Annotated in this window: 103 protein-coding genes, 1 other RNA gene and 1 pseudogene (1 of these 105 cut by a window edge); 44 read left to right on the plus strand and 61 right to left on the minus strand. The window is 42.0% G+C overall.

The window, feature by feature from the left end:
• The 10 genes from coaBC to ACNORC_RS08485 form a co-directional block, all read left to right on the plus strand.
• On the plus strand, positions 1-774 hold the 3' portion of the coding sequence (coaBC, locus tag ACNORC_RS08440) for a bifunctional phosphopantothenoylcysteine decarboxylase/phosphopantothenate--cysteine ligase CoaBC (RefSeq protein WP_418335186.1). 438 nt of this gene lie to the left of the window's left edge; 774 of the gene's 1,212 nt are visible here — the last part of the coding sequence; its start codon lies beyond the left edge, outside the window; its stop codon occupies positions 772-774.
• Positions 767-1,657 carry a type IX secretion system protein PorD gene (gene porD / locus ACNORC_RS08445; RefSeq protein ID WP_418335187.1) on the plus strand — a complete coding sequence of 297 codons (891 nt, stop codon included), beginning with the start codon at positions 767-769 and terminating at the stop codon, positions 1,655-1,657. Before coaBC ends, porD begins: the two co-directional genes overlap by 8 nt.
• Before the next feature lie 98 nt (positions 1,658-1,755).
• Positions 1,756-3,408, plus strand: a complete 1,653-nt coding sequence (gene recN, locus ACNORC_RS08450) for a DNA repair protein RecN (RefSeq protein WP_418335188.1) — start codon at positions 1,756-1,758, stop codon at positions 3,406-3,408.
• A gap of 46 nt (positions 3,409-3,454) precedes the next feature.
• Positions 3,455-4,279 carry an enoyl-ACP reductase FabI gene (locus tag ACNORC_RS08455; RefSeq protein WP_418335189.1) on the plus strand — a complete coding sequence of 275 codons (825 nt, stop codon included), beginning with the start codon at positions 3,455-3,457 and terminating at the stop codon, positions 4,277-4,279.
• A 99-nt stretch (positions 4,280-4,378) separates the two neighbouring features.
• Entirely contained in the window at positions 4,379-5,419 is a 1,041-nt protein-coding gene (locus tag ACNORC_RS08460) for a glycosyltransferase family 2 protein (protein WP_418335190.1), read from the plus strand.
• Complete coding sequence (locus ACNORC_RS08465; RefSeq protein WP_418335191.1) at positions 5,379-6,338, plus strand: CdaR family protein; 960 nt, start codon at positions 5,379-5,381, stop codon at positions 6,336-6,338. The genes ACNORC_RS08460 and ACNORC_RS08465 overlap by 41 nt, the downstream gene beginning before the upstream one ends.
• The gene (gene coaE, locus ACNORC_RS08470; protein WP_418335192.1) at positions 6,335-6,919 is read left to right on the plus strand and encodes a dephospho-CoA kinase; all 585 of its coding nucleotides are present in this window, start codon (positions 6,335-6,337) and stop codon (positions 6,917-6,919) included. The genes ACNORC_RS08465 and coaE overlap by 4 nt, the downstream gene beginning before the upstream one ends.
• A gap of 72 nt (positions 6,920-6,991) precedes the next feature.
• Positions 6,992-8,563 (plus strand): sensor histidine kinase, encoded by a 1,572-nt coding sequence (locus ACNORC_RS08475; RefSeq protein ID WP_418335193.1) that lies wholly within the window; start codon positions 6,992-6,994, stop codon positions 8,561-8,563.
• Positions 8,564-8,566: 3 nt separating this feature from the next.
• The gene (locus ACNORC_RS08480) at positions 8,567-9,289 is read left to right on the plus strand and encodes a response regulator transcription factor (protein WP_418335194.1); all 723 of its coding nucleotides are present in this window, start codon (positions 8,567-8,569) and stop codon (positions 9,287-9,289) included.
• A gap of 274 nt (positions 9,290-9,563) precedes the next feature.
• Entirely contained in the window at positions 9,564-14,822 is a 5,259-nt protein-coding gene (locus ACNORC_RS08485; protein ID WP_418335195.1) for an HYR domain-containing protein, read from the plus strand.
• Here the strand turns inward: ACNORC_RS08485 and miaA are convergent.
• The 7 genes from miaA to ACNORC_RS08520 all read right to left on the minus strand — a co-directional run bounded on the left by miaA (position 14,819) and on the right by ACNORC_RS08520 (position 21,819).
• Positions 14,819-15,730, minus strand: a complete 912-nt coding sequence (gene miaA / locus ACNORC_RS08490) for a tRNA (adenosine(37)-N6)-dimethylallyltransferase MiaA (RefSeq protein WP_418335196.1) — start codon at positions 15,728-15,730, stop codon at positions 14,819-14,821. The two genes, ACNORC_RS08485 and miaA, sit on opposite strands and share 4 nt — an antisense overlap.
• Entirely contained in the window at positions 15,720-16,547 is an 828-nt protein-coding gene (locus ACNORC_RS08495) for an ion transporter (protein WP_418335197.1), read from the minus strand. The genes miaA and ACNORC_RS08495 overlap by 11 nt, the downstream gene beginning before the upstream one ends.
• Before the next feature lie 65 nt (positions 16,548-16,612).
• Positions 16,613-17,986, minus strand: coding sequence for an exonuclease domain-containing protein (locus tag ACNORC_RS08500; protein ID WP_418335198.1), 1,374 nt, complete (start codon positions 17,984-17,986; stop codon positions 16,613-16,615).
• 19 nt (positions 17,987-18,005) lie between these two features.
• On the minus strand, positions 18,006-18,665 hold the full coding sequence (locus ACNORC_RS08505) for a YggS family pyridoxal phosphate-dependent enzyme (protein WP_418335199.1): 660 nt from the start codon (positions 18,663-18,665) through the stop codon (positions 18,006-18,008).
• A 21-nt stretch (positions 18,666-18,686) separates the two neighbouring features.
• Positions 18,687-19,922: a DUF1015 domain-containing protein gene (locus ACNORC_RS08510; RefSeq protein ID WP_418335200.1), complete on the minus strand. Its 1,236-nt coding sequence runs from the start codon at positions 19,920-19,922 to the stop codon at positions 18,687-18,689.
• Between the two features lie 36 nt (positions 19,923-19,958).
• Positions 19,959-20,849 (minus strand): 3-hydroxyacyl-CoA dehydrogenase family protein, encoded by an 891-nt coding sequence (locus ACNORC_RS08515; RefSeq protein ID WP_418335201.1) that lies wholly within the window; start codon positions 20,847-20,849, stop codon positions 19,959-19,961.
• Positions 20,850-20,856: 7 nt separating this feature from the next.
• Complete coding sequence (locus ACNORC_RS08520) at positions 20,857-21,819, minus strand: Gfo/Idh/MocA family protein (RefSeq protein WP_418335202.1); 963 nt, start codon at positions 21,817-21,819, stop codon at positions 20,857-20,859.
• A 136-nt stretch (positions 21,820-21,955) separates the two neighbouring features.
• Here ACNORC_RS08520 and ACNORC_RS08525 point away from each other — a divergent pair, with 136 nt between their 5' ends.
• Positions 21,956-22,600 carry a protein-L-isoaspartate(D-aspartate) O-methyltransferase gene (locus ACNORC_RS08525; RefSeq protein ID WP_418335203.1) on the plus strand — a complete coding sequence of 215 codons (645 nt, stop codon included), beginning with the start codon at positions 21,956-21,958 and terminating at the stop codon, positions 22,598-22,600.
• 9 nt (positions 22,601-22,609) lie between these two features.
• Here the strand turns inward: ACNORC_RS08525 and smpB are convergent, their stop codons facing one another.
• Entirely contained in the window at positions 22,610-23,065 is a 456-nt protein-coding gene (smpB, locus tag ACNORC_RS08530) for an SsrA-binding protein SmpB (RefSeq protein WP_418335204.1), read from the minus strand.
• A gap of 121 nt (positions 23,066-23,186) precedes the next feature.
• Between smpB and ACNORC_RS08535 the strand changes: the two genes are divergently transcribed.
• Complete coding sequence (locus tag ACNORC_RS08535; RefSeq protein ID WP_418335205.1) at positions 23,187-23,930, plus strand: DUF6503 family protein; 744 nt, start codon at positions 23,187-23,189, stop codon at positions 23,928-23,930.
• Here ACNORC_RS08535 and ACNORC_RS08540 read toward each other — a convergent pair.
• Positions 23,923-24,444 carry a SixA phosphatase family protein gene (locus ACNORC_RS08540; RefSeq protein WP_418335206.1) on the minus strand — a complete coding sequence of 174 codons (522 nt, stop codon included), beginning with the start codon at positions 24,442-24,444 and terminating at the stop codon, positions 23,923-23,925. The genes ACNORC_RS08535 and ACNORC_RS08540 overlap by 8 nt on opposite strands.
• A gap of 7 nt (positions 24,445-24,451) precedes the next feature.
• Positions 24,452-25,552, minus strand: a complete 1,101-nt coding sequence (locus tag ACNORC_RS08545; protein ID WP_418335207.1) for an esterase-like activity of phytase family protein — start codon at positions 25,550-25,552, stop codon at positions 24,452-24,454.
• A gap of 106 nt (positions 25,553-25,658) precedes the next feature.
• On the opposite strand from ACNORC_RS08545, the gene ACNORC_RS08550 reads away from it, so the two are divergent.
• Entirely contained in the window at positions 25,659-25,844 is a 186-nt protein-coding gene (locus ACNORC_RS08550; protein WP_418335208.1) for a CsbD family protein, read from the plus strand.
• A gap of 47 nt (positions 25,845-25,891) precedes the next feature.
• Here ACNORC_RS08550 and clpB read toward each other — a convergent pair whose 3' ends face one another.
• A complete protein-coding gene (clpB, locus tag ACNORC_RS08555; protein ID WP_418335209.1) occupies positions 25,892-28,495 on the minus strand; it encodes an ATP-dependent chaperone ClpB in 2,604 nt (867 codons plus the stop codon).
• A 221-nt stretch (positions 28,496-28,716) separates the two neighbouring features.
• Between clpB and ytxJ the strand changes: the two genes are divergently transcribed.
• Entirely contained in the window at positions 28,717-29,115 is a 399-nt protein-coding gene (gene ytxJ / locus ACNORC_RS08560; protein ID WP_418335210.1) for a bacillithiol system redox-active protein YtxJ, read from the plus strand.
• Between the two features lie 123 nt (positions 29,116-29,238).
• The gene (locus ACNORC_RS08565; protein WP_418335211.1) at positions 29,239-29,433 is read left to right on the plus strand and encodes a hypothetical protein; all 195 of its coding nucleotides are present in this window, start codon (positions 29,239-29,241) and stop codon (positions 29,431-29,433) included.
• Positions 29,434-29,500: 67 nt separating this feature from the next.
• Here ACNORC_RS08565 and fahA read toward each other — a convergent pair whose 3' ends face one another.
• On the minus strand, positions 29,501-30,790 hold the full coding sequence (fahA, locus tag ACNORC_RS08570) for a fumarylacetoacetase (protein WP_418335212.1): 1,290 nt from the start codon (positions 30,788-30,790) through the stop codon (positions 29,501-29,503).
• Between the two features lie 110 nt (positions 30,791-30,900).
• On the opposite strand from fahA, the gene glyA reads away from it, so the two are divergent.
• The gene (glyA, locus tag ACNORC_RS08575) at positions 30,901-32,175 is read left to right on the plus strand and encodes a serine hydroxymethyltransferase (protein ID WP_418335213.1); all 1,275 of its coding nucleotides are present in this window, start codon (positions 30,901-30,903) and stop codon (positions 32,173-32,175) included.
• A 64-nt stretch (positions 32,176-32,239) separates the two neighbouring features.
• On the opposite strand, the gene ACNORC_RS08580 is transcribed toward glyA, so the two are convergent.
• Genes ACNORC_RS08580 through ACNORC_RS08590 form a run of 3 tightly spaced genes read right to left on the minus strand, consistent with a single transcriptional unit; the run spans position 32,240 to position 35,243 of the window.
• Positions 32,240-33,778 carry a hypothetical protein gene (locus ACNORC_RS08580; protein WP_418335214.1) on the minus strand — a complete coding sequence of 513 codons (1,539 nt, stop codon included), beginning with the start codon at positions 33,776-33,778 and terminating at the stop codon, positions 32,240-32,242.
• Positions 33,775-34,179, minus strand: a complete 405-nt coding sequence (locus ACNORC_RS08585) for an acyl-CoA thioesterase (protein WP_418335215.1) — start codon at positions 34,177-34,179, stop codon at positions 33,775-33,777. Before ACNORC_RS08585 ends, ACNORC_RS08580 begins: the two co-directional genes overlap by 4 nt.
• Positions 34,179-35,243, minus strand: a complete 1,065-nt coding sequence (locus ACNORC_RS08590; protein ID WP_418335216.1) for a glutaminyl-peptide cyclotransferase — start codon at positions 35,241-35,243, stop codon at positions 34,179-34,181. Before ACNORC_RS08590 ends, ACNORC_RS08585 begins: the two co-directional genes overlap by 1 nt.
• Before the next feature lie 87 nt (positions 35,244-35,330).
• Here ACNORC_RS08590 and ffs point away from each other — a divergent pair.
• The 3 genes from ffs to fsa all read left to right on the plus strand — a co-directional run bounded on the left by ffs (position 35,331) and on the right by fsa (position 36,998).
• An RNA gene (gene ffs, locus ACNORC_RS08595) (signal recognition particle sRNA small type) lies at positions 35,331-35,429 on the plus strand.
• Positions 35,430-35,468: 39 nt separating this feature from the next.
• Positions 35,469-36,284, plus strand: coding sequence for an SDR family oxidoreductase (locus ACNORC_RS08600; RefSeq protein WP_418335217.1), 816 nt, complete (start codon positions 35,469-35,471; stop codon positions 36,282-36,284).
• A gap of 60 nt (positions 36,285-36,344) precedes the next feature.
• Positions 36,345-36,998, plus strand: coding sequence for a fructose-6-phosphate aldolase (fsa, locus tag ACNORC_RS08605; RefSeq protein WP_418335218.1), 654 nt, complete (start codon positions 36,345-36,347; stop codon positions 36,996-36,998).
• 54 nt (positions 36,999-37,052) lie between these two features.
• Here the strand turns inward: fsa and ACNORC_RS08610 are convergent, their stop codons facing one another.
• Positions 37,053-38,501, minus strand: coding sequence for a TlpA family protein disulfide reductase (locus ACNORC_RS08610; protein WP_418335219.1), 1,449 nt, complete (start codon positions 38,499-38,501; stop codon positions 37,053-37,055).
• Positions 38,502-38,655: 154 nt separating this feature from the next.
• Between ACNORC_RS08610 and ACNORC_RS08615 the strand changes: the two genes are divergently transcribed.
• Positions 38,656-40,284 carry an ABC-F family ATP-binding cassette domain-containing protein gene (locus ACNORC_RS08615; protein WP_418335220.1) on the plus strand — a complete coding sequence of 543 codons (1,629 nt, stop codon included), beginning with the start codon at positions 38,656-38,658 and terminating at the stop codon, positions 40,282-40,284.
• Positions 40,285-40,333: 49 nt separating this feature from the next.
• Here ACNORC_RS08615 and ACNORC_RS08620 read toward each other — a convergent pair whose 3' ends face one another.
• The 3 genes from ACNORC_RS08620 to ACNORC_RS08630 all read right to left on the minus strand — a co-directional run bounded on the left by ACNORC_RS08620 (position 40,334) and on the right by ACNORC_RS08630 (position 41,579).
• Complete coding sequence (locus ACNORC_RS08620; protein ID WP_418335221.1) at positions 40,334-40,573, minus strand: hypothetical protein; 240 nt, start codon at positions 40,571-40,573, stop codon at positions 40,334-40,336.
• Positions 40,545-40,778, minus strand: a complete 234-nt coding sequence (locus ACNORC_RS08625) for a putative signal transducing protein (RefSeq protein WP_418335222.1) — start codon at positions 40,776-40,778, stop codon at positions 40,545-40,547. The genes ACNORC_RS08620 and ACNORC_RS08625 overlap by 29 nt, the downstream gene beginning before the upstream one ends.
• Before the next feature lie 75 nt (positions 40,779-40,853).
• Positions 40,854-41,579, minus strand: coding sequence for a hypothetical protein (locus tag ACNORC_RS08630; RefSeq protein WP_418335223.1), 726 nt, complete (start codon positions 41,577-41,579; stop codon positions 40,854-40,856).
• Positions 41,580-41,771: 192 nt separating this feature from the next.
• On the opposite strand from ACNORC_RS08630, the gene ACNORC_RS08635 reads away from it, so the two are divergent.
• The gene (locus ACNORC_RS08635) at positions 41,772-42,359 is read left to right on the plus strand and encodes a DUF4136 domain-containing protein (RefSeq protein ID WP_418335224.1); all 588 of its coding nucleotides are present in this window, start codon (positions 41,772-41,774) and stop codon (positions 42,357-42,359) included.
• 74 nt (positions 42,360-42,433) lie between these two features.
• Here ACNORC_RS08635 and pheT read toward each other — a convergent pair whose 3' ends face one another.
• From pheT to ACNORC_RS08665, 6 genes are all read right to left on the minus strand, one after another.
• The gene (gene pheT / locus ACNORC_RS08640; RefSeq protein ID WP_418335225.1) at positions 42,434-44,860 is read right to left on the minus strand and encodes a phenylalanine--tRNA ligase subunit beta; all 2,427 of its coding nucleotides are present in this window, start codon (positions 44,858-44,860) and stop codon (positions 42,434-42,436) included.
• A gap of 132 nt (positions 44,861-44,992) precedes the next feature.
• Complete coding sequence (locus ACNORC_RS08645; RefSeq protein ID WP_418335226.1) at positions 44,993-45,910, minus strand: tetratricopeptide repeat protein; 918 nt, start codon at positions 45,908-45,910, stop codon at positions 44,993-44,995.
• Between the two features lie 184 nt (positions 45,911-46,094).
• Entirely contained in the window at positions 46,095-46,967 is an 873-nt protein-coding gene (locus ACNORC_RS08650; protein WP_418335227.1) for an arsenite methyltransferase, read from the minus strand.
• A 10-nt stretch (positions 46,968-46,977) separates the two neighbouring features.
• Positions 46,978-47,307, minus strand: a complete 330-nt coding sequence (locus tag ACNORC_RS08655; protein WP_418335228.1) for an ArsR/SmtB family transcription factor — start codon at positions 47,305-47,307, stop codon at positions 46,978-46,980.
• Between the two features lie 138 nt (positions 47,308-47,445).
• Entirely contained in the window at positions 47,446-47,889 is a 444-nt protein-coding gene (locus tag ACNORC_RS08660; RefSeq protein ID WP_418335229.1) for a hypothetical protein, read from the minus strand.
• 20 nt (positions 47,890-47,909) lie between these two features.
• Complete coding sequence (locus ACNORC_RS08665) at positions 47,910-48,341, minus strand: hypothetical protein (protein ID WP_418335230.1); 432 nt, start codon at positions 48,339-48,341, stop codon at positions 47,910-47,912.
• 225 nt (positions 48,342-48,566) lie between these two features.
• Between ACNORC_RS08665 and ACNORC_RS08670 the strand changes: the two genes are divergently transcribed.
• On the plus strand, positions 48,567-48,797 hold the full coding sequence (locus ACNORC_RS08670) for a hypothetical protein (RefSeq protein ID WP_418335231.1): 231 nt from the start codon (positions 48,567-48,569) through the stop codon (positions 48,795-48,797).
• Between the two features lie 69 nt (positions 48,798-48,866).
• Here the strand turns inward: ACNORC_RS08670 and ACNORC_RS08675 are convergent, their stop codons facing one another.
• The 8 genes from ACNORC_RS08675 to ACNORC_RS08710 form a co-directional block, all read right to left on the minus strand.
• Positions 48,867-50,240 carry an MBL fold metallo-hydrolase RNA specificity domain-containing protein gene (locus ACNORC_RS08675; RefSeq protein ID WP_418335232.1) on the minus strand — a complete coding sequence of 458 codons (1,374 nt, stop codon included), beginning with the start codon at positions 50,238-50,240 and terminating at the stop codon, positions 48,867-48,869.
• 4 nt (positions 50,241-50,244) lie between these two features.
• Complete coding sequence (locus ACNORC_RS08680; protein WP_418335233.1) at positions 50,245-51,090, minus strand: restriction endonuclease; 846 nt, start codon at positions 51,088-51,090, stop codon at positions 50,245-50,247.
• A gap of 10 nt (positions 51,091-51,100) precedes the next feature.
• Positions 51,101-51,940 (minus strand): universal stress protein, encoded by an 840-nt coding sequence (locus tag ACNORC_RS08685; RefSeq protein WP_418335234.1) that lies wholly within the window; start codon positions 51,938-51,940, stop codon positions 51,101-51,103.
• A 1-nt stretch (position 51,941) separates the two neighbouring features.
• Positions 51,942-52,787 (minus strand): universal stress protein, encoded by an 846-nt coding sequence (locus ACNORC_RS08690; protein WP_418335235.1) that lies wholly within the window; start codon positions 52,785-52,787, stop codon positions 51,942-51,944.
• Positions 52,788-52,805: 18 nt separating this feature from the next.
• The gene (locus ACNORC_RS08695) at positions 52,806-53,654 is read right to left on the minus strand and encodes a universal stress protein (RefSeq protein WP_418335236.1); all 849 of its coding nucleotides are present in this window, start codon (positions 53,652-53,654) and stop codon (positions 52,806-52,808) included.
• 112 nt (positions 53,655-53,766) lie between these two features.
• A complete protein-coding gene (locus tag ACNORC_RS08700; RefSeq protein ID WP_418335237.1) occupies positions 53,767-54,240 on the minus strand; it encodes an Hsp20/alpha crystallin family protein in 474 nt (157 codons plus the stop codon).
• Positions 54,241-54,395: 155 nt separating this feature from the next.
• Positions 54,396-54,542, minus strand: a complete 147-nt coding sequence (locus ACNORC_RS08705; RefSeq protein ID WP_418335238.1) for a hypothetical protein — start codon at positions 54,540-54,542, stop codon at positions 54,396-54,398.
• A gap of 336 nt (positions 54,543-54,878) precedes the next feature.
• Entirely contained in the window at positions 54,879-55,925 is a 1,047-nt protein-coding gene (locus tag ACNORC_RS08710; RefSeq protein ID WP_418335239.1) for a response regulator, read from the minus strand.
• Between the two features lie 303 nt (positions 55,926-56,228).
• Between ACNORC_RS08710 and ACNORC_RS08715 the strand changes: the two genes are divergently transcribed.
• Together ACNORC_RS08715 and azu are read left to right on the plus strand one after the other, a co-directional pair.
• On the plus strand, positions 56,229-56,495 hold the full coding sequence (locus ACNORC_RS08715; RefSeq protein ID WP_418335240.1) for a zinc ribbon domain-containing protein: 267 nt from the start codon (positions 56,229-56,231) through the stop codon (positions 56,493-56,495).
• Positions 56,496-56,634: 139 nt separating this feature from the next.
• Positions 56,635-57,192 carry an azurin gene (azu, locus tag ACNORC_RS08720; RefSeq protein ID WP_418335241.1) on the plus strand — a complete coding sequence of 186 codons (558 nt, stop codon included), beginning with the start codon at positions 56,635-56,637 and terminating at the stop codon, positions 57,190-57,192.
• A gap of 64 nt (positions 57,193-57,256) precedes the next feature.
• On the opposite strand, the gene ACNORC_RS08725 is transcribed toward azu, so the two are convergent.
• The 6 genes from ACNORC_RS08725 to ACNORC_RS08750 all read right to left on the minus strand — a co-directional run bounded on the left by ACNORC_RS08725 (position 57,257) and on the right by ACNORC_RS08750 (position 64,045).
• Positions 57,257-58,087 carry a universal stress protein gene (locus ACNORC_RS08725; RefSeq protein WP_418335242.1) on the minus strand — a complete coding sequence of 277 codons (831 nt, stop codon included), beginning with the start codon at positions 58,085-58,087 and terminating at the stop codon, positions 57,257-57,259.
• 82 nt (positions 58,088-58,169) lie between these two features.
• Positions 58,170-59,165, minus strand: a complete 996-nt coding sequence (locus ACNORC_RS08730; RefSeq protein ID WP_418335243.1) for an MlaD family protein — start codon at positions 59,163-59,165, stop codon at positions 58,170-58,172.
• 11 nt (positions 59,166-59,176) lie between these two features.
• Positions 59,177-59,953, minus strand: a complete 777-nt coding sequence (locus tag ACNORC_RS08735) for an ABC transporter ATP-binding protein (protein ID WP_418335244.1) — start codon at positions 59,951-59,953, stop codon at positions 59,177-59,179.
• Positions 59,954-60,733 carry an MlaE family ABC transporter permease gene (locus ACNORC_RS08740; protein ID WP_418335245.1) on the minus strand — a complete coding sequence of 260 codons (780 nt, stop codon included), beginning with the start codon at positions 60,731-60,733 and terminating at the stop codon, positions 59,954-59,956.
• 114 nt (positions 60,734-60,847) lie between these two features.
• Positions 60,848-61,291: a hypothetical protein gene (locus ACNORC_RS08745; protein ID WP_418335246.1), complete on the minus strand. Its 444-nt coding sequence runs from the start codon at positions 61,289-61,291 to the stop codon at positions 60,848-60,850.
• Positions 61,292-61,396: 105 nt separating this feature from the next.
• Positions 61,397-64,045, minus strand: a complete 2,649-nt coding sequence (locus ACNORC_RS08750; protein WP_418335247.1) for a cation-translocating P-type ATPase — start codon at positions 64,043-64,045, stop codon at positions 61,397-61,399.
• Positions 64,046-64,209: 164 nt separating this feature from the next.
• Here ACNORC_RS08750 and ACNORC_RS08755 point away from each other — a divergent pair, with 164 nt between their 5' ends.
• From ACNORC_RS08755 to ypfJ, 3 genes are all read left to right on the plus strand, one after another.
• A complete protein-coding gene (locus ACNORC_RS08755) occupies positions 64,210-65,145 on the plus strand; it encodes a 1-phosphofructokinase family hexose kinase (protein WP_418335248.1) in 936 nt (311 codons plus the stop codon).
• Between the two features lie 14 nt (positions 65,146-65,159).
• Positions 65,160-67,574: a glycoside hydrolase family 65 protein gene (locus ACNORC_RS08760; RefSeq protein WP_418335249.1), complete on the plus strand. Its 2,415-nt coding sequence runs from the start codon at positions 65,160-65,162 to the stop codon at positions 67,572-67,574.
• 91 nt (positions 67,575-67,665) lie between these two features.
• A complete protein-coding gene (ypfJ, locus tag ACNORC_RS08765) occupies positions 67,666-68,505 on the plus strand; it encodes a KPN_02809 family neutral zinc metallopeptidase (protein ID WP_418335250.1) in 840 nt (279 codons plus the stop codon).
• A 5-nt stretch (positions 68,506-68,510) separates the two neighbouring features.
• Here the strand turns inward: ypfJ and ppsA are convergent, their stop codons facing one another.
• Both ppsA and ACNORC_RS08775 read right to left on the minus strand, forming a co-directional pair.
• Positions 68,511-70,910 carry a phosphoenolpyruvate synthase gene (ppsA, locus tag ACNORC_RS08770; protein WP_418335251.1) on the minus strand — a complete coding sequence of 800 codons (2,400 nt, stop codon included), beginning with the start codon at positions 70,908-70,910 and terminating at the stop codon, positions 68,511-68,513.
• Between the two features lie 17 nt (positions 70,911-70,927).
• The gene (locus ACNORC_RS08775) at positions 70,928-71,314 is read right to left on the minus strand and encodes a hypothetical protein (RefSeq protein ID WP_418335252.1); all 387 of its coding nucleotides are present in this window, start codon (positions 71,312-71,314) and stop codon (positions 70,928-70,930) included.
• Between the two features lie 60 nt (positions 71,315-71,374).
• Between ACNORC_RS08775 and ACNORC_RS08780 the strand changes: the two genes are divergently transcribed.
• Genes ACNORC_RS08780 through ACNORC_RS08790 form a run of 3 tightly spaced genes read left to right on the plus strand, consistent with a single transcriptional unit; the run spans position 71,375 to position 74,441 of the window.
• Positions 71,375-72,511 carry an efflux RND transporter periplasmic adaptor subunit gene (locus tag ACNORC_RS08780; RefSeq protein ID WP_418335253.1) on the plus strand — a complete coding sequence of 379 codons (1,137 nt, stop codon included), beginning with the start codon at positions 71,375-71,377 and terminating at the stop codon, positions 72,509-72,511.
• The gene (locus ACNORC_RS08785) at positions 72,508-73,767 is read left to right on the plus strand and encodes an ABC transporter permease (RefSeq protein ID WP_418335254.1); all 1,260 of its coding nucleotides are present in this window, start codon (positions 72,508-72,510) and stop codon (positions 73,765-73,767) included. Before ACNORC_RS08780 ends, ACNORC_RS08785 begins: the two co-directional genes overlap by 4 nt.
• Positions 73,767-74,441: an ABC transporter ATP-binding protein gene (locus ACNORC_RS08790; protein ID WP_418335255.1), complete on the plus strand. Its 675-nt coding sequence runs from the start codon at positions 73,767-73,769 to the stop codon at positions 74,439-74,441. The genes ACNORC_RS08785 and ACNORC_RS08790 overlap by 1 nt, the downstream gene beginning before the upstream one ends.
• A gap of 11 nt (positions 74,442-74,452) precedes the next feature.
• Here the strand turns inward: ACNORC_RS08790 and ACNORC_RS08795 are convergent, their stop codons facing one another.
• The 10 genes from ACNORC_RS08795 to ACNORC_RS08840 all read right to left on the minus strand — a co-directional run bounded on the left by ACNORC_RS08795 (position 74,453) and on the right by ACNORC_RS08840 (position 86,680).
• Positions 74,453-75,154: a DUF6920 family protein gene (locus ACNORC_RS08795; protein ID WP_418335256.1), complete on the minus strand. Its 702-nt coding sequence runs from the start codon at positions 75,152-75,154 to the stop codon at positions 74,453-74,455.
• 10 nt (positions 75,155-75,164) lie between these two features.
• Entirely contained in the window at positions 75,165-75,479 is a 315-nt protein-coding gene (locus ACNORC_RS08800; RefSeq protein WP_418335257.1) for a hypothetical protein, read from the minus strand.
• A 2-nt stretch (positions 75,480-75,481) separates the two neighbouring features.
• A complete protein-coding gene (locus ACNORC_RS08805; protein ID WP_418335258.1) occupies positions 75,482-76,372 on the minus strand; it encodes a universal stress protein in 891 nt (296 codons plus the stop codon).
• 81 nt (positions 76,373-76,453) lie between these two features.
• On the minus strand, positions 76,454-77,026 hold the full coding sequence (locus ACNORC_RS08810) for a pseudouridine synthase (RefSeq protein WP_418335259.1): 573 nt from the start codon (positions 77,024-77,026) through the stop codon (positions 76,454-76,456).
• Positions 77,027-77,304: 278 nt separating this feature from the next.
• Complete coding sequence (locus tag ACNORC_RS08815) at positions 77,305-77,979, minus strand: LuxR C-terminal-related transcriptional regulator (protein ID WP_418335260.1); 675 nt, start codon at positions 77,977-77,979, stop codon at positions 77,305-77,307.
• Positions 77,980-78,122: 143 nt separating this feature from the next.
• Positions 78,123-80,099, minus strand: coding sequence for a serine hydrolase domain-containing protein (locus ACNORC_RS08820; RefSeq protein ID WP_418335261.1), 1,977 nt, complete (start codon positions 80,097-80,099; stop codon positions 78,123-78,125).
• A 94-nt stretch (positions 80,100-80,193) separates the two neighbouring features.
• Positions 80,194-80,874 carry a type 1 glutamine amidotransferase domain-containing protein gene (locus ACNORC_RS08825; RefSeq protein WP_418335262.1) on the minus strand — a complete coding sequence of 227 codons (681 nt, stop codon included), beginning with the start codon at positions 80,872-80,874 and terminating at the stop codon, positions 80,194-80,196.
• An 89-nt stretch (positions 80,875-80,963) separates the two neighbouring features.
• Positions 80,964-83,981 carry an SbcC/MukB-like Walker B domain-containing protein gene (locus ACNORC_RS08830; RefSeq protein ID WP_418335263.1) on the minus strand — a complete coding sequence of 1,006 codons (3,018 nt, stop codon included), beginning with the start codon at positions 83,979-83,981 and terminating at the stop codon, positions 80,964-80,966.
• A gap of 3 nt (positions 83,982-83,984) precedes the next feature.
• On the minus strand, positions 83,985-85,211 hold the full coding sequence (locus tag ACNORC_RS08835) for an exonuclease SbcCD subunit D C-terminal domain-containing protein (RefSeq protein WP_418335264.1): 1,227 nt from the start codon (positions 85,209-85,211) through the stop codon (positions 83,985-83,987).
• Between the two features lie 179 nt (positions 85,212-85,390).
• Positions 85,391-86,680 carry a carboxypeptidase-like regulatory domain-containing protein gene (locus tag ACNORC_RS08840; protein ID WP_418335265.1) on the minus strand — a complete coding sequence of 430 codons (1,290 nt, stop codon included), beginning with the start codon at positions 86,678-86,680 and terminating at the stop codon, positions 85,391-85,393.
• A 245-nt stretch (positions 86,681-86,925) separates the two neighbouring features.
• Here ACNORC_RS08840 and ACNORC_RS08845 point away from each other — a divergent pair, with 245 nt between their 5' ends.
• From ACNORC_RS08845 to ACNORC_RS08880, 8 genes are all read left to right on the plus strand, one after another.
• Entirely contained in the window at positions 86,926-90,060 is a 3,135-nt protein-coding gene (locus ACNORC_RS08845) for a ligand-binding sensor domain-containing protein (RefSeq protein WP_418335266.1), read from the plus strand.
• Positions 90,061-90,094: 34 nt separating this feature from the next.
• On the plus strand, positions 90,095-90,733 hold the full coding sequence (locus ACNORC_RS08850; RefSeq protein WP_418335267.1) for a response regulator: 639 nt from the start codon (positions 90,095-90,097) through the stop codon (positions 90,731-90,733).
• A gap of 182 nt (positions 90,734-90,915) precedes the next feature.
• Entirely contained in the window at positions 90,916-93,801 is a 2,886-nt protein-coding gene (locus tag ACNORC_RS08855; protein ID WP_418335268.1) for a T9SS type A sorting domain-containing protein, read from the plus strand.
• 525 nt (positions 93,802-94,326) lie between these two features.
• Entirely contained in the window at positions 94,327-97,767 is a 3,441-nt protein-coding gene (locus tag ACNORC_RS08860) for a chemotaxis protein CheB (RefSeq protein ID WP_418335269.1), read from the plus strand.
• Entirely contained in the window at positions 97,715-97,966 is a 252-nt protein-coding gene (locus ACNORC_RS08865; protein WP_418335389.1) for a sensor histidine kinase, read from the plus strand. Before ACNORC_RS08860 ends, ACNORC_RS08865 begins: the two co-directional genes overlap by 53 nt.
• Before the next feature lie 6 nt (positions 97,967-97,972).
• Positions 97,973-100,201, plus strand: a complete 2,229-nt coding sequence (locus ACNORC_RS08870) for an ATP-binding protein (RefSeq protein ID WP_418335270.1) — start codon at positions 97,973-97,975, stop codon at positions 100,199-100,201.
• Positions 100,194-100,775, plus strand: a complete 582-nt coding sequence (locus ACNORC_RS08875; protein ID WP_418335271.1) for a response regulator — start codon at positions 100,194-100,196, stop codon at positions 100,773-100,775. Before ACNORC_RS08870 ends, ACNORC_RS08875 begins: the two co-directional genes overlap by 8 nt.
• Positions 100,759-101,313: a biliverdin-producing heme oxygenase gene (locus ACNORC_RS08880; RefSeq protein ID WP_418335272.1), complete on the plus strand. Its 555-nt coding sequence runs from the start codon at positions 100,759-100,761 to the stop codon at positions 101,311-101,313. The genes ACNORC_RS08875 and ACNORC_RS08880 overlap by 17 nt, the downstream gene beginning before the upstream one ends.
• Before the next feature lie 3 nt (positions 101,314-101,316).
• On the opposite strand, the gene ACNORC_RS08885 is transcribed toward ACNORC_RS08880, so the two are convergent.
• The 4 genes from ACNORC_RS08885 to ACNORC_RS08900 all read right to left on the minus strand — a co-directional run bounded on the left by ACNORC_RS08885 (position 101,317) and on the right by ACNORC_RS08900 (position 104,237).
• Positions 101,317-101,946, minus strand: coding sequence for a class I SAM-dependent DNA methyltransferase (locus ACNORC_RS08885; RefSeq protein WP_418335273.1), 630 nt, complete (start codon positions 101,944-101,946; stop codon positions 101,317-101,319).
• A 6-nt stretch (positions 101,947-101,952) separates the two neighbouring features.
• The gene (locus ACNORC_RS08890; RefSeq protein WP_418335274.1) at positions 101,953-102,321 is read right to left on the minus strand and encodes a SpoIIAA family protein; all 369 of its coding nucleotides are present in this window, start codon (positions 102,319-102,321) and stop codon (positions 101,953-101,955) included.
• 129 nt (positions 102,322-102,450) lie between these two features.
• Positions 102,451-103,293, minus strand: coding sequence for an NAD(P)-dependent oxidoreductase (locus tag ACNORC_RS08895; protein ID WP_418335275.1), 843 nt, complete (start codon positions 103,291-103,293; stop codon positions 102,451-102,453).
• An 11-nt stretch (positions 103,294-103,304) separates the two neighbouring features.
• The gene (locus tag ACNORC_RS08900; protein ID WP_418335276.1) at positions 103,305-104,237 is read right to left on the minus strand and encodes an NAD-dependent epimerase/dehydratase family protein; all 933 of its coding nucleotides are present in this window, start codon (positions 104,235-104,237) and stop codon (positions 103,305-103,307) included.
• Between the two features lie 90 nt (positions 104,238-104,327).
• Here ACNORC_RS08900 and ACNORC_RS08905 point away from each other — a divergent pair, with 90 nt between their 5' ends.
• A complete protein-coding gene (locus ACNORC_RS08905) occupies positions 104,328-104,837 on the plus strand; it encodes a VOC family protein (protein WP_418335277.1) in 510 nt (169 codons plus the stop codon).
• A gap of 4 nt (positions 104,838-104,841) precedes the next feature.
• The gene (locus ACNORC_RS08910) at positions 104,842-105,177 is read left to right on the plus strand and encodes a DUF3140 domain-containing protein (RefSeq protein WP_418335278.1); all 336 of its coding nucleotides are present in this window, start codon (positions 104,842-104,844) and stop codon (positions 105,175-105,177) included.
• A 33-nt stretch (positions 105,178-105,210) separates the two neighbouring features.
• Here the strand turns inward: ACNORC_RS08910 and ACNORC_RS08915 are convergent, their stop codons facing one another.
• The 3 genes from ACNORC_RS08915 to ACNORC_RS08925 form a co-directional block, all read right to left on the minus strand.
• Complete coding sequence (locus tag ACNORC_RS08915; RefSeq protein WP_418335279.1) at positions 105,211-105,810, minus strand: hypothetical protein; 600 nt, start codon at positions 105,808-105,810, stop codon at positions 105,211-105,213.
• Between the two features lie 101 nt (positions 105,811-105,911).
• Positions 105,912-106,052 (minus strand): hypothetical protein, encoded by a 141-nt coding sequence (locus ACNORC_RS08920; protein ID WP_418335280.1) that lies wholly within the window; start codon positions 106,050-106,052, stop codon positions 105,912-105,914.
• A 91-nt stretch (positions 106,053-106,143) separates the two neighbouring features.
• A complete protein-coding gene (locus tag ACNORC_RS08925) occupies positions 106,144-107,112 on the minus strand; it encodes a DUF438 domain-containing protein (protein WP_418335281.1) in 969 nt (322 codons plus the stop codon).
• 219 nt (positions 107,113-107,331) lie between these two features.
• Between ACNORC_RS08925 and ACNORC_RS08930 the strand changes: the two genes are divergently transcribed.
• Positions 107,332-108,573, plus strand: a complete 1,242-nt coding sequence (locus tag ACNORC_RS08930) for a peptidase U32 family protein (protein ID WP_418335282.1) — start codon at positions 107,332-107,334, stop codon at positions 108,571-108,573.
• Complete coding sequence (locus tag ACNORC_RS08935) at positions 108,573-108,803, plus strand: ferredoxin (RefSeq protein WP_418335283.1); 231 nt, start codon at positions 108,573-108,575, stop codon at positions 108,801-108,803. Before ACNORC_RS08930 ends, ACNORC_RS08935 begins: the two co-directional genes overlap by 1 nt.
• A gap of 63 nt (positions 108,804-108,866) precedes the next feature.
• Here the strand turns inward: ACNORC_RS08935 and ACNORC_RS08940 are convergent, their stop codons facing one another.
• Complete coding sequence (locus ACNORC_RS08940; RefSeq protein WP_418335284.1) at positions 108,867-111,551, minus strand: phosphoenolpyruvate carboxylase; 2,685 nt, start codon at positions 111,549-111,551, stop codon at positions 108,867-108,869.
• A gap of 162 nt (positions 111,552-111,713) precedes the next feature.
• On the opposite strand from ACNORC_RS08940, the pseudogene ACNORC_RS08945 reads away from it, so the two are divergent.
• Positions 111,714-111,945, plus strand: a pseudogene (locus tag ACNORC_RS08945) (ferredoxin).
• 154 nt (positions 111,946-112,099) lie between these two features.
• Positions 112,100-113,641, plus strand: coding sequence for a SulP family inorganic anion transporter (locus tag ACNORC_RS08950; protein WP_418335285.1), 1,542 nt, complete (start codon positions 112,100-112,102; stop codon positions 113,639-113,641).
• A gap of 3 nt (positions 113,642-113,644) precedes the next feature.
• Here ACNORC_RS08950 and xseB read toward each other — a convergent pair whose 3' ends face one another.
• The gene (xseB, locus tag ACNORC_RS08955) at positions 113,645-113,857 is read right to left on the minus strand and encodes an exodeoxyribonuclease VII small subunit (protein WP_418335286.1); all 213 of its coding nucleotides are present in this window, start codon (positions 113,855-113,857) and stop codon (positions 113,645-113,647) included.
• Entirely contained in the window at positions 113,850-115,178 is a 1,329-nt protein-coding gene (gene xseA, locus ACNORC_RS08960) for an exodeoxyribonuclease VII large subunit (RefSeq protein WP_418335287.1), read from the minus strand. Before xseA ends, xseB begins: the two co-directional genes overlap by 8 nt.
• Positions 115,179-115,343 lie beyond the last annotated feature (165 nt).

Genomic DNA, 115,343 nt, shown 5'->3' on the forward strand with positions numbered 1-115,343 from the left:
TTCGGAAATATTCTTATTCCTGCAACTTCGGGAGAACTGGCAAGCGGGCTGGTTGGAGAAGGCCGTATGGCAGAACCGGAAGATATAGTTGAGTTTATTGAAGATCATATTTCTGAAAACCTTCCGCTAAGAGATAAAAAGATCCTGATAACTGCAGGGCCTACATACGAAGCTATCGATCCCGTGCGTTTTATTGGAAATCATTCCAGCGGAAAAATGGGCTTTGAACTTGCTGCTGCTGCACAGCGGTTAGGAGCAACAGTAACCTTGATCTCCGGTCCTACACACCTGGAAAACCCTTCTGCAGACATTGAGCTGATTCGGGTGCAAAGTGCGCAGGAGATGTTTGAAGCAGCTACAGGTAAGTTTGATGAGGTGGATGCTGCCATTGCGGCTGCAGCTGTTTCTGATTACCGACCTAAGAAAGTGGCCGATCAGAAGATCAAAAAGGAAACTGAAAACCTGCACATGGAGTTGGAAAAAACTCCTGATATTTTAGCTTCTTTAGGAAGTAAAAAACAAAACCAGGTACTCGTCGGCTTTGCGTTGGAAACCGAAAATGAAGAGCAAAATGCGTTGGGTAAGCTGGAAAAAAAGAACCTGGACTTTATTGTTCTGAATTCCCTGAATGATAAAGGCGCCGGATTTAAGACTGATACCAACAAAATCAGTATCTTGTTTGGCAACGGCCAAAAAGTGGATTTTGGACTGAAATCCAAAAAAGAGGTCGCTGAAGATATTTTGAAAGAACTAACTCTCTTGTTGAATGAATAGGCTTTTTTTTCTTGTTCTGTTTCTATCGCTGTCCTTTACCGGTTTTGGGCAGGAGCTCAATTGCCAGGTGGTGGTAAACGCTGAGCAGACCGGACGAGCAAATGTCACCGTCTTCAAGACCCTGGAGAATTCTCTATCAGAATTTATAAACCAAACTAAATGGACCAACCGGCAGTTTCAGCCTTATGAAAGGATCAACTGCAGCATGTTCATCAATATTACCGCTTACAATGCCGATTCCTTTACGGCGACCATTCAGGTGCAATCTTCCCGTCCCGTATATGGATCTACAATGGTTTCACCGGTTTTCAATTTCAAGGATCAGAATCTGAATTTTGAATATTCGGAATATGCTCCCTTCAGTTATAATCCTACGGAATTTAAGTCGAATTTGATCTCTGTTGTTAGTTTTTATGTTTACACCATACTTGGAATAGATGCAGATACTTTTGAAGAGCAGGGTGGGACAGCCTATTATGAAGAAGCCAATCAAATAGTGAGTACGGCTCAGCAAAGTGACCGGCTTGGCTGGAAACCTACAGATGGTAATGCATCAAGGTATAAATTGAATGCCGATCTTTTGTCAAATTCTTTTTCAGGATATCGAAAAGCCATGTATGATTATCACCGGAAAGGGCTTGATCTAATGCACCAGTCTCCGGCGGAGGGTAAAAAAGGGGTGGCCACAGCTATTCTTGATCTTAAGAGGATGAATGACAGGCGCCCAAATTCCCTGTTGCTGCGTACCTTTTTTGATGCCAAAGCAGACGAGGTCGCACAGGTATTCAGCGGTGGCCCTTCTGTACAGATAAAAGAAGTGGTGGAAGCCCTGAATAATCTGGCTCCTACTTTTTCTGAAAAATGGAGTAACATCCGTTATTAAACTGGTGCACGAAGTGGAGCTTCGTTCATGTTTTGTGAATATCTTGACTTTGAGGAGAAGCAAATTCTCCCTTATCTTTACTTAAATTTTCAACACCTTTGCTTACAACACTTTCTATAAAGAATTACGCCCTCATTGAAGACATTCAAATGAACCTGAAGGATGGTTTTACCATTATCACAGGGGAGACCGGGGCGGGTAAATCGATTATGCTGGGAGCACTTTCTCTCTTATTGGGAAAAAGGGCAGATTTTAGTGCTATTCGCGACGCCGATAAAAAATGTGTGATAGAAGGTACTTTTGACATCTCTAGTTATGGCTTGCAGGGTATTTTTGCTTCCGAAGATCTGGATTATGAGACCCACACCATCATAAGACGCGAGATATTACCTTCCGGAAAATCGCGGGCATTCGTCAATGACACCCCGGCCAATCTTTCTTCCCTTCAGGTTTTGGGAGAGCGCTTACTCGATATTCACAGTCAGCATGAGACGCTGAGCCTTGGGGATAACGAATACCAATTTCTCGTTATAGATTCCCTAGCCGGAAATTCCGAAAAATTGAAGACTTACAAGGAATCTCTGAAAGAGCTAAAAAGCCTTCAGAAGAAGCTTCACAACTTAAAAGAGGAGCAGGCCCAGGCTACGAAGGAATACGATTACAATTTGTTCCTTTTGACCGAATTGCAGCAGGCAAAGCTGGAACCGGGAATGCAGGAAGAGCTTGAGGAACGATATGAAGAGCTGAGCAATGTTGAACAGCTAACCGAACAATTGGGCGGGGCGATAAACCTTATTCAGCAGGAAGAGATAGGAGCAGCTGCTTCCCTTAAGGAGGCAAGGAATAACCTGCAGCGCATCGCAGGAATTTCTTCGAATTATCAGCAGCTATTTGAGCGCCTGCAAAGTGTGAATATTGAACTGGACGATATTGCTTCAGATCTGGAATCTTATCTCGATAAAGTAGAGGCTAATCCCGAAGAACTTGCTCAGGTCAATGATAAGCTGCAGGTGCTTTACAACCTTCAGAAGAAGCACATGGTTTCTACTGTCGAAGAACTGAAAAGTATTCAGGAGGATCTGGCTCAAAAAGTTTCAGTTTCAGAAAACGCTGAAGAAGAGATAGCAAAAGCTGAAAAAGAGATCACAGCTCAAAAGGAGGTGCTTCAAAAACAGGCTGCAGAGATACATTCTTCCCGAAACACGGTAATTCCGAAGTTTATTAAGGAAGTCGAAACAATTCTCGCAGATCTGGGAATGCCAAATGCCAGCCTAAAAATTGAACTCGAAAAACAAAAAGAGTTTTTCCCCAACGGGCAGGATAAACTTTCCTGGTTATTGAGTGCCAATAAAGGAGGTAGCTATAATGACATTAGAAAAGCAGCTTCGGGTGGGGAACTTTCCCGCATCATGCTGGCCGTGAAAAGTATCCTGGCTACCTATAGCAGTCTTCCGACTATTATTTTTGATGAGATCGACACCGGGGTTTCGGGAGATATCGCTCAAAAAATGGCAGTTATCCTTCAAAAAATGGGTAATTCCATGCAGGTCATAGCTATAACCCATCTTCCGCAGATAGCAGGGAAAGGTAGTTCGCATTTTAAGATCTATAAAGAAGATGCGGCTCATAGTACCATAACAAATATTAAAGAACTAAAAGAAGAGGAGCGGGTAGAGGAGCTGGCCATGATGCTTGGCGGTAAGAACATCAGTGATTCTGCAGTGGCACATGCAAAAGCGCTTCTAAATTAAAAGATGTTTAGTATATTTACCCGCTAACAGAAACCAAAAAAATAACATGTCTTATAATCTACTTAAAGGAAAAAAAGGGATCATCTTTGGAGCACTTGATGAGAACTCAATTGCCTGGAAAACTGCACTGCGGGTTCACGAAGAAGGCGGTCAATTTGTACTTACCAACGCGCCTATCGCTATGAGAATGGGGAATATTAAAGATCTTGCTGAAAAAACAGGATCTGAAATTATTCCTGCTGATGCTACAAGTGTTGATGATCTTGATAACCTGGTAGACAAAGCCATGGAAATATTAGGCGGGAAACTTGATTTCGTGCTGCATTCCATCGGAATGTCTGTGAATGTTAGAAAAGGCAATCACTATACTGAGATGAACTACGATTACACGACCAAAGGTTGGGATGTATCGGCGGTTTCTTTTCACAAGACCATGCAGAGCCTTTATAAGAAAGATGCAATGAATGAGTGGGGAAGTATTATGGCCCTATCTTACATTGCGGCTCAAAAAGTATTTCCGGATTATAACGACATGGCCGATAACAAGGCTTATCTGGAATCTATTGCCCGTAGCTTCGGGTATTTCTTCGGAAAAGAGAAAAAAGTGCGTGTAAATACCATTTCTCAATCCCCAACTCCTACCACAGCGGGGCAGGGTGTAAAAGGATTTGATGGTTTCATCGCTTATGCAGATGAAATGTCTCCACTTGGAAATGCTACAGGGATGGATTGCGCCAATTATATAATTACCCTTTTCTCAGATCTTACGAAAAGAGTAACTCTTCAAAATCTTTTTAACGATGGTGGTTTCTCCAATATGGGAGTAAGCCAGCAGGTTATGGAAGCCTTTGTAAAAGGAAAGGAAAATTAGGCTAGTTCAAACTTTTACAAAGAAGAGGCTGTAAAATTTAATTTTACGGCCTCTTTTAATTTTGGGCTTTGCCTCTAATTTCTTTAATACATTTGTGGAATGGAGATCAGCTATTCTTTTGTTATTCCCGTTTTTAACCGGCCCAATGAGATAAGGGAGCTGTTGGAAAGCATGAAGAAGCTGGATTTTGATGATGATTTTGAGATCGTCATTGTGGAAGACGGGAGCACTGAGACTGCGGAAGAAGTTTTAGCTGAATTTTCTGAAGACCTAAATATTTCTTATTTCCGGAAACCAAATTCCGGCCCCGGCGATTCCCGCAACTACGGAATGAGCAGAGCAAAAGGAGATTATTTTTTGATCCTGGATTCAGATGTTATTCTGCCTTCGCAATATATTAAGGAAGTAGATAAAGAACTTCAGCAGGAATTTATTCACTGTTTTGGAGGACCCGATGCGGCTCATCAGGAATTTTCCCCGATCCAGAAAGCTATTAATTATTCAATGACCTCCTTTTTGACCACAGGGGGAATACGTGGCGGCAAAAAGATGGTCGGTAAATTTCAGCCACGCAGCTTTAATATGGGACTTTCAAAAAAGGCATTTGAAGCTACCGGTGGATTTGGAAGGATACATCCCGGTGAAGATCCCGACCTATCTCTGAGGCTTGAAAAAAGTGGTTTTAGCACCCGGTTTTTCCGGAATGCCTTTGTGTATCATAAAAGGAGGATCAACTGGGAGAAATTTTACCAGCAGGTGTACAAATTTGGAATGGTGCGACCCATTCTCAATAAATGGCATCCGACTTCGGCGAAACCAACTTTTTGGTTTCCAAGTCTGTTCATGATTGGGTTTCTATTCAGTGTTATTTTAGTATTTACCGGATTTCCATATCTTCTGCTGGGGTATGTCATTTACTTTATTGTTCTTTTCTTTCATTCCCTGGCTCTTAATTCAAGTCTGACTATTGCGATGTATTCGGTTTGGGCTTCTTTGGTTCAATTTTCAGGCTACGGACTTGGTTTCTGCTTGTCAACCTACTATATTAGGATTCTGAATCAGGACCCGGAAATACGGTTTCCAAAGCTATTCTTCCACCATGCTCAAAAGGATAAAAACAGTTACCCGAACCAGGTTTAAACGAACCAACTTCAATTCCTTTTTTTTCTTTTTGTTCTTTGCCGTGGTGATCTGGATCTTCGTTCAGTTCTCAAAGCAGTATAATGAAGTGGTCGATATTCCGGTGCAGTATATTAATGTTCCGCCGAACAAATTGATCACAAAGAATAATCCGCAGACTGTCAAAATTCGAATGGAAGAGAACGGCTTCAAGGTAGCCTGGATGTCTCTTTTTCCACCCACTTTATATGTAGATGTCTCCAAGACCTCCGAAGAAGGAGGGAAGTTAATATATGTGTTTGATGAAAACCGGAATGAGATCCTGGGACAACTGAACATCGATTTTGAGAACAACCAGTTTGTAAAAGATGCCCTTACCATCAATTTTGAACAGAAGAAAGAAAAGAGGTTGCCGGTAGTTGCCAGAATAGAACCTGAATTTGCCGCCGGTTATGCAGGAGCTGGAGAACTGCAGGTACAACCGGATTCGATCACCATCAGTGGGCCGGATGTGGTATTGGACACCATTTCAAGTCTCTATACCAAACCGGTCAAGTTGAAAAAAATAAAAGATGATTTTTCCGGCTCGGTGGATATTGATACGAGTGGGTATAAAGATATCACGCTTTATACTCGCCAGGTGAACTATTCCATGGATGTTGAAAAATATACTGAGGGCAATGTGCTTGTTCCAATTGAGATCATCAATGTTCCGGAAGGGTTGGAAGTGGTGATCTTTCCGAAGGAAAGTCTTCTTTTCTACCAGGTAAGCCTGAAAGACTACAATAAAGTGACAGCTTCAGATTTTAGGGTAGTGGCAGATTTCCGAAAGACCCGTGAAGACCAGGACTTCATTATTCCGGAAGTGGTCAAAAAGCCTGAATTCACGAATAATCTTCGACTGAATGAGAAAAAGATCCAGTTCATAATCAAGAAATGAAAGTAGTTGGATTGACAGGCGGTATTGGGAGCGGCAAAACTACGGTAGCCAACATGTTCAGGGAACTGGGAATTCCTGTTTTCATTGCCGATGATGAGGCAAAGGCTCTTCTCAACTCTGATCCTGACATAAAGAAAGCCATAACGGGAATTTTCGGACGGGAAATTTATAACGAAGAAGGTCTTGATCGTAAGAAATTAGCCTCCCTGGTTTTCAATGACCGGGAAAAATTGGACAGGCTAAACGCTATTGTTCATCCTGCAGTAGCAAATTACTTTGATGGCTGGAAAAAAAAGCAAAAGTCTACTTATCTCATTTATGAGGCTGCTATACTTTTTGAAACCGGTGGTTATAAAAAATGCGACTTCACAGTTCTTGTAACTGCTCCACATGATATCAGGATCCAGCGCCTGCAGCAAAGGGATAATTCTACACTTGAGGAAATCGAAGCCCGAATGAACAATCAATGGAGTGATGAAAAAAAGGCAAATCTAGCCGATTTTCAGATCGAAAATATTGATATCTCAGCGACGCGGAAAAGGGTCCGCGAAATTCATGAAATAATCCTTAAAAGCGCGTAAAATCTAGGATTCTTATGTTAACTTTTGGTTAAAGGATTATAGCGCTAAATGTTAAAATCATATTTTTGAGATATGAACAAAAAGATATTTTTTCTTTTGGTGGTTCTTATGAGCCTCTCTTTAATAGGAATCATATTTGTTCAGGGATTTTGGATCAAAAATACGGTTGAAAGTAAAGAAGAACAGTTTTCTTTCGACGCAAAACAGATATTGCGAAGAGTAGCCAATGAAGTGGAAAATAATGAACTGGAGAACTACTATTTTGCCATGCAGGATTTGGTGGACAGTTTAGGGGTACAACCTGACAGTTCCATTATGAGTAAAATATTTCAGGTTCAGAGGGATGAATTTTCCAATGAGATCTATGTCTATTCACAGGGGATCATAGAAGAAGATTACAAGCTGTCAACAGCTTTTCTGGATGCCTCTATAGACACTATACATTTTAAAAAACTCATTAATTCAAAGGTATCTAAGCTGGTCAAAAATGATAGCCTGAACGAAAATTCGCTCTCCACACCGGGCAGGATAAACCGCATTTTTCGCATGAAGGATGTTGAAAAGGAATTCATCCGGTCGGCAGTAGGGGAGTATACAAGCAGGATGCCTATACATAAGAGAGTATCAAAAGAATACCTGGAGGATCTTATTCGAAGGGAGATCAAGAACAGAGGCTTGAATACCTCTTTTGAATACGGAATTTACGGTAACGGCCTGGCCACAAAGGTGCGGTCAGAAAATTTCAGGTTGAACGCCAAGACAACTTACAGGGTGCCCCTTTTTACCAATGGTAATGGCACTAATGATTATCAGTTATTTGTCAATTTTACTGAGAAAAAACAGGTGGTCCTTTCCTCGATCACATTGATGGCGGCTCTTTCAATAATTTTCACCCTGATTATCGTAATTGCCTACTCAAGTGCCCTATCTCAGTTGATTCGGCAACGACAGATATCAGAGATCAAAACTGATTTTATCAATAATATGACCCACGAATTCAAAACGCCCATTGCAACTATTAATCTTGCTCTGGACGCTATAAGAAATCCGAAGGTCATGAGTGATCCTGAGAAGGTGGCACATTACCACCGGATGATCAGGGATGAAAATAAACGAATGCATGCACAGGTAGAGAACGTGCTTAGAATCTCAAGGCTGGAGAAAAATGAGCTGGACCTCAAAAAGGAAAGGCTTGATCTGCACGAACTTATCGAAGAAGCAATCACACATGTTGAATTGATCGTGGAAGACAGGAACGGATATATAAAAACCCATTTTGGAGCACTTAAGTCCTCCATTCTGGCCAACCAGACCCACTTCACCAATGTGATCGTCAACGTGCTTGATAATGCGGTAAAATACTCACCGGGCGAACCAAAGATTGACATATATACCGAAAATGTCAGGAACTATATTGTTGCGAAAATAAGAGACCAGGGAAGCGGGATGAGCAGACCTGTTCAGAAAAAAGTATTTGAAAAATTCTACCGCGAACACACCGGTGATATCCATAACGTGAAAGGTCACGGTTTGGGGCTTGCCTATGTGAAGCGAATCCTTGACGATCACCACGGAACCATTACCGTGGAGAGCGAAAAAGGAAAAGGAAGTACATTTATAATTAAACTACCACTAATATCTTAATTTATGGAAACTGAAAATAAGAAAATTTTACTAGTTGAAGATGATCCCAACTTTGGAACAGTTTTAAAAGACTATCTGGCAATGAATGACTATGAGGTCACTCACGCCAAGAACGGAATGGAAGGATTTGAAAAATTCAAAAAAGATGATTTTGATCTTTGTATTCTGGATGTTATGATGCCCTATAAAGATGGCTTTACCTTAGCCAAAGAGATCAGGGAAAAGAATGAAGAAATTCCTATCATTTTCCTTACCGCCAAGGCGATGAAAGAAGATGTACTAAAAGGATATAAGGTCGGAGCAGATGATTACCTGAATAAACCTTTTGACAGCGAAGTATTGCTTATGAAGATCAAGGCGATCATGCAGCGTAAAGCGACTGACAGTGTTGCTGACAGTAAGCAATTCGAGTTCCAGATTGGAGATTTCCACCTGAATTCAAAGCTGCGTTTCCTTACGTTCAGGGACGAGGAGCCTACCAAACTATCTCCTAAAGAGAATGAATTGCTTCGCCTGCTGGCACTGCATGAAAATGACCTGATGCCAAGAGAGCTTGCGCTTACAAAGATCTGGAGGGATGATAACTACTTCACCTCCCGAAGTATGGATGTTTATATTGCTAAACTTAGAAAGTATCTTAAGAAAGACGAGAATGTCGAGATCCTGAATATTCACGGAGAAGGGTTCAGGCTCGTTATCAGAAATAAAGAAGAAGCCCAGGGCTAAGCCTATTTTCAGTTTCTAATGAGCTAAGGTATTATCACGGAAGGGATCATCCGTGATAATACCTTATATGGCTCTGTTAACAATTTCTTTTCCGGCTCTTCGTTTACAATACCTATATTTGCCTTGTAACCTACACTGAATGAGGAGACTCCGGGACATACCCTGTTTAAACATAAATGCCGTGACTTCGCGGCTTTTTTTTGATACCCGAACTTCTGTCAAGAAAATAGAATTCCTTCCTCGTCCTCTACTACTCCTGATTTTTCTATTAATTTTGAAAGGTCCGTTAGTTTTTGGACAGGAACCAATTTATACCCATAATCCGGGTGAATCTAAAAATCTTGATTATTTCACTATTACCTCTGCGGATGCTTTCAATCCTCAAGCAAAGATAAACCGTCTGGTAATTGCTGTAGATGTAGCTCCAAATGGTGAAGTATTTGTTCTCACTTTTGGAGACGGAATAAAAAAAGTTGGAGCTAATGGAGGATTAGTAAATTTTATACCTAATCAAAGTGACAGATTAAGTAATGCCTTAGATTTTGCCATTAATAGTGATGGTAAGTTTTTTGTTGCAACCAATGAAAGTAACCGAAGATTTATCCGCGTTTATTCTCCCACAGGAGCATACTTGTCAGGGGAAACTTTAGGCGATGGCACCTACGGAACAGGTCCTAATCAATTCAAAGGACCTTCAGGTTTGACTTTTGATAAGGACGATAACCTTTTTGTTGCCGATCAGTACCTGGGAGATGCAGATCCTCCCCGTCCCAGTGCAATAAAAATCTATAGAAAAGATGCTGCTGGTAGCTATAAGAATAACCTCATCCAAGAATTTGATAACGTACAGGGGACTATACTTAACTTTCCTTACAGAATAGCCGTTAACAGTCAGGGGCAGCTTTATATGTCCGAACTGGGCCAGACCGGCGATGCCAGTGTGAAGATTATTGAATTTGATGCCAATTTCAACCCTCTTAGCATGTCACCGGGTCCTTCTGCCCAATTGGGAGCTCCTGGGAGCATTGTGATCGATAAGTTTGACAATGTCTTTGTAGCAGATTTTGGTAACGAAATTGACCTGCCTCGAATTCTTAATGCTACCGAAGATCTCGATGAATTTTATGCAGTTTTTGAAATTATCATAAATGGAATAGATAACAATGTCTTTAAGATTAATGTTTACAATCCCGACAGTACTTTTAACTCAATAATCTCCTCTCAAATTGATTTTCCAATTGATCTGGCGATCTCTCCCTGTGGAACTCTATACGTAAATAATGCAATTTTTGATGGAAGGGTTAGGTCGATTTTTGGGTTTACTGTACCAGATTTTACTCTAGATTTTGATCTTGAAGCCTATGATAGATCAGCGGGATATGATACTGAAGATCCTGTTGTACTCAATTGTAGTAATGACCTTAATGTAGAATTGACTAACGGAAGGTTCACAGTGGATGACTACAGGAACCTCCAAAGTTTTTCAGATAATTGCGATGACGATCTGGAAATCATTCAATCTCCTCCGGCTGGTACATCAATATCACAAACCACTACTGTTTCAATAACAGCAAAAGATGATTCAGGAAATGAATCTGCGGCTTGTACATTCCAGTTGATCATAACCGAGGAGCAACAACCGCCCAGTTTTACCTGTAGTGCTCCGGGAGATCTGACTCTAAATATTGGAGCAGATTGTTCTGTCAATGCTTCAGATTATTCAGAATATATAACGAACCCGGAAAATTTTCAAAATGGAATCAGAATCGAGCAGGAGGAGAGTGTCTTAGGGAATATTATGACTGTCACTTTAACTGTTTTTGATGGGGAAGAGGAAGTCGACACCTGTACTTTTGAAGTTACCTTATTAGATGTTACTGCTCCTGAAATTACTTCTTGTGATGCTACATCCATTGAAATAGAATTAGCGGCAGGAGAGTCCTTTACTATTCAGGATTATTCTTCAAGAATTTCCGCTTCAGATTGTGATTCGAATTTCACAATAAACCAAAGTCCTGCTGAAGGTGCACAAATTACCGAAACCACAAGGGTTACTTTAACGGCAACAGACGGTTCAGGAAATGAATCAGCGGCTTGTTCCTTTCAAGTTATTATAACAGAAGAGCAACAGCCACCTAGCTTTACCTGTAATGCTCCGGTAGATCTGACTCTGAATATAGGAGCAGATTGTTCTGTCAATGCTTCAGATTATTCCGGATATATAACGAACCCGGAAAATTTTCAAAACGGAATCAGAATTGAGCAGGAGGAGAGTGTCTCAGGGAGTATTATGACTGTCACTTTAACTGTTTTTGATGGGGAAGAGGAAGTCGACACCTGTACTTTTGAAGTTACTTTATTGGATGTTACTGCTCCTGAAATTACTTCTTGTGATGCTACATCCATTGAAATAGAATTAGCGGCAGGAGAGTCCTTTACTATTCAGGATTATTCTTCAAGAATTTCCGCTTCAGATTGTGATTCGAATTTCACAATAAACCAAAGTCCTGCTGAAGGTGCACAAATTACCGAAACCACAAGGGTTACTTTAACGGCAACAGACGGTTCAGGAAATGAATCAGCGGCTTGTTCCTTTCAAGTTATTATAACAGAAGAGCAACAGCCACCTAGCTTTACCTGTAATGCTCCGGTAGATCTGACTCTGAATATAGGAGCAGATTGTTCTGTCAATGCTTCAGATTATTCCGGATATATAACGAACCCGGAAAATTTTCAAAACGGAATCAGAATTGAGCAGGAGGAGAGTGTCTCAGGGAGTATTATGACTGTCACTTTAACTGTTTTTGATGGGGAAGAGGAAGTCGACACCTGTACTTTTGAAGTTACTTTATTGGATGTTACTGCTCCTGAAATTACTTCTTGTGATACTACATCCATTGAAATAGAATTAGCGGCAGGAGAGTCCTTTACTATTCAGGATTATTCTTCAAGAATTTCCGCTTCAGATTGTGATTCGAATTTCACAATAAATCAAAGTCCTGCTGAAGGTGCACAAATTACCGAAACCACAACAGTTACTTTAACGGCAATAGACGGGTCAGGAAACGGGTCGAACGCCTGTTCTTTTGAGATTATCATTATTGAAGAGCAACAGGCTCTTCAAATTACCAACTGTCCTCCCTCCAGAACTGAATCCCTAGGCAACGATTGCAGTTTTATCCTTCCCGATTATACGAACGAAGCAGCTGCCAACGTAGAAGCCACTTTTTCACAAACTCCTGTTGCCGGAACGGTAATCACTGCTGCAACTGAAGTGATCATTAAAGCGGAGGCAAATGGTGAAACCAAAGAATGCTCCTTTGAAGTAAGCCTTCAGGATAATATAATACCCGAGATAAGCTGCCCTTCAGATAAAACAGTAAATTTTGATCCGGCTATTGGATTTACAGTTCTCGATTACAGGGGAGAGGCAATTGCCTCCGACAATTGTAGTTTTGAAATCGTTCAGGATCCACCTCCCGGAACGGTGCTGTTCCAAAGCAGATGGATCTTCCTTACGGCTATTGACGCTTCTGACAATCAAATCGTTTGTGAATTTGCACTTAATCTTACTGAAGGAGCAACACCCGAAATTAGCTGTAAAGATGTGACAATTGAACTTGATGCTACCGGTAAAGCTAATTTAGATGCATCTTCTATTTTTGATGGAGATTTTTATGATCCGTCTATTCGTTCTTTCAGCCTTGATAAAGGCAGTTTTGATTGTTCTGACATAGGTGTTGAAGTGCCCGTAGAGTTAACAGTTGAGTATATGAATGGCACTACTGCTCAGTGTACTTCTAAAGTAACTGTGGTGGATAATTCTGATCCTGTAGTGAATTGCGTTTCTACATTCACTCTTTATCTGAATGAAGAAGGCTACGGAATACTCTCACCTGGTATTCTCGATCGAAATTCAACAGATAATTGTGGTATTGCTGAAATGAAATTAAACAAGACCCGCTTTGATAATTCTGATGTTGGAGATCAGACAATTGTCCTCACCGTAACCGATACTTCCGGAAATACTGAGACTTGTGAAACCTTGCTTACGGTGGTTCCATACGGGGAAAGGACGGTCACCTGTGCAGAAGAAATCGACCTTCCCCTGGATGAAAATGGAGAAGCTACATTAAAACTAACTTACACCGGGAATGAGGAAAACATTGAAGTGGTGACCAGTAAAACCAATTTTACCTGTGACGATCTTGGCTCAGAAGTGGTAACTGCGACTTATATAGGGGAATATTCCGGAAGCTGTGAAATCCAAATAAATATCCTCGATAATCTGCCACCACAGATCGACTGTGTTTCAAGCTACACCCTGCGATTGAACGAGCAGGGAACGGGAACAATTTCTGAAGAGCTTCTCAATCTCAACTACAGTGATAACTGTGGAGTTTCAAGGGCAATTTTCAGTAAAACCAATTTTACCACTCAGGATATAGGTAACAATAATATCACTTTCACAGTAAATGACAGTTCCGGAAATGAAAGCAGCTGTACTATAAATGTTATGGTCATTCCATTTGATTATGCCGGACCCGATTTTGAGTGTAAGGACTCTTTTACCCTGGAATTGAATTCGAATGGGCAGGCTTTTCTCAGCTCATCAGATGTTTATACAGGAGAGGCCTTAGGAGTAGTTTTTGAGTTAAGCAAAAGTATGTTTACCTGCAGTGATATAGGTAGCGAAGAGATTGAAGTGAGTTATTCGGGATCAGCAACCGGAACCTGTACTCTCGAGGTCGTTGTGGAAGATAATTTGGCCCCTGCTATTAGCTGCGTGGCGACCCTGGAAGTTTATCTGGATCAAACCGGCAGCGCTACCATTTCTCCACAAGATATTGATTACGGCTCTACCGATAACTGCTCCATCACTTCCCGAACCTTATCCATAACTACCTTTAGTGAAGCTGATCTGGGTGAAAATACAGTCACACTTACGGTTATAGATGCCTCCGAAAATATTTCGACCTGTGAAGCGACGGTGATCGTTAAACCTCAGCAGGGACCTGCTCCGGTCGTGTGTGTAGAATCTGTAGTTCTGGAATTAAATTCCAATGGTAGAGTAACTCTGGACCCTCAGCAACTTTTCTCCGGTGGTCCCGCAGATCTGGAATATTCGGTGAACAGAACTCAGTTTACCTGCCTCGACCTGGGAGAGCAGAATGTTGTATTTACTTATTCTTCGGAAAGTGATTCCGGTTCCTGTGAAATTCCGTTATTGGTAATCGATCCAAATAACTATTGTGAAGAATTTATAGGTGGCAATGGTCCTTTTGTGATCCTTTATCCGAATCCCGGAAATGGTGAAGTGAGTATCAAGGTTTCGCCCGGTATTATTTTGAAAAGGGCAGAGGTGTTTGATGCCAAAGGCAGGTTCTTACTGGAAAAATCTTTTGAAGAGAATTCCGCAGAAGACCTATATTATCGCTTGAATTTGACCGCTTTCCAATCAGGGGTGTATACCCTCATGTTGTATTCCCAGGACAAGGAATATATAAGAAGAGCAATTATAAGAAATGATTAATCTATTGTTGCTTCTTTGATAAAGTTGATGATCTCTTCGGAAGGAGTATCGTAAGGGAACCAGTTGATCTCCTCATTCTTTTTAAACCAGGTAAACTGGCGTTTCGCAAAACGGCGGGTATTTTTCTTGATTTCTGAAACGGCAAAATTAAGAGACCATTCCCCATCCAGATATTTAAAAAGTTCCTTGTAACCAACGGTATTTAAAGCGTTCAGATCTTTTTTAGAATAAAGCCCTTTTACTTCTTCCAGCAAGCCTTCTTCCATCATTTGATCTACCCGACGGTTAATGCGGTTATAAACCAATTCCCTCTCTGCAGTAAGTCCAAGATAGAGGGTCTTAAAAGGCCTTTTTGGAGCTCTGTCTTTTCGGAAGCTTGAAAAGGTCTTTCCTGTTCCGATACAGATCTCCAGCGCCCGAATTACCCGGTGCGGATTCTGTAGATCCACTTCGGAATAATAGTCGGGATCAAGTTTTTTTAATTTTTCCTGAAGAGTGGCTATACCTTTTTGCTCCAGTTCGTTTTTAAGTTCGGTGCGTATGTTAGGGTCTACTTTCGGAAAGGAATCAAGACCTTTGGTTACAGCATCTACATACAATCCGCTTCCTCCCACCATAATGACCTCATTATGATTTTTAAAAAGCTCCTCCAGCTTCGCTAATGCTTCCCGTTCAAAGTCACCTATCGAATAATCATCTTTTACAGAACGGTGCTGAATGAAATGATGTGGAGCGGCAGCGAGTTCTTCAGCAGTCGGTGCTGCTGTCCCTATACTCATTTCCTTGAAGAATTGTCGGGAATCCGCTGAAATTACCTCGGTATCAAAATAATTTGCGAGTTCGATTCCCAATGAAGTTTTTCCAATAGCTGTGGGACCAACAACTACAATGAGAGATTTAGTATTCATTTAGAAGGTTTCCGCAGTTGTGGCAATACTCAGCCTTATCCAAATGCTGAGATTCGTTACAATGGGGACAAACTTGCGTATTGACATGTACTCGTCCCGTGGCCTTGGAAAATTCTGAGGTCACAATTCCGGTGGGTACTGCTATAATTCCATAACCGGTGATCATAATTACTGATGCAATGAACTGTCCCAGCGGCGTGACAGGATGTATATCTCCAAAGCCTACAGTAGTCAGGGTAACTATACACCAGTAGATTCCAGTGGGAATGCTTGTATAACCATTTTCGGGGCCTTCAATCAGATACATTACTGTTCCCATGATCACACAAAGAATGACCACAGCGTAAAGGAAGACTAGGATCTTCGCCCGGCTATTGCGTAAGGCCAGCAACAACCTGTTGGACTCCCCTATATATCTGGTGATCTTAAGGATTCTGAAGATCCTTAATAATCTCAGAGCCCTGACAGCAAATAAAAGGTTGTGTCCCCCTCCCAGAATAGCCAGGTAGGTAGGTAAAGTGGATAACAGGTCCACAATACCATAAAAGCTGAAGATATAGGTGGATGGCCTTTTAATCACTACTATTCGTAGAATATATTCTATTGTGAAAATAGCTGTGATAATCCATTCTGCTGTATAGAACTCAAAGTAGTATCTGTCGCTCATGCCCGGGATACTCTCGAGCATTACAAGAACAATACTCAGAATAATGACCAAAAGCAAGCCAATGTCAAAACTTTTTCCGGCAGGAGTATCCGCTTCATAAATGATCTCATGAAGTTTCTTTTTCCACTCTGAAGTATTCGATTGGGTCACAGATGATGAATTACAGTCTAAAAATAGGATTTTTAGAGAAACTACTGACAAAAGCAAGTTGTTTTCTATTGTACAGTATCCAGCTTGATGATCTTTACTCTATTGTTCTTCCGCAAATAGCTTTGAATAATGTGTTGGGCATCCCGATCGCTTTTCATTGGAGTGATAATAGACTTGATGATCTCCAGGTTGTTGAGCTGGTGATTGAGGTCAAAAAAACCGATCCCTTTGAACTCACCTTCTTCAACTAACAAGGCGCTTCTTTCGTGAATATCTCTTCCACGGTCTACAATGATCATGTTTTGATTTTCGTAACTGTATTTCTCCAGGATCTCATGAACCCGCTGATTGTAATCGATAGGAGATTCTTCTCCTATACAGGCGCCATTACATTCTTTGATGCTATAATTAAAACAACTGCCACTGCCGGTGTGAATTCCGGTAAGGCGCTGGCACAGGGAATATTCTTCTAGGAGGGAATTCATCATAGCCCTTGCCTGCTGCATGTTGGTAAAGGTGGTGACGTTCTTCTTTCTACCATCTGCCTTGCCAATCTTTAAATGGATATAACCGTCAGCATCTACAGATTTGTACAGGGCGTATGAAAAAATGGTTTTGGTAAGGGCTTTATTGTATTTAGGTTTATTACGCTTTATTTCCTCGTTTTCCTTGAGCAAGGCGTTCAATTCATTTCCGGTTGCCTCGTAGGTTACTGATGCTACTTCTTTTTGAATTTCAATTGATTTACGGTTCTCACTCGTAAAATGCTGATTGACCCTCTTCTTAATATTCCTGCTCTTACCTATATAGATTATCTCTCCTTCGGAGTCGTGAAGATAATACACGCCTGTAATGGAAGGCAGATCGTCCAGGATCTGGATCAATTTGGTATCCATTTGATTTTTTGGGGAATGTCTTACAGCTCCCTTGAGGATCTCCTTTTCAGAATCTTTCGCAAGCAACATCTTGAACAGCTTAACAGTCGCTTGTGCATCTCCACTGGCGCGGTGCCTGTCGCTTAACGGAATTCCCAGTGCTCTTACAAGTTTTCCGAGGCTATAGGATTTCTGCCCGGGAATTAACTTTTTGGAAAGCTCTACCGTACAAAGGCTTTGGCGTTCAAATTCAAAGCCCAGCCGCTTAAATTCTGTACGAAGTATTCGATAGTCAAATTTGGCGTTGTGGGCCACGAGGATAGTACCTTCGGTGATCTCAACGATTCTTTTTGCTACCTCGAAAAATTTAGGAGCGTTCCGAAGCATTTCGTTGTTGATCCCGGTGAGTCCCACTACGAAAGGCTGGATTGGAATTTCAGGATTTACGAGGCTAATAAACTGGTCTACTACTTTATGCCCGTCGAACTTATAGACAGCAATTTCTGTGATCCCTTCTTCATTATACTTCCCGCCGGTAGTTTCTATGTCTAAAATTGCGTACAAAAGTTCTTCTTCCTGCTATTTAATTATAATCTCTTTCTCCAAAAATAGCACTTCCTACGCGTACCATCGTACTGCCGCATTCAATTGCTATTTTATAATCTCCACTCATCCCCATTGAAAGGGTAGAGAAGGTTGGGTGCTCTTTTTTAAATTCGTCAAAAGTACGCTTTAAAAAGCTGAATTCACTCCTGATCTTTGCCTGATCTTCTGTTAAAGTTGCCATTCCCATTAATCCAATGATCTCAACATGAGACATTTCCCTGTAAGCATCAGATAAAAGGATATTTTTCGCTTCTTCAATATCTATTCCATATTTAGTGTCTTCTTCGGCTATCTTGATCTGCAGGAGGCACTGGATCTTTCGGTCATTCTTTTTAGCCTGTTTTTCGATCTCCTTTAGCAGTTTTAGACTATCCACCGCGTGAATGAGCGAAACGAAAGGGGCCATGTATTTTACTTTGTTCCGTTGGACATGACCTACCATGTGCCATTGAATATCCTTCGGAAGTTCTTCCCATTTCTCAGCCATTTCCTGGATCTTGTTTTCTCCAAAGAGGCGTTGTCCTGCTTCATAAGCTTCTAGAAGATCCTCTTTAGGTTTCGTCTTTGAAATGGCAACCAGGGAAACTTCTTCCGGAAGTTCGGCTTTCAGGGTCTTTATATTTTCAGCAATGCTCATTAAACTTCTTTTTCAGATAATTTAAAATTCATAGACCGTCAGGCCACTGCGTAATTTCGGCTCAATGCAGGTGCTCTTCGGGGGCATGGTTAGTCCCTGGTCTGCTATTTTCTTGATCTCATCTACTGTAAGGGGAAGCATTCCGAAGCCGACTGCGTAGAGACCTTCATCTACGGCTTTTTTTACTTCGAAGGACTCATTTCTACCGGGAAGGTACGAAATTCTTCTGTCATTTTTAAGGTCTTCTATTCCAAGAAGAGGCTTTAGTATCCTGATAAACAGGATGTAAGGGTCTAATTCACTTAAAGGTCCCGTAAATTCATAGTTCGTTTTCCGCAAGTAAAGAGAATAAAATTCTCCATCCAAATACATCGAAAAATGGTGTTTTTTGGAAGGTTTATAAAGCTCTGTTCCGCGGTTCTCAATTCTAAACCATTCGTCGAGCTGCATCAGGAATTCTTTTTTACTCAGGCCGTTCAGGTCTGTAATAAGTCGGTTGAATTCGTAGAGTTGCAGATTGCTCTCGGCGATCATGTAACTCAGAAAGTAATTATACGGCTCTTCTCCGGTATGGTTCGGATTCTTTTCCCGGGATTCCTTCGCTAACAGCCAGGAAGAGGCACTGCGATGGTGGCCGTCGGCAATATAAACTGCTTCCATTTTTTCAAATTCCGCCTTGATCTTAGAAGTACGTTCAGGGTCGTTCACCACCCACAGGTAATGAGTATCCCGGTTAAGTGAGGTAAACTCATATTCTGCTCTTTCTGCCATCACTTCGGAAGTGATCCTGTTGATCACTTCACTGTCCGGATAAGTAAGCAGCACGGGTTCGGTATTAAAGCCGACCGTCTTCAGGTAATCCTTAAAAAGTTGTTCCCGATGAGAAATAGTATCCTCGTGCTTTCTGATCACATCGTTTTCGTAATCATCTGCACAGGTGGCCGCGATAATTCCGCAGTAGGTCTGGTTGCGGGAGATGGTTTTATAGATGTAATAGGCCGGACTCTCATCCTGAATGAACACACCTTCCTCCTTAAATTCCAGGTAACGGTTCTTCACCAGTTGAAATCGCTCACTTCCCGTGATCTCCTTCTGAAATTTATAACCCGGATTAATGATATGAAGAAATGAAAACGGGTTGTGCTCCAACTGAAAGGTCACTTCTTCAACCGAATAGTCCTGGAATGGCCGTGTTGCGACCAGACCCACCTTATCCCGGGAAGGCCTTACCGCCTTAAAAGGAATTATTTTTGCCAAGTTTGTACAGTTAAATGTTTATCAGAAAAGCCCTTTTTAAGAGGCGAACTGGCCGGCAACTTTTTCAGCTTTTCTGCTTTCGGAATAGTCATAGAAACCTTCTCCCGATTTCACTCCCATTTTACCTGCCTGCACCATATTCACTAAAAGAGGGCAGGGGGCATATTTCGGATTTTTGAAGCCGTTGTACATTACTTCCAGAATAGAAAGGCAAACATCCAGTCCAATGAAATCTGCCAGTTGTAGAGGCCCCATTGGATGCGCCATTCCCAGTTTCATCACTGTATCGATCTCCTGCACGCCGGCCACGCCGTTGTAAAGAGTTTCAATAGATTCATTGATCATTGGCATGAGGATACGGTTTGCAACAAAGCCGGGATAGTCATTCACTTCCACAGGTTCCTTTTTCAGTTTCCTGGAAAGTTCCATGATGTTGCCGGTAACCTCGTCACTGGTATTATAACCGCGAATGATCTCTACCAGTTTCATAATAGGCACCGGATTCATAAAGTGCATCCCGATCACTCTTTCAGGATTGGAAACCACAGAGGCTATCTTGGTAATGGAAATAGAGGAGGTGTTGGAAGCCAAAATTGTTTCACCACTACAAAGTTCATCCAGCTGTTTGAAGATCGAAAGTTTCAGCTCTACATTTTCGGTAGCTGCCTCTACAACAAGATCAATATTTTTAACGCCTTCCGAAAGTTGGGTGAAGGTGTGGATATTGCCAAGGGTATTTTTTTTATCTTCTTCAGAGATCTTTTCTTTGGCGACCATGCGGTCAAGATTCCCGCAAATAGTATTCATCCCTCTTTCCAGGGACTTTTCAGAAATATCAATAAGATTTGTTTTGTATCCGAATTGGGCGAAAGTATGGGCAATTCCGTTTCCCATAGTTCCGGCTCCAATAACTGCAATATTTTTCATAAGGTTTTTAGTTAAAAGATTTTATAATCTGTTTGGCAACTTTTAATGCAAGGGTACCCTGTTCAAGACTTACAACAGGAGTAGTGTTGTTGTTTATGGCTTCAGCGAAAGAATTAAGTTCCTCTAAAATGGCATTTGAAGGACTCACATCAGGGTTGTCAAAATAGATCTGCTTCTTGATCCCTTCGGCATTCTGAAGGATCATATCGAAATCACCCGGTTCTTTAGGTGCATCCTTCATTTTCACCACCTCACATCTTTTCTCGAGAAAGTCCACAGAAATGTAGGCATCTCTTTGGAAGAAACGCGATTTTCTCATGTTCTTAAGGGAGATCCTGCTGGCAGTGAGATTGGCAACACAACCGTTCTCGAATTCGATACGGGCATTCGCAATATCGGGAGTATCACTGATCACCGATACTCCGCTCGCACTAATATTCTTCACTTCAGATTTGACCACGCTCAAAATAGCGTCAATGTCATGGATCATGAGGTCCAATACCACAGGAACATCTGTCCCGCGGGGATTAAATTCCGCCAGGCGGTGAGATTCAATGAACATGGGGTTATCAATTTTGGAGGCCACGGCCACAAAAGCCGGATTGAACCGCTCCACATGACCCACCTGACCCTTTACTCCATGCCGGTTTGCGAGCTCCACAAGTTCTTCAGCTTCCTCGACAGTATTGGTAATGGGTTTTTCAATGAACAGGTGCTTACCTGCCTTGATGGCTTTTTTCCCGACTTCAAAGTGAGAAAGGGTAGGAGTGACAACGTCTACAACATCTACTGCCGCAATAAGCGCATCAAGATCATTGAAGTACTTATATCCAAATTCGTCCTCTACTTTTTTTCCCGCCTCCTGATCTACATCGTAAAAACCAACCAGATCATATTTTTCAGATTCCTTTAAAAGGCGAAGATGGATCTTCCCTAAATGTCCTGCGCCTAAGACGCCAGCTTTCAGCATAACGATACGTTTTGAACAAAAATAATATTTCTTACCCTAAAGCCAATGCCAAATTGGAGTGAATCCTCATTAGCCTGAATTTTTCTTTAACCTGAATTTTTCTTTGTGTAATTTTGGCCGGTAATATTCAGGAACAGTGCGAAAGGATACGTTAAAACACCAGGGTAAAAGACAGCAGCTGGCTGCAGTAGTGGCCGGTAAGGGAATAACAGATGAGAAAGTGCTGGATGCTATAAAAAAGATCCCGAGACACCTTTTTATGGACAGTAGCTTTGAAGATCACGCTTACCAGGATAAAGCCTTTCCTATTGCTGCAGATCAAACCATTTCCCAGCCCTACACCGTAGCTTTTCAATCTGAAGTATTACAGGTATTCAAAGGTGCTACTGTGCTGGAAATAGGTACCGGTAGCGGTTATCAAACTGCGGTACTTTGTGAGATGGGAGCGAAGGTCTATAGTATTGAAAGGCAGCAGGAACTCTTTAAGAAGACCCGGCTGTTCCTCGGGAAAATAGGTTATCGTCCCAAATATCTTGCTTTCGGAGATGGTTACAAAGGCTTGCCGGAATATGCCCCCTTTGACCGCATCATAGTTACCGCGGGTGCTCCTTTTGTTCCTAAAGCTCTTTTAAGTCAGCTGAAGGTGGGAGGCCGGATGGTGATACCGGTTGGGAAAAATGAGCAGATAATGACACTTTTGGAAAGAAGGTCAGAAACTGAATTCGAGAAGACAGAATTTGGTCAATTCCGATTTGTACCACTGCTTGAAGACAAAAACTAATAATAAACTTTATTTGTAGTCTTTCTGGATCCGGTCCAGTCGCCGCTTGCTCTCACGGTCTTTAATAGTTTCCCTCTTATCGTATAACTTTTTACCTTTTGCCAGGGCGATCTGCATTTTTGCAAGTCCGCGGTCGTTGATAAACAATCGAAGGGGCACGATAGTAAGTCCGGAATTCTTCACTTCCTTTTCCAGTTTTTTCAACTCCTTTCGGTTCAAAAGAAGCTTTCGGGCGTGTTTGGGATCGTGGTTGAAATAGGTAGCGTGAGAATATTCCTGAACCGTCATATTGATGACGAACAACTCATGATTGGAGAACTCACAAAAACTTTCGGCTATAGAAGCTTTTCCTTCACGAATGGATTTGATCTCTGTACCCGCCAGTTTTATACCTGCAGTGTATTTATCGAGGATCTCATACTCAAACTTCGCCTTCTTGTTCTTGATATTGATGTTGTTCTTCATAGGGAACAAAAATATAAAGCTTTCTTTAATTTACAGGGTTTTTAAGGAATTCTTAAACAGAGGCATCCGGTTTTAGAATACTGAGCGGAAATCCTTATTTTTGGACATCCAAGTCAACATCATGAAAAAATATCTTCTTCTATTAATCACTGTTCTATTTATCTCTTGCGGAGATTCTTCCGAAGAAAATCCTGCCGATGTCATAGTTAGTAAAGCAATCGAAAAAGCCGGCGGAGATCTTTATGAAAAAGCCGAGATCAGATTCAACTTCAGAGACAGAAAGTACAGAAGTAAGCGAAATAATGGACTTTTTGAACTGGTAAGGTACACTTATAATGATTCTTTGGGTGCGGTTCAGGATGTTTTAACGAATGAGGGGTTTACGCGTCTGGTTAACAATGAGGAAGTTGAGTTACCCGATACTCTGGCCACTTCAATCGCCGAAAGTGTGAATTCGGTTCATTACTTTGTGCAATTGCCTTATGGTTTAAATGCCGATGCGGTGAAGAAAAAACTTATCGGGGAGGATACTATAAACGGAAAAACATATTATGAAATTGAGGTCACCTTCAAGCAGGACGGTGGGGGAGCAGACCATGAAGATGTTTACATGTACTGGATCGAAAAAGGGGATTATACCGTAGATTTTATGGCGTACCGCTTTTTTGTGGATGACGGCGGAATACGATTCAGGGTTGCCGGGAATCCGCGTGTGATCAACGGGATCAGGTTTGTAGATTATGAGAATTATAAGACCAATGATCTTTCCACACCTTTAGAGGAACTGGATGAGCTCTATACTTCCGGAAAATTAATAAAGGTCTCTGAAATTAAAAACAAGAATCTGAAGGTGGATATCAATTAATATAAAGCACCTCTGCTTTTTTTGTACCATCGGGTCCCACGGTCACGATAAAAAGACTGCCGCTCTCCGATTCATCAATATCTCCGTACACTTTTTCTCCTAAAATCAGGTTCACGAACTGCGGATTGGTATTGCTGTGGCCAACAACCAGAACGGTTTTTCCTGAGGTCTTCCCCTGAAAATCTTTACTGTACAACTGGCGGGGATCATAGATCTCCACTGAGTTTTGTTGGGATTTAGCGACTGCCTGAGCGGTTGCCCTGGTTCTGCTGTAATCGGTTGTATAGATGTGATCAAATTCTACTTCTTTAAAGATCCTGGCCCAGTTCTCAGCCCGCTGTTTTCCTTTTTCGGTAAGTTCAGGATCCCGGTTAGTAGGATCTGTAGTGTCTTTTTCAGCGTGCCGAATAAAGTAATAGGTCGTCATTTTATCCTGGTTTTGTTGCGCAGAAACTTCAGTCGGGTTAATAACCGTACATATGAGGCTGATAATAAAGATATAGAATGTTTTCATGTTCAATTTATTTTTTAGGAATGAATTCCAGGAGGATCACCTGGTTCAATTGAGGCCCAAGCGTATTAAAGTTATTGTCTGATATCAGTATAATACTTCGATTTCCATTGGGTAGTACCGGGCCAAAAGTGATTCCTTCAATATTATCAATGATCTCTTCACTCAGAAATTTTTTAGCCCATTTAAAGTCATAGAGCAATTCCTTTTTTGCCGGGTTATAAAAAGTCACGTTGAGATTATTTCTGTCGAGCGTGTTGGTAGCCAAACTGACATCCACATCAAAGATGCGCACGGTATTTCCATTCTTGCCATGACCACTGGCATAACCTCTCTCAAGGATCAGGAATTTGTCCGGTGCATACTCCAGCAGGTCTGTAACTCCATTCACTGCAAAATATAACCAGGGGATCTTGGCTATAGGTTCTAATCGGTATGGAAACTGCTTAGTGGCCTTTTTAGTCTTTTTGTCAAAATAGGTGATCCTAACGGGGGATTTGGTCTTGATCAACTTTGGTTTAGGGCCATCGGCTTTTAGCGGAAGTTCCATCGCCACCCAAATTCCTTTGTTATCGAAGGACTCGGCCAGTCCTTCAAAAGAACCATTGTTTCTTGGTTCCTTGAGGCTATTGGCCAGAAAATATTCAGGCACTTCAAAGGAATCAACGAAATCACCATTTTTGGAGACCGTGAAAATAGCAGGATCTTTTTCTGCTTTAATAGCTCCTTCACTGGTGAGAATGAAATTTTCGGTTTCCGGCTCATAGAGCAGGCTTTCCAGGTCGAGATTCATATCCTTTAGAAAGTCAGAGCTGGTCTCTAACTTAATGACCCTTTTGATCTCAACGGTATCTATTTTTTCATTTTCTATACGAATACTGGCTTCATAGATCCTGGGAACCGAGGGCTGGTCGCTCACCATATAATAGGTATCCTCCCGAAAGTCAATTCCAGAAAGGCCACCAACCTTTGTTCCATCTAGCTCAAGGTCTTCAGAAATATTGTAATCATCTAAAAATCGAACCTGTACGTTTCGTGTATCTCCAATTCTCGAACTTTTGCATCCAATCAGTAAGAAAGCAAGTCCGGCTGCAATAATCTCTTTTTTCATGCCGATAAAAATAACAATTTATTAAGAGCAAAATGGCAGTTTGTTGGCAGCACCTGCAATTTCTTCTTCTTATTTTACTGCTAGTATAACCAAAAAACCACAGATTATGAATGATGATCAATTAGAAGGAAAATGGAAACAGATCAAAGGTGAATTCAAACAGAAATATGGAAAGATCACTGATGACGACACCACTTATGCCGAAGGACGATTTGATGAAATGTTAGGTCGCCTACAGGAAAGAACAGGAAAGAATAAAGAAGAACTTCGAAGAGAAATAGAGAAGTGGTAGAACCCCTTCCCAAGAAAAAAGGCCGGAATTTCCGGCCTTTTTTGATGTTACTGTTCTGCTATTTCTTCCTGATTCCTGAAGACCAGTTCGTCATCAAAGGAATCGAGTAAGATGATACTATCAGTTTTGATCTTGCCACTCAGGATCTCCTTGGAAAGTTTATTTAAAACTTCCCTCTGAATTGTCCTTTTCACGGGACGTGCACCATACTGCGGATCGAATCCTTTTTCTGCGAGATCAGAGATTGCTTCTGAGGTGGCATCCAAAGTGATCCCCTGTTTCGCCAACATTTTGGTCACTCCTTTTAACTGCAGACTAACGATCTGTTTAATGTTCTTTTGAGTAAGTGGAGAGAACATTACGATATCATCGATACGGTTGATGAACTCAGGCCGTACGCTCTGTTTCAAAAGAGCCAGTACCTCCTCCTTCGCACCTTCCATGGCAGTATCAAGATCTTTGATATTCTCAAATTTTTCCTGAATAATGTGAGATCCGATATTCGAGGTCATAATGATGATCGTATTTCTAAAATCTGCAAGACGTCCTTTATTGTCGGTCAATCTTCCTTCGTCCAGCACCTGTAACAGGATGTTGAAAGTATCGGGATGGGCTTTTTCGATCTCATCCAAAAGTACCACGGAATAAGGTTTCCTTCGAACGGCCTCGGTCAATTGCCCTCCTTCTTCATAACCAATATATCCCGGAGGTGCACCTACAAGACGGCTCACTGCATGACGTTCCTGGTATTCACTCATATCGATCCTGGTCATGGCACTTTCGTCATCAAACAAGTATTCAGCAAGGGCCTTGGCCAGCTCGGTCTTACCAACTCCGGTAGTACCCAGGAAAAGGAAAGATCCAATTGGCTTTTTTTGATCCTGTAATCCCGCGCGGCTTCTTCTCACCGCATCACTTACCGCCTGAATGGCTTCTTCCTGCCCAACCACCCTTTTGTGAAGTTCTTCTTCCAGGTGGAGCAGTTTTTCCCGTTCGCTCTGCAGCATTTTAGTTACTGGAATGCCGGTCCATTTTGCAACAACTTCGGCTATATCCTCATTAGTAACTTCCTCTTTGATCAGGGATTTTCCTTTCTGATTTTCTTCCAGTTGTTTCTGTAGTTCAGCCAGCTTCTCCTGTTCTTCCTTGATCTTTCCGTAGCGCAATTCGGCTACTTTTCCGTAGTTACCTTCGCGTTCTGCACGTTCAGCTTCAAGTTTGAACTCTTCAATATTAGATTTTGCAGTCTGAATGTTGTCTACAACGTCTTTTTCATTTTTCCATTGAGCGTGTAACTCATTGCGTTCCTCTTTGTAATTGGCAAGGTCGGCACGTAAAGATTTCAGCTTGACTTCATCCTTTTCACGTTTTATGGCTTCCATTTCGATCTCGAGCTGCATGATCTTTCTGTCGAGTACATCGAGTTCTTCGGGCTTGGAATTTATCTCCATTCTCAGTCGCGATGCTGCCTCGTCCATAAGGTCAATGGCCTTATCTGGTAGGAAGCGGTTGGTAATGTAGCGCTGAGACAATTCAACAGCAGCAATGATAGCTTCATCCTTGATTCGCACCTTGTGGTGAGTTTCGTACTTTTCTTTAATTCCGCGAAGAATAGAAATGGCACTTTCTGTATCTGGCTCATCGACCATTACCTTCTGAAAACGCCTTTCCAGTGCCTTGTCTTTTTCGAAATACTTTTGATACTCGTCAAGAGTGGTCGCACCAATAGCTCGTAATTCTCCACGGGCCAATGCCGGTTTTAAAATATTGGCCGCATCCATTGCGCCCTGACCACCACCTGCACCTACCAGAGTGTGGATCTCATCAATAAAAAGGACGATGTTTCCTTCGCTTGATGTTACTTCTTTAATTACCGCTTTAAGTCGCTCTTCAAATTCTCCCTTGAATTTTGCACCAGCGATCAGCGCTCCCATATCGAGGGAATAGATCTGTTTGTCTTTCAGGTTTTCAGGAATGTCACCGGCAATAATCCTGTGGGCGAGTCCTTCGGCGATGGCGGTCTTACCAACTCCGGGTTCACCTACCAGCATCGGATTGTTCTTTGTTCTTCGGGAAAGGATTTGAAGCACCCTTCGTATCTCTTCATCCCGGCCAATGACCGGGTCTAATTTTCCTTCCTCAGCCAGTTTGTTGAGGTGATTCGCATATTTGTTCAATGAATTATAGGTTTCCTCTGCACTTTGAGACGTGACCTTTTCGCCTTTCCGCAGTTCATCTATAGCAGCTTTAAGTCCTTTTTCAGTAGCTCCCTGGTCTTTTAGGATCTGGGAAACCTTGCTGGAAGAATTAAATACCGCAAGAATAAGGTGCTCTAAAGAAACAAATTCATCCCCCATCTTTTTAGCAATGGAGGTAGCCTCATTGAGGGTCTTTGAAGCCTCACGGGAAAGCATGATGTCCCCGCCGCTTACCTTCGGAAAACTTTGGAGTGTTTTATCAAGTATCTGCTGAAAAAGACTGACGTTAATATTCAATTTTTTGAGCAGGAAAGGAGTCACATTTTCATCAACTATGGTGATAGCCTTAAAAATATGTTCGTTCTCAATTTGTTGATGGCCCAGTTCCTGTGCAAGCTGCTGTGCCTGCTGGATAGCCTCCTGAGATTTTATTGTAAAATTTTTCAGATTCATATGTATAGTGTGTTCGTTTCTTTTTCAGTTCCATTTGCAATACATATACCAGCAGAAGAAGCCAGACAAAATGGCTTGATAATGTGGGTTTTTACTGACTTTTTGTCTATTAAAGTTACGACTTCCTTAGCTAAGAAGGAACTTAGTTCCATTAAATTTTGGAAAGCTTAGAGGTATAACTTTTGATGTATACTTAATACATTTATCAAAAATTAAATTTTATGGGGTTATTCGACAAAATGTTTCAAAGTCAACGAGATATATCAAAGAAAGAAATAGAGGAAGTGCCATGGACACCTCTTACCAATATGGAGCAACTGGAGACCATTAAAAAAGAATCACAGGAGCAGCCAGTACTTATTTTTAAGCACTCCACAAGATGTGGGATTAGCAGGATGGTCCTAAAAGGATTTGAGAATGAATATGAGGTCCTTAAAGATACCGATCACAAAATGTATTTTCTGGACCTGATTGCCAACAGGGATGTGTCCAATGCGGTAGCCTCCCGACTTTCGGTGCAGCATGAAAGTCCGCAATTGATCGTTCTTCAGGATGGAAATGTTGTGCATCATGCTTCCCATCATTCAATTCAGGCAGAGCGGGTAAAAGAATTTTTGTAGTCTCCCGGAAATTTTTTGTTAAACCGCTAAAGTGCTGTTAAAGGTTTTTTAATCAGTCTGTTACAGCTTTTTTTATTGTTTATATTAGGTCAGAATAATTAATCTAACTTAAAATTTTGTACTATGGAAAAGCAAAGAGGAAGTAGCAGCGAAGAGGAAAAAAGAAACCGCCAGAATGAGGACAAAAAGAGAAATCCTTCGCAACACGCAGCAGGTGACCGTGATAAACAAAAAAAAGAGGACGCTGAGAGAGAAAGAGATATGGAGCGCGACAGAGATAGCAACAAACGCGACCATGAAAGCGATAAGCGTCTATAGTTTTAGTTTTTAGTAAATAAAAAGAGCCACAAATTGTGGCTCTTTTTTTATAGAATGGTACTTGGTTTTATTTCTTCTTTGGATTAAAAACGGGAAGCAGTTTAGTGCTCACTTCTCCAAATCCAATGCGGGAATTTTCTTTTTCGCAGTAACCTCTCATAATAACGGTGTCGTTGTCTTCAATAAAGGTTCTGGTACTGCCGTCATCTAATTTTACCGGCTTTTCTCCTTTCCACGAAAGTTCAAGCATTGAACCGTACGAGTCTGGTGTTGGACCGGAAATTGTTCCTGATCCCATCATGTCTCCAGAAAGAACCGGGCAACCATTCACAGTGTGGTGAGCCAATTGCTGACTCATGTTCCAGTACATGTATTTGAAATTGGATTTGGAAACTCTTGTTTCTTCACCATTATCAGGTTTTATAAATACTTCCAGCTTGATGTCAAAACTCTTTTTTCCTTTGAATTGTAGGTAAGGTAAAAGTTTCTTCTCCGGCTGCGGACTTTCGGTCCTGAAAGGTTCCAGGGCGTCAAGCGTTACGATCCATGGGGAGATGGAGGAGGCAAAGTTCTTTGCCAAAAATGGCCCTAGTGGTACATATTCCCAGGTTTGAATATCGCGGGCACTCCAGTCATTGAAAAGTACGAGTCCAAAAATGTAATCTTCAGCTTCCTCTATTGGAATAGGCTCGCCAAGGCTATTAGCATCGGTTGTGATAAAGGCCATTTCCAGTTCAAAATCCACTCTTTTAGATGGTCCGAATACCGGTTCCTCAGCTCCCTTTGGGAGCGTTTGTCCTTGTGGCCTGTGTACAGGGATTCCGCTGGGAATAATGGAAGAACTTCTTCCGTGGTAACCCACGGGAATGTGAAGCCAGTTTGGAAGCAATGCATTTTCAGGATCGCGGAACATAGTCCCTACGTTGGTAGCGTGTTCTTTACTGGAGTAAAAATCAGTGTAGTCACCAACCTGTACCGGAAGCTGCATTTCTATCTCATCTAATCCAAAAAGAACCACCTTCCGGTGATCTTCATTGTCTCTGAGCTTACTGTTGGTAGCATCAAAAATTTCAGCGATTCGGTTTCTTACCAGGCGCCAGGTTTTCTTTCCGTCAGAAATAAAATCGTTTAAAGTATCCTGTAGAAAAATATCATCGGTCAGCGGAATTCCTTCAAAATAACCTAACTGATGAAGCGCCCCAAGATCAATTGCCGTATTTCCAATTCTGGTACCAATGGTAATCACGTCATCCCGTGTAAGAAAGACGCCAAAAGGTATATTTTGAATAGGAAAATCAGAGTTTTCGGGTACTTCCAGCCATGTTTTACGTGTAGGATCGTTAGCTGTAATAGACATAATAAATGTTGGTATTTTGTTAAAATCAATTCGAACCAAATATATTATTTTCCATTAAAGAACCGAATGTATTTGCTATTTTTACGGAATATTTAACGTAAAAAAATCATATGCAAAGAGATACGGAATTATTTGATTTAATTGATGCTGAAAAGGAGAGACAACTCAATGGATTAGAACTTATTGCAAGTGAGAATTTTGTAAGTGAGCAGGTGCTTGAAGCTGCAGGATCTGTACTTACCAATAAATATGCTGAAGGTTATCCAGGGAAACGTTATTATGGCGGATGTGAAGTGGTAGATGAGGTAGAAAACCTGGCAATTGAGCGTTTAAAAGAATTATTTAATGCTGAATACGCCAACGTTCAGCCGCATTCCGGATCTCAGGCGAATACTGCAGTTTTTCAGGCTTGCATGAATCCGGGAGATAAATTCCTCGGTTTTGATCTTTCTCACGGAGGGCATCTTACCCACGGTTCTCCTGTAAATTTCTCCGGAAAGCTTTACCAGCCGGTATTCTACGGAGTGGACAAAGAAACAGGTCTTATTAATTATGATGAAGTAGCCCGCATCGCCAAAGAAGAAAAGCCGAAGATGATCATCGCCGGTGCTTCTGCTTATTCCAGGGAAATAGATTATAAGAGATTTCGCGAGATAGCGGACAGTGTGGGCGCTATCCTTTTTGCTGATATCGCACATCCTGCAGGGCTTATTGCCAAAGGACTTTTGAGTGACCCGCTTCCACATTGTCACGTGGTGACCTCAACCACGCATAAGACCTTGCGGGGGCCACGTGGCGGAATTATCATGATGGGACAGGATTTCGACAATCCGTTTGGAGAAAAGCTGAAGAACGGGCAGCCAAAGAAAATGTCAATGTTGCTTAACAGTGCTGTTTTTCCAGGGAATCAGGGAGGTCCGCTTGAACATATTATTGCGGCCAAAGCAGTTGCTTTCGGGGAAGCTTTGACAGATGATTTCCTGCATTACACAGTACAGGTTAAGAAGAATGCTAAAGCCATGGCCGAAGCATTTATGAAAAAAGATTATCACGTGATCTCCGGTGGAACAGACAATCATATGATGTTGATAGACCTTAGAAACAAGAATATTTCAGGAAAAGAGGCGGAAGAAGCTCTTGGAAAAGCAGACATAACCGTGAACAAGAACATGGTGCCTTTTGATGATAAATCACCTTTCGTGACCTCGGGAATCAGGATCGGGACTCCGGCTGTTACCACCCGCGGATTAAAAGAAGCTGATATGGCGGGCATTGTAGATCTTATAGATAAGGTGATCACCAATCATGCTGATGATGCAGTCCTGGAAGAAATAGGAAAAGAGGTGCATGAAATGATGAAAGGAAAGCCACTTTTTCAGGCTTAAGCCTAATTAAAACTATTTAGCGGCCGTCAAAAATGTGTTTTAAAAACCTCATTTTTGGCGGCTCTTAATTTCCGGAATTTTCTTCTACAGGAGGTACAAACTCGTAAGCTCCAATATCAGGTTCGGGAAGTCTGGGGTGTTGCAGCAGATCTAAAGGTACTGAGGCTGCCTTTTCCGGATCAGCCTGGTCAACCACAGGAGATGTTTCGGTAAGCATTAATTGGTTCTTTAACGGATCTTTAAAAATGGGGTCCTGATTTAAAAGAACATCCTTGAAGATTTCTTCATTGCTGAAATCATAAAGCGGATTGCCATTAAAACTCCCCTGCTCATCCTGAAACCTGATCAAACAATTCTGAAAAAAGACATTAAAGGAGTTTTCTGTTTTGTTGAAGAACAGTTCCAGTCTGTCATTTCCATAAATGATACTGTTATAAAAATTCGCCTTCTGAAGGTCGATACCGCTCGAATTTTCGACGTTTTCTATGAGTACTGACGGGAATTGCCGGTAACCTTTTTGCCAGTAATTTGCTATGGTGCAATGAGTGTATTCGTGATTTCCACCTATTATATGTAGGGAACTTTGCCCGCTGTTGTTGATCACGAGGTTTTCAGCATATATATCGGCATTCTCCAGCCGTAGTCCGTTGACAGCGGAATTGTAGATCTGCACATTCTGAAGCTCCAATGAAACAGGGGAGGAGAGAGCATCTCCGCTGATCCACACTCCAATCCCGGCATTTTTGATAGTAGTGTGTTTAAAATGGCTTTTTTTGCTGCCTTTTTTGAAACGGATTCCGCTCCATTGACCGGGCACATTCTCAAACTGCTTCTGCTGCCGGTCAGCTTCAAAGATCACTTCATTTTCCAGCTGCTGCCTGTCTTCGCTATAAATACCATCGACTTGCAGGGAAGCATTTTCGGAAATCAATAGTCCGCTGTTGGCGTGAAAATATATGCGGGCTCCTGCTTCGATCTTAAGGTCCTTCTGAGAAGGCACTACTGCGAAGCCATAGATCACATAAGGTTTTTCATTAGTAAAGACCAGTTGTTCCTCTTCCAAAAAAAATCCGGGCACAAGAATTTCCTCGCCAGATTCGGGATCTTCTATTGAAACTGTTCCAGGCTTCCCATCATTTCCTTTTTGAGGGTAAAGTAAAACTGCATCTTTTATCAGCGTTACCAGTGGAACTTCCTGCAGGTGCCCCGAAGATCTGAATTGGAGCGCATCTGTATAAAGAAATTCCTCTTCCGGAAAATCTTCGGCATCGACTGTGGTCTCTATAAAGATATAGATACTGTCTTTTGCCAGGATCTCAATATTTTCAAACGATTTTCCCGAGAGCCCATCAACATTTAAGCGGTAATAAGAATTCTCACCATTCCTTAAGTTAACTTCGGGTACAAAAACATCTTCTCCCGAACGATTGTAGACTTTGAGGGTGTACGTGGCAGAACTAATGTTACTGAAAACCGTATCCAGAAAAACCGTGTCGCGCGAAAAAACCAGCCTTCCCGACGTTTCTGTAAAATCAAAATCAGACCGGCATGAACTCCATAAAATAATTGCCAGTAGCAGAATTATGGAGTAAATATTTTTCATTGTTTATGGAAAACGGTTCGCAGATCATCAGTAATTCGGGTAGGCTTTTTTGAGGCCGCATCGAGTAAACACCAGGTAGACTTCGAACTGACAAGAACTTCCCCGGTTTTTGCATTTTTGATATTCACATATCTCAGGGAGGTGACAAAAGTAGTGTCTCCCACAAAGGTCTCTAACAGAATTTCATCTCCTAAAAAAGCCTCCTTTTTATAGTCTATTTCATGCCTTATCATCACCCAGATAAAATCTTGTTTTAGCTGATCTGATGCACGTACTTCCCAGTGTTCCTTTGCAATGTCCTGTATCCATTGAACGTACACCACATTGTTGACATGGTGCAGGTCGTCCAGGTCAGCTTTAGAGACCGTACGGCGCTGTGTATAGACTTCAGCGGGTTCCATTATTTTTCTTTGATCTCTACTTCAAAAAGAGTGTCCCAGTTCTTTCCGGTAACGTAAAGTTTTCCGGTAGCAGAATTATAGGCGATCCCATTGAGCACATCATTTACAGGATCAAGGCTGGAAGCATTGTTAAGCCGTTCTTTGAGTCCGTCGAAATTGATCACTCCTTCAATAGCCCCATTTTCAGGGTTAATGATCGCTACTCCGTTCTTTTGGTACGTATTGGCGTAGATCTTTCCATCGATCCATTCCAGCTCATTGAGCTGGGTTGCGATGGTACGATTGGTTACCGTTTGAATAAAGGATTTTTCAGCCTGGGTTTCAGGATCCAAAAGCCAGATGTTCTCTGTGCCGTCGCTTTTGAACATATAGTTTTCATTGTGGGTAAGACCCCAGCCTTCATTGCTTTGGTGATAAGCAAACTCGCCAAGTTTTTCAAACGAATTTACGTCATAGATGAATCCAACACCCTCCTTCCAGGTGAGTTGGTAGATCTTGTCATTTATAATCGTAATTCCTTCAGCAAAATAATTAGAAGGAACTTCTATGGATTGAAGAACCTCACCTGTCTCCAGATCCACTTTTCGCAGCGAAGACTGGCCATAGTGACCGGTGCTTTCATAAAGCTGACCGTTGTAAAATTCCAGGCCCTGCGTGTAGGCATCGGTAGCATGTGGATACGAATTAATCACCTCATAGGTGTAGGTGACCGGTGCCACATTATTATATAGAGTGATTTCCTGTTCCACCTGCTCCATATTTGCATTCGAGTAGATCTTGGCGCGAAGTGGCCAACGCCCTAATTTCTCATTCTGAAAAGTATAGTTCAGGTCTCCTTTATCTGTTTTTTCGAGCCGTGTATTTCCAAGGTAGTAGACAACGGAGTCGATCTTTTTTCCTGCGGAAGCATTAAGGTGCACCTGCAGGTTATCACCAAGCTTAAATTCGGTAGAATTGGGATTTAATTCGAGAGAATATTCCGAAGTTGTATCTTCAGAATCACCGCCGCAGGAAAGGGCAAGCATACTTAAAATTAACAGCGACAGGGAGTTAATTATCTTCATTTTTGAGGGTGATTTTTAAGCAAGGTAAATTAATTAATTCAGTTTAGAAAATACTTGCAAAATGTATGAAAGGTTGTATATTTGCCCCGGCAAGTCCCACACAACCAGCTCCTGCTGAATCCCCCAGGGCGGGAACGCAGCAAGGGTAAGCGGTCGTAGCGGTGTGATGTGGGTCGCTTGCCATTTTTTGTTTCTGCTCGTTAAATTTTGTTGCATCTTTGCAGCATGAAAGAAAGCAAATCCCCCAAAGTTGTTTTTATTACCGGTGCTTCTTCAGGAATTGGAAAAGCCATCGCCGATTTTCTTATTTCCAAGGATTTTATCGTCTATGGAACCAGCAGAAATCCGCAGAAGTATTCTGTAGATTTTCCGCTGGTCGCATTAGATGTGACAAAACCTGAAAGTATTAAAAATGCAGTTTCTGAAGTAGTTTCCAAGGCAGGAAGAATTGATGTGCTGGTGAATAATGCCGGAGTTGGAATAACAGGTCCTATTGAAGAAACTCCCGATGAGGAGATCAAAAAAGCTTTTGACACAAACTATTTCGGTCCTATCAATGTCATTAAAGCAGTGCTTCCGGAAATGCGAAAAGTTGGTGGCGGCCTCGTTATAAATATTACTTCAATTGCCGGTTATATGGGCCTTCCTTACCGCGGAATTTACTCTGCTTCCAAAGGAGCTCTTGAACTTACCACCGAAGCCTTCAGAATGGAACTGCGCGACTTTAATATTCAAATGACCAATGTGGCACCCGGCGATTTTGCTACCAATATTGCTGCAGGTCGTTATCATGCGCCCGTTATTGAAGGTTCACCTTATGAAAAGCCCTACGGAAATACCCTGAAGCTAATGAATCAGCATGTGGATGAAGGGCAGGATCCAAAGCAAATGGCCGAAGCGGTTTACGGGATCATAAAAGAGAAAAATCCGAAGGGACATTATAAGGTAGGAGAACCCATGCAAAAGTTTTCTGTGGCTCTAAAAAGGGTACTTCCAGATAAACTTTACGAGAGATTACTTCTGAAGCATTATAAATTGTAGTTTTGCAACAGGTTTAAAAAAACGAAATTTTTACACTAAATCTATTTAAATCAACACACTATGAAATTTTTTATTGATACGGCAAACCTTGACCAGATAAGGGAAGCGCAGGAACTTGGAGTTCTTGACGGCGTAACTACCAATCCTTCCCTAATGGCCAAAGAAGGGATCACCGGAAAAGAGAATATCATCAACCACTATAAGAAGATCTGTGAAATTGTAGACGGAGATGTAAGTGCTGAGGTAATTGCTACAGATTTTGAAAATATTATCAAAGAAGGAGAAGAACTGGCAGCATTGCACGAGCAGATTGTGGTAAAGGTGCCAATGATAAAAGACGGGATCAAAGCCATAAAATACTTTAGCGATAAAGGCATCAGGACTAACTGTACTTTAGTGTTCTCAGCTGGGCAGGCATTGCTTGCCGCAAAAGCAGGAGCCACTTATGTGTCACCATTCATCGGAAGGTTGGATGATATTTCTACAGATGGTCTTAACCTGATTGCAGAGATCCGTTTGATATATGACAACTACAATTTTGATACACAAATTTTAGCTGCTTCGGTACGTCACACTATGCACGTTATTGACTGTGCGAAGATTGGGGCAGATGTAATGACAGGACCATTGTCATCCATTGTTGGTCTTGCAAGTCACCCGCTTACTGATATTGGTCTGGAGAAATTTCTGGCAGATCACAAAAAAGGGAACTAAAAATCCCATTTTTGGATACTAATAAGCCTTTATTCTTCGGAATAGAGGCTTTTTTTATTGATTGAGGAACTCTAGAATGCGGGTCTCAAATTGAGGGGAATTTATAAAAGCATCCCCAATGATCACTTTGCCGGTTGAATCCAAAAAGAGAAGTTTGTTGAGGTAGTACTGGAAAAATTCTTTTTTGATACGCGTTCTGCCTACCTGAAATTCCATCTCGGGATCATACCCATATTTATTTAACGCTAAGCGCCATTTTGAGACTTCCCCAATATCCATGTTGATGCCAATGAAATTGATCTCAGGATATTTTTCTCTCATTTCATCGATCAATTGATGATATTGCTTGTGTTCCCTGGAGTAGATGGACCAGAGGAAGACAATAGTCGGTTTCTTTATTACCTCTTTGAATTGAATAGTATCCCCTGATGAATTTATCAATGGAACAGTTGATACACGAGTACCCGGTAAATAAGCCAATTGAAGGACTCCCAATTGTTCCAGGTTACTTAATTCTTTCTGAGGGATTCTGGATTCCTTAAGAAGATTAAGTGTTTTCGTGATCTCTTCTTCTTCCCGGGCCATCACAATGCCCAACACTCCCAGCTTTGACAGAAAATGATTTTTCAAGACGGGTAGTTGTATCAATTCATTCACTTTTTCAATGCGGGAAGTGATATTCTCGTGGGAAGTAAAATCCTGACAATTCCTTGATGGATCTTTCTCTTCTTTACAGGCTTCAAAAGAATAATTGATCAGGTAATTTTCAATGAAACGTTTATAACCCGGATACGACTGTAGATCGGCTTCATTGAAACTTACTTTTTCCCGATGATCCATAAAACCTTCTGGTAAGCGGGTCGAAAATTGGTCATTGTAGCGGTTTACAAGATAGATGTAGCGCTCCCTCAGATCGTAATTCTCGTAATTAATGACCTTTTTAGCCACCGAAAGAAAGTCTTCTGAAAGCTTATACTTATTATTTACTTTTTCAAGTGCTCTTAATCTTGACTCCCTTATAGAATCGGTTTTAGATGCAAAATTGTCGGGATCTATTTTATAGAATGACAATAGAAGATCAGCCGTCTTCTCGTCATCGAGGTACATTTGTGTGAGAAAATTATTTCTCGCCTCTCCTTTGCCGCTAAAGTGAAGCGATTCGTCAAAGGCAAAAGTATTGGCCCTCATTAATAGACTGTCGCCGGGTTCCAGATAAATTGGTTGACTCTCGGGACGGTGTTTAAAAATATAAATACCACTGGCAGGATCATCTATTTTATAACTAAACCTGTTTCGGTTGTTTAGAAAAATTGTATCCAATAATTTTCCATTTCGGAAAAGAAGGAGGTGATCAGAACTGGGATTCACTATTTCTCCGCCAAGATAAGCAGAGGAATTTTCAGTTTGTGGTTCATCTTCACAAGAAGTGAAAATAAGGCTCAGGGGCAGTAAAATTACAGCCAGGAAAGCGTAAACAGGCGGATTTATTTTATACTTCTTCAAGGATTCTGGAGGGCCAACAAATTAAGGAAAAACAAAATTAGGAGGTGACTAAAGAAGGTGATGTTAACTACACGTTAAAAGGAGAATATCAAACGTTAATCTTTCTTTGAATGAGTGTAAATAGCTACTTTTGCACAAATTTCAAAAACAGAATATGTTATCAGTTTCAAATCTTTCCGTGCAGTTCGGGAAACGAGTATTATTTGATGAGGTGAATACCACCTTTACGCAGGGGAATTGTTATGGAGTCATTGGTGCCAACGGTGCCGGAAAATCCACTTTTTTGAAGATCCTGAGCGGGAAATCTGACCCTACTTCAGGTCACGTGCATTTGGAGCCGGGAAAGAGAATGTCTGTTCTGGAACAAAACCACAACCTGTACGACGAATACCCTGTCTTGGAAACAGTGATCATGGGAAATAAGCCCTTGTATAAGATCAAAAAGGAAATGGATGAGATCTATGCAAAGGAAGATTTCAGCGATGCCGATGGAGAGAGAGTAGGAGTACTGCAAGTAGAATTCGAAGAAATGAATGGCTGGAATGCCGACAGTGAAGCGGCAGCGTTACTTTCTAACCTTGGAATAAAAGAGGACAACCATTACACCTTAATGGGCGATCTTGATAATAAATTGAAGGTAAGGGTGCTTCTTGCGCAGGCTCTTTTTGGTAATCCGGATGTGCTCATTATGGATGAGCCTACCAACGACCTGGATTATGAAACCATTTCATGGTTAGAGAATTTCCTGGCGAACTATGACAATACTGTAATTGTGGTTTCTCACGACCGTCACTTCCTGGATTCAGTTTGTACCCATATCTCTGATATTGACTTCGGAAAGATCAACCACTATAGTGGAAACTATACCTTCTGGTATGAATCTTCGCAATTGGCAGCCCGTCAACGTGCGCAGCAAAACAAGAAAGCCGAAGAAAAGAAAAAGGAATTACAGGAATTCATTCAGCGATTCAGCGCGAACGTTGCCAAATCTAAACAGGCTACTTCCCGTAAAAAGATGATCGAAAAGCTGAATATTGAAGATATCAAACCTTCCAGCCGTCGTTATCCTGCCATTATTTTTGAAAGGGAACGGGAAGCCGGAGATCAGATCCTTAACATCGAAGGGCTTACAGCGTCTTTAGAGGGAGAGACCCTGTTCAGCAATGTGAATATAAACCTTGCAAAAGGGGATAAAGTAGTAGTGTATTCAAAAGATTCACGAGCCACCACAGCTTTTTACCAAATTTTAAATGGAAAGGAAAAACCACTTTCCGGAAAATTTAGCTGGGGTATTACAACTAACCAGTCTTATTTACCATTGGACAACTCAGAATATTTTGACAACGATCTTACACTTGTTGACTGGCTAAGACAATGGGCAAAGACCGAAGAAGAAAGAGAAGAAGTACACATTCGTGGTTTCCTTGGTAAAATGATCTTTAGTGGGGAAGAAGCCTTAAAAACAGCCCGTGTTCTTTCGGGAGGGGAAAAAGTGCGTTGTATGTTGAGCAGAATGATGATGATGAGGGCCAACGTGTTGATGTTAGACGAGCCTACAAACCACCTTGACCTGGAATCGATCACGGCCTTTAATAACTCGCTTAAGAACTTTAAAGGAACAGTATTATTTACTACTCACGATCATGAGTTTGCCCAAACCGTGGCAAATCGTGTTATAGAATTGACTCCTGGTGGAGCGATTGATCGTTACCTCACATTCGACGAGTATATGAGTGACAAAAAGATACGTGAGCAGCGTGAAAAAATGTATGCTGAGGTTTAATTTTTAAACCAAATAAAATTAGAAGGTGTCGCATAGCGGCACCTTTTTTTTATTCCTCTTCTGAAGGATTAAAGAACCTGTACAGATCCCATCCTCCCATGATTATAAATCCAATGGCAATTATAATTCGAAAAGTGGTGTAAGGGACGCCGTTCCAGAATGTAAATAACCGGTAGAAACCATAGGATAGAAAAGCCAGGCCTACAATGAGATTAAGATAATTATGGCGCCGGGTGTTTTCAGACATAGAGGAAAACAGGCTACTCCTTTGGAAAAGTTTCTTCTGCAATTTTTAGTGCTTTATCATAATATTCAGAGAGAACAAATAATTGTACCTGGCCGGGAAGTCCTCCTCCAAAGCCTGCCCGTAATCCGGAATCAAAATCATTTCGGACACGGCTGGGAATGTCCTGCTCTTCCAGGATATTTTGCAGGTGCATTACATTAACTTCAGATCCTGTGTATATCCTTTTATAGTCTTCTTCTGAACTCATCTGTTTTTCTTTAAGTCCTAAATTTACTAATAGGAAATTAACTACCCGGTGCTTTTAGATTCAGTTTAACAATTGTTATGCATTGTAGAACTTACTGTTCCAGTTACCTGAGCTAAAATTCTTTCCCAAACTAATTCCGTAGAAAAAAATAAGAGCTACCACGGACTTGAAAGTGTATAAAAAGATGATCAGGAATTCTGAGGTAGACTGATAACGGCTGAAGAAGATTTCCCGAATTCCAAAGGCCAGCAGAAAGCTGAAAAAGAAACTAAAGATCAACAGGTTCTCCAGATTTTTCAGGGGCCACATGGCTAATTTACGAAGTGGGTGAATATCCTTTCCCCATTTGTGGACCAGGTAAAAATAATCGTTCCCGATAGGTGCAAACAACATGGGATCATCGGCATTCTCTAGTCTGAAATATTTTGCCGGTGCAAGGATCTGAAGATTGCTAAGGCTGGTTTGGTGTGCCTGTTCGAGTTCTTTTACTGCAGAAACAGCTTCAGAAGGAAGCTCTGCCTTGAAGAAGCGGGTGCGTAGAAACCGAAGCCGGTAGTTGATGCTGATCTTTTTAATTTGGGAAATATGGAAGATCCTTTCCGTTTCTAAAAGGTCAAAAATGAATTTGTTTTCACCATTTCCTTCCGGTTCTCCATTGAGAATTCGTTGTTTAATTTCTTCCTCAGTTTCTGATCCGGCTTCTAATATTTCTTGAACTTTCTGGAGTATTTCTTCTTCGGAGCTCTCTTTATTTCGCAGGAATGTAAGTTGGTGGTGGAGGTTTGTTCTTTCTAGCAGCATATCCCTTTCTTTTAAACCAGTCTAAATTAAGGAATAACATCAGTATTTGCAAAACACTATTTATATGGTAAAGCTTAACGTTTTTTATTGTTAATTTTAAGATTATCGGGTTAAAATAAAGATAAACCTTCCGAAGCCAAAAGTCAGGCTTTTTATAATTCCTATCTTCTCAAAAAATAAAAATTATTGAGTATGAAAAGAATGAAATATGTGATCAGCCTTAGTATTGTGATGAGTTTATTACTACTGAGTTGTGGTCCAAAAGTCAATACAAGCAAAAAAACCACGCAAAGCCTGGATAGTTTTTCGAGCTATGCATTTTTACCCAATCAGGATACAATTAAGACCACCCGTTATGATAACTCATTTGTAAATGAGATCGTCATTAATGAGATCACTGAAAATATGCAACAACAGGATTACCGGTTAGACAGAAGTCAGCCAGACCTGCTGGTGTATTACCATTTAATGCTTGATGAAGCTACCATGGCCGATGCGGCACCTGTTTATACGAATTATAGTTATTACAGGCCGGGATATTACGTGGGGCCCTACTACAGGAACTATATGTATAATGATTATTATACCATTCCAAGAATTGCGGGCAGCGGAATTGAACAAATTCCCTATAAAGAAGGTACTATTGTAGTAGACCTGATCAACCGCCGCACCAATGAGATAGTTTGGAGAGGCAAAGCCAGTGATGTGATCACTCTTAACAACCTGGAAGAGGAGTTAAAGCAATACATAAATGCCATTTTTGACAAGTTTCCCAAATAAGTAGAGATTCGGGATTATAACAAAAACGCCCCCTCAAATTTGAAGGGGCGTTTCTTTTTTATAGTTTCTAAAACTTATCTGAGTTCAGCTCCCAGTTGATTTTCAAAGTTCTCCTGCAGCTTGTTCATGATCTTATCGATCTGCTTGTCAGTTAAAGTTTTGCTCTCGTCCTGAAGCACAAAACTTACTGCATAACTCTTCTTGCCTTCAGGTAAATTACTTCCTGAATACACATCAAAAAGATTGACATTTTTAAGCAATTTCTGTTCGGTACGGTAAGCGAGCTCATAAATTTGCTCGAAGCTTACAGAATTATCCAGCAGTAACGCGAAATCTCTTCTTACCGGCTGGTATTTTGGAATATCCCTGAATTTGTTTTCTCGATTCCTTGAGATCTCCGTGACATTGTCCCAGAAAAAGTCAGCGTATAATACCTCCTGATTAATGTCAAATTTCTTCAGAAGTTTCTTTTTAATGACTCCGAATTCTACCACCCGGGTTTTATTATAGCTAAGCGTGATACCTTCAGAAAAAACATCATTTTTCACCGGCGAGGATTTCAGTTCCTGAATACCCAGTCTTTCAAGTACAGAGGTGACAACCCCTTTTAGATAGAAGAAATCTCCTTTTTTCAATGGCACATTCCAATTCTCGTCTGCTCGGTTTCCGGAGATGAAAATTGACAGATGTTTGCTTTCTTCCCTTCCGTTCGGGTAATTATTGTAAGTTTTTCCAAATTCGAAGAACTTCAGGTCAGTACGTTTCCTGTTTAGGTTGTAGCTTACAGCTTCCAAGCCTGAGAATAGGAGGGACTGGCGCATTACTGAAAGGTCCTGGCTCAAAGGGTTCAGCATCTTTACAGCGTGCTCTCCTTTTAATTGTCCGCTTAACTCCAGGTGTGCCGGAGTGGTCAGGGAATTCGCCATGGTCTCATAAAAACCCTGCCCTACAAGCTGTCCTGCAATGAGGTTCTGAAGTTTATAATCTTCGAATCGGGTAGAATTGGCAACCGAAGCATTTATCTTTTCTCCAAATTCAATGTTGTTATACCCGTAGACTCTCAGGATCTCTTCAATAACATCAGCCTCTCTTTTTACATCTACCCTATAAGCCGGAATGGTAAGTCCCATACCAGTTTCAGTCACATTGTTGACCCTGATCTCCAAAGAGGCCAGAATTGATTTTATGGTTTCTTTCGCCAGGTTCTGCCCAATCAGGGTATTGATCTTGTCAAAAGTGAGGAAAACGGGGAAATCTTCAATTTTCTTTGGATAATAATCATCTATGTCACTGGTCACACTTCCGCCGGCCAGCTCCTGTATGAGTAGAACTGCTCTTTTTAAAGCATATTCTGTGATGTTCGGATCGATGCCGCGTTCAAATCTGAAAGAAGCATCAGTATTAAGACCATGTCTTTTTGCTGTTTTTCGAACAGTAACCGGATTAAAATAGGCGCTTTCAATGAACAGGCTCGTAGTGCTTTCTGTTACTCCGCTGCCAATTCCTCCAAAAACTCCGGCAATCGCCAATGGCTTTTCAGCATCACAGATCATCAGGTCCTCTTCATGAAGTTCCCTTTCAACTTCATCAAGCGTCACGAATTTTGTTCCGGCAGGAAGAGTCTTTACATTGATCTCACTACCTGCGATTTTCGCCGCATCAAAAGCATGTAACGGCTGTCCCAGTTCATGCATCACATAGTTAGTGATGTCTACCACATTGTTCTTAGGAGTGATGCCTATTGCTTTTAACCTGTTCTGAAGCCATTTAGGAGACTCGGCTATTTTGATATCAGATATAGTGACACCACAATAGCGCGGAGCCAGATCTGGATTCTCAATCTTAACAGGGATGCGCAAATTACGGCTGTCTACGTGGAAACTGCTTACAGAAGGAGTAATTAACTCCTGCATCTCTCCCTGTTGCTGTAAACCGGCTTTCAAATCGCGGGCTACACCCCAGTGGCTCATAGCATCGGCACGATTAGGTGTAAGGCCTATTTCCAATACGTGGTCATCTTCTATTTCAAAAACTTTGGCTGCAGCAGTACCTGTAGTTAATTCATCGCTCAACACCATAATGCCATCATGGCTCTGTCCCAGTCCAAGTTCATCTTCGGCACAGATCATCCCATGGCTACTTTCACCTCTAATTTTGCTTTTGCGAATTTCCCACGGAGTTCCTTTTTCGTCATATAAAGTAGTTCCCACAGTCGCCACAGGTACTTTTTGCCCTTTTGCAACATTAGGTGCGCCACACACGATCTGGACCGGTTCCCCGTTTCCAATATCAACCGTCGTTAATTTCAGACGGTCAGCGTTTGGGTGCTGTTCACAGGAAAGAACTTCTCCTACTACAATTCCCTTCAATCCTCCCTTTACACTTTGAAAAGGTTCAATACCTTCTACTTCAAGTCCGAGATCGGTCAATAGAACGCCTGTTTCTTCAGGAGTTCTGGAAATCTTCAAAAATTGTCTAAGCCAGTTATATGAAATCTTCATTGAATAATTTTTTCCAGCTGCAAAGATAGTATTACGAATGGTTTTAGCATAATTTTAATCGGAAACGGCGTTTACAAAAAAGGAAGAGGGGAGACGTCCCCTCTTCCTAAATCTGCAATACTTTCAAATTGTTTACTTGGTCATATGCATGGCATACATTTTTTGCCATTCTCCGGCGTCATTTTTTTCATAGATCACCCATTTCAGCTCATTGTCTGAGATCTTTTGCAGATCATGCTTTAGCACCACGTCTTTCCCGGTGCGGGACACGTATTTATCCATAAAAGTAAATTCGGTAGGAGATTTGGTTTCCATTTTCATGGTGGAGGTCTCGATCCCCTGCATACCATCCGGACTAATATAAGCTATATCAAAAGTGTCATCCATCGCATCATACGCGATCATTCTTATCCCATCGGACTCATTTTGCGCGTTAAAATGTCGTATCAACAGTGCATTGACATCCTCATTATAGGAGATCTTATCGTGGCTTTTCATAGTCATAGCTTCTTTTCCGTCAGTGTACCCGGTGCTCTCGACTTTCCAATCGCCCTGAAGAAAAGCAAGTTGCTTATCTTTTTTCTCCAATTTTGCCAGTTTTCCTTTTGAAGCAGACATAATTCGGGTCTGCTCATCTTCTTTATCAGATTTCTCAGCAATTGCTATTGACTTTTTAAAATATTCCTTCGCTTCATCGGTTTGCCCTTTTTCAAGAAGATAATCGGCATAGGAGTCATAAGGATTGGCTGCCGTAGGATATTCTTCCATATTCAATTTAAACACTTTTTCAGCCGCATCAAGGTCCTGGTCTTCATTCATGATAACATAACCTATTCGATTGAGTTCCCATTCTGTCCAGACATACTTGTCAGAATTTTTCATCTTGGCCGTTTTGTACATTTTCAGCGCCTTATCTATCCCGTTCTTCTGATATTCGCTATAAACGGCTTCTCCGATAGATTTTTTCTCTGTGTCCTGTGCATTTGTCGTCACAAAAAAACAAATGAGTACCAGGCTCATAATCCATTTGAATTGTTTTCTCTGTTTCATAACTAATTAGTTTTAAAGTTGTTAAGTATTAAAAATACGGATTTTTAACAAAGCTGATTACAATAAAATGAGGCTTGAAAGAGATGTCCTACAAAATTTGTGGTAAAAATTTATTTTTCGGAGGTGATACAAAAAGAAAAGGGGAAATGATCGCTCATTCCCCCTTTTAGTTCTTTAAAATAAATTAGCAACATCCGCTACCGGGTGCACAGGCTGAGATGGTTTCCTGTAGCACTTTGATCTTTTTAGCTCCAGGCTTTTCAGCGTAAACTGTGATACTGAAAATTCCTAGTGTTCCGTTTTTCATTTCTGAGACCTCTTGTTGATCCAGGTATTTACCCAGAATATCATCAGGAATAATGATCGGTTTTTCTTTTTGCACTTTTATATTCGAGAATCCGGCGCTTTTAATAGCATCCAGATAATCCCCTTTTTGAATAGCTCCAGACACGCACCCTGCATACATTTCGGCATCTTTTTGTAATGCCTCCGGAAGATTTCCAGTAAGCACTACATCAGAGATGCTGAAGTGCCCTCCAGGTTTCAGAACGCGGTAGATCTCCTTAATTACTTTCGGTTTATCGGGCACCAGGTTCAGAACACAGTTGCTTACTACAACATCTGCGATGTTATCTGAAACCGGCATCTCTTCAATGTCTCCCTCACGGAATTCTACATTGTTAAAGCCTAGTTTTTCAGCATTGATGCGGGCTTTTTCGATCATGGCCGGTGTAAAATCCAATCCTATCACCTTTCCGGTTTCCCCGGTCTCATGACGGGCAATGAAACAGTCGTTTCCGGCACCCGAACCCAGATCAATCACTGTATCCCCTTTTTGGATATGGGCAAATTGTGTGGGTAAACCGCAACCCAGGCCAAGGTCTCCCTCGGATTTATAACCTTTAAGATCTGAATAATCGTCGGTCATAATATTATAAACTTCAACCGAAGAATCTCCGGCACCGCAACAGGAAGCCATATTAAAAGCCTGATCCTGGCTGGCAATCTTGCTGTACTTCTCCCTTACGAGGGATTTGATCTGATCTGAATTTTTCATCTTAAAATTTTTAGCAACAAGTTTTAGTGGATTGAAACCTTTTGAAGAACTCTTCGAACAAGAGTTGAATTTCTTCCCATTTTTGAGGGTCTATACAATAGCAAACAGAAACACCTTCAATATTACCTTTTATGATACCCAGGTTCTTGAGTTCTCTCAAGTGCTGGCTTATAGTAGCCTGTGCTAATCCCAGCTCCTCCACCAGGTCTCCGTTTATGCAGGTGTTGCTATTGAGAAGGTATTCCAAAATGGCAATTCTGGCAGGATGCGCAAAAACTTTAGCGACGGTAGCCAGGGCGTTTTGTCTTTCTGTAAACAATTCGGACTTAGTTACTCCCATAGTATCAATATTACATTGCAATATTACGATAATAGAAATTGCTGAACAAATTTCTTCAGAAAAAAACCTGCACCCTTTCGGGTACAGGCCTAAAACTCTCTGTGTGTGCTATGAAGAATTTTTAGTTGAAACCTTTTATTACGTAAGTAATCTCTTTTGTTTTTGCTTTTTTAAAGCATTGGATACATCTTCAAAGATCTCTCTTTTTAATTGCTTATAGGTTTTGGTAAAATCATTGAATTCCTGTAGGATCTTTTTGTGTTCCTGTCTGTACACCCGTCCTTCTTTTGGTTCATCTACGTTCTCAACCAGGCGCTGGAGCCGGTTAGTATGATCATTAATCTTTTCAAACAGTTTATCCAATTCTTTTTCAGATTCAGACAATCTATCTGAAAGCTCTTTTGTTTTAGAGAATAGGCGAGATTCAATGATAGGCATTGTGTACTCCTTAAGCATATCTTCAAAGAAGCGATGTTCGTCTTTGATAAAGTTCAGTTCAGATTTCCACTGTATAGAGGAAAAATGCATCTCATCGGGAGTTTTCCAATCGATGTATCTGAAGTTATGACCTTTGGCTTTCATGGCTCCAAAAACTTTTGATTCTAATGTTCCGTACTGGTTTTTCTAAAAGCGTGACCGGTACTTGAAAAAACTTCCAGTTTATAATTCCTGAACCTTTCCAGAAATTCCTGGATCCTGTTTTCAAGTTTCAAATGTTCATCATGGTAAAAAATTTCGCAACTAATATCCTCACACTCCAGCATACCTTCTATATCATACCTGTGATTATGAACCTCCATGGTAAATTCGATATTTTCACTCCTGAAATTTTCAAGATCATTTGAAAATAGCTGCAGCTTTTCATACATGTTTAAGATATTCTTTTGATAGATATCTGCGGTGAGCAACTGGTGTAAAAAATTGATCTCTTCGGTTGTATAGGAAAGTTGTTTTTTCCACACCTCATTTTCCTTGAGGAGTTCCAATATCTCTCGTTCATTCGCTGAAAACTTCCTGGTGGCAGACCGTGGCATAAGTACTTGTTTTATAGGTTATAAGTTAATCAAAATTAATGCAATAATGAAATGATATATGTCAATCAAAACTTAAAATAAACGGTTTGGAATAAAATTTTTAAGGGGAAAAAGATTGGAAAATATAGCCGGAAATCAAGCCGAAAAAATATTTTTATCACTTTGTATTTTGAATACTAAAATCATATACATTTGTCGCCTCAAACAATTAATAATTCATTTAAAATGAAAAAATCCTTTTTGACTTTTGCTGTTATCGCATTAGTATTTAGTTTCACTTCTTGTAAAGAAACTCCTGCTGAAAACACTGAAGAAAGTGCAGTAGAAGTAATGGAAACTCCTGCTGAAACTACTGTTGAAGCAGTTGAAACTCCAGTAGAAGAAGAAGTTGTAGACACTACTTCAACTGGCGGTACTGTAGTAGAAGACAATACCAATACTACTTCTGTAGAATAATTTATTCGAAAGAATTAGGGGCTTCTGCCTAACAAAGATCCGTGGACGTGTCCACGGATTTTTTTTTGCCTATACCTCAAGTTCCACAACGTCGAGCAGGTGAGGCAACTGAACCTGCCAATGGTAGGTGTCTTTGATCTTTACCCGAAGCGCATCTGCAGCCATTCTTTCCCCGTGGATCAAAAATACCTTTTCAGGGACATTTTTTACTGCTGAAAGCCAATCCAGCAACCCTTTCTGGTCAGCATGTGCAGAAAGACTGCTAATGCTTTTCACTTCGGCTTTGACCTCGCAATACTTACCAAAGATCTTGATGTCTTTTGCACCTTCCTGCAACTGTCTTCCGCGGGTGCCTTCGGCCTGGTAACCCGCCAGCATAACTGTTGTATTCGGTTTGTCCAGGTAATACCTTAGATAGGTTAGTACTCTTCCCCCTGTCACCATGCCACTTCCCGCGATTACGACTTTTGGACGGGTATCATCAATGGTTTTCCACGTATCGCGGTAGGAGGTGATGATATTAAAGAAGTTCTTCATCGAAGCCAGTTCATGTGAGGAGATCTTGTGCCACGCCGGAAACCTCTCAAAGGCACTTAGCACTTCATTGCCCATAGGGCTGTCAATGAATATGGGAAGATGCGGAATGTGGTTCTGCTCATAGAGTGACCAGATCTTATACATCAGGGTTTGTAGGCGCTCCACCGCAAAACTCGGAATGATAAGGATTCCTTTGTTCTGAAGCAATTTTTTAATTTCTGCGGAAAGAATTTCGTCCACATCTTCTTCAGGATGCAACCTGTTGCCGTACGTACTTTCGAGAAAGATATAATCTGCCCATTCGGGCCTTTCAGGTGGTGCTAACAGGAAATCCTCCCGTCTGCCAATATCCCCGCTAAAAACAAGCAGCTTATCATATACCTGCAGTTCAATAAAGGTAGCCCCAAGAATATGCCCATTCCGTCTTAACCTGAAGGAAATATTGTCTGTTAACAAATACCACTTGTCGGTATCAACAGTGTCAAAATGCTTTATACAGATCTCAGCCTCCCTCACATTGTAGAGAGGTAGTGCAGGTTCATGATCTGTAAACTTTTCCTCGTTGGCGCGTTTTGCATCTTCTTCCTGGATCTTAGCGCTGTCCATGAGAATAATTTCCGCTATCGTGAGGGTAGGTGCTGTTCCTTTGATCTTTCCGCGGAATCCTTCTGTAATAAGCCTGGGGAGATACCCGCAATGATCGAGATGCCCGTGAGTGAGTAGAACGCAATCAATTTGATCAGCCGGAAACGCAAGAGGAGCCCAATTTAGTTCCCTTAATTCTTTCAGCCCCTGAAAAAGTCCGCAGTCGATGAGGACATTAAAACCGGGAGTTTCTACCAGAAATTTGGAACCTGTGACTGTACCGGCTGCTCCTAAGAAATGTATTTTGATCCTGGTGCCCATAATTTCAGTGTTTACATAGCACGTGCATCTCGTTAAGGATCTTCTTTTTTCTGTGTGCGGAAATCTCCAGTTGATCCAGCAAAAAATCTTCCTTCAGCAGGTCCCGGCATAGAACTACTTCGCGACTCAACAGGAACTGTTTTTCTCTTTTGGAAAGTATGGTAGAAACCGTGATAGGGTAGAGACCTAGGTGGTCTATCCTTTCTTTTAGACTTTCCCCTTTTGGAGTATCCCAGCTCACCAGTTTAAGACCTGCACATTTACCATAGACCAAAGCGTCGGCTGTGAAGCGAGTATTGGTCACCACCCATCCTTCATCAAAAGGGGCAATCTTCGTTTCCCTTTTTAGTTGGTGATTCCGAATGTCTTCAAAGCGGGAATGAATGTACAAGGGAACCTTGACATTGCAGAAACGGCCCTGGTCACCATGGAATTTACACTCGATCAGGATCTTTTTACCGTCTTTTTCAGCAATGACATCCACTTCGTGAGTAACACATTCGCCCTGGAGTACCTCACTTACTTCTACCAGATAGCCACTGTGGCGGAGGATAGCTGCAACAAAATGCTCAAAGGGATATCCGGTTGGTCCCAATTCATAGATTGCTTTTTTGAGCTTATAACGTGAGGCTACCAGTCTGTCTTTCTTCCGCAGGAGATTAAAAGCCCGCCTGTAGACCTCTTTTGTGGTGATACCTTCATGCAGTTCTTCTTTTATTATTGAGATGATCTGGTCAATTATCTGTTCCCCGGCTCCAGATCTTCGTAATGAGGCTGCAACTTTCTCTTCAGAAAAATCTCTTCGGTTACCCGATGCAGTGGTGATCTGTAGATTTTTCTTTTTTTTCATAGCTTAAGATTCAGGGCTGGTGTAAAACCAGAACAGGTACTTTGGAATAATGTGCTAAATTTTTGTAGACTGGACTAAACAACATATTTTCGAAAAACGTGTGTTTTTTATTGATAAAAGCGATCATCTCGCTTCCCCGGCTTTCAGTAAAGGAATAAATGCCCAAAGGAATATTCAGAAATTCAAGGGAATGAAAAGAGTGGTTCGAAGATTTGAGACGTTCCTTTAGAGCCTGTTTATTTTCATGCTGTGACCTGTTAAGGCCTCCTTCTTCCATAATATGCAAAACCCTGATTGCTGCCTTAAAGCGGGCTGTTAATTGCAAAAGGTAATTGAGGTCGTTGGTATTGAGTTCTATTTTATAGCTGTTGGCAAGAACGATCTCACTGATACCTTTAAACCTGGCATTTGCAGGAACAGCCAGTACGGGGCATCGTACAATTTCTTCCATAATATTGACCGTGTTACTTCCATACACTACTTCTGTATCACCGGTATGACCCTGGGTTCCTATTACGATAAGTTCGGGGTGTATCAGCGTGATCTGTTCCCGAATCGCGGTGACCAGGTTCTTATTCTCTGAGATATGCTGAAAGTGAAATTGTCCCTTTTCTTTCTGGGAGAGCTGATCTCCTAACTGTTTTAGTCTCCTTTCGGCCTGAATGTGTGCAGCTTTCAGTTTTTCGGGAGCGGGAATGGGAGTTAGCCGACTCTCTTCCTGGTAATCATTCACCTTGTAGCAATAAAGCAACTTAAAGGTACATTCCTCTTCCGAATATAACTCAAGAGCATAGGAAATTGCGTTTAGCGAATTCTCCGAAAAATCTGTAGGAAGGAGCACGAATTTCATACTATCGTTTTTTTTCCGAAGGAATGACCAGGAATGGAACTTTTACATGAAAACCTATCTCGTTGATTACCGGTCGGAACAAGAGGTTTTCAAAGAAGGAATGTTTGTTATTGACCATGGCTAACATGTCAATCGGGTTTTCTTCCTGAAAATCATAAATAGCCTGGGGAACACTTTTATCTGCTATGCTGTAAAAATGATGGGCAATGTTCTTTAAGGAACTTCCAAGAGCTTTTTTCTTCTTTTCCTGTTCTTCTGTCAAAGTTGTTTTAAGGTAAACATGTAAAATGTGGATATTAGAAGCGTTCTTTAAAGCGATCTCCTTTAAAAAGCTCAATAATTTGGGAAGGCCGGATTCATAATCTGTAGGGAAAAGAATTTCTTTTGGAGGTTTATATTCATAATGAGATGGTACGGCCAGTAAAGGACATTTTACTTTTTTGATGGCATGCACCGTATGGGTGCCAAAAAGAATCTCCTCGGCTCCGGTTGCCCCTTTAGTACCCATTACCACCAGATCGATATTTTTTTCTTTAACCTGCTCTTTCAGTTCATCATTGAGCATATTAAAGGAAGAGATCTTTTTGAATTCGTGTTTGTCATTCTGAAAATTCCGCTTGATCTTCCTAAGAACTCTTTCCAGACCACGCAGGGAATTATTCCTGTAAATTTCGGTTAGCGTAGGTTGGGTAGAACTGTACACCAGGTACTCATTATCATAAAGCACAGGAGTGTAGGTATTGAGTAGGTAAAAGGTGCATTCTTCGTCACTCAGAAGCTGCAGTGCGTATTTGATGGCATTATACGCATTTTCTGAAAAATCGGTTGGTAGTAGAATATTTTTCATAGCGGTCGGTTTTTATCACTAGGTGCGGTGAAAATTCTGAAGCACTAAAAATGGGATCTTTGGGTGCAGCCCTATTTTGTCCAAAGTCGATTGGTAAAGTACATTCTCCAGATAACTGTGACGGGAATTCACCAGTACCAGAAGGTCGATATTCAGATCTTCAATACTCTTAAGAATGGCTTTTGTTTTTTCCTGTTCCTCTACCTGGTGAAAATCTTTCTTTACATCATAGAACTGTTCTTCAATTGCGGAGAGATTGTCTTTTTGCCGGAAAGAGTCCAGTGGAAAGTTAGAAATGTACAACATATGCACTTCGGTGCAAAAGGCCCGGGCAAGATCCCCCACTAGTTTTAATTCCCTGCGCTGGTACGGCAGCATAAAATTTGAGGGAAAAAGTAACCTTTTTGGATCTGTATATTCGTAACCGGCAGGGATACTGAGTACCGGGCATTGTACGTATTTAATGATCTGCAGGCTATTGCTGCCAAACGTCATTTTCCGGTCATTGGTCTTACCCCGGGTTGAGGTAATTATAATATCGGCGTTCTCCCTGTCCACCAGGTCGTTGACCTCATCTATGAGGGTGCCGAAAGAGGAGATTGTATGGAATTGGTGCTTGGGGTTGGGAAAAAGGCCGGTAATTTCTTCTTTTATTTTATTTAATTCCCTGTCTGAATTGGTCCTGGTTGTTTCCTTGAACTCATCCAGAAACTCCTGGGTTAGCAATCCCTCCGTGTTATAAACCTCATCAGCATAAGCATTCAGCAAGAAGAATTCAGCTTTTTCATACTTAAATAGCTGTGCAGCAAACTTTGTTGCGTTGAAAGCATTTTCTGAAAAGTCGGTAGGGAGTACTATTTTTCTCATTTTGTGGAGTTTATATCTAAATTTAACTGAAATGCCGATATCAGCCAATGATTCGTATCATTATTATCAAACAAAGAAAAAAAGAGGGGTGAAATTTTTCACCCCATCTTCCTTAAGAGACTTTGATGGATTTTGGTTTTTTCTCTCCTCCCGGTTTTTTGTGAAGTATCAGTTTTAGAACCCCATCTTTGTACTTGGCGTTCACTTCTTTCTCTTCATCAATGTTTTCAGGAAGTCTCATGGATCGTGAAAAAGAATTATAACTGAATTCTTTTTTCATGTAGCCTTCTTTTTCTTCTTCTTTTTTATCTTCTTTTTCAGCAGAAATAGTAAGTATTCCGTCGTCCATTGTGATGTTGAAATCTTCTTTGGAAAGACCCGGAGCAGCCATTTCTATATGAATGTCATTACCTTTTTCTTTTACATTAATGGCAGGACTAAAATCGAAAGATTCCTGGTTTCCTCCATTAAAAAGGCGGTTCATTAGACTTTGACGAGTATCAGGAAAATCAGAGAAGAAAGGATCATTAAAAAATGAACTTACCGCCATTGGGCTACGATTTTTGTTGGACTTTACTAGTGTCATGACTAAGGTATTTAAATGGTTAATAAACTACCTTAAGTTGAAGTTTTTCGCTCAAAAAATCAATGACAAAAGTCATTGTAAGAGGCTATTAGGATAAAATTAACTAACTGCTGAAGTCAGTGTGGATCAGTGGTGAAATCAAATCAAGAGAGTTTTTACTCCCTTTCTAAAAATAGTTCAATAGTGTTCTCTTTTTCAAGACAGTTTTTGTTAATGGTCTGGGAGATGTACCCCAATGATAAGATTATTCCTATAAAGAAGATAAGGAAGAACCAAAACCACGTCATGAGAATTCTGTACATAGCTGTGGATTTAAAGTTAGAGAAAGTGTATCCACCAAAAAAAAAGGAACAGGAAATCAATATTCCCTGTTCCCCTAAGAAGATATAAGTTCAGTTAACTCTCTTTGATACCAGTGATAATACCTATAGTAAAATTTATGTATCAGGTCAATTGTCTTATCATCTTCTCTATCTGATTTCTGACTCCTATGAAGTACTCAAAAACCAGATATTCCATTCTATCTTTTGTAGATTCTTATTGATTTATTGAAACTAAGCTAATGAAAAATAGTTGGTTGGGTAATGACATATGTCATCTAAAACAGGTTTAACCTTTAATTAAGAAAGCTTTCTTAATTATTTAATCTCGTGAAGCTTTTCCAGGTCCAGGATCTTTATATCTCTACCCACAATATCTATAAGTCCATCCTTTTTAAGAGATGACAGGCTCCTGATGAAGCTCTCGGTTGATATCCCGGCAACACTGGCGAGATCACTTCTGGAGATTCGAATATGGTCCCGCGGGCTTTCCTGGATTTTTTCGGCGAACTCGAGTATAGTGTTTGTGGTTTTCTTCAACATGGAACTGTAAGCCATATCCAAAAGATGATCTTTCAAGGTGATCAAATTGTCTGAGATCAACTGCCCGAATTCCAGCATCAGGTTTTGGCTTGCTGCGATCTTTTTTACAAAATGTTCAGTAGTAATACGGTATAACTTGCTGTTTTGGAGAGCTTGAGCCGTTTCAGGATAAGCAGAAGGTGTTTTAAAGCTGTAAAATCCAAGGAAATCATTTTTCTTGACCAGACCGGTGATGAGTTCTTTTCCATATTCATCAAGCCTGTAGGTTTTAATAAGTCCTTCTTCTACCAGATAAACATACGAGGCATTACCGGTTTCCCTAAAGATCTCCTCCAACTTGTGAAATTCCTCAATTTCTCCTGATCTTAAAAAATATTCACGTAATCCATCCAGGTCATATATTGCTTCTTCCGGGGAAGTAGTGCTATTTTTGAAATTGTTCCTTAGGATGTCATGTTTGGCCAACCTGCTGGCAATTGCTGTTAAAAGATCAACTTCTCTAAACGGTTTGGTAATGTAATCGTCGGCACCTAAATTCATTCCGCGACGCACATCTTCAGGATTTGCCTTTACTGAAAGAAAGATAAAAGGGATCTCCCGTGTTTTATTTCTCTTTTGAAGAGCTTTATATACTTCATACCCATTTGCTTTGGGCATCATAATATCTGAAATTATTAGATCTGGAAGTTTTTCCAGGGCCAGATCGATGCCTTCCTCCCCGTTTTGAGCCGTAAAAACCTCATATCCCGAAAGCTCAAGAAGCTCCCGTGTGTTTTGAAGTAGGGTAGTATCATCTTCTATAAGTAATATCCTCTTTTTCATGGTTTACGAGGCTAAAAAAAATTAGGACCGGTATAGAGGCAAAGAGGTGCAGAGGCCGCAGGACATACCACTTTACCCGGCTATTAAAGGCCATTAAAAATAACAATTTCCCGCTAAAAACGGAAACATTATTAGCAGAATTGGCATTAATTTCCACAACTGGTCGTAGTTGTGCAGTAAATTTTTTGCGGAATGAAAACTTTCGATAAAATATGAAGGAAAAACCGTATCTTTTATTGATGAAATATCCCGGAGAATTCATTTTTAAAATCCACTGGTTCTTCGAAAACAATAAGTGATGTTATGAAGCCACTCATCTGTCAAAGTTGTGGTTTTCCGTTTAGCGAGGCTGCAAGAGGCACCAATCGGGACCATTCAAAAAATAGTGAGTATTGCATCGATTGCTATAAGGAAGGTGAATTTACCGATCATCATCTTACCCTGCATGAAATGGAGCGGCGATTGCTTATGATGGCCCGGGAGCATAATGAAATTAGCCTGGAAGAGGCCCAGCAGATCATCAAAACCCTTCCTGATCTTAAGAGATGGAAAATGACCAACATTTTGTAATTCCCCGTTTCTTAAATATCTTCTAATGAATTCCTAAATAAAGAGTAAAGTTTTCATTTTGAAGACCTAAAACCATCAATGAATTCATTTTTTGTTGGTTACTTCTGTATCTTTACTTTGAACTTTAAAATCAAGAACTATGAAAAGTTACCTGAAGTTTTTACTGTTTCTCTGTACCGTCCTGCTTATGAGCTGCGGAGATGATAAAAAGGATAAAGATGTTGACAGGATCACAATAGGAGAGGAAGGTACGTTGAAGGAAATGGATATCAATGAAGAAAATAATTCGGCTACAGATACTACTGCTACTTCAGAAGATCAGGATGTGGTAGAGGTCATGCTAACAGGGAATGATCAGATGAAGTTTAATCTCAGCGAGATAAAAGTGAAAGAGGGGCAAACCGTAAAGCTTACTCTTAAACATGTTGGCCAATTAGGAAAAGATGTAATGGGCCATAATTTTGTCCTATTAAAAAAAGGAACGGACCTGGCTTCCTTCGCTCAAAAGGCAGTAGAATTCAAAAGCAATGAATACATTCCCGAGGATTCAGATAAAGTTATCACTCACACAGATATGATTGGGGGCGGTCAAGAGACCAGCATAACGTTTAAAGCACCTCCCGCAGGAACCTATGACTTCATTTGTAGTTTCCCCGGCCATTATATTCAAATGCAGGGAAAATTCATAGTTGAATAAGTATTCTGAGAGAATATATAATTGCCGCAAGTAACTCTATTTGGAAGTTATTTGCGGCAATTTTTTAATGTGCAGGTGGGAAGCACATCACCGGAACGCCCGTTGATGTTTGTACTCCCTTGATCTTTTCTCTAATAACCAGCCTATCTACCTCATTCCTTTCCTTGCTATCAGGAATTACCAGCACATCGGGTTTTTCATTCTGAATGGTCTCTTTTATAGTGCCGTAAACATCTTCTGAATAGATTGATCGGCAACTAATATGAGGGTAGGAAACCCTTTTTATAAGCTGATTTTTAAAATTTTCCAGTGCTTCCCTGGCAGGTTCGGCAGCTTTATGCGTAACATGCACCACCTCAATGGCAGGTTTCAGGAAAGCTAAAACCTGTACCAGTTGTCCCAAATGATGAATATCCTCATCATTAAATACACTGGCGAACAGAACTTTTTTAATAGCACCGGGTTCATGATCTGCCGGCACGGCAAGGATCGGGAATGTTAATGCCGATGTTACTTCTTTCGAGGTACTGCTTAAAAACACTTCTTTTAAAGTACTGGTCTTGGAAGCTCCCATTATCACCAGATACACAGACATATCTCTAATGAAGTCGGCAATGGCTTCTGCCACATTTGCTCCCTTAATAGCAGCGTAAGACAATTCGGTTCTAACAAAATCTTCTTTGAGATGATCTTTACAGAATTCCTCAAGTCTTTTTTGGTGTCGCTCTCTCACCGCTTTCCTTTCCGCCGGAGTTCTAAGTCCCTTCTCCTCTTCGGGCGAGTAAACGTGAAGTACAATTATATCTGAGTTAAGGGATCTTCCAAGGGAAGCGGTGTACTTAAGAGCCGCTATAGAATTGGAAGAATAATCGGTAGTATAGATTAATTTTTTCATAATCCTGCTAAATGAGAAACAAAGGTAGTTTTAGTCCAGGTTAGGAAGAATGATTAAAGTCATACTTTACTGACTTTCAGAACTATTTATTCTCTTCTTCCAGTTTCTCCAGCGCTCTCTTTCTTTCCAATCTTCTAAAGTAACCTCTAAAGAGGAAATTGTGCTGCAAAGCTTCCATATTCTCATCCATCTTTTTACTGGCAGATTCAGCATTTTCTATGGTTGTCTCCAGACGATTTACGAAAGTGGTATCATTCAGTACAAAATCAAGTACTCCTTCTCCTGTCCTTATCTCGTTGGAGAATACCTTTAAATTTTTGGTCATGGAATCTATCTCAACAGCAGATTGCTCCAGGCTGGCAAAGATGGCGGTTAGTTTTTTGGCTGCGACAGTGTCTTTTAAAAGTACTCCTGCTACGCTGCTGTCAATATTCACATCTGAAAGAAGGCGATTTATGCGGTTAATGGTAGACGAGGCACTACGTGTAGTGCGTTTTAGATTCGCAATACTTTGTTTGATGTCTTTAGCCATTTCTTCATCTTTGATAAGCGTTCCCAACGTACCCTTTCCTTCATTAATGGCATTAGTGATCTTTAATAGATCTGCAGTAAGTAGAGCAGCATTCTCATTGGTGGTGTTGAGCGTGCTCAACATATCTGCAGTAGCGATCTTACTAATAGATTCGATGGTGTCTCCCGGTTTGATTCTCTCAGCATCCGTGTTTTCTCCGGGAATGAGGTTGACAACCATACTACCAACAAGCCCGTCTGAATTGATTGTTGCTTTGGAATCCTTCTTTATAAGGCCTATGGCTTTTTCATGGATCAACATATCAACTACAATGCTGGTGTCATTTACAATTGTAATATCTCTCACCGTTCCCACGTTTACACCTGCATATCGAACATTATTTCCTCTTTGGAGCCCGTCTACGTTCTTAAAAACAGAACTTATCCGCGTGTTATCTCCAAAAAGGTTTTGCTTGTTGCCTATAAAATATACAGCAAGGACAAAGATCACCACACCCGTGATGATAAATATTCCCAGTCTTAGATTTTGTGCAGTTCTGTTTTTCATCTCCTTGATTTTTACTTAAAAAACGCCTGTATCTTGGGATCATTAGAGTGCGATAGTTCCTCAAAAGTGCCCTGGGCATAATTGGTTTGTTCCAACAGGAGTACCATTCTATTAGAGATAACCCTTGCACAATCCACATCATGAGTAATTATAAGTGACGAGGTCTTGTACTTTTTCTGTATGCTCATCATTAAAAGAATGATCTCTTTTGCTGTAATAGGATCCAGTCCTGTAGTAGGTTCATCATATAGAATGATCTTCGGCTTCAGGATCAGGGCACGCGCGAGGGCTATCCTTCTTTGCATCCCTCCGGAAAGTTCTGCAGGCATAAGGTCCACCGTGTTTGCTAAACCCACATTTTCCAAGGCCTCCATTACCAGATCATCTGTCTTCCCTGCCAGTTTTTTCTTTTTGTGACGGCGAAGTGGAAACTCCAGATTTTCCCTGACTGTCATTGAATCATACAGGGCACTACCCTGAAAAAGAAAACCAATATCTGCCCTCAAAACATCCAGTTCCTGTTGTTTTAGCTGAAGTATATCATTTCCCAATACCTCGATCTCCCCGCTATCGGGTTCCATGAGACCTACCATACATTTGATCATCACAGATTTCCCGGCACCAGATTTCCCCATGATCACAAGATTTTCCCCGTTGAACATTTCAAGATTGAAATTGTTCAGCACCACCTGGTCTCCAAATGCTTTGCAGAGATTTTTAATGCGGATCACCGCATCTTTTTTATCCTCCAGCGTGGAATTATCCTGTATGGTCTTGGGATCTTTCATCTATCCATATATTATATCAGAAACAAAAACAGCAATAAAGTCAATGACAAAGAGTAAAAGTGAGGTGAACACCACAGCCGAGTTGGAGGCTTTTCCAACGCCTTCGGTTCCTTTCTTGCTATTGTAACCTTTAAAACACCCTACCAGGCCTATTGCGAAGCCGAAAAAGAAGCTTTTTGCAGTAGCCGGGAGAAAATCACTGAATTCCAGTGCCTCAAAAACTTCATTGAAATAAAGAACAAAGGTCACATTCCCCTTGATATTTTCTACCAGGGCCGAGCCGAACAGAGCTATAAGATCCCCAATTACAATAAGGATAGGCAGCATTAAAGTAGCAGCCAGTATCCTGGTTACGACCAGATATTTGAAAGGATTCGTACCAGATACTTCCATGGCATCTATCTGTTCTGTTACCCGCATGGACCCAAGCTCGGCTCCAATGCTGGATCCTATTCTTCCGGCACAGATGAGGGCAATGATGACCGGACCAATTTCCCTCACTATAGAAATACTGATCATGGAAGGCATCCACGAAACTGCTCCAAATTCCATGAGAGTTGGGCGGGATTGAAGGGTAAACACCAATCCCAAAATAAAACCGGTGACTCCTACCAGGAGCAGCGATTTATTTCCCATCTGGTAACTCTGCTTCAAAAACTCCCTGAACTCAAAGGGACGTGAAAAGACTTCCCTAAAGAACCGTCCTGCGAACCGGGACAATTCTCCAATCTCTATGAAAAAAGAGGAAACTCTGGAGTTAGAAGCGTAGCTCTGCTGCATATTTTAGATTTAAACCATCTAATAAAGTTAACGTACTTTGAGTTCTGCCACAATAAATAGCTCTATTTTTTATGCTGTAAATCAGGTGGTTATATGTTGTTTTGAAGAATTTACTTAAAGTTTATCTGAAAGATTTTCTGAACCAATAACTTTCTCAGAGATCCTGAAGACCTCTTTCCTGTTTCTCCTGTAGCTGTTCAGAAACTGTGACATCTCTTTTTCCATGGACTCATGTCTTTTTCTAAGATCATCAGGATCTGTATTTCCTTTCTTCATCAGGATTTCGGTCAGACGGTGCATGTGATCCTGTAGTCTTTCCACTAGGGCTTTGCCTTTCCTGATCAATTTGTGAAGATCAAATTGAATTTTATTGACATCCTCGGCATTCTCATCTTCATTAACCCAGATGGAGTACTTGTTTATTAGCCGGTTCAGAAAAGAAAGGTCTTCTAAATAGAATTCCACATCCCGCTTTAAATGGCGGCTAAGAATAAATAATTCCTCCCAATCAGCTTTCCGAATAAAATCGGTTTCGGGCCTTGTGCGAAAACTATCCATAGTAGTAGATTTTAATACCGATAAAATTAGGTGCAAATTCAGCCTTTCCAAATGATATTAATCAGGTATGGCTTCCGAATTGCCCATTATAACAAGAATTAGGGGTCAATTGGTAAATCCCAATCTCTTTACCAGCTGGGTCAATATTACCCCACCCACACCAAAGGCAGCAATAACTCCCATTTGTTCCAGAGTTAGAGGGACCAGCGACAATACCTCAGCCATTAAAGGGAAATGATACATGATCACCACAAGGAGCATGGAGAAAACAAGAGCAGCCCAAACCCACGGATTCGTCGTTACCTCGTTCTTTATAAAGGAACGGTGGCGCTTTGGCAGGTTGAAAACATTCAACAGTTGGGCCAGGATGAGCGTGTAAAATGCCATGTTGTTGACAACTTCCCGAGGTTCCTCCCTTACAAGCCAGGCATAGGCTGTAATGGCTGTGACAGTAAGGGTAATAGTGAGACCGTAAACAATAGTGGTGATCCAGTGTTTGCGCGTAAGAATAGGTTCTTTAGGATTTCGTGGCGGTTGTTCCATAACATGTTTGTCTCCTTTGCCCACTCCTAAAGCCAGCGCAGGAAAAACATCAGTGACCAGATTCAGGAAGAGTATTTGCAAGGGCAGCAGGGGTAGGGGCAGGCTGCTCACCGAGGTGGCTGCAACCGAAATGATCTCTGCCAGGTTACAGGACAACAGGTAAACCACAAATTGCCTGATGTTCTCAAAAATAGTTCGCCCCTGCCTGATAGCAAGTTCTGTTGAGGTAAATTTATCATCCATCAGGATCACATCGGCCACCTCCTTGGCAGCCTCGGTACCTCGTATACCCATAGCGATCCCGATATCTGCCTTTTTTAAGGCGGGAGCGTCATTCACTCCATCTCCAAGCATTCCAACCACCTTGTTGTTCTGTTGATACAGGTCTACCAGGTCCAGCTTTTGCTTCGGAGCCATCCTGGCAAAAACAGTTGCCGCCAGGATCTGCCGTTCTCTTTCCGGAGTGCGGTTCTCTGGTTCCGGCACATCCCGGCCATGGATCACTTCCTGTACTTCATCATTGGGATTTACCAGTCCTATTTCTTCCCCTATCTTTCTTGCCGTATCGGGATGGTCCCCGGTGATCATGACCACCTTGATCCCCGCGTTGTGATAGGTCTTAATCGCTTCAGAAATGTCCTTTCTGGGCGGATCCAGAAAGCCGACAATACCTAGAAATATTAGGTCTTCAAAAAGGGAATTTTCTTCCGGAATTTCTGATACCCGTTTACAGGCAAACGCAAGGATTCGCATTCCTGAAGCTGCCAATCCATTTGCTCTGGTTATCCAGCCTTCCCGATCCTTTAAGGCAACTTCCTCACCTTCTTTGCTCAGCACTTTATCACAGGAGCCAATTATGCTTTCCAAAGCGCCTTTTACAGCCACATAATAGTTCTCTCCCTCCAGGTGAACGGTCGCCATTTTCTTTATCTCGGCATCGAACGGGATCTCCTGTTCCCTGGGATATTTACTTCGGAAGTCTTCAATGTCATACCCCAACTCTTCGGAAAAGGAGAACAAACCTATTTCAACCGGGTCACCTACAGGTACATTTTTCTTTTTGTGGCTGTTGTTGCACAACATTCCCACCTTCAGCAGTTCTGAAAAGTTCTGAAGTTGTTCTGCCTTCTGTTTAAAATCAGCGGCGTTCCATTCCTCCGGACCCAGTTCCAGATCCTGCAGCTCGATCTTGTGGACAGCCATGCTATTTTCGGTGAGCGTTCCGGTCTTATCGGTACAGATGATCCCGGTAGCACCTAAAGTTTCAACGGCTTCCAGTTTTTTGATCACTACCTTTCTTCTGGACAGTTTCAGCATTCCTTTAGCAAGAGCGATAGTGGCAACTATTGGTAATCCTTCAGGAATTGCTGCTATGGCAAGCGCAATCCCTGTTTCGATCATTAGCACGATCTTTTTACCCTGGATATACCCAGAAACAGCAATGATGGCTGCCAGAACAATAGTCAGCCAGATCAGCCTCCGACTGAGTTTTCCAAGCTTCTTTTCCAGCGGAGTTCGATCTTTGGTAGCTTCCCGGGTAAGACTGCTTATTTCTCCAATCACGGTATGATCTCCTGTTGAAGTTACAACAGCTCTTCCGGTGCCACGTGACACGATCGTTCCTTTATATACCATGTTCTTACGCTCGGCAAGTGTAGTATTCTCGGGAAGAGCTTCCAGCTTTTTCTCTACCTGGTTACTTTCCCCTGTTAGCACAGCTTCTTTTATCGCCAGGCTGGAAACCTGTATTAGTCTGGCATCCGCCGGAACCACATCTCCGGCAGAAAGAATAATAACATCCCCCGGCACAACTAAGCTTAAGTTAATTTGTTCTTCTCGACCTTCCCGGTAAACTCTTGCATAGGTCTGCACCAGTTTTTGAAGCGCTTCCACCGACCTGAGAGCCTGCCATTCCATAAAAAATCCAATGGCTGCTGTAATAAGAATGACCACCAGAACGGCAAATCCTTCCAGTACCTCATTGAATATAAATGCCAGTAAAGTGGCTCCCGCCAGAATGTAGATCACGGGATCCAGGAATTGTTCCAAAAAGATGATCCAGATGCTTTTGGGTTTGGTCTCCTGCAACCTGTTCTTTCCATACTCCTCCAGCCGTTTGTTTACTTCATCTTCAGTTAATCCTTTTTCAGGATCAACATTGAGCTGTTCACAAACCGCCTGTTTTTCGAGATGGTGTGGATCCTTGATCATTTACCGAAAAGTTTTGGATCTGGAGGGACAATATAAAGCTACAAAGGAATTCGGGTTTTTTGGATGATAAATATCATTGGCATTCTTGCCACTTTAGGATAGCTTTAAAAGTCGTATATTTCATGTTACCAGTCAATTAAGTCTTCTAACCAATATAACCTGAAATGATCCTTACCTTAACCGTAAATCCGGCCCTTGATATCTATTCGCGGGTTCAAAATATTCAGCCGGGGGAAAAACTGAGATGTGAACAGCCAAAGCTTGATCCCGGTGGTGGGGGAATAAATGTTTCCCGGGTTATAAAAAGATTGGGCGGTAGTTCTGTTGCCATTTATCCGAAAGGCGGTCATACAGGTTCGGTCTTTCAGGATTTGTTGCAACAGGAAGATATTCAGCAGGACCCTGTTTCCATCCAAAACGCCCTTCGGGAAAATTTTGCTGTGACTGATACTGCAACAGGAGAATTGTATCGCTTCGGTTTTCCGGGCCCGGAACTTTCCGAAGTGGATATTCAAAATATTCATAAAAGACTTGACCAATACGAAAGAGCAGATTTTCTTGTAGCCAGCGGCAGCCTTCCGCCGGGAGTGCCAAACAATTTCTATTCTTTGGTGGCAAAAAAGGCACGGGAACTGAACATTAAATTCATACTCGATACGTCCGGAAAAGCCTATGAAGGAATACTGGAGGAGGGAGCTTACCTATTGAAACCTAATCAAAATGAACTCGAGGCCCTTGTAGGTGGTAGAAAAGCCACAAACAGGGAGGAGCAAAAAGACCTTTTAAGAGAGGTAGTGATTAATTATCCTATTGAGATAGTAATTCTATCTCTGGGAGGAGATGGTGCGTTACTGGCAACCAAAGATGAAGTGCGGCATTTTCCCGCGCCACAGGTGGAACAAATAAGTTCTATTGGGGCGGGAGACAGTATGGTAGCGGGAGTCGTTCACGGTCTGTTTCAGGATTATAGTCTTGACCAGGCGGTCCTTTTCGGATTGGCCTGCGGAAGTGCCACTTTAAAATCCCCCGGTACAGAACTCCTTAAGAAAAAGGATGCAGAGGAACTTTATTCACGGCTACAGCAGCAGATCAAAATTTAGAATTTCTGAAGAAAATGGATGACTGGAGGCTAACCTATTCGCAATACCTGCCGAAGGAGGAGAAACTTCGGGAAGCTCTTTGCACGCTGGGTAACGGGTATTTTGCCAGCCGTGGCGCCATTGAAGGCAGTTCAGATCCCGGCCTGCACTATCCCGGAACTTATCTTGCCGGCGGATACAATCGGTTGGAATCTGAGGTCAAAGGCAGGATCATTGAAAACGAGGATCTGGTAAGATGGCCGGACTGGACCATTCTTAAATTCAAACCGGAAGGAGGGGAGTGGTTCGATATTGATAAGGTAAGGTTGCTGGAATTTCAGCAGGAACTGGATTTAAAAGAGGGTATCCTTGAGAGAAAGATCCTCTTTGCTGATTCCCAGGAAAACGAAACTCAGCTTATCACCCGGCGTATTGTGAGTATGAACAATATGCATCTGGCTGCCATTCAGTGGGAATTGATTCCGCAGAACTGGTCCGGGAAAATAACAGTTCATTCTGCGCTCGACGGGGGTGTGCTGAATAAAGGGGTCGAACGTTACAAAGATCTCAACAGCCGGCATCTCAGGTTGCTCAAAAAAGGGAATTTTGAAGAGGATTCCATTTATTTGAAAGTGATGAGCAGCCAGTCTGAGATCGTCATGGCCCAGGCAGTGAGGACGTCTTTGTTTTTTGAACTTTACGATTCTTTTGTAGACAGGCGAACTTTACAGGAGGAGACCTATATCGCTCAGGAACTCGATGTTTCGGTAGAAGCCAAAAAAGTACTCCGAATCGAGAAGATCCTCGCACTTTTTACTTCCAAAGACAAAGCCATTTCAGATCCTTTAACAGAAGCCAAAAAGACCGTGAAGCGGGTGCGGAATTTTGCTGAGATCAGGAAATATCACAGCGAGACCTGGAGTGATCTCTGGGCCCAGGCTGACATCACCCTGGAAGCCGATGGCGGCAATGACCAGCTTCTAATAAGACTCCATATTTTTCACCTTTTTCAAACCTTTACTTTAAATACGATCGATCTCGACTCCGGAATCCCGGCACGGGGCTGGCATGGGGAAGCCTATCGCGGCCATATCTTTTGGGATGAGCTCTATATTTTCCCTTTTTACAATATCAGTATCCCCGAACTTACCAGGGCCTTACTGATGTATCGTTACCGAAGGTTACCTGAAGCCCGTTATGCTGCTGAAAAAGCCGGTTACGAGGGGGCAATGTTTCCCTGGCAGAGTGGAAGTAACGGCCGCGAAGAAAGTCAGGAGATCCACCTGAATCCCGAATCGGGGAATTGGCTGCCCGATAATACTTTTTTGCAAAGGCATGTGAATTCGGCTATTGCCTATAATATCTGGCAATACTTCCAGGCCACGGGAGACCTGCAATTCCTTTCTTTTTATGGAGCAGAACTTATGCTGGAGATCGCCAAATTCTGGGCGAGTAAGGCTAAATATAATGCCAAACGTAAAAAATATGAGATCCACGGAGTGGTTGGCCCCGATGAATATCATACTTCCTCTCCAAATTCCGAAGAGCAAGGATTAAGGAATAACGCGTATACCAATTTCATGGCTGTCTGGAGCCTGATACATGCTATGGAGACGCTGGAAAAACTCAATACCAGAAGGGCCCGGGACTTAATGGAACTGCTGAACATCAAAGAGGAAGACCTCGTGCGATGGGATAACATTAGCCGAAATATGTTCATTCCTTTTGTGCAGCAGGGAAAGATCATTGAACAATTTGAAGGTTTTGATACCCTTAAAGATCTTGACTGGGAAAAATATCTCAAGGATCATGGGGAAACTTTGAGGCTGGACCGTATTTTGGAAAAAGAGGGAGATGATGTTCAAAAATATAAGGCCGTAAAACAACCCGATGTGCTTATGCTGTTCTATCTCTTCTCGGCCGAAGAACTCAAAGCCATTTTTGACCGGTTGGGTTATGGTTTTGATACTAAAGAACAGATTCCAAACAATATTTCTTATTATCAGGGTATCACCTCACACGGGTCAACGCTTAGTAAAGTGGTGTATTCATGGGTCTTCGCGCGTTCTCACCGGGAGCGTTCCTGGTATGATTTCAAAAAAGCCCTCATCAGCGATTTCAATGATATTCAAGGCGGCACCACAGCCGAAGGCATCCATCTTGGAGCAATGGCGGGAACCGTTGACCTTATCCATCGCTGCTATACGGGTATGGAGTTCCGAAAAGAATGTCTGTATTTCAATCCCCAACTTCCGGAGAATGTAAAACAGATACGGTTTCGTTGTCGTTACCGCAAGCACTGGCTTGAAGTGCATCTCACCCAGGACAATCTCTGCTTAAAAAGCCATGGCGGCTGGCAGGATGTTATCAGGATCATTGTAAATGAAGAGGAATTCAAGATGATCAAGGGGGAAGAACGCAACATCAATTATAAGATTCGGGAAAACTGATCCTCTCTTAGATTTTCTTCGGAAATTTTATGAATTACTGAACAGTAATTGGTTGGGCTATTTTCTAATTTGTTCTTCTAATTCGGAAATCATGAAATGGAAGGGCAGAAGAAAGAGTTCAAATGTTGAAGATCGCCGGGGAAAATCTACCGGTGGTAAAGTTGCTATTGGCGGAGGGATCATTGGATTGATCTTCCTTGCCATTCAGCTTTTTTCGGGAGGTGATCCCGCTGCGGTCCTCGACCAGATACAAGTGCAGAATTCTACCGAAGAGCGGGAACTCACGGCGGAAGAGAAAGAACTGGGAGATTTTGCTGCCGTTGTGCTGGCAGATACAGAAGACGTCTGGAACCGGCTTTTTCAGGAGTATGGTTCAAATTATCGGGAACCCGGAATGGTCCTGTTTACAGATGCTGTTCAAACCGCCTGCGGCGGAGCTTCAGCAGCTACGGGGCCTTTCTATTGTCCTGCTGATGAAAAAGTGTATATGGACCTTGGTTTTTTTGAAGAACTGGAACGACGTTTTGGGGCAGAAGGAGGAGACTTTGCCATTGCTTATGTAATTGCTCATGAGGTAGGGCATCATGTGCAAAACCTTATGGGAACGGCAGGTAAAGTGCAGCAGTTGCAGCAAAGGAGCAGCCAAACTGAAGCCAATGAGCTTTCAGTCGCACTGGAGTTACAGGCCGATTTCTATGCTGGGGTATGGGCGCATTATAATGACCGGTACCTGCAGGCCGGAGATATTGAGGAAGCAATGAGTGCGGCAAATGCAGTAGGCGATGACGCTATTCAAAAAAGGACTTCCGGAAGGGTAGTACCCGACTCCTTCACCCACGGAACTTCTGAACAACGCATGAAGTGGTTCATGAAAGGCTATGAATCCGGGGAACTTGCCCAGGGCAGTACTTTTGATGCGCTGTTGAATTAAAAGGCTCAGTTATTATTGATCTTTTCGGGTTCTTGTTGCTCTGCTTCAGCTTTATTAATATTCTTTATTCCCTGTAGCAAAGCATCTGGGTTAAAAGATATGCTGTCTATGCCTTCTTTCACTAGGAAGGAAGCAAATTTCGGAAAATCGCTAGGTGCCTGTCCACACAATCCAATTTTTTTACCTGCTTTCCTGGCTTTTTGAATAGCCATGGAGATCATTTGCATAGCCGCCTTATCGTTTTCATCGAAGAGTGCACCCATGAGTTGTGAATCACGATCAATTCCAAGGGTAAGCTGGGTGAGGTCGTTGGAGCCGATTGAAAATCCGTCGAATACTTCAGCAAATTCCTCCAGTAAAAGTACGTTGCTTGGGATCTCTACCATGGCGTAGATCTCCAGTCCGTTTTCTTTTTGCTTCAGTCCGTTTTCTTGCATTATACCCACCACTTTTTTGCCTTCCTCTACAGTTCGGCAGAAGGGGATCATCACTTTCACGTTAGTCAGTCCCATCTCGTCCCTAACTTTTTTGATGGCCCGGCATTCGAGTCCGAAGCCTTCCTTGTAGAGGTCATGATAATAGCGGGAAGCACCCCTGAAGCCTAACATCGGGTTTTCTTCTTTCGGCTCAAACTGGGCACCACCTATGAGATTGGCGTATTCATTCGTTTTAAAGTCACTCATGCGCACAATGACCTCCTTAGGATAAAAAGCAGCGGCCATGGTGGCAATTCCCTGGGCCAACTGGTCCACAAAATATTCTTCTTTATCGGGATAACTGACGGTAAGTTCCTCGATCAATTTTTTAGCTTCCCTGTCCTTTAATTCATCAAACCTGATCAACGACAATGGATGCACTTTGACCATATGGGTAATAATGAACTCCATGCGCAACAGGCCAATTCCATTGTTTGGATAAAAGGAAAGTTGAAATGCCTTTTCCGGATCTGAAAGAATGAGTTTGGCCTCTGTTTCGGGTAAGCTGATCTGGCTGAAATCCAGCTCTTCCTGTTCGTACTCCAGTTTGCCTTTGTACACAAAGCCTGTCTTTCCTTCAATACAGGAAACAGTTATGGTTTCCCCGTCTTTGATATTCTGAGTGGCAAAATAGGTTCCTACAACTGCGGGAACTCCCAGCTCACGGGCAACTATAGCTGCATGGCTGGTGCGACCACCTCTGTCAGTAATCACCCCGGAAGTTCTCTTCAGAATTGGATCCCAGTCCGGACTGGTAGTTTCGGTCACCAGAATATCTCCCTGCTGGAGCTTGTGCGCATCCCGCGGACTTTCCAGAATTCTCGCACGACCAACCGCAATTTTAGAGCCTATGGCATTTCCTGATACCAGAATTTCACTGCGTTCCTTCAGTTTGTATTCATACTGAACTTTTTCTTCACCTTTGCGATGGACTGTTTCGGGTCTGGCCTGGGTAATGAACAGTTCTCCATTAATTCCGTCTTTTGCCCATTCAATATCCATCGCTTTGTTGTAGTGATTTTCAATGGCCATGGCCCACTTTCCAAGAGTGAGGACCTCTTTATCACTCAAAACGAATTGATCTTGTTTGGAAGCTTCGGTTTCAATATTTACGGTAGAGGAGTGGCCATTAGATTCAGCATAGACCATGGTTTTCTCCTTGCGCCCCAATTTCTTCTGTAAAATGGCATTTTTGCCTAGCTCCAGTGTGGGTTTGAAAATGAAGAATTCATCGGGATTGATAGTTCCCTGCACAATATTTTCCCCCAGGCCCCATACTCCCGAAAGATGGATAACATCAGGAAAACCCGATTCTGGTTCAATGGTGAATCCAACCCCGGAGGAACCTTTGTCTGAGCGCACCATTTTTTGCACCCCTACAGAAAGGGCGATCTCATCATGGGCAAAACCCTGATCTTCCCTGTATTTTATGGCCCGGTCGGTGTAAAGCGATGCGAAACAGTTTTTCACGGCCTGCAGCAAAGATTCTTCTCCTGTGACGTTCAGGAAGGTATCGTGCTGCCCCGCAAAACTTGCCTGTGGCAGGTCTTCGGCAGTCGCACTACTGCGCACTGCCACCTGAATATCTTTAGAATTCCCTAAAGTGTGGTATGCCTCTTTTATGGCTTCAGAAAAATCCTTCGGAAAATTGCCCTTTTTGATAAGGCTGCGCGCCTGTTGACCTATCTCTTCCAGGTTTTCATAATTGTCCCGGTCTAACTGCTTCAGAAGATCTTTCAGTTTTTCCTGTAATTTATTTTCTTTCAGAAATGTCCAGAATGCCTCTGCAGTGGTAGCAAAACCGTCAGGTACCTGTACTCCTTCCGAAGAGAGTTCGTTGAACATTTCCCCTAGAGAAGCGTTCTTTCCACCTACCATGGGAATATCATCAATGGTGATCTCTGAGAATTTTTTTATAAGATTTTTCATGTCTCCAGGTTTTAACGTTAATACATAAGCAGCTCGTAGCCCGTATTAAGCAGGAAAATGCCGATTAAAAAGAGCAAAAAATAGATCAGCTGAATAAGCTTGACATTTATCACTGCCATTCTTTCGCTGGTTTGTATTGGGAAAATGAACAATCCCAGGCCAAAGAAGAGGGAGATCCAGCCAAGGAGGGTTATGATGAACCTCCAGTCGGGTTCCCAAATGTTGTGGACCAGGATATTCAGCAGGCCAATAACGATAGCCATAAAAGCTATAAGGATCTGGAATTTCTGGTCTTTCAGGTCTTCATTGATCTGTTTGATCCTTATCGGGTTAAAGCTGAGAATGAAGAAAAAAATGAGAAGATACCAGCCCCAGAATTTCGCCAGGAATAGAGAAGTGTCCATTTTTTCCTGTTTTTGGATTCTTATAAATGTAACACCTGGAAGCCTGAAAAAATATGATAAATGTCATTCGGAAAGGGATGGTTTTCAATTAATTTTGATGAAACCACTCGTATGTCCAAATATTACTACTTGTTATTTCCCCTGCTTTTTCTGTCGTGTAACGGGGGAGAAGAGAAGATTTACCCTAAAGTCACAAATATTACCGAATCGGTTTATTCCTCGGTCACCATTCAGCCGGACAGCCTATATCAGGCTTATGGGGTGGTAAATGGCATTGTGGAAAAGAATCTGGTAGAAGAAGGCCAACTGGTGAAAAAAGGTGATCCGTTGGTGCAGATCGTCAATAACAACCCAAAGCTTACTGCTGAAAATGCACGTGTCGCCCTGGAACTTGCACGGGAGAACTATAATGGGAGTGCAGCCATTCTGGGAAACATTGAAAAGGAAATTGAATCGGCACGTCTTAAGTATCTGAATGATTCCATTAATTATTCCCGGCAGAAGAAATTATGGGACCAAAATATAGGTTCAAAAAGCACTTTTGAGAATCGTCAGCTGGCATTTGAGCTTTCGAAATCATCTTTGGAAGTGTTGGAAAACAAATACCGGCAAACCCGAAATGAACTACGGACCAAGCTCGAACAGGCGGAAAACAATTATAAAGCCACTCAAATCACCAATACAGATTTTACAGTGGAGAGCAAGATCAACGGAAAAGTCTATGCCCTTCACAAAGAACCGGGAGAGCTGGTAACCTCTCAACAACCTGTGGCTTCGGTGGGCCGCGCGGATAAATTTGTAATAAAAATGTTGGTTGATGAGGTGGATATTGTGAAAATTCAACAGGACCAGCAGGTGTTGTTAACGCTCGACGCTTATCCTGGAAAAGTCTTTACGGCACGGGTGAGCAAGATCTACCCCGAAAAAGATCAACGCAATCAAACCTTTCTTGTAGAAGCCCTTTTTGAAAAGGAACCCAAAGTGTTATATCCGGGGCTTTCGGGAGAGGCTAATATTGTGATCGAAAAAAAGGAAAATGCGCTGGTAATTCCTAAAGATTTCCTGGTGGGAGCCGGGCATGTGAAGACCGAAGACGGATTGACGGAAGTGAAGACCGGGCTCGAAAGCATAGATTCTGTAGAGATCCGGTCAGGGATCACTTCCAAAACGGCTATTTATAAACCGGAGGAAGAATGAATAGATCTGTGATCTTAAGCATTGCCAAAACTCATTTGCTCAGTAAAATGAGGCAAACAATTATTGCCGCACTGGGAGTGACTTTTGGAATAGGATCATATATTACGCTTGCCAGTTTTATGACAGGCCTCAATTCCATGCTTGACAGTTTGATTCTGAATCAAACGCCACACATTCACATCTACAATGAAATAGAGCCTACTAAGGAGCAGCCCGTGAGTTTATATGAAGATCTGAAAGACTCCTTCAGCGTGGTACATTCTATCAAGCCGAAACAAACCCAGAAGAAGATCCACAACGCCCGGCCTATCATGGCTTACCTTAATGAGAATGAAAAAGTGCGGGGTGCAGTTCCACAAGTGAAGACGCAGATATTTTACATTTCCGGATCTATAGAGCTCGGCGGAAATCTAACCGGCGTGGACATAATGAAAGAAGCCGATCTTTTCAATCTCAAAGATTATATAGTGGAAGGAAGGCCTGTGGACCTGCGGAATAATACCAACGGGATCATTTTGGGTTCCGGGCTGGCAGATAAGATGTCACTGGGAATAGGCGATCGGGTGCAGGTAACTACCATAAAAGGGGATATTTTCCCTCTAAAAATTGTAGGTATCTACCAAAGCGGTATTAGTGAGATCGACAATATCCAGAGCTTTACAAACCTCAAGACCATTCAGCGACTGCTGGGCGAGCCGGAAAACTATATCACCGATATAAATGTGAAACTGTATGATATTGAAGATGCCGTACCTATGTCTAAAAAGATCGAAGATCAATTTGGACTTACCGCAGTTGATATAAAAACGGCAAACGCTCAATTTGAGACCGGCACCTCGATAAGGAATTTGATCACGTATGCGGTTTCAGTGACTTTGCTGCTGGTGGCCGGCTTCGGAATATATAATATTCTGAACATGCTTATTTATGAAAAAATGAACGACATAGCCATTCTTAAAGCTACCGGATTTTCGGGTAGGGATGTGCAGCTGATCTTTATGAGTCAGGCCTTAATTATAGGTGTTGGAGGAGGAATGTTGGGATTGATCATAGGTTATGTGCTTTCCTCCATAATTGATCGCACGCCTTTTAATACCGAAGCTCTCCCAACTATCACGACCTATCCCGTAAATTTTAATCCGTGGTTCTATGTGATAGGAATTGTCTTCGCAATTGTGGCCACCTTCATGGCAGGATACCTACCATCCAGAAGAGCTAAAAAAATAGACCCCGTCAAGATCATAAACAGATTGTAGTGGAGAAAGTACTCGAAGCCCGAAATATCGATAAACATTTTAAAAAACCGGTACTTTTCCACGTGCTGAAGGATATTAATTTTTCGGTCAAACAGGGGGAGTTTGTGTCCATCATGGGTAAATCAGGCTGCGGAAAGTCTACCTTACTGTATGTTCTTTCTACTATGGATACAGATTATGAAGGAGAACTTCTTTTGAATAACCAATTGTTGACAGGAGAGTCACCAGATTCACTCTCGTATGTTCGAAACAAGCATATAGGATTCGTTTTTCAGTTCCACTATTTGCTGGCTGAATTCACTGTATTGGAAAATGTAATGTTGCCGGCACGGAAGCTCGCTGAGAAATCTTCCGAAGAGATCGAACACGACGCGCTGGAGAAATTGAGGATACTTGGAATTGATAACCTGGCTTCTAAAAAAGCCTACCGTATTTCGGGTGGAGAAAAACAACGTGTAGCCATTGCACGGGCTCTTATTAATGATCCGGCGATCATTATGGGAGATGAGCCTACCGGAAATCTGGACAGTCATAATTCAGAAAATGTGTTCAATATCTTCAGGCAGCTGAGTGATGAACGGGGGCTTTCCCTTTTGATCGTTACTCACGACAAAGACTTCGCTAAAGGCACGGACAGGATAATACAGATGGAAGACGGCCGGATAATTAAATAGCAGATTTCCTTTTAATATTCATGCTGCACCTTAGTCACCTGTAGTTCCAGCCAGTCAAAATCTCCTTCCGGAAGTTTCCAGGTGACCCGGCAGTGGGAAGGTAGGCGGGAGCCTTCAAAATCCTTTTCCTCCAGGATCTCGATGTACCATTCCCGAAGTTTGGCGGGTTTTTCTCCACCGTAATACCTCATGGCTTCAAAGGAAAGCAGTCTTCCTTCCGAAGAAAAAGAGAATAGCCCTTCAACAGTCAAATCGCCCTGGGTGAAATAGGCTCTGGCTGATTTTTCTCCTATCGTTTCCCATCGCAAATAAGGTTCTCTTGCAGCCTGCGGGAACCAGCAGATCTCACCGAGGTAACGCAATAAGGTGCCGGTATTGACCTCATAATTGTCTTTTTCATGAACTACGGCAATAAAAGAAAGCAGTTTAATAAGCATTTCTCCCCTTCCGTTTTTTAGTTCATCCCTTCCGCTGAGGTGGACAAATGGAAATAATTCCACTTTTGCCTCCCATAAAAAAGCCGGCTCTTTTACACGATATTCCTGGTTTGCAGTGAACTTCATCCATTTTCCTTTCGGAGAGGTCTTCATTCTTCCTTTTTGCTGCAGCAAAACTTTTGAAGGTGTGGGTTTGTTTTCAACTCTGCTGTGTGACAGCCATTTCTCTATGAGTTCAGGTAAGGGAGTTGGGGTGTTCATACTATTGTGGGTCATTCCGAAGAAATTAAGGATAAAGGCATACTGCAAAAATTATCAGGTTGAGCAGGGTACCAAATTTTGCATCTTCCCAGTTAAGGCTGATTAGAAGTTGTGATATAAATGCTCCGAGTAATGCGGTTAAATTCCACCAGTCTAAACTCAGTAGTAAGGCAACAAAAGAAGTGAGGAGCAGGAGGGAGGTAAAGAACCAGAGATGCCCTTCCTGTTTAGATATACTGCGGGAAAGCTGTGGAATAGCAGCGGGTTTGTAGGCTTTTGTGACGCCCATTAAGTGAATGACCGAATGAAAGATGAGAATAAAGGCAAAGACAAATTGCATTTTTAGATTTCTTGTAGAGATGGATTTCTATTAACTTTTCCGTTGGTATTTTCCTCATCTGTTCCATGTAAAATCAATAGGGGAACCGAAGTGGAATATATGATCCTGGATAATTTCGAACCAAAGATCCTTTCCAGAAATTCTTCTTTCTGGACCGGAAGTACGTGCAGGTCGATCTCATTTTCTGCTACCACCTCATTGATCGCTTCTGCAATAGGAATTCCGGAGATCCTGTGAAGATGCGGATTGTAGATCTCAAACGCTTTTTTAATCCGCTCATTTTGTCTTCTTTCTTCATCGTTTTCTTCTTCAATATTAGATATTCGCAGGATCTCCAGTGAAAAACAATGTTTTCCGATAAGTTTATTTAAAGGTCTAAAAATGTCTTTTGTGATTCGCTCCGTTGTTTGCAAACTGAGGAGCAGGTGATGTGGCCGGTGATACTTAAAGCCTTCCGGAATCACCAGAACTGGGGCTTCCACTTTCCTGATCACCCTTAAGGTGTGGCTTCCAAAGATCTTTTCAGCAGCCGTTTCTGCACCGTTGGTTCCCATTATAATGAGATCAATATCGCTAAGTTCCACAAGTTTGTTGATGGCATCGGTAAAAACATCATAACTGGTGAGAATATTGAACGTATAGTCTTCCTCACCGAAAAGTTTTTCCAGCCGTGTCGTGAGTTTCTCAAGTTTTTTTTGACTTTCTGAAATAAGGCAGCTATAAACAGATTCATTAGAAGAAGCCATCATAAGGTCTCCACTTGTGTACCGCCAGGCTTTATAAACGCTGAGGAAGTGAAAGGTACAGGTGGTTCCTTCCATAAGACGCAGTGCATAATGTATGGCATTTATGGAGCCCTGGGAAAAATCTGTAGGCAATAGGAAATTTTTCATCACACCTAACTTAACACCCTTTAAGTTAGTGAAATTTCCCGCATGCTCCAACGACTTTTGTCAGAAATGCACAGGCAAAAACTAAAGGGAAAATTCCTCTTTTTCAATGACCTCGCCGGGTTGCATTTCCATCAAATGTTCCTCTCCGATCCTTACCCTTACAAGACGAAGAGTTGGAAAACCAACTGCTGCAGTCATTTTTTTAACCTGGCGGAATTTTCCTTCTGTAAGAGTGATCGAAATCCAGCTGGTTGGGCCATGCCTGGGATCCCTGATCTTTTTACCACGGTCAGGAAAAGAAGGAGGATCTGGAAGTAATGTTGCCTTGCAGGGAAGGGTTTGATACTTTTTGCCGTTGATGCTTATATCTACCCCCTCCTGAAGTTTTTCTACAGCTTCGGAGGTAATGATTCCGTCAACCTGCACATAATATTCTTTTTCGACCTTTGAACCGGTAATAAGAGCACTGAGTTTGCCATTGGTGGTGAGCAGAAGCAGGCCCTCAGAGTCTTCATCCAACCTTCCTATAGACATGGTTCCCTCCGGAAAATGGTATAATTCCCCCAGCATCTTTTTATTCTTTCGTGTCTTCTGGTTCGTCACAAATTGACTCAAATAGCCGTAGGGTTTATATATTTTAAAATGCCGGTACATTAATAGATTTTACGGTAAAAATATAAAAAGAAGTTGGGAGAGGACATTAAGAGTTTTTAACAGGAAAGGGTGCTTTTAGCTCATTCTATAACAATTTTTTAACAAAGTTGTAGCTTATGACCTTCAAAATTCACCAAAAGTGGGTATTGTGTGGAATTATCTCCTGAAGTATTTTTACTTCAGAGAATTGCACAAAATACAAGGTCTTGAATAAAGACCGATTTTTGTTAAGTGCAAGGATAAAAAATCGGGGGTGTAGGGGCCCCGATTTTTTTATTTTATATAAGATCGTACGCGTGGGCGTATTCAGTGAATTCGTAACTACTGGAAATTCCCAGTTTCTTCTTGATGATCTTACGATGTGTATTGACTGTATCTACCGTGATATTTAGTTCTTCTGCAATTTCCTGGGAACTCTTTCCGGAAGCAACTAAAGCAAGTACCTCTTTTGCCCTTTTTCCGAGACTGTTGAATTTATCGTAATTACGATGATAAAAGGTATTTTCAGCTAACATGCGTTCAGCTTTGTTAGGAATATGCTTCATTTTGTCTACGGGGATCGCAATGGTAATAAGATGGGTAGGATTCCCATCGCTGTCCTGGTGAAAGATCTTGATGGAGCTGGTATGCCACACCCATTCATCCCGATCTTTTATTCTTACCTGTTGAAAAAAGGTGAAGGTCTCATTAGGATCTTTACTCGAAAACAGTTTTTCCAGTTTCACGAGAAAACCTTCCATGTCATCATTGTTAAAGAATTTGTGGTGGTACTGGATCCCCAATTCTGTAAGTTCCTGTAAACTCATCCCCAATGCCGTTAGACCGCGGGAGGACATATATACTGTTTTTAGCTCCTGAAGCCCTTTAGAGATGTCATGAATAATGACTACCCCGGGCATCATTTCTGCTGATTCACTGATCTTTTCTATTTTTTCTTCAACCGAATAATCCAAGTTTTTCTGTTTTTTCACTGTTATTCTATCATAGGTTTAAAAAACGGGGCAGGTTTCTTACTTACTAGTTGTCAAAAAGCAGTTTTGTTACAATTATGATGGCGATTTCTTTTAAAAGTTCTTTTCCTGGATTTAGCCATAGCTCAATCTTCTTTTCTAAAAAGGATGCCACGGGCACGACCATTAGATGCTCTAAAACCTGTTATCTCTCCGGATTCATTTCTCTGAAATTCCATTTCAACGATCGGAAACTCCACTCCGAAGGAATCTTCTGCGGCAGGAGTCATTTCGAGATCTTTCAGCTGGTAGTTTTTTAGCACTAGAGTGCTATCATTTAATGCAACAGTAAAAAGAGTTTCGATCTCATTGCTAAAATATCGTCCTGTAAACTCCTTCAGTTCCTCCTGGCCGGGGGACCAATTGATCCTTTTGGCTAAATGGTCTCCATTTTGGTGTAGCGTCAATGACTGAGCTTCTTTGTCATCTTTTAAATGAAAGCTGACCTTTGCACTTATTCCAACTACCTTAAATACCGTATCTGATATTGCCTGCAGGTCAATTTCCGGTTGGCCTGTAGCCTGAGTATAGATCCTTTCACCATCCCGTTTAAAAGTGAGTATAAAACCGGGGGCTTCTTCCAGCTCATATTTTCCGGTAAAGACATCAAATTTTTCCGGATCAAACTGAAAGTCATCCTCACTCACATCCGAATTTTTTTTAGGATCGTCTTCCTCCTTCATAGAATCCTTAAAGAAGCTTTGAGCCAGTTTCTTTGCAATTCCGAGGTCAAAGGCAGCATTATTACTTTCCACGATCACCGCTCCTTCTATTTCAGGGAAATACATAAACATACTTCGGTGAGCCACATCGGCACCTCCATGATTAATATTTTTCAAACCTCCCAGCTCATTTATTTGCAATCCGAGGCCATACTTTGTGGTATCGCCGTTAGTAAGCACAAATGGAGTGATCATATCTTTAACGATCTCTTTATTTCCCACTTTTGGATCGGAATAATTCTTCACCCATTTTGCAAGGTCTTCTACGGTAGTGTAGATTCCGCCGGCACCCATTGCGCCTCCAAGATCTGTCACCTCTTCAAAGCCTGCTTCTTTGGTAGGGGAATAGCCCATGGAGCGGTTTGGAACTACCTGGCCGGGATTTGCACGAACCATGGTGTGATCCATTCTCAGGGGTTTAAAGATGTTGTTCTGCATCCACTCCGGAAAAGGAGTATCCGTAACCTTTTCTACTAAAGCTGCGAGTAAGGAGTAACCGGTGTTGTTGTAGTTCCATTCTGCGCCGGGATCATTCTGAAGTTCGGGCTGATTCTTGACCACATTAAAGATCTTTTCGCGCTCCAGATTTCCGCTGAGGTCCCTTCCGGTCATTGCAATAGTGTTGAATACTTCCCTGTACCCGCTCGTGTGAGTAAGGAGATTTCTTATGGTCACTGTCTTTCCGAAGTCAGGTAAATCCGGGAAATACTTTCTTATATCATCATTTAAACTGAGCTTTCCGCGTTCTTCCAATAACTTAATGGCCATGGCGGTAAACTGCTTGGAGGTGGATCCAATATTTGTCACGGTAGATGGAGTGAACGGAACGTCATAAGTTAGATTTGCCATTCCGTAGCCTTTTTCAAAGATGATCTTGCCGTCCTTCATAACAAGCACAACTCCTCCCGGAGTGTCATCTCCCGAATAAGGGAGCATCAATTGATCAGCTTTGCCTTCAGGAGTTTTAGCAATAGGTTCTACCGCTTCTAACTTGAAAGAATAATTTCCTTCCTCTTTTTCAAAAGGGGAAAGAACTATTTGATATTTTCCTGCTTTTTCTGTTTCGAATAAGAATATCTCGTTGCCACGAGCCGGGCCGTCAAATTCCTGCAACTTTTTCTTGGCAGGGTCGAGAATAGTGACCACCACATCTACGGTCATCTGGTTCACCCGACCATAGACAAAGCGGGCGGAATCTAATTCCACCGTATAAGTATGGGAAATATCTTTTTTTAGGGATTCGTTTATCTGCTCCTGTACTTTTGGTTCAAAAGTCTTGTCCTGGGAAAGTGCAGAACCTCCCAGTAGCAATAAAATAAAAAGGAAATAGAAGTTTTTCATAAGGATTCATTTAAGAACCCCTGAATTTAATAAAAAAACTTCTTTAATTCTTAAAATTTTAGCAAGTCTAAATTCGCAAAAGGAACCTCATTTTTTATTCCAGCAGTTTGATCAGTTCTTTGGCTGCTTTTTCTGCGGAAGCCGGATTCTGTCCCGTAACAAGCTTGCCATCTACCTTAACTTTAGAGGTAAAAGGTAAGGTAGCGGAATGATAATCTGCCCCAAGAGTTTTTAACCGGTCCTCAAGACTAAAGGGAATATTATCCCGTAATCCCACCAGTTTCTCTTCAGCATTGGAAAAAGCGGCAACTTCTTTGCCCTGCAATAGCTCTGGTTCCATGGTCGCTGCCTTTAATAGGGCAGCTGGCCCGTGACAGATAGCACCTATTGGTTTATTCTGTTGGAAGAAATCAACTACCAATTCTGCATTGGTGTCATCATTGGCGAGATCACCCATGGGGCCGTGACCTCCGGGAAAGAACACAGCGTCAAAATCATCAGCTTTTACTTCACTTAACGGAAGGGTAAATTCAAAGTCTTTTTGAGCTTTTTCATCCTTTTTAAAGCGACGGTTAGAGGAAGTGATATTCTCGGTGAGCTGACTCCGTGGATCAATAGGAGGCTTTCCTCCCTTAGGGCTCGCCAGGGTTACCTGGTATCCTTTATCAATGAATTCGTAATATGGATCTGTAAACTCACCCAGCCATACGCCGGTCTTGGAATCGGTGTTGACCAACTGGTCGTGAGATGTGAGGACCATCAATATCTTTTTCATAATTCTCCCTGGTTTGGTTAATGTCTTTAAGTTAAATCATAAAGACCGAAGGAGAAACAGAAAAAGAGACTTTATCACTTCTTTAATAATTAGCCGGTGATCTCAAGCGAGCTGTAACCCTGTCCGTTTCTTTTCAATTGGATCTGTGTGGCAATACGTTCTTTGAGGGAATCAACATGGCTAATGATCCCAATGGTCTTGGCAGATTCTGCCTGTAACCTCTCCAGGGTATCCAGTGTTTGATCCAATGTCTCGGGATCCAGGGTTCCAAAACCTTCATCTATAAAAAGGCTGTTTATTTCCACATTTTTGGATGCCAGGTCAGATAGTGCCAGTGCCATAGAAAGGCTGAGAATAAAGGTTTCCCCTCCCGAGAGGGTTTTCACCGAACGCCTTTGTGCGCCCATATGTTCATCAATAGCCACCAGGCTGTCATCTTCTCCCTCCACAGGCTTATCCAAATGGTAGCGATCGCTCAAATCTTTTAGTCTGAAATTGGCCAGTTGCAGTAGACGGGATAAGGTAAGGTCCTGTGCAAAGTCGTTGAATTTCTTTCCGGTCGCATCTCCTATCAAATGATTGAGTAGCTCCCAACGTCGAATTTTCTGCTTTTTCTCCACAAGTCCTGCCTCTATGTTTTCGATTCGGTCTAAAGTCTCCTTATGGTTGTTGAGTTTCCGCCTCAGCTCTTCACAGGTCTCCTTTGCTTTTTGCAGTTCCTGTTGCTTGTTGCGGAGTTCTTCTGAAATTGCTTCCGAAGGTTTTTCGATATCCTTTGCTTTAAGTTTTTGCAGCTCCAGTTCAAGGGTTTTCACGGCAACTTCTATTCGGGTGATCTGATTACATAGTCTTTCTTTTTTCTGTCTCATTTCTGCCGCCGATTGCTCCGGAAGTAATCTCGCGAGGGCATCAGAAATATCTTTACAACCTTCTTTCTGCACCTTCGAAAAAAGGGATCTCTCCAGGCGTTCAAGTTCAGCAGAGCGGGAGTGGAGCTTAGCTTCCTGTTCCTTCACTAAGCTGGTAAGGCTGTTTTTCTGGTGCTGCAGGGAATTCCACTTTTTCTGTAGTTCCAGGCAATCTGAATGAACATTATCTCCCGAATATATCTCATCCAGCTGTGCTTTCAGTTCCAGGCCTTCTGCCAGAACAGTTTGAAGTTTCTTAAGGATTGGGAGACCGGCCGAAATGGCTTTTAATTTCCTGTTTTCCTCCTCATAATTTTCCAGGGCCTGTATCATTTTATCAATAGCCGTACTATTTGCAGCCCAGTCAAATTTCTCATCATATTCCCCAAATTCAGCTTCAAAAGTACTTTTTTGAGTGTGCAGTTCTTTTTTCTTTTCCTGTTCATTTTGCTGCAATATTCTAAGGCGCTCCTTATAATGTGCCAGAGTAGTTTCATTACCCGTTAGCAGTCGTTGCTTTTCTGAAAGTTCTTTTTCGGTTAGCTTGATCTCCTCCTGCAACCCGTCCTCTTGTGCTGGAAGATCTTTGGCATAAGGATGTTCCAGGGCACCACACAAGGGGCACGGCTCTCCGTCATGCAAACTGTGGCGATGTTCTTCTAAAGAGCGGCGAAGGTTCTCATATTCCTTTTTCAACTGTAGCTTTTGCAGCCGCTCATTCAGGGTTTCAACCCCCGATTTATCCAGGGCGATCTTCTTCGGAAGTTCTTCAAGCTGAGGTGTTATGCTATCCTCCTCTTTTTTCAGCTTTTGCAATTCATCAAAAAGACTTTGTAAGCGGGCTACCTGGCGTTCAGCCTGGCGCGATTGCTCCAGCTCCTTTCGCAGTCGCTGCTTTTCTGAAAGCGGATTTTCAAGATCTATCTTTACTAACAACCGCTCCAGTTCGGAAAGGCGTGCTTTCGAAAAACCCTGCATTTCCTGAAGTTTCTCCGCAGCTGTATCCAGGTTTCCATTCAATTGAAAAGGCACTTCCCGAACCTCAGTCTCAAATTCCCTTTTTAGAGCCTTATATGAAGTACCTTTTTCCTCCCGTTGTTGCTCCAACTTTCTTACCTTTTCAGAGAATTCCTGCAGTTGCTGTTCAACCGTTTCAGCTTTTGTATCAGATTTGATGAACTTTTTTATCTCCTCCAGGCAATTGGTAATGTCCCCAAAATTAGTTTTGGTCCGCTGCAGGTTGAGTTCGATCTCGTTCTGCACTTCTTTACAGCTGTTGTTGGTTTGTTGCCAGGAAGTGAGTTCTTCCCCAAAAAGCCTGATTTTTTCATGTTTTTGAAGCTTCTCTCCCTCTTCAGCTTCAAAAAGCTTCAATTCGTAATCGGCCTGTTTCTTACTCTCCAGTTGCTTTTGTATCTCTGAAGTTCGTTCCCTGATCTCTGTTTTTAACTGAAGATTCTGCTTAAGTTTTTCAACTTCTGTTTCCAGAGATTTGCAGGATCTATCCTTTTCATAAAGTGCTTCAGAAAAGGCTTTTTGCTCTTCCTCCTCTAAAAGGCTCTTTCTATGCAATTCTATTTCCTGCTGCTCTTTTTCTATTTCGGCACTCACTTCCTTTTTCTTCTGAAAGGCTTTTATTCCCAGCTGCCGATAGATCCCGGTGCCGGTGATCTTTTCCAGAAGTTCTCCTCTTTCATCTTTTCTTGCCCTCAGGAACTGCGCAAATTCTCCCTGGGCCAGTAATACTGCTTTTATGAACTGGTCATAGCTGAGGCCAATGAGTTCCTCATTTTTAGCCGGAACATCAGATTTTTTCAGGTCCAGTGCCTTATCCGTAGCCATGTCGAAGATCTGCATTTCATAATCACGCAGGTTTCCGGTTCGCGCCGTCGATATGTTCCAAAAAGAAGCGTAGATCCCGCTTTTGCACTGATAGGTGACTTTTGCGCTGGCTTCTTTCTGATTCCGGGTGAGGAGGGCGCCCTTGTTAATGATCTCGGCCCTGCTGATCTTTCCAAGGCGCGGAACCTGGTTGAACAGCGCCAGGGAGATCACATCGAGAATACTGCTTTTTCCACTTCCCGTAGGGCCGGTAATAGCGAAGAGGGAGCTGACAGTAAAAGGAGCTTCAGTGAAATCAATTTCATGATCTCCTTTGAGAGAATTTATATTCTGAAATTCTATTTTTAAGATCTTCATAATCTAAGCAGTCTGGTTGTTTTCTTTTGAAGTGACTTCCTCTAAAAGTTCATCAAAGGCGCTGATGATATCATTTCTGGTGCCTTCATCATAATCGTGGTCACTGATAAGTTCAAGAAACACATCTTTCGGTTTTAGGTCCTGCAACTGGATTCCGGCTTCGTAAGCTTCTGAAGCTCCCTTCTTCTGATTTGTAAAAGTTGCTCTGTGTTTTACGATCCTGTAACCCGGATTATCAAAATTCGTTACCAGCTCATCCAGATTGTAGATCTTCATGGCATCGTACTGCTCTTCGATCAATTCAACCTCAATAAGGCATTCCAGTTCCTTATTTTCTGAAAGCGAGAATAGTTTACTGTTTAATTCCTCCAGGCTCCCGGTAATCTTCAGAAGGTGCCTAAAAACCGGAAGTTGAATACTCTTAGGTTCCCATCCGTTTTGAGTATCCAAAAGAAGTATCCTTTTCTCGTCTTTGCGTTCGCTGAAGGAGAGCGGGAGAGGAGAGCCACTATAAAATGCCGGTACAGCAGCTGAAACTCTTTGCGGCTTATGAATATGTCCCAGGGCTACATAACTGAAATAATCTCCAAATCCTGCTGCCTCAAAGGCTGCCTGGTTTCCTATCTGAATATCCCGTTCACTTTCTGAAGTTTCCATGCCTGCAGCGAATAAATGTCCCATAGCCAAAGCCGGCACTTCAGGATATATGGTCCTGCAAATTTCTGCAGCTTCAAAAAAGGTATTTTGAATACCTTTTCTGGTAGCTTCCAGTCGGTCTTCATAGGTCAATCCGTCATTGGCGCTTCTAAGGTCGGAGTCCCGGAGGAATGGCAGAGCAGCAATAATTACTTCCGGATCACCGTTTTTGCCGGTTATTGGAATGATCGCATCTTCTAAATTTTCAGGCAGACCACCAATAATGTGAATGTCCAGTTCACGCAGGACTTCTTTTGGCGCATCCAGCATAGCCGGGGAATCGTGATTTCCTCCTGTCAAAATGATCCGGCAACGGCATTGCTTCAGTTTCATAAGTGCACGATAGTATTGCGCACGTGCTTCCGAAGAAGGGTTCGCCAGATCAAATACATCACCGGAGACCAACAGGAGGCCCACCTGTTCTTTCCTTAACAGCTCACAAAGCCAGTCTATGAACAGCTCAAAATCCTGAGAAAGCTCATGTTTGTGCAGTTTTTTTCCAATGTGCCAGTCGGCAGTGTGCAGGATCTTCATACGAATGAAATTTTAATCAGGAAGGATAGATTCGGCTTCGAAAATAAGATTTATCCTTCTCGTTTGCAAAGGAAAAAGACCCTAACGACAAACGCTGTCGTTCCTAAATAAAAAAAATAGAAGCCCGACAACCTTTCCGCAGTTATCGGGCTATGAGCTTTAGTTATGTTGGACTAACTCTAATTATCCTCCAGATTTTTCCGGATCTTGTCTATGGCATTCTCTATGGATTTATCGGGCTCAATGATATTGTTTTCTCCCCAGAAAGTGACATCGGTAAAACCGGTAATATCATCGGCCATAACAATACGCGGATCGATAAAATTGTCGTCCCTTTTCACCTTGCCTTCGGTATTGATCTTCCAGTCAGTCACTGCCATTTCGCTATTGACCTTATATCTTGAGTTGAACAAGCGGCGTTTCCAGTTCACCACAAATTCAAGTTGGGTATTTCCATAACCAAAATACCAGCGCCCGTCGCGTTCCCGATATTCGACATCATAATGCACATCAACAGGATACACTTTTGTGCCACCGGGTTTCTTTTTTACAAATAAGTCTGTAGCAGCCTGGCGGTTGTCGACGTTGAGATTAAAGGACGCTTTTACGAGAGTAAAGCTTTCAGCATCAATAAAAAGTTTGCCAAAGTACCAGGGCATGCGATGGTCGAGCTCTTCAAATTTTACTACATAAAGGTACCGGTCATTGATCTTGGTGGGACTATCAAACTCGAACTTAAAATTCCGAAGATCCTGCTGGGCAAAAATGTAGGAAGGGTTCTTCATGATATCAATGCTAAGCGGGTTGTATGGGCCGCCCCTAAGTTTTAAAGCGAGAGTGTCAAGCCTGTCATAATCGGCAGTTTTTCGGGCTTTTACCAGTGCAATATCATCATCGCCAAATGAGTCATAAGGTTTCTTATGAATAGTTACGACTGCTTCTGATAAGGAAACATTTTTGCGGCCTCTTTTGATGGTTTCCCGGTAAAAGGCAGTCATGGTAGTAGGATCTTTAAAGTAGTTGCTGCCTCTGTTTTTCAGCATATTTCGCACCAGCGCCTGTGCATCTGTATACGTGAAAATGCTTACTTCTGAAAGTTCTTCCATAGCCTCAGTCAATTCAATTACCGCATCTTTTTCTTTTAGCACATCCAGGCTAAAGGTCATACTGCGGAAGCCAAGGTGAGAGACTGTGATGGTCACGTTTTGAAGATTATCAGGGATCTTCAGGGAAAATTGGCCCTCGGCATTGGTGACCGTAGAAATATTGGTGTTGTTAACAGAAATAAAGGCTGAAGTCAGAGGGTCTCCATTCCTTTCGTTGACTACCTTCCCTTTGTATTCAGTGAATTGCTGAAGGGTTGACTGGAAAACAGTTGCAGGTGAAATCACCGAAGCATTGGCAGGAATGATACATAAAAACGAGAGTAGAAAGAGGTATTTTCCGAAGTTGCAGACGTATTTTATCATGACGAAGGAGTTTATAGGAAATTACTTTCTAATATACTGAAAAATAGTAATTTATTCAAGTGGTCAAAAAGGTGAGATTATTTCTTCTTTGTGGCATAAAAAATCCGTCTTTTTTTACCGCTTCGTGGATAAATCAGTCCGATTATCGAAAAACTCTTCAGTCATTGAAAATCAATTAATTAATTACCTATATTTAAGGAATACCTATAAGAAGGTTCCCTACTGCTTCTTGTAAAATCTACTGCATGAGGCGATTTTTACTTTCGTTACTGGTAATAATTTTCTTTTGGGTGTCAAAAGCCCAACAATCTCCTATTTCCTTCAAAAATATAACGATTGATCAGGGCCTTTCCCAGAATAGCGTAGTGGATATTGTTCAGGATAGTCTGGGATTCATGTGGTTTGCCACACAGGATGGCCTGAACCGGTATGACGGCCAGGACTTTAAGATATTTCCTGAAGTCTTTGATGATGTAACATCTCCCGGTCATTCTCAACTAGGAAAACTGTTGATTTCGGGAAGTAAGCTATGGTTTGTCTCTAAGGGAGGAAATCTCAAAGTTATGGACTTGTGTACCGAGAAAATAACATCGGTCGAAAAAATTGGGCACAGTGAATTTAAGCTTCCTCCTGTTTCTGCCATTTATGTCGATGCTTTCGAAAATCTATGGATCGGCACTCTTGAGAATGGTTTGTTTTACTGGAACACAGAAAAAAATCTGAACAGGCACTATTCAAAGAATTCAGAAGCTCCTTTTCGAATAGCAGGAAACCAGATAAGATCCATCTTTGGAGATCAACAAGGACAAATTTGGGTGATCACCAGTAATGGAGTTACTGCAATAGGAGGAGGTGGAAAGGAAACCAGAAATTATTTGCGTGGAATCAATGGAAATACCCTTACTCAGGATCGGGAAGGTCGGCTATGGTTAGGAACCTTTGGTGAGGGGTTGTTTGTGCGGGAAAAACAGAACGGCAATTTTCATTTATATCAGGGTCCGGGAAAAGACAAAATTCCTGAAACCACTGTAATAGAAGCGATTCAGGCAGATAAGGATGGTAAACTTTGGATAGGTACTTATGGGAATGGACTGTACCTCCTGGAGTTAGATAATGGTAAAATCACCCATTTGCTTCCGCAGCGAAACAATCCGTATTCTTTGGGGTTTCAGGACGTTCTATCGATATACCTGGACATGGAAGGATCGCTTTGGGTTGGAACAGATGGGGGTGGGGTAAGTTATTACAATTCCCATTTCCACAATTTTAGCAGTCTTACCGCACGCCAGGTTGCTCCTGATATTTCCATTGAACAAATAAGGGCCATAACCACGGATAGTGCAGGAGGGGTTTGGCTTGGAACCTCAGGCAAGGGTCTAACCCACCTACCACCCGATCGTGAGGGGATAAAGACCTTTCATCTTGAACCGTACCGGCCCGGTATTAGCAACCATGACAGAATAGTTTCCCTGTTAGCCGATGAAGAAGGCGACCTATGGATAGGCACCCAGGGGAATGGTCTTATATTGAAGGATATAAATTCCGGAAAATTTAAAAAGTGGTTCTTTTCCGAAGCAACAGATTCGACTGAAATAATTCCTGATAACACTGTCTGGTCCATGTTAGAAGCCGGCCAAAATCGCATTTTTGCGGCTACAAGGAATGCCGGACTCCTGTTACTGGATAAAGAAAATGGCCTTTTAAGAGCGTATCCTGAACCCGGGTCTTTGAAAAATGATCCTAAAAAAATGAATATCAGGAGCGTGGCAAGGGTCAATGATTCTATCCTGGCCTTAGGTTCCGAGCTAAGTGCTTTGTACTTGCTCAATACCTGTAAAGGAAAATTTAAAAGGATAAGTAATTCCGTAATCGAAAATACATTGAAAGAAGAATTCGGGATCAAATGCCTTTATTACGATCAGGGGTTTTTATGGGCAGGAACTTCCGGAAGGGGAATACTGGTTACACACTTGAAATCTAATACCACCACTTCTCTTACTTCAGAAAATGGCTTACCAAATGAGATGATATATGGTATCCTTCCTGGGGATGATCAATCCTTATGGATCAGTTCCAATAGAGGAATATTCAGGCTTACATTCCAGGTGAAAAATAATAGGATCCATGTCGAACAAGTACAGCCTTTTACAGTAGGGAATGGGTTGCAAAGCAATGAATTTAACACAGGAGCCTTTCATAAAGGGAAAAATAATTTGCTCTATTTTGGCGGTATCAACGGATTGAATTTTTTCCATCCGAGTGAAATCGGGATGTCACGGGAATCTGCCCCGGTGGTACTCACTCAGGCAATGGTAGGAAATAAACCCTTGCAGGCAGATAGTGTTATCACTTATAAAAAACTGCTCAAACTTCCCTATAATAAGAATTCTGTTTCCTTTAACTATACTATACTGGATTACCTTTCTCCTGAAACCATGAATTATGAATACAGACTCGAGGGGCATGATGAGAACTGGATTGAGGCAGGAGAAAGAAAATATATTGCCTATACCAATTTACCTCCCGGGGATTACACTCTCAAGGTCAAACCTGCCAGTAATATAATTCCCAATGCACAGCCGGCTCTCCTGGGTATTCTAATAGACACTCCATTTTGGCTTACCTGGTGGTTCGTCCTCCTGGTCGTCTTTTTAATAATTGGCGCCTTTTATGTATTCTACAGATATAGGATCAATCAGGTACTGGAGGTGCAACGGGTAAAGAATAATATATCTTCAGACCTGCATGATGATATAGGGTCCAGGCTCACCAGTATACAGTTTTTATCTGCTCTTTCGAGAAGGAAATTCATAAATGGAGAAGATACCAGGAGCTATTTAGAAGGAATTGACGAGGAGGTCCAGGCCTCTTCAGAAGCTCTTAATGAGATCGTGTGGAATATAAAAATGGATGATGAAAGCCTGGAGGATATTGTTGCCAAGATGAGGCGTTACACGGGTGAAGTCTTCGAGAACTTTGGTATCACTTATAATATGGAAATTGGGGCTGATTTCAAAGGGAAAAAGATGGGCATGCAGAAACGAAGAGAGATATTTTTAATATTTAAAGAGTTGCTCAATAACATCAGGAAGCATTCCGAAGCCACAAGTATAAATATATACATATCGGTCCAACGAAATATGTTCTATCTTTCGGTCGCTGATGATGGAAAGGGCTTTGATCCTACTATTGAAACACAGCGGCACGGATTAAAAAACCTAAGAGCCCGCATTGAGAAGTGGAAGGGAGAAATTAACATTAATTCAGAACTTAACAGAGGCTGCAAAGTTGAGATATGGTTGCCTTTCGATAAATACCCGTTTTGGAGGGAGCTTTATAGCAGTTTCCGAAGAAAAGAAGCCTCTCATCCTAAAAGATGATTGTAAGGTTTGTGCATTAAAAGTAAATTTACAAATGGCCACACGAATTGTCATTTTTGAAGATAATGACCGGGTGAGAAATTCGCTTGTAACCTTATTGGGAAATAATAAGGAAAATACTGTTTGCGGTTCTTATCCCGATGTCATGAATGTCTCTCAAGTAATTCGGGATGAAAAACCTCAGGTGGTGATCCTTGACATTGACATGCCTCAAAAGGACGGGATATCTGTTATTCCCGTCATCAAGGAAATCGACCCTGAAATTTCTATAGTCATGTATACGCAGTTTGAAGATGATGAGAAGCTCTTCAAAAGTTTGTGTGCAGGGGCAGATGGGTATGTACTTAAGAAAACAACTCCGGTAAAACTCCAGGATGCTATAGAAGAGGTGAGAAAAGGGGGAGCTCCTTTGTCACCTGCAGTAGCACGTAAAGTTCTTTTTTCTTTCAGGGATCAGTCCACCGCGGCCAGAGATAAATATGATCTTACTGAAAGGGAGATCGAGGTCCTGGAGTTACTAACCAAGGGATACAGCGTTAAATTGATCGCTTCAGAACTCAACATCGCCTACGACACCTGCCGCTCTCACCTTCGGAATATCTACCGCAAACTTCATGTGAACTGTGGCAAGGAAGCCATAGCTAAAGTCCTGGCAGAGAAGATCGTTTTCTAATGATTTCTATCTGGGCTTTATCACCCTTATAGGTGATTGATTTTACCTCCTGGAATATGTAAATTTATACATCCTGTTGAATAACAGTGTCTTTCCGAACTCCCTACCCAGGAAAGCTTATTTCTTAACTATTTGCTTTTCCACAATCCCTATCCTGGGGGAGCCAATGAAAAATGTCAAAAATGGAAAATTTTTACAAATGCCTGGTGGGTTTTTTTAAGAGTAATCTTAGTTTCACCAATAACCTTAAAGGTGCCTTTCTGATTCCTCTCTTAATTTTTTGTTTTAGTACCGGAATGGTCGGACAAAACGTTCTTACTGTAAATAGTACAGATGACAATCCCGATGTAAATCTCGCAGATTCGGTTTGTGCTGACAAAAACGGCAAATGTACTCTTCGGGCCGCTATAGAAACTGCAAATCAGACTGTTGAAACCGATAAAGTCATTTTTGATCTTCAGGGTACGTCTCCATTCGTCTTTAATTTGACTCAAGACCTTCCTCCTATCATAGAAACAATTATTCTTGATGCGACCACTCAAAACGGGTATTCCTGGTCATCACCTGTAATTGTAGTAGATGGTAAAGGAGTAGCGCGATTCGGATTTAAATTAGAGGGACAGTCCTCAGGTAGTGCAATTAGAGGTTTCGTTATGGGCAACTTCAATATGATGGGAGAAGCCGATATCCTGCAGAATGGAACTGCGATATATGCGATTGCCACTGGCTCACATATTTTTACCGGAAATTATCTGGGTATTGCTTCAGATGGTATATCTGCCTTTACTAATACCTTCGGAATGGCATTGGTGAATAGTTCAGGAAATACAATTGGAGGGGAACAGGTAAGTGATAGAAATGTTATTTCCGGAAATTTTATACAAGATGGATGGGGAATAGGTATTTACATCCACGGGGAAGAATCCTTTGAGAATAGGATAGTCGGAAACTTTATAGGTACAGATGCAACAGGTACCCGGGCGGTTCCTAACCATTGGGGTATCGTGACACATATAGGAGCTAATAACACCTTTATTGGAGGTGCCACAGCACAGGAACGCAACATAATTTCCGGAAATATAAGAACGGGTGTGTATATTTTAAGTCCTGACAATGTTATTTCAGGAAATTATATTGGTCTGAGCGTGGATGGTGAAATGCTTACTGATCTTGGAGAGTCACAGCAGCAGGGGATAAGACTATGGACTTCCTCGGCCTCAGGAAATATAATTGGAGGGCTGAATCCGGGGGAAGGTAACGTCATTTCAGGAAATATTTATTTTAATGCCATTACGATTGGTTCGCAACCAGAATATCCTATCATAGGAAATAAAGTTCTGGGAAATTATATTGGAACCGATCCAACGGGGCAGAGGGCAATTCCCAATTATAGAGGAATGTCAATGACCGCCCAGGCAACTACAATTGCAAACAATATAATTTCAGGAAATGAAACCCTGGGATTAAGTATTCATGCTTCCAAAGAAACGGAGGTGTACAATAATCTTATAGGTACCAAAGCGGATGGAATTTCTCCTCTGGGCAATGGAGAGAATGGGATCACCATAGTAAATGGAAGTGAAAATAACCAAATAGGAAGTTCTTCCTTAGGACAGGGTAATACAATAGCATTTAATACAGGTGCCGGGATTGATATATATTATTCTGATTTTATTGGATCTCAGGTCAAAACTCAGCCTTTAAAGAATTCTCTTTTGGGAAACAGAATTTTTGGTAATTCTACTGTTGGAATAGATCTCGACAGTAATGGGATAACAGACAATGATCGGAATGATGAGGATGAAGGGGCCAATCGTCTTCAAAATTTTCCGGTAATAAGTGACGGAGCTTCTCTTTTGAACGGGGCCTTAAATTTCACGTATTCTATTTCTTCAGATCCTCTTTATTGTGCCTATCCCTTGACAATAGATATCTACAAAAGTGATGGTAACCGGCAGGGGAAAGAATATCTTGGTTTTGTCACCTATACGGAAAACGATATTCCAAAGGGAAACAAAGCAACTTCTACTTCTCTCGAAATTCCGCAAGGCAGCAGCCTTCAACCGGGAGATTACATTGTGGCTACTGCCACCGATGCATCGGGAAACACTTCAGAATTTAGTGCCGAGGTACAGGTGACCGGGAATTGTACTACTGAAACCTGGTACCTTGATGCCGATAATGATGGCTTTGGTGTAGATTCTCCAACGACCAATATTTCATCCTGTACAAAACCGGAAGGGAACTATGTTTTACAAGCAGGGGACTGTGAAGACACAAATGCAGGAATAAACCCCGCTGCAGAAGATATTCCGGATGATAAAATTGATCAGAATTGTGATGGTGTAGATGCTACAACCATTATTGTTGATACCGATGACGATGGAATAGCTGATTCAGTAGACAACTGTCCTACAATCCCAAATACCGATCAATTGGACATTGATGGCAATGGAATAGGTGATGTTTGTGAAACTTCCTCCTGTTCGGGAGTGGATACTCTTCTTATTACAGATTGTACCAGCGGTTCTACCGTTTATTGGAGTGTCACGAACCCCGGGGAGTGTGAGGTAAATGTCTCCTGGGATGTGAGAAAAAGCAATGAAGCCGGTAATTTTAGCCTTGCTCCCGGTGAAGAAAATAACTTCACCACAAGTCTGTCTTCCAAAGGTCCCACCCAGGTATCGTTCTACTGGAATGATCCTTTGGGTAATCAAATAAAAACTAGTATAAATGCCTCAAGAAGTGCTTGCGCTACGGCACCTTCAGCAGCTTCTGTAGAAAATGTCCTTTTCGTGGAATCGGTGGAAACCAGTTTTACGGTAGCTCCTAATCCAATCAAAGGGAATGGATTATGGCTTTCTTTTCCTTCGGCGCAAACCTCTAGAAATTATTCTGTGCAGATTTATGATTTTTCAGGAAAGGTGCTCGCCACCACCCTTATAGAAGTGGGAGCTAATGGTGGTGATTTCTTTTGGTCTCTGGATTTTTCTTCCTGGACCCAAGGGGTATATATACTTACTGCAGAAAGTTCGGCGGAGAAATTTGAATTTAATCTGGTGAAATAGGAGACAGGACCGGGGTTCATTGAGGGGGAGAATTTTCGGGTTTTGTCTCCTCAAAAAATAATCACCCAAAAAGGGGATTGACAAGAAGCTCTTATTTCTGTAAATTTATAAGAGGAAAATTTAAAATTATTGATCCTGAAGTGATTGGTAGATTTTAGTTGTTAAAATTTATGTATTTCCCAAGGATATTAATAAAACAATAGAATTGGAGTTAATTATTTAAAGAAAAGGAAGAGGAGTTCATAAAAGGCTTTTAAGGGGAGAAGCCTGGAATGAGATTCTCTTCTTTTTCTTTATTTTTTTGGTAAAGTATAAAAGCCAAAAAATAAAGGATTTGCAGCTATATTCTGTCCCTTGTCCATTCTCACCACCTATTCCCATAAAGCAGTTAACACTTAATTAACAGGGAAAAATCTTGAAAAGTAATATTTTCACCGACTATATTTTCCTACTCTTCTAAAGTAAGTGTAGATCTGTTTTAAATATTTGGCTAATGGGATTTCACCTTGGCTATTCTATTTTTTTATGAGGAACACCAATAAGAATTCCCCTATTTCTGTTCCGGAACAAAGAGCCCGGATTTCTTCAGAAACCCGCATTGTAGCCATTGGTGCCAGTGCCGGAGGTTTAGAGGCTTTGAAGGCTTTTTTTGCTAAAATCCCACAAAATACCTCCTGCGCTTATGTTGTTATTCAACATTTATCCCCAGACTACAAAAGTATGATGGGGGAGCTTTTGAAAAGGATCACAGATCTTCCTATAGTTGAAGTTTCCGATCGTTTAGAAGTCCGTGCCGGGCACATTTACCTTATCCCACCGGTCAATAATTTGATCTATAAAGATGGATTGCTACACCTTTCCGCAAAACCCAAAGATCAGACTCTCAATCTGCCTATAGATATGTTCTTTGAATCCCTTGCAAGGGAGAAAAAAGATAAAGCCATTGGGGTGATACTCAGTGGTACGGGCAGTGACGGAACCCGGGGCGCCAGGGCCATCAAAGAGAATGACGGTATGATCATGGTGCAGGAACCTGCTGAAGCGCAATTTGACGGAATGCCAAAAAGTGCAATTAATACCGGCTTGGTGGATTATGTTCTTTCTGTTGAAAAAATGGGAGAGGAGTTACAAACATTTTTAAATGCACCTCCGGTCTTCCATTTTGAAGATGGCGATGTGGAATATGATCAGACCGAATTGATGAAGATCCTCAATTTTGTAATTAAAAAGACCGGTCTGGATTTTAGGGAATACAAGAGATCCACACTTGCTCGTAGGGTAGCAAGAAGGGTCAATGTCTGCAAATGCCGTTCTTTGGCCGAATATTATGGGCACCTCACTCACCGGGAAGGAGAGGTGGAGATCCTGTACCGGGAATTTTTGATTGGGGTTACTAAGTTCTTTAGGGACAGCAAGGTGTGGAATGTTCTTCGCAAAAAGGTTATTCCGGAGCTTGTTAGCCAAAAATCAGATGGAGAGGTCATTAAGATCTGGGACGTAGCCTGTAGTACAGGGGAAGAAGCTTATTCTTATGCGATGTGTTTCTATGAAGAGATCGAAAAACAGGAAAAAAAATTAGAAGTAAAGATCTTTGCTACAGATATTGCTGACAGCCACCTGGAAATTGGTAGCAAAGGAAAATATCCTGAAAGTATAGCTGCAGATGTTCCCGGAGAATTCCTTTCCAGGTATTTTGTAAGCAAACCCAACAGTTACAAAGTGAGTGAAAAATTACGACGGGCAGTAATCTTTTCAAATCACAACCTTATCAAGAATCCGCCGTTCAGTAATATGGACCTGGTTTCCTGTCGTAATCTACTGATCTATTTTCAGCCTGTAATTCAGAAAAAAGCACTTACCGTCCTGCATTATGCCATAAAACGGAACGGTTACCTGGTTCTCGGAACCAGCGAGAGTGTGCAGAGTCAAAAAGAGAATTTTGAAGAGGTCTCCAGAAAATGGAAGATCTATAAAAATATCAATCCTAACAGAAGATTGAATTCGGGACTTTCTCCCAGCGCCGCAAGGGTGATTACTAATTCTGTGTCAAAAGAAATGAATTCAACAAGAACGGCGGCCAAACCCGCAAAATCGAAGTTGCAGAGTGAATTTAATGAAACCTTACTGGAGCATTTTAATGCCGCAAGTGTCTTCATTGACTCTGAATATAATATTCTTGAAGCTATTGGAGAATTCAGGAAATATGCGAATCTCCCGGTTAATGGGTTTTCCATTAATCTACTTGATATGCTGGAGACAGACCTCAAGTACCTGGTTCAAAATACGCTTAAAAAAGCAAATAAACTTCAGCAGAAAGTCTTTTATCCCAATGCCGCATTTATGCATAATGATGAGCGCAGAGGAGTAGACATTATTGTTAAGCCATACAGGCAGAAGAGTGTAGATGGAGAAACCCAGTTTGTTGTCACTTTTATTGAGAAAGAACTAAACCTTGATGCTGTAGAAGAGATCGATAATGTGACGCTCACTACCCGTACAAAGGAGTACGTTTCTAACCTTGAAGAGGAATTAAAGCAGACCAAGGAAGAATTGCAGACTTCCCTCGAAGAAATAGAAACCAGTAATGAAGAGCTACAGGCAGCCAATGAAGAATTACTGGCCTCCAATGAAGAATTGCAAAGTACTAATGAAGAGCTGCAAAGTGTCAATGAAGAGATCAACACTGTAAATGCAGAGAACCTTCAGAAAATGGAGGATCTGGCGGCGCTTAATTCTGATATGAATAACCTGTTGGAAAGTACTCAAATAGGTACGATCTTCCTTGATTCCAACTTAAGAATTACAAAATTCACCCCGGCAATTAAGGAGCATTTTAGTTTCCTAAACACTGATGTGGGGCGGCCTATTAGCCATTTCACTGGGAGTATAGGCAAAAGTAACCTTTTGGAACGTTGTAAGAGAGTCCTTAAAACAGGGAAAACTCTTGAAAAAGCAGTGGCTTCAAAAGACGGGAACCACTATTTGAGACGTATTTCACCTTACATTGATTCCAGGGATAAAGTTAGTGGTGTTGTAATTACTTTCATTGACATCGAATCACTTCAGAAGTCTAAAGAAAAGTTACAGGCGAGCGAGAAGCGCTTCAAGAGCTTCTATGAGGAAGATCCTGTAATGCACATCAGCGTTGATCCCAACACTTCACAGATCTTAGAATGTAATAAGACGGCGATCAAGCAGTTGAAGTACGATTCCAAAGAAGAATTGATAGGCAGACCAATCTTCGATCTTTACAACGAAGAGGCACAGGTAGAAGCCCTTAAATCAAATAAGAAATTTAAGGCAAAGGGAGAGCTCGTTAATCTGGAGCAGAACCTTCTTACGAAGACGGGCGAAATTCTTCCGGTGATACTGAATGCCAGTGCCGAAAGAGACGAAAATAATAAGATCATTGCTATACGTCATACATTTGTTGATGTAAGTGCACTTAAAAAAGCCGAAGATCAATTACTTCGTCAAAAGACCGATCTGGAGCAGGTGAATAAGGACCTGGAGCAGTTTGTGTCCATTTGTTCTCACGATCTGCAGGAACCTTTGTCCACCATTAAGTTTGGAAGTGATGTACTTAACAAGATCTACGGTGATCGCCTGGATGCAAAAGGCAAGGAATACATCTCTTATATAGAAAATGCTTCTACCCGGTTGTCCAACCAGATCAAGGCTCTTCTAGAACATTCGAGAATAGGGCGTAATGGTAAAAAGAAAATTATCAATACGAAGGAGTTGGTTGAAGTAGTGAAATATGATCTGGGTAAACGTATAAAGGAGACAGGAGCCAAAATTCACTGCGGAAATCTGCCACATATCTCTGCTTACGAGATAGAGTTGAGACTCCCTTTTTCAAAATCTAATTACCAATGCTATCAAGTACACACCCAACGACAGGGTTCCCGAAATAAGGATCTCCGCCTACCGGGAGAAGGACTTTTGGGTATTCTCGGTAGTTGACAATGGAGTAGGTATTTCAAAAGAAGATCAAAAGAACATCTTTACGATCTTTAACCGGGTAAAGAAACACGATGATAATGAGGGCACCGGGGTAGGTCTTGCTCATGTGGAAAAGATCGTACACCTGCATAACGGTACTATTTGGGTAGATTCCCAGGAAGGGGTGGGAAGCTCTTTCTATTTCAAATTAAAAGCCTGATAACCTATGGCTTCCGGTTTTACTAAATATCCTGAGCAGGTAAACCTTGATAATTGTGCCACAGAACCCATTCACATTATTGGTAAATCCCAGGAGCATGGGGTGTTGCTGGCCTGTGACCCGTTGAGCCTGGTTATCACGCAGACAGGCACTAATACTGAAAAGTATTTTGATATTCCGCATGGAGAGGTTGTTGGAAAAAACCTTGGGGAGCTTATTCAAAATGATGAGCTGGAACGCTTCAGGAAAAAGATCGCGTCTAAGGAACTCTCGCTTCCTCTGGATGTGGAGATCAACGGAAAAAAATTCCTGCTGCAGGCTCATTTTTCAGATCTGAACCTTGTACTCGATATCGAGCCTGTTGATAAGGAACATGACCCCTTGTTCTTTCAAAGACAACTGAGCAGGATCCTCAATAGATTGGAAAATTCAGATTCTGTGAATTCTCTTTGCAGATCAGCCGTTACCCTTACCCGGGAGATCTTTGGGTATGACAGGGTAATGATCTATAAGTTTGATGAAGAATGGAACGGGGAAGTGATTGCTGAAGCGCGGGAAGAGGAAATGGAGAGCTGGCTCGGACTGCATTACCCGGCAACTGACATTCCTGCGCAATCGCGTGCCATGTTCCTGAAACATAGGGTGCGTACCATTTCTAATGTTGATTATCAACCTGTCGCTCTCAAACCTGAAATTTCCCCGTTAACCGGGGAACCTCTGGATATTTCCCGCTCGGGACTCCGTGCTGTTTCTCCTATTCATATTGAATATCTTAAGAATATGGAAGTGGCCGCTTCCCTTACTGCAGCCATAATAGTCAAAGGTAAATTGTGGGGACTTATAGCCTGTCATCACAGGACCCCAAAATACCTCAGTTATTTTCAGCGGGAGAATTGCCGCTTTTTGGTACAAATGCTTTCCACCGAACTTGAACTTCAGGAAACAAACACTTTTGTTCAGAAATCGCAGTTTTCAGAAAAGCTAAGGCATAAACTGATCAAACAATTGCGGGGAAAAAATGACCTTTTTGAAGCGCTTACCTGCGGAAAGATCAAATTTACCGATCTGCTCTCCTGCGGCGGAGGAGCTTTGGTGAGTCTGGAAGAATGCAATTTATTCGGAAATACACCCGGCCGGGAACAGGTAAAGAGTCTGCACCAGAATTTTTTATTACCTCTTGAAAAGAGCATTTTTCACACCCGTAATCTGGCCGATATCTTTCCGGAAGCTGCAGACTATATGGAAACCGCCTCCGGACTTTTGAGTGTACGTATTTCTGAAGACCGGTATCTTGTCTGGTTCCGACCACAGGTATTGCAAACCGTGGTTTGGGGAGGAAACCCTCAAAAAAAGGCATTTTACAATGAAGAGAAAAAGCGGATAAGCCCGCGAAAATCTTTCGAAAAATGGAGTCAGGAGCTAAGGGGAATCTCTGAACCCTGGCAGGATTTTGACTTGAGTATAGCGCGCAATTTCCGAGAAAATATTCGTTTTGTGATCCTTGAAAAACAGCGACGGGAGATCGAATTATTGAACAGGAAGATAACGGCTGCGAGTCAGGAATTGGAGCTTTTCAGTTACGGGCTTTCTCATGACCTTAGAGCTCCTGTTCGTGGGCTGCAAGGGTACCTACAGATCCTGGAGGAGGATCATGAAAAAGGGCTAAATGCAGAGGCTTTTAAAATCGTCAAAAAAGCCCGCCGGCTCACCTATAAAATGAACAATTTAATAGATGATATCCTCGAATATTCCAGTCTTAGTAAGCAGGAAAGGGCGCCATTACAGGAGGTTGATGTACTCTCATTGATAAAGGAGATCCTTGAACTAATAAATTTGCAGGCTAATTATCCAAAAACTACTGTTGAGATCCACGAATCACTTCCGAATATTACCGGTGACCGCCGTATGCTTTTTCAGCTTTGGTCGAACCTGCTCACAAATGCTCTGAAGTATTCTGATGAAAAAGAAGATCCGCGCATTGAGATTGGATGCCTTCCGCAGCAGGGAAAAGAAGTTTTCTACATAGAGGACAACGGAATAGGTTTTGATCAAAAACATACTGATAAGGTCTTTGATACTTTTGGCCGCGTCGTTGGCGGAGAATATGAAGGGTCAGGAATAGGCCTGGCGATAGTTAAAAAAGTGGTGGAGAAACACCACGGAAAAATTTGGGTTAAAAGTACCCCCGGGGCAGGGTCTGTATTTTATTTTTATTTAGGACAAGAAAATGAGTAATAACAATTTGATCACCACCCCATTGAGGATCCTACTCGTGGAAGATAATGAGGCTGATGTCACCATGACCCTGCGAACGATCAGGAAGATCGTGGCAGAGCCAATCATTGAAGTAGTAGACGATCTTGAAAAATGCCGCGACAAAATGATCAGCTTTGTTCCCGATGTTGTGATCTCAGATTACAACCTGCCCACCTGTAACGGACTTGAGGTAATGGAGCTGGTGAAAGAAAAGGATGAGAACGTACCATTCATTTTTCTCACCGGTACCGTGGATGATGAGGAACTGGCCGCACATACTATTCTGGCCGGTGCCTGGGGTTATATTCTGAAAAAGCATATGGACCATCTCGAAGCGCGCCTGAGGCCACTGCTTAAAAAAGTGGTTTTTCACATGATCTCTCAGGATGAGTTGCGGGAACGGCTTCGGAAAAATAAGGTTGCCATCAACCAGATAAATGCTTACCTGGACAATTTGCAGACAGACAATGCAGATCAAAAGGAGAATATTAAAAAGATCAAAAAGGCCATAGGAAACTTTAGAAAGCACAAAGAAGATGATACACAGGCTTAGACAGGAGACGAAAGAATTACATGAACAGATCGAGTCTAAGAACCCGGCAGCTGCAATTTTAGATCATAGTATATCTCTTGAAGCATACCGGCACTTACTGCTTCAGAACTATGTCGCTTACAGAACGATGGAGAAGGAGATAAACCGGTTTTTTCCTGAATATACCGGACTGAAGCACCTGCAACTGAAAAAAGATCTGGAGCGGCTGGATATTTCTCCTGAAATGGTTGAATACAGTGAAAATTTTCACATCAACTCTTTTGCTGAAGCGCTGGGAGCTGCCTATGTGGTAGAAGGATCTGCCATGGGAGGAATGGTCATTGCGCGACACCTCAAACACTGTAGCCTGGAGGGAGTGGGAGAAAGCCACTTTTTTAGTGGAAACAGGGATGCTGTTGATAATTGGAATGATTTTAAAAGCAGGCTGGAAGGCATTACTTTAACTCCCGAAGAGGAGGAGCAGGCAGTGCACACGGCAAAAGAGACTTTTCTTTTCTTTGAAAAGGTATTTGACACCCAATTTTCAGTTCCAGTCTAAAGTCTATTTTTTACTTTCAAACACAAAAGAGATCAATCGCGGAATATTTTCTTTTTCCCGGTCATCAAAGTATTCATTGAGATCGAGAAGATTAAAATCGTGCTCTCTTGAGGCACTAAGATAGTCGGAAAGGTGGTGAACGAAAGCCTTCGGTTTCTGCAGTCCCTGTTCAGTTTCAAATTTTGCCTGGCTCCCCGCATATTGTTTGGCGGGATGTAACTCACAGATATAGAATTTCCCTCTTCTTTTTAAGGCTTTATCAGCTTCTTCAAAAATGAAGGAGAGATCTTCAATATGTTCCATCACCAGGCTGCAGGTAATAAGGTTCGCCCAGCCCGGCTTTACCGGCCAGGTTCGGGTGATATCTGTCTGTACAAATTCTACATTTGGTTCAGTGATCTTTTCTTTGGCTTTCGAGATCATTTTGGGAGAAAAATCCAGGGCCATCACGAAATCTGCTTTTTTGGATAACCAGCCGGTATTCTTTCCGGTACCGCAACCCAGCTCCAAAATATTTCCATAATGAGGATTGAGGAAAGTGTCCCGCAACACCTCCGCCTCCAGGTCCCTGGTCTTATTGCCTACCGAATCATAGGAACCGGCCCAGGCGTCGTAAGAATCACTTGTGGTCATAAATAGTTAAGGATTTTTGATCCAGTTCCGGGCTTTCTCAGCTTCCGAAAGTGGAAAATATTTCACGTCAGCATCGGTAAAAGGCTTCATAAGATCAGTCAGTTTTTCTTCCCACTCTTTGTCTCCTACCATTGCCACTTTCTCGTATTTGTTCCTGTTCTTGAAATCAACTTTGAGATCTTTCCAAAGCGCACTCAGGCTCCAGCCTTTAAAATTTTTCATCTCGAAGTACCAGCGCACGAGTCCGTAGGTTTTGATCTTTGCTTCCAATAGAGGGATGATGCGGTTATAATCCTCGTCTTCCAGTTTCTCTTCAGCAATCGTGTAAAGAATATTTTCGTGTTCTTCGATCCGGACCATAATCTCTTTTTCCACAATTTCAGAAGAAAACAAGATTTTGGCAAACCGGAATCCGGCGATATGGGTTAAGTTCTTGTTAATCCGTGGTTAAGGCTTCTTAAATCAGGGAAAGCCTTCCTGGTTTTTTATAAAGCGAGTATTGAACTATTTAAGTTTCTTAATTATCGAGATCACGTCTTCACCTCCCAATTCGGCTTCTGCTTTGCTGAAGGTTTCGTAAGCGGCATTTCCTAACGGGGCATCAAATCCTGCTTCCTGCGCCAGCCTCAGGTCTTTGGTAAGATGGCTAAGGGTAAAGGCCGCGTTGTAATCTTCTTCCAGGACTGCATTGCCTTTGATCTTGATAAACGGACTTCCCAACGCACTGTTGTTAATGATTTCCATGAGATCTGAAGTTTTCACCTCTTTTTCTCTGGAGAAATTGATGACCTCTGCCAGTCCCTGAGTGACAATTCCCAGAAAGGTATTCACAGCAAGTTTGGTAAGATTTCCAACTCCAATATCACCTACTAAAATGGCTTTTTTACCAATTGTCTCGAGCAGGGGACTTACTTCCTCAAAAACTTCTCCTTTTCCACCGGCTATGACCACCAGAGTGGCATCCTGTGCCTGCTTAACACTTCCGGAAACTGGCGCGTCCAGATAATCATTACCTTTTGACTCTAGCGCTGAGGCTACTTTGCGGCTGACTTCAGCAGAAACAGTGCTCATATTTACTACGATCTTCCCGCTGACTTCTGCAGCTAAAATTCCCTTGTCCCCATAAAATACGTCTTCTACCGCCTTGTCATCAGAGATCATCAAGAAAACCACATCTACCTTTTCTATGAGTTCTTTCGGAGATGCAGCGGTGTCAGCTCCATCTTCTTTTAAAGGTTCTTCTTTATCTTTGGTACGGTTGTAAACAATAACAGTGCGTCCTGCTTTGAGCAGACTTTCACTCATGGGTTTGCCCATTTTTCCTAATCCTATCCAGCCGATTTTCATCTTTATATGTTTTAATTTTTAAAATCTTGTTTTACAATTTCTCTGATTCCCATTTTATAGGAAGTGGGTTTGAGGCCGAATTGCTCCTCAATTTTACTGCTGTCAAATACGTAATTGCGGTTGTATTGATACATCATCTCAACCGTTTCTCGCATCACCGGCATAAAGATACCCAGTATACGCACCATCCATTTAGGTACCTCCCAAAGATCGGTCTTGGCATTCATCTCTTTGCCAACATATTCCACCCATTGCTTTCCGGTAGGCGGATTTTGGGCGGTTGGCAAATGCCACACCTGCCCATAAGCTTCTTCTTTGTTCCCCAAAAAGGCAGTTGCTTTTGCAGCATCTGGGGTGAAAGTGAAAGAGTGTTTACAGTTTGCATTCCCCAGCCACATCGCTCTTTTATTTTTTTTAATAGGTTTAAAAACAGTTTCTATGAGGATGCTGTTCTGTTCTATTCCCGGGCCGTAGAAATCTGCTGAACGTGCTATAAGAGCCTGCAGATTTTCAGTCCAAACTTCCTTCATGATCATTTCGGCAATTTCTGCCCGAATCCTTCCTTTTTTAGAGGGCGGGTCTACCATACTTTTCTCGGTCATATGCCCCATGCTGTCCCTGGAATACATATAAACGTTGTCAAAAAAGACCAGCTTACAGTCATGTTTTTCACAGGCTTTAATGACATTCCGTACTATTACCGGCCAGTCCTTTTTCCACCTTCTGTATTTATACGGAAGTCCGGCTGTGAGATACACTACTTCAGAACCCTTAACAGCTTCTTTGACCTGGGGCCATTTCCGAAGGTCTGCAGGAAATAATTCATCTTCCGGATTCACTTTTTCAGGCTTTCTACTAACCAGCCGAATGCGAGAAGTATACTCCCTAAGTGCCCGGGCAAGTTCGGTTCCTATTGGTCCTCCGGCTCCTAAAATTGTTTGCATGTTGCAGGAAATTCAGATTTTAATATAAAAATATTGATTAATTGCCGGAGAAGCTTCTAAAAAATCCATTTTTTAGACCTCTTTCAAAAAATGATTATCTTTTACAGTATGAAAGATTATAAGATCCCTGCTGAAACGAAAATTGGTCATGTGCATCTAAAAGTGTCCGATCTTGAACGTGCCCTGAAATTTTACAGGGACCTTCTCGGATTTGAAATAACGGAAAGGATTGGCGACTCCGCTGTTTTTCTTTCTGCCGGCGGCTATCACCACCACATTGGCCTTAACACCTGGCACAGCAAAGGAGCTCCCCGCGCTTCACAGTCGGGAGTGGGATTGTACCATACCGCTATTCTTTATCCGGAAAGGAAAGACCTGGCAATTGTTCTGCAGCGTTTATTGACAAATGACTATCCGCTCACCGGAATGGCAGATCATGGAGTTTCTGAAGCCATATATTTAAATGACCCCGATGGAAATGGCGTGGAACTTTACCACGACCGGCCCCGGGAACAGTGGCCGAAAAAAGAGGATGGCTCCCTGGAAATGTATACCCGTCGCCTGGATGTGGAAGATCTAATGAACGAACTAAACCGATAAAAAAATGAATTCAGAAGAGAAAGAAGAGATCTACAAGAAATTTTACGAACTGGTGAATATGGCTCCTGCCGAAATTGAAGACTGGCTTAAAACTGAAGAGTCCAAAGAAGTAGGGCAGGACAGTGGTGATGGAGAATCCATAGGGCACAAAAGCGGAAAGAAGATCATCAGGATTAAACGCACCAGGAAAGATGAACTTACCTCAGCAGATTATGAGCATATGCAAAAGGTAAATGGCTATGTCAAAAGGCATCTCGCCCAGCGGCCTGAAGGGAATATAAAAGATACTCCCTGGCGTTACAGTCTAATGAACTGGGGCCATGACCCCCTTAAAGATTGAGTTGAAGGGGTTCCAAAAAAGGCATTTTTAAGCCTATTTCTTTTCCTCCTGTTTGATTGGCGGAGTTACCATGATATGTGCGCGGTGGGTACCGGGATCCATGATCCATGGCATACCGGGAGCAAAAGGTTTGGTGGGTAAACCTGTGGACTCTGCAGTAGCATAAGGTATATAGATCACATACCTGAAATTGCCATCTTTCAGTTCTCCGGTTTCGGAGTTATAATTCTCATTGGTCCCGCTTAAGATATACATCATACTGGGAGCATCAGGCATTGGTAATTCTCCGGAATCTGCCTCTTTTTTTCTGATCTCTCTCTTTTCCATTTCCGATTTTCCCTCTGCGGTCAGTTGTCTTCCGCGGGCGATAAATGGTTCCAGTTTTTTAGAATAGCAGGAAACTCTTACTCCTTCCTGGTTCGGGTCATCAGCCACACAAATAATTCCGCCTTTTCCTTCCCGAAGGGTGATCAGTTTTCCGTTAACATTATAACCCAAAACCGTTGCAGTTTCCCGTTCCTCTTCTGGTGCAGCCAAAACAGCGGTTTTAATTTGAACTTCTGCGGGCAAAATTGTTTGTGCGTTCGCAATAACAGGGAACAACATTAGTAGCAGTATCTTAACAGTCCTCATAATTACAGATCTTATTGGGTTGATTTCTTTAAATGTACTAAAAAATGCTGTACTTCTAAATACCGATAATGAACTGCTGAAGACAAAAAAAAGATCCTGACTCATTCAGGATCTTTTTGCAACTCTTCATACGCTTTGATCTTTTGTTCAATTAGTTTCCGTTGCTTCCTGTGATAGAACAACAGAATAAGGACAAAAATGATAGAAAGGCAGGCCAACCCGATTCCAATATAACCGATCATTTTGTAGAATTTTCCCTAAATGTAGTAAGTGAGAAGGTACATTCTTTACGGAAATCCTCATTTTACTGAAAAATAATCAGTTAAGCCAGATCTAATCCCATTCCAACAGCCTTTTTTCACCCTCTATATTTTTAATGTCGGTGATATCCTGAGACATTTCTATTACTCCGCGGTACTTTTTATCCTTATCACGTACAGCGAAATACCTGATGTAAATGAGTCTTTCTTTGAAATTGATCCAGAAAGAAGCTTCGTTCCGGTTGCCCTTTTTAAATTCTTCCAGGATCTTCAGCACTGTTCCCACACTTTTTGGAGGATGACAGAATTTGACTTCCCTGCCAATGATACCTGCACTGCGAGGAAATACGCGCTCTTCCCCACGGTTATAGAAGATAACCTTGTCGTTCTCATCCACATAGGTGAGGTCCAGGGGCATGGTTTTTAGCAACAGGTTTACCTGCTCCACAGTCATATAGCCTTCGTCATAGTGAGACGTGTTATCAAGAGAAAAGGAAAGCTCCCTCTTTGTGTGGTCATCGCTGGGGTGAATATATTCAGGTTCTTCCTGAAAACCGGCGGGGGCTTCAGCCAACATCCAGCCTATTTCTTCTTCACCCTTTCTGGCTTCTTTCCAGTCTTCTTCAGTCAACAGGTCGAGGGAATGGGGGAATAGCACATTTTCTTCAATGAGAAGCAGCCGGTAGATGCCGCTAATGAGATATGAACTATCTGCTTTTGCTTCCTGGTATTCCCTGTTTTCGATCTTCTTCCGAAGCAACCGAAATTGCTCCCGTAAGTTGTCATGGAAAGACCACATTCCTTGAGAAGGACCATTCCAGCCGCGTTTTTCAAGATAGGGGAACAACTGGTTCTCTTTTCGCTCAAAACGCCGTTCTATCTGTTGTAACTGATTGAAGATATTATAGAATTTCTGGTATTCCTTCTCGGGATCGGTGGCCTTCAATTCTTCGGAAAGTTCCAGTATAAGTTCTTTTTCTTTAAAGTAAATGCTAACGGGATGTCCCTGTGGCAGGGCTTCAATATCAAGTGTTTCGTTCATGGTTCCGGTATTTTGTTCGGGGCAAAGGAAGAAAACCATCAGAAGCTTAATTATGACTATAGTCACAAGCCGAAAATAATTCGGAGACTTTTGTCCCAAAAATGCCATTTCCTGATCTTCGTCATATTTTGATCAGCATGATGCTATTTTCTTTGCCACCTGAAAAAATTAGCCCGGCAATCACTTTTTTGCTGAGGCTGTGTATATATTCTGAAAATTATGGCAAGATCTGGTAAGATGGAATTGATGGCCCCTGCAGGTAATTTTGAATCCTTGCAGGCGGCAATTGACAACGGGGCAGATTCCGTTTACTTTGGGGTGGAGCAGCTCAATATGCGTGCACGTGCTTCCATTAATTTTACGATGGATGACCTGCCGGAGATAGTTATAAGATGCGAGGCTAAGAAAGTCCGCAGCTATCTTACTTTGAATACCATAGTCTACGACCATGATCTTTCCTTAATTAAAACTTTGCTGGCTAAGGCCAAAGAGGCGGGAGTAACTGCAGTGATCGCTTCAGATCAGGCGGTGATCGCTTCTGCACGTGCAATGGGGGTCAATGTGCATATTTCCACTCAGTTGAACATTACCAATATTGAGACTGTAAAGTTCTACAGCCTGTTTGCTGAAACCATGGTGCTGTCTCGGGAACTTAGTTTGCGGCAGGTGAAAAAGATCACCGAGCAGATCGAAAAAGAACAAATTAAAGGCCCATCCGGAGAACTGGTCAAAATTGAGGTTTTTGGCCATGGAGCCCTTTGTATGGCAGTTTCCGGAAAATGTTATCTAAGCCTGCACTCACACAATTCATCGGCCAACCGCGGCGCCTGTAAACAGAACTGCCGAAAGAAATACACGGTGATCGACCAGGAATCCGGTTTTGAGGTGGAGATCGATAATGAATATATGATGTCTCCAAAAGACCTTTGTACTATCAACTTTTTGGACGAAGTGGCCGATGCCGGAGTACAGGTGTTGAAGATAGAAGGCCGTGGCCGCGCACCTGAATATGTGGCGACCGTCACAAAAGCCTATCGCGAAGCCATTGATGCACTTCAAAATGGATGTTTTTCCGAAGAGAAAGTGGAGCAGTGGATGGAAGAACTCAGTAAAGTCTATAACCGCGGATTCTGGAGTGGATATTACCTGGGGCAGCAACTGGGAGAATGGAGCAAAACTTCCGGATCCCAGGCATCACAAAAAAAGGTGTACGTGGGGAAAGGAATGCATTATTTTCCCAAAGCCGGGGTAGCCGAATTCCAAATAGAAGCATACGACATCAAAAAAGGGGACAGGATATTAGTCACCGGCCCAAGCACCGGAGCTCAGGAACTGGTGCTGGAGGAAATGTTTGTGAACGACGTGGCTTCAGACAAAGCTACCAAAGGTGACAGCTGTACTATAAAAACCCCTTTCCGGGTGCGACTTTCAGACAGACTTTACAAACTGGTGGAAGCCTGATGGTGGTGATAACCTTGCAGCGGCCCAAGTGCATTGGATGCAATTACTGCGTCGAACTGGCGCCGGAACAGTTCCGGATGTCCAAAAAAGACGGAAAATGTGTGCTGCTCAAGGCAACCGACAAAAAAGGCTTTCACACCCTAAAATCCCCCGACCATTCCATTCTGGAATCCGCTGAAGCTGCCGCAAAGGCTTGTCCTGTAAAAATAATTTCAGTAAAGGAAATTTGAATTTATAAAAAAAGCACACGCTTTGAGAACGTGTGCTTGTTAATACTTGACTCCATCTCAGGATCAACCGGTATTTTTAAGTCCGCTGGCAAGTGCGGTAGTAATTTGCAGTAGATGTGTTACTAAACTGTCATCTTCTGTTTTGCTCTGAGACTTTCTCCATTCTTCCAGGTATTTGATCTGTAACCTGTGCAGGGAGATCAAAACGTCTTTTCTTCGATCCAGATTATCCAGTAAGCTCAGTCTTCTTTCTTCACGTTTTTGTTCAAACATGGCAGCGACCTCATCCAGGCCTTTTTCATGCTCGTTTTTAATAAGAGTAGTCAATTCTTTCCTTACCTCAGGATCCTGCACAAGGGAGGCGTAGGCTTCCATTACATCGGGTTCTGCATTCATAAGGTTCGTTTCAACCTGTATCAACACATATCTGAAAAAAGGCCATTCATGGGAAACATTTTTTAATTGTTGGTATTGTTCAGGATTCTCAGATCTCAATTTCTGTAAGGCAGATCCTAATCCATACCAACCGGTAATAGTAAAACGCGATTGATTCCAACTAAAGACCCAGGGTATAGCCCTTAAGTCATTTAAGGTTCTTGTGCCGGTTCGTCTTGCAGGGCGGGACCCAATCTTACTCAATTCCAGGACGTCTATTGGAGTGGCCTCACCATAAAAAGTGAGAAAAGAAGGATGCCCGATCAATTTCTGATATTTCTCTCTGGAGTATTCTGCCAATTGCCTTAGCGCCTTAATTGGAAACTCTTCTCTAGTAGCCGGATATAGCCGGTTCCCGGTTTGTAAAGCAGTTCCCGAAAGTAGCATTTCGAGGTTATAAGTGGCTGTAAGCATATTGGCAAATTGCTGGGCTATGGTCTCGCCCTGGACGGTAAGCTTGATCTCTCCGCTCAAACTTCCGGGAGGCATACTTTCCAGGAAACGGTGGTATTTACCGCCACCTCTACTTATGGTTCCTCCAATTCCATGGAAAAACCGCAATTCTACTCCGTGCTTGTCTCCGGTCTCAGTAAGGGCTTTTTCCGCCCGGTAGATATTCCACCGGCTGGCCAGTATTCCTCCGTCTTTGTTACTATCGCTGTAACCCAGCATGATCTCCTGTGTTCTTTTCTCCTTTCCGGGATAGGAGGGATGACTAAGGAAGCTGTCCAGTATATCTCCGGAAACCAGAAGGTCATCAATGGTTTCAAATAATGGAACTACCTGGAAAGTATCCCTGTCAATACCAACTTCTCTAAAGAATAGATATATTACAAGTAAATCACTTAACTGTCGGGTCATACTTACAATGAAGGAGCCTACTCCCTGCGGGCCATATTTGTCGGTATGTTTTTTTACTACCTTATAACTTTCCAGAACTTTATCAGCTTCCGGACCAAAAGATTTGCCTGCTATGGCAAAGGGCCGTGGGTTTTTTAATTCTTCCGAAATAAATTTCACCCGCTCCTCTTCACTCCAGGTCCTGTATTTGGGTAGATCAGGTAAGGTATGACTAAGAATCTGTTCCAGCGCTTTATCGTGAAATTCACTGTTTTGCCTAATGTCAAGACGGGCAAGGTGGAATCCAAAGCATTGAATTATACGTTCTACAGGGAACAAAAGATCTTCTGCAATTCGTTTAGCACCTATCTCCAGAAGGCTTTCCCTTAATATTTGTAAATCCTGGTACAGATCTCCCGGCCGGTTATAAATTAAAGTATCCTTATTTGCATCGTCTTTGGTATTTTCCAGCTGTAGAAGAACAAGACTTACAAATTGTCTCCAGGGTTCATATGGATTTCTGGAAAGAACCTGCTTTCCAGCTTCTCCCAGCTCATTTGATTTTTTAGTAATGGCTTCCTGAAGTTCTTGGGTAACCTTATTACGTGTTCCCGAAAAACTAATAGCTGCCGCCAAACGTTGAAGTTCATCATGCACCAGTTCCAGAGCTGTCTTTCTGTGTTCGATCAAAGTTGATTTGGTGACAGCAGCTGTAACATAGGGGTGGCCGTCGCGATCGCCACCTACCCAGGTGCCAAATTCCATAGTTGGAAAGCTAAGATTTTCCTGAGAAAAGCCCATATTGAGCCAACTCTGCTTCAATTGAATGTCACTTTTTCTCAATGCCTGTGGGAAAACTTTACTGTAATAGTGTACAACGTTCCTTCTCTCCATCTCTACAGTTGGCTTTTTGAGATAGACCTCTCCCGTGCGCCACCATCTTTCAAGCAGCGTCTTAATATCCTCAGCAACTACTTTGCGCTCAATAAAAGAATAGGAGGTGTTCTTCAGCTTTATCAGGTTTAAGTAGATCTCCCGATGCAGCTCAAGTATTGAGATTCGCTTTGTTTCTGTAGGGTGTGCAGTAAGTACAGGTATCAGTTTTACTTTCTCAATGATCTTCTGCATTTGTTCTTCGCTCAGGCCTTTCTCCTTCCAGCGGTGAAAAGTTTCACTCCAGGATCCTCTTATAGCTTTCATCCCATTACTGTCAGTAAGCTTACGGCGGTATTGTACTGCACCATTCTCTTCCACCAGGTTCATAAGCTGCAAGTAAATACTCAATACCTGGATTTGTTTTTTTTCCAGGGCAACATTTGATGAAATTGAATCTTTTAGATCTTCATGCCTGGTCAATAAATTGGCCAGTTCATGCTCACCAAGGTCGGTTAGGACTTCCTGAAAGCAACTGGTGAGAAATTGCATGTCTGTGTCTATTTTTTTAAATGCCTTATTTTGGGTGTTCTCTACCATTTTTAAAATGAATTTGTAAGGATATTTTGAGTCAACAATTTACTGAAACCATCACCGACTTTAAAGGATGTAAGGCATTTAAAAGTGAAAAAATTAAGAAAACGTTTTAGTAAATCATAAAAGCTAGAAGGGTTTTATGAGAATATAACTTTTCTATACTCTTTGCATTATGATGGTGCCTCTTCTTTGAAAAACTACTCAAAGAATTACTGCGTCGAACTGGCACCGAAACAGTTCCGGATGCCTAAAAAAGACGGAAAATGTGTGCTGCTGAAGGCTACCGACAAAAAATGGCTTTCACACCCTAAAATCCCCCGACCATTCCATTCTGGAATCTGCTGAAGCTGCCGCAAAGGCTTGTCCGGTCAAGATCATTTCTGTCAAAGAGGTCTGATTTCCTAATCCGATTTAAATTCCTATTTTTGCCGGCTTAAAAAAAGAGCGGGAAAAGGTCCTTTTTCAGAAGGTAATGGCAAACGAAATACTGATTGTCAATTTTTTGATACCTTCAAAGGGAAAGCATTCTTCCTCTTTTCAAACCTATTGACATGAAAGTAATTGCCAATTTTTTCGATTTCCCTCACAAAGTAGATATTAAAACCGAAATTCTGGCAGGAGTGACTGTGGCCCTGGCCCTCATTCCGGAGGCAGTGGCATTTGCAATGATCGCAGGATTATCACCCCTTACCGGTCTTTATGCCGCCTTTGTAATGGGGCTTATCACCTCTATTTTGGGTGGCCGTCCCGGAATGATCTCGGGTGCTACGGGAGCTGTCGCGGTGGTGATTGTTTCCCTGGTAGTCTCTCATGGTCCTGAATACATCTTTGCAACCGTAATTCTTGCCGGAATAATACAAATTCTGGCCGGGGTTTTTAGATTGGGAAAACTAATAAGGCTGGTACCGCATTCGGTGATCTTTGGATTCGTAAACGGACTGGCGATTATAATCTTCATGTCGCAGTTAGGTAATTTTAAAGCCGTAAATGATGCGGGAGAACTGGTTTGGATGACCGGCAGTAATCTTTACACCATGCTTGGACTGGTGCTTACTACCATGTTGATCATCTGGGGATTGCCAAAGCTTACAAAGGCTTTTCCTTCATCTTTGGCTGCAATCCTGGTAGTTTTCGGGATCGTTGTCTTTGCAGGGATCGATACCAAAACAGTGGGCGATATAGCCTCAATTAAAGGTGGTTTCCCTCCCTTTCATATTCCCATGATCCCTTTTACCTGGGAAGCGTTGGGAGTGATTTTCCCTTACGCTGCTATTGTGGCGGGGGTTGGTTTGATCGAAAGCTTACTTACTCTGAATATAGTTGATGAGATCACCGAGACCCGTGGTCGTGGAAATAAAGAATGTGTGGCGCAGGGAACTGCTAATGTGCTATCAGGATTTTTCTCCGGAATGGGTGGTTGTGCCATGATAGGGCAAAGTCTTATCAACGTGTCTTCCGGGGCAAGAGCGAGATTGTCCGGAATTGTAGCAGCCGTTATGCTGCTGGTATTTATTATGTTCGCCGCCGATATTATTGAGTTGCTGCCAATGGCTGCCCTCACCGGGGTGATGATCATGGTTTCTATTGGAACCTTCGAATGGGCGAGTTTTAAAACCTTCCGCAGAATGCCGAAGTCAGATGTGCTGGTAATGGTGCTGGTGACGCTGGTGACTATTTTCCTTCACAATTTGGCGCTGGCCGTGCTTGTTGGGGTGATCATCTCAGCTCTTGTGTTTGCCTGGGACAACGCCAAACGCATTCGAGCCCGTAAATATGTGGATGACAAAGGAGCGAAACACTACGAGATCTATGGCCCGCTTTTCTTCGGAAGCGTTACTGCTTTCAATGAAAAATTTGACGTGCTAAACGATCATGATGAGGTGATCATTGATTTTTCTGAAAGTCGTATCGTCGACATGTCCGGAATTGAAGCCGTAAATAAACTTACCGAACGTTACCTGAAGCAAGGGAAGAAACTCCACCTGAGACATCTTAGCCGCGATTGCAGGAACCTGCTCAAGAATGCCGATGAGATCATTGAGGTGAATATTCTGGAAGATCCAACCTGGAAAGTGGCGGTAGATAAAGTATAGGTTCTACTCTTCTACCGAATAATTTTTGATCTCTTCGAGGATCTCCTGTACGTTCTTTTCGGTCTTGAAAAGTTTGTCCTTGCAGATCTTTAAAAGTTCAGAGGCCCGCTTAATGCGGGTGTCCAGCTGGTCGATCCCTATTTCTGAATTTTCCATTTCTGAAACGATCTCCTGCAGCTCATTAAAAGCTTCGGTATAACTTATTTTTTTAGTCATTTTCTGAAGGGTTTTTTGTTGATTCAACAGTACTGATGATGCTGCCTTTATATAATCGCGTCTCTAATTGTAGAGCAGGATCCAACTCATCAATACTGCGCAAGGTTTTTCCATTTTGGCGTGTAATACTGAAGCCTCTTTTTAAAATGCTCTGCGGAGAGAGCAATTCTATCTTCTCTTCCAAAAAAGCGGTTTTTTGACGGGCTTCTTTTATGGAATTAAGCGCATCTGAAAAAAGGCTTTTTTCGAGCTGTTTCAATTCGCTTCTTTGACTTCGGAAGTTTTCCCGGCTGTCAGAGATCAGTAGATGCGCAAGTCGGGACAGTTCAGCCCTGTTATGGGCAAGCGTATTTTGGGTAAGGGAATTAAAGAGGCGGGATATTTCCTGAAGCGAAGTCTTCTCCTTCCGGAACCGCCACTGACTTTCTTTTTCCAGTCTTTCCGAAGCCAGGTTCACCGGCACTGCAAAATCGTGGAATTTCTGAAGCAGGAATTCGGCTATTTTGGTGGGCGTGATAAAACTCGCATAGCTCACCATCTCACTCACCGTAACGTTGGTGGAATGCCCAATCCCTGTCAACACCGGAATGGGAAAAGTAGCGATCTTTTCAGCAAGCGAATAATCGTCGAAGCAACTTAGTCCCACTTCACCGCCGCCGCCCCGAATGATGGCCACCTCATCAAATACTCCGCTGTGTTTCCTGATCTTTTCAAGCTGAGCTGTGATAGTGGTCACGGCCCGTTCCCCCTGAAGTATCGCCGGAAAAAGCAGGTGATGGAAACGATATTTCCAGGCATTGGTGTTGATGACGTTGAGGAAATCCAGATATCCTTTGCTGGTCTCTACAGAAATTACAGCAATGGTTTTAGGTAAAAGCACCAGCTCTTTTTTCTTATTGGCCTCAAAAAGATTTTCTTTTTTAAGCCGCTCTACGGTGGCAGCTTTTTCCCGCGCCAGTTCTCCCAGGGTGTATTCAGGGTCAATGTCGAGAATATTTAATGCGAGGCCGTGAACCGGATGATAGGTAACATAGCCCTGCAGCACCACCGTCATATTGTCCCTGAGTTCCTCTTTAAGAACCGACTTAAATTTCCTGTTGATGTTCTCAAAAGTACTGGCCCAAATGTTCCCGCGCAGTTCGGCAATGACCTTCCCGTTCTTTTTTTCTACCAGGGCAGGATAACAGTGCCCCGATTTTGTGTAATAATTCAGCTTGACGATCTCGGCCTTGATCCACACAATTTTGCTGCAATGCTCCTCCACAACCTTCTGTATGGAGCGGGTGAGCTGGGAGAGGGAAAAAACAGTTTTTTCAGACAAGCTGCCGGGGTTTGAGTGCCATGGCTAAGCTACAAATTTCAGCTAAAAGATGATTTTCATTTTTTCTGAGATTCCGGAAGTTTTTATTTAATGATTGCTTTACAATGCCTTGACATTCAATAGGGTGAAAAATGATTTCTTTGAGCTGTTCCTTTTAATTAAAAA

Source organism: Salinimicrobium soli (assembly GCF_048323655.1).
Lineage (GTDB): Bacteria > Bacteroidota > Bacteroidia > Flavobacteriales > Flavobacteriaceae > Salinimicrobium > Salinimicrobium soli.

Bases quoted from the DNA above. Each gene is read 5' to 3' on its own strand.
- porD (WP_418335187.1), top strand. From the start codon at position 767: ATGAATAGGCTTTTTTTTCTTGTTCTGTTTCTATCGCTGTCCTTTACC.
- ACNORC_RS08455 (WP_418335189.1), top strand. From the start codon at position 3,455: ATGTCTTATAATCTACTTAAAGGAAAAAAAGGGATCATCTTTGGAGCA.
- ACNORC_RS08460 (WP_418335190.1), top strand. From the start codon at position 4,379: ATGGAGATCAGCTATTCTTTTGTTATTCCCGTTTTTAACCGGCCCAAT.
- ACNORC_RS08465 (WP_418335191.1), top strand. From the start codon at position 5,379: ATGCTCAAAAGGATAAAAACAGTTACCCGAACCAGGTTTAAACGAACC.
- coaE (WP_418335192.1), top strand. From the start codon at position 6,335: ATGAAAGTAGTTGGATTGACAGGCGGTATTGGGAGCGGCAAAACTACG.
- ACNORC_RS08475 (WP_418335193.1), top strand. From the start codon at position 6,992: ATGAACAAAAAGATATTTTTTCTTTTGGTGGTTCTTATGAGCCTCTCT.
- ACNORC_RS08480 (WP_418335194.1), top strand. From the start codon at position 8,567: ATGGAAACTGAAAATAAGAAAATTTTACTAGTTGAAGATGATCCCAAC.
- miaA (WP_418335196.1), bottom strand. From the start codon at position 15,730: ATGAATACTAAATCTCTCATTGTAGTTGTTGGTCCCACAGCTATTGGA.
- ACNORC_RS08505 (WP_418335199.1), bottom strand. From the start codon at position 18,665: ATGAGCATTGCTGAAAATATAAAGACCCTGAAAGCCGAACTTCCGGAA.
- ACNORC_RS08515 (WP_418335201.1), bottom strand. From the start codon at position 20,849: ATGAAAAATATTGCAGTTATTGGAGCCGGAACTATGGGAAACGGAATT.
- ACNORC_RS08520 (WP_418335202.1), bottom strand. From the start codon at position 21,819: ATGCTGAAAGCTGGCGTCTTAGGCGCAGGACATTTAGGGAAGATCCAT.
- smpB (WP_418335204.1), bottom strand. From the start codon at position 23,065: ATGAAGAACAACATCAATATCAAGAACAAGAAGGCGAAGTTTGAGTAT.
- ACNORC_RS08535 (WP_418335205.1), top strand. From the start codon at position 23,187: ATGAAAAAATATCTTCTTCTATTAATCACTGTTCTATTTATCTCTTGC.
- ACNORC_RS08540 (WP_418335206.1), bottom strand. From the start codon at position 24,444: ATGAAAACATTCTATATCTTTATTATCAGCCTCATATGTACGGTTATT.
- ACNORC_RS08545 (WP_418335207.1), bottom strand. From the start codon at position 25,552: ATGAAAAAAGAGATTATTGCAGCCGGACTTGCTTTCTTACTGATTGGA.
- ACNORC_RS08550 (WP_418335208.1), top strand. From the start codon at position 25,659: ATGAATGATGATCAATTAGAAGGAAAATGGAAACAGATCAAAGGTGAA.
- clpB (WP_418335209.1), bottom strand. From the start codon at position 28,495: ATGAATCTGAAAAATTTTACAATAAAATCTCAGGAGGCTATCCAGCAG.
- ytxJ (WP_418335210.1), top strand. From the start codon at position 28,717: ATGGGGTTATTCGACAAAATGTTTCAAAGTCAACGAGATATATCAAAG.
- ACNORC_RS08565 (WP_418335211.1), top strand. From the start codon at position 29,239: ATGGAAAAGCAAAGAGGAAGTAGCAGCGAAGAGGAAAAAAGAAACCGC.
- fahA (WP_418335212.1), bottom strand. From the start codon at position 30,790: ATGTCTATTACAGCTAACGATCCTACACGTAAAACATGGCTGGAAGTA.
- glyA (WP_418335213.1), top strand. From the start codon at position 30,901: ATGCAAAGAGATACGGAATTATTTGATTTAATTGATGCTGAAAAGGAG.
- ACNORC_RS08580 (WP_418335214.1), bottom strand. From the start codon at position 33,778: ATGAAAAATATTTACTCCATAATTCTGCTACTGGCAATTATTTTATGG.
- ACNORC_RS08585 (WP_418335215.1), bottom strand. From the start codon at position 34,179: ATGGAACCCGCTGAAGTCTATACACAGCGCCGTACGGTCTCTAAAGCT.
- ACNORC_RS08590 (WP_418335216.1), bottom strand. From the start codon at position 35,243: ATGAAGATAATTAACTCCCTGTCGCTGTTAATTTTAAGTATGCTTGCC.
- ACNORC_RS08600 (WP_418335217.1), top strand. From the start codon at position 35,469: ATGAAAGAAAGCAAATCCCCCAAAGTTGTTTTTATTACCGGTGCTTCT.
- fsa (WP_418335218.1), top strand. From the start codon at position 36,345: ATGAAATTTTTTATTGATACGGCAAACCTTGACCAGATAAGGGAAGCG.
- ACNORC_RS08615 (WP_418335220.1), top strand. From the start codon at position 38,656: ATGTTATCAGTTTCAAATCTTTCCGTGCAGTTCGGGAAACGAGTATTA.
- ACNORC_RS08625 (WP_418335222.1), bottom strand. From the start codon at position 40,778: ATGAGTTCAGAAGAAGACTATAAAAGGATATACACAGGATCTGAAGTT.
- ACNORC_RS08630 (WP_418335223.1), bottom strand. From the start codon at position 41,579: ATGCTGCTAGAAAGAACAAACCTCCACCACCAACTTACATTCCTGCGA.
- ACNORC_RS08635 (WP_418335224.1), top strand. From the start codon at position 41,772: ATGAAAAGAATGAAATATGTGATCAGCCTTAGTATTGTGATGAGTTTA.
- pheT (WP_418335225.1), bottom strand. From the start codon at position 44,860: ATGAAGATTTCATATAACTGGCTTAGACAATTTTTGAAGATTTCCAGA.
- ACNORC_RS08645 (WP_418335226.1), bottom strand. From the start codon at position 45,910: ATGAAACAGAGAAAACAATTCAAATGGATTATGAGCCTGGTACTCATT.
- ACNORC_RS08650 (WP_418335227.1), bottom strand. From the start codon at position 46,967: ATGAAAAATTCAGATCAGATCAAATCCCTCGTAAGGGAGAAGTACAGC.
- ACNORC_RS08655 (WP_418335228.1), bottom strand. From the start codon at position 47,307: ATGGGAGTAACTAAGTCCGAATTGTTTACAGAAAGACAAAACGCCCTG.
- ACNORC_RS08660 (WP_418335229.1), bottom strand. From the start codon at position 47,889: ATGAAAGCCAAAGGTCATAACTTCAGATACATCGATTGGAAAACTCCC.
- ACNORC_RS08665 (WP_418335230.1), bottom strand. From the start codon at position 48,341: ATGCCACGGTCTGCCACCAGGAAGTTTTCAGCGAATGAACGAGAGATA.
- ACNORC_RS08670 (WP_418335231.1), top strand. From the start codon at position 48,567: ATGAAAAAATCCTTTTTGACTTTTGCTGTTATCGCATTAGTATTTAGT.
- ACNORC_RS08675 (WP_418335232.1), bottom strand. From the start codon at position 50,240: ATGGGCACCAGGATCAAAATACATTTCTTAGGAGCAGCCGGTACAGTC.
- ACNORC_RS08680 (WP_418335233.1), bottom strand. From the start codon at position 51,090: ATGAAAAAAAAGAAAAATCTACAGATCACCACTGCATCGGGTAACCGA.
- ACNORC_RS08685 (WP_418335234.1), bottom strand. From the start codon at position 51,940: ATGAAATTCGTGCTCCTTCCTACAGATTTTTCGGAGAATTCGCTAAAC.
- ACNORC_RS08690 (WP_418335235.1), bottom strand. From the start codon at position 52,787: ATGAAAAATATTCTACTACCAACCGATTTTTCAGAAAATGCGTATAAT.
- ACNORC_RS08695 (WP_418335236.1), bottom strand. From the start codon at position 53,654: ATGAGAAAAATAGTACTCCCTACCGACTTTTCAGAAAATGCTTTCAAC.
- ACNORC_RS08700 (WP_418335237.1), bottom strand. From the start codon at position 54,240: ATGACACTAGTAAAGTCCAACAAAAATCGTAGCCCAATGGCGGTAAGT.
- ACNORC_RS08705 (WP_418335238.1), bottom strand. From the start codon at position 54,542: ATGTACAGAATTCTCATGACGTGGTTTTGGTTCTTCCTTATCTTCTTT.
- ACNORC_RS08710 (WP_418335239.1), bottom strand. From the start codon at position 55,925: ATGAAAAAGAGGATATTACTTATAGAAGATGATACTACCCTACTTCAA.
- ACNORC_RS08715 (WP_418335240.1), top strand. From the start codon at position 56,229: ATGAAGCCACTCATCTGTCAAAGTTGTGGTTTTCCGTTTAGCGAGGCT.
- azu (WP_418335241.1), top strand. From the start codon at position 56,635: ATGAAAAGTTACCTGAAGTTTTTACTGTTTCTCTGTACCGTCCTGCTT.
- ACNORC_RS08725 (WP_418335242.1), bottom strand. From the start codon at position 58,087: ATGAAAAAATTAATCTATACTACCGATTATTCTTCCAATTCTATAGCG.
- ACNORC_RS08730 (WP_418335243.1), bottom strand. From the start codon at position 59,165: ATGAAAAACAGAACTGCACAAAATCTAAGACTGGGAATATTTATCATC.
- ACNORC_RS08735 (WP_418335244.1), bottom strand. From the start codon at position 59,953: ATGAAAGATCCCAAGACCATACAGGATAATTCCACGCTGGAGGATAAA.
- ACNORC_RS08740 (WP_418335245.1), bottom strand. From the start codon at position 60,733: ATGCAGCAGAGCTACGCTTCTAACTCCAGAGTTTCCTCTTTTTTCATA.
- ACNORC_RS08745 (WP_418335246.1), bottom strand. From the start codon at position 61,291: ATGGATAGTTTTCGCACAAGGCCCGAAACCGATTTTATTCGGAAAGCT.
- ACNORC_RS08750 (WP_418335247.1), bottom strand. From the start codon at position 64,045: ATGATCAAGGATCCACACCATCTCGAAAAACAGGCGGTTTGTGAACAG.
- ACNORC_RS08755 (WP_418335248.1), top strand. From the start codon at position 64,210: ATGATCCTTACCTTAACCGTAAATCCGGCCCTTGATATCTATTCGCGG.
- ACNORC_RS08760 (WP_418335249.1), top strand. From the start codon at position 65,160: ATGGATGACTGGAGGCTAACCTATTCGCAATACCTGCCGAAGGAGGAG.
- ypfJ (WP_418335250.1), top strand. From the start codon at position 67,666: ATGAAATGGAAGGGCAGAAGAAAGAGTTCAAATGTTGAAGATCGCCGG.
- ppsA (WP_418335251.1), bottom strand. From the start codon at position 70,910: ATGAAAAATCTTATAAAAAAATTCTCAGAGATCACCATTGATGATATT.
- ACNORC_RS08775 (WP_418335252.1), bottom strand. From the start codon at position 71,314: ATGGACACTTCTCTATTCCTGGCGAAATTCTGGGGCTGGTATCTTCTC.
- ACNORC_RS08780 (WP_418335253.1), top strand. From the start codon at position 71,375: ATGTCATTCGGAAAGGGATGGTTTTCAATTAATTTTGATGAAACCACT.
- ACNORC_RS08785 (WP_418335254.1), top strand. From the start codon at position 72,508: ATGAATAGATCTGTGATCTTAAGCATTGCCAAAACTCATTTGCTCAGT.
- ACNORC_RS08795 (WP_418335256.1), bottom strand. From the start codon at position 75,154: ATGACCCACAATAGTATGAACACCCCAACTCCCTTACCTGAACTCATA.
- ACNORC_RS08800 (WP_418335257.1), bottom strand. From the start codon at position 75,479: ATGCAATTTGTCTTTGCCTTTATTCTCATCTTTCATTCGGTCATTCAC.
- ACNORC_RS08805 (WP_418335258.1), bottom strand. From the start codon at position 76,372: ATGAAAAATTTCCTATTGCCTACAGATTTTTCCCAGGGCTCCATAAAT.
- ACNORC_RS08810 (WP_418335259.1), bottom strand. From the start codon at position 77,026: ATGTACCGGCATTTTAAAATATATAAACCCTACGGCTATTTGAGTCAA.
- ACNORC_RS08820 (WP_418335261.1), bottom strand. From the start codon at position 80,099: ATGAAAAACTTCTATTTCCTTTTTATTTTATTGCTACTGGGAGGTTCT.
- ACNORC_RS08825 (WP_418335262.1), bottom strand. From the start codon at position 80,874: ATGAAAAAGATATTGATGGTCCTCACATCTCACGACCAGTTGGTCAAC.
- ACNORC_RS08830 (WP_418335263.1), bottom strand. From the start codon at position 83,981: ATGAAGATCTTAAAAATAGAATTTCAGAATATAAATTCTCTCAAAGGA.
- ACNORC_RS08835 (WP_418335264.1), bottom strand. From the start codon at position 85,211: ATGAAGATCCTGCACACTGCCGACTGGCACATTGGAAAAAAACTGCAC.
- ACNORC_RS08840 (WP_418335265.1), bottom strand. From the start codon at position 86,680: ATGATAAAATACGTCTGCAACTTCGGAAAATACCTCTTTCTACTCTCG.
- ACNORC_RS08845 (WP_418335266.1), top strand. From the start codon at position 86,926: ATGAGGCGATTTTTACTTTCGTTACTGGTAATAATTTTCTTTTGGGTG.
- ACNORC_RS08850 (WP_418335267.1), top strand. From the start codon at position 90,095: ATGGCCACACGAATTGTCATTTTTGAAGATAATGACCGGGTGAGAAAT.
- ACNORC_RS08855 (WP_418335268.1), top strand. From the start codon at position 90,916: ATGGAAAATTTTTACAAATGCCTGGTGGGTTTTTTTAAGAGTAATCTT.
- ACNORC_RS08860 (WP_418335269.1), top strand. From the start codon at position 94,327: ATGAGGAACACCAATAAGAATTCCCCTATTTCTGTTCCGGAACAAAGA.
- ACNORC_RS08870 (WP_418335270.1), top strand. From the start codon at position 97,973: ATGGCTTCCGGTTTTACTAAATATCCTGAGCAGGTAAACCTTGATAAT.
- ACNORC_RS08875 (WP_418335271.1), top strand. From the start codon at position 100,194: ATGAGTAATAACAATTTGATCACCACCCCATTGAGGATCCTACTCGTG.
- ACNORC_RS08880 (WP_418335272.1), top strand. From the start codon at position 100,759: ATGATACACAGGCTTAGACAGGAGACGAAAGAATTACATGAACAGATC.
- ACNORC_RS08885 (WP_418335273.1), bottom strand. From the start codon at position 101,946: ATGACCACAAGTGATTCTTACGACGCCTGGGCCGGTTCCTATGATTCG.
- ACNORC_RS08895 (WP_418335275.1), bottom strand. From the start codon at position 103,293: ATGAAAATCGGCTGGATAGGATTAGGAAAAATGGGCAAACCCATGAGT.
- ACNORC_RS08900 (WP_418335276.1), bottom strand. From the start codon at position 104,237: ATGCAAACAATTTTAGGAGCCGGAGGACCAATAGGAACCGAACTTGCC.
- ACNORC_RS08905 (WP_418335277.1), top strand. From the start codon at position 104,328: ATGATTATCTTTTACAGTATGAAAGATTATAAGATCCCTGCTGAAACG.
- ACNORC_RS08910 (WP_418335278.1), top strand. From the start codon at position 104,842: ATGAATTCAGAAGAGAAAGAAGAGATCTACAAGAAATTTTACGAACTG.
- ACNORC_RS08915 (WP_418335279.1), bottom strand. From the start codon at position 105,810: ATGAGGACTGTTAAGATACTGCTACTAATGTTGTTCCCTGTTATTGCG.
- ACNORC_RS08920 (WP_418335280.1), bottom strand. From the start codon at position 106,052: ATGATCGGTTATATTGGAATCGGGTTGGCCTGCCTTTCTATCATTTTT.
- ACNORC_RS08925 (WP_418335281.1), bottom strand. From the start codon at position 107,112: ATGAACGAAACACTTGATATTGAAGCCCTGCCACAGGGACATCCCGTT.
- ACNORC_RS08930 (WP_418335282.1), top strand. From the start codon at position 107,332: ATGGCAAGATCTGGTAAGATGGAATTGATGGCCCCTGCAGGTAATTTT.
- ACNORC_RS08935 (WP_418335283.1), top strand. From the start codon at position 108,573: ATGGTGGTGATAACCTTGCAGCGGCCCAAGTGCATTGGATGCAATTAC.
- ACNORC_RS08940 (WP_418335284.1), bottom strand. From the start codon at position 111,551: ATGGTAGAGAACACCCAAAATAAGGCATTTAAAAAAATAGACACAGAC.
- ACNORC_RS08950 (WP_418335285.1), top strand. From the start codon at position 112,100: ATGAAAGTAATTGCCAATTTTTTCGATTTCCCTCACAAAGTAGATATT.
- xseB (WP_418335286.1), bottom strand. From the start codon at position 113,857: ATGACTAAAAAAATAAGTTATACCGAAGCTTTTAATGAGCTGCAGGAG.